The following is a 110,131-nucleotide window of genomic DNA, read 5'->3' on the forward strand; positions in this document are numbered from 1 at the left end:
ACCACGCCGGATCCGACCGGCAGGCGCTCGGCCACGGTCCACGGCTCGGGGGTTCGCTCGGGATCGGTGAAGAACAGCAGGGGCGGCATGTTCAGATGGGCGCGACCCCGCGCCCGGCTGACTTTGGCGGCGTCGCGGGCTAGACAGCCGGCGATCCGCCACAGGGTATCCGCGTCCGACCGGTTCATGACCTCCTCTTCTCCCGATACCGCCATCGCGTCCAGCTTCGAGACGGTGCGCCGCAAGATCGCCCGCGCCTGCCGCATCGCCGGGCGCGATCCGGCGAGCGTGGTGCTGACCGCCGTGACCAAGACCCAGCCTGACTCGGCGCTGGACGCCGCCCTGGCCGCCGGGCAGCGTGTGTTCGGTGAGAACCGGGTGCAGGAGGCGCAAGGCCACTGGACCGCGCGACGCGAAACGCCGGAGCTGGAGCTGCGCCTGATCGGGCCGCTGCAGACCAACAAGGCCGCGGATGCGGTCGCCCTGTTCGACGTCATCGAGACCCTGGACCGACCGAAGCTGATCGAGGTGCTGGCGACCGAGGGCGCCAAGGCCGGCCGGAGCCCGCGGGTGCTGGTCCAGGTGAACACAGGCGCCGAGCCGCAGAAGGCCGGTGTCCTGCCGGAGGAGGCCGACGCCCTGATCGCCAAGGCCCGGGCGGCGGGCCTGACGGTCGAGGGTCTGATGTGCATTCCGCCCGCGGACGAAGCGCCGGGCCTCCACTTCGCCCTGCTGCGCAAGATCGCCCGCCGGAACGGCCTGACGGTCCTGTCGATGGGGATGAGCGGCGACTATGAGGTCGCCATTCGCTTCGGCGCGACCCATGTTCGCGTGGGTTCGGCCCTGTTCGGGGAACGAAATCGCGCCGAAACGCTCTCTTCCGAGTGAAAATCACGGCCAATGGGTCCGGACGCCCTTGGCGTTTGGACCGGCTCTCTCCATTCTGGTGCCCATGCCGACGCCCAAGACGATCCTGATCATCGACGACGACGACGACCTGCGCGAGGCGCTGGCGGAGCAGTTGGCCCTGCACGAGGCCTTCCGTCCCGTTCAGGCCTCGACCGCCACGGAAGGCGTGAAGATGGGCCGCGAGGTCCGCGCCGATCTGATCCTGCTCGACGTCGATCTGCCCGACATGGACGGGCGGGAGGCCTGCCGCCTGCTGCGCAAGGACGGCGTCTCGACCCCGATCATCATGCTGACGGCCCAGTCGTCGGATTCCGACACCGTGCTGGGTCTGGAGGCGGGGGCCAATGACTATGTCACCAAGCCCTTCCGCTTCGCGGTCCTGCTGGCCCGCATCCGCGCCCACCTGCGCAGCCACGAACAGTCGGAAGACGCGGTCTTCCGCATTGGACCCTATGAGTTCCGCCCGGCCTCCAAGGTGCTGGTCGACGACAAGGGCAAGAAGGTCCGTCTGACGGAAAAAGAGACCAACATCCTCAAGTATCTCTACCGCGCCGGGGCCAAGGCCGTGTCGCGCGAGGAATTGCTGACCGAGGTCTGGGGCTACAACGCCGGCGTCACCACCCACACGCTGGAAACCCACATCTATCGGCTGCGCCAGAAGATCGAGCCCGAGCCCGGTCAGGCCCGGCTGCTGCTGACCGACGCAGGCGGATACCGGCTTCAGCCGTGAGGAACGGTCGCGGCTGAAGCGGCCTTCTTCTCCATCGACAGGCTGAGCAGGGCCAGAACCAGCGCCGCCAGCGGCACGGCGGCCGAGATCATCGGCACGGCGCTGATGCCGATGCTAGCGATGACCGCGCCGCCCAGCCAGGCGCCGAAGGCGTTGCCCAGGTTGAAGGCGGCGATGTTCAGGCTGGAGGCCAGACCCTGACCGGCGCCGCCCGCCTGTTGCAGGACACGCATCTGCAGCGGGGCGACGGTCGAGAAGGCGGCGGCGCCGAGCAGGAAGGCAGCGGCGACCGCCGCATAGCGGTCGTGGAAAGCCCAGCCGGACGCGAACATCACCACCGTCAGGGCCGCCAGCGTGCCCAGCAGGGCGGGGGCGAGGCGTTTGTCGGCCAGCTTGCCGCCCAGCAGGTTGCCGCCCACCAGACCCGCGCCGAAGACCAGCAGGATCGGCGAGACGGCGGCCTCGGACCAGCCGGACACCTCGGTCAGGATCGGCTGGATGTAGGTGAAGATGGCGAAGACCCCTCCGAAGCCGAGCACCGTCATGGCGAGGCCCAGCAGGACCTGCGGGCGTTTCAGCACGGCGAACTCGTCGCGCAGGCGGCCCAGCGGCTCGGTGCTCCGGATGGCCGGGACGAGGGCGGCCAGAACGACCAGCGCCAGGATGCCGATGCCGGTCACCGCCCAGAAGGTCGAGCGCCAGCCGAACTGCAGGCCCAGCCAGGCCCCGAACGGCACGCCCATCAGGGTGGCCAGCGTCAGGCCGGTGAACATGATGGCGATGGCCGAGGCCTTCTTTTCGGGGGCGACCAGACCGGTGGCGACCACCGCGCCGACGCCGAAGAAGGTGCCATGGGCCAGCGCCGTCAGAATCCGCGCCGCCATCAGCAGTTCGTAGGTGGGGGCCACCGCGCAGGCGAGATTGCCGAGGGTGAAGATGGCCATCAGCACCAGCAGGGTCGTCTTCTTCGGCAGGGTGCGGGTGGCGATGGTCAGCAGGGGCGCGCCAACGAAGACGCCCAGCGCATAGCCGGTCATCAGCAGGCCGGCGGCGGGAACGGAGACGCCCAGATCGCTGGAGACCTGCAGCAGCAGGCCCATGATGACGAATTCGGTGACGCCGATGCCGAAGGCGCCGACGGTCAGAGCATAGAGGGCGAGCGGGGTGCGGGAGGGTGCGCTGGTCATGGCGGGCCAGATGGCGCACCGTCGTTGTTCGCACTAGATGTCACCAAAGACCTTCATCTGTGAGATCAAGTCAACGATGGCGCGACTGGACCTGAACCGCTCGGGCGAGATGGAGGTGTTCGTGCGCGTGGTCGCCTCGGGCGGCCTGTCGGCGGCGGCGCGCTCGCTGCGCCTGACCCCCTCCGCGGTCAGCAAGCTCTTGGCCCGGCTGGAGGCGCGGCTGGGCGCTCGGCTGATCAACCGCTCGACCCGCCGGCTGACCCTGACGCCCGAGGGGCAGGTGTTCCACGACCAGGCGGTGCGGGTGCTGGCCGATATCGACGAGGCGGAGCGGGCCGTGACCGCCTCGGCCACGCCGCGCGGGCGGGTGCGGGTCAACGCCAGTGTCCCTTATGGCCTGCATCACCTGATCCCGCGCGTGCCGGCCTTCAACGCCCGCTATCCGGAGGTCATTCTGGACATCGTTCTGAACGACCGCGTGGTGGACCTGATGGACGAGCGGGCCGATGTGGCGATCCGCGTCGGCCCGATGGCGGCCTCCTCGCTGATGGCGCGCAAGCTGGTCGAGACGCGGATGGCGGTGGTCGCCAGCCCCGACTATCTCGCCCGGCGCGGCACGCCCCAGACGCTGGATCAGCTGGCGAACCACGACCTGATCGGCTTCAACTTCGGTCGCCATCTGGATGGCTGGTCCTTCGTCACGGCGGAGGGCGAGCGGGTGGCCCGGCTGGTGGAGGGACCGGCCACGGCGGGCGACGGAGAAACAGCAAGGGCGCTGGTGCTGGCGGGCGCCGGACTGGCGCGTCTGTCCCTGTTCCACATCGGCCCGGATATCGAGGCCGGGCGGATGGTGAAGGTGCTGGAGCCCTTCAACCCCGGTGATGTCGAGGAAACCCGCGCCGTCTATGTCGGCCACGGCGGACGGTTGCCCTCGCGGGTGCGGGTCTTCCTCGATTTTCTCGCCGAAGAGGCGCGGTTCTAGGACGTGGGCTTCTCTTCCGGCCCGGTGATCTCCTGAGCGGCGCTGGCGCTTGAGAGGCGGCGAAGGTGTCGTTCGATGGCGATGATGAGGAAGAAGAACATCACCAGCAGGAAGCCGCCCACAATCTGCAGGGCCAGCATGAGCCTCGGCCCGATCTGTGAGCGGGTCATCTCCCGATCCATCCGGGTCGATTGGGCTTCACTGGCGTTGGCGTCCGCCCGCGAGGCCCAAAGCGTCCGGAAGGCGTCGTCGGCCCGTCCAAAGGCGACCACCGGACTGACGATTCCGTCGGGGTAGGCGGGCACACAGCGCTCCACGGGCACGCTGCGGGTCACGTTGCACCCATACGGTTGATAGAACCAGTCCGAGCAGGCGGTGCTGTACGGGTCCCAGACCCGTCGGCGCTCGTAGACGCTGGAACAGGCACGAGCAGTCTTCTGCGCCGCCTTATACTCCCGCAGGAGGCGCACCGTGGCCGGATCGGTCATGGCTGCGCTGACAGCGGCCTGGGCTTGCTGCTGGTAGTTGGCATCCTCGATGAACAGCTTGGTCGCGAGGGTTTCGCCTGCCGCGTAGGTGTCCAGGTCGTAGCCGAGCGCATCCATCAGCTCGGTCTGGGAGAGGGTCTTGTCCTCTGTCTTGCGGTAGGCGTCCGAGGCGCGTTTGTAGACCGCGTAATAGGCGGGAAACACCTGGGTCGAGAAGGCCGCGTGGGCGGCGCGAACAGCCTCCGGAATTTGCCGCTCGCCCTGTGCCTGACGTGCCGCCGGAACCGTTCGCATTGCGGCGGTGACTTCCGCCGGGGCGACGACGGTCGCCTTCTCCTTCACCTCGGTGGGCACAAGAATTCGCCATAGACCATCGATCGCGAAGAAGGTCGCGGCCAACAGGCAGATGCTGGCGACAGCCAGCACGCCGACGCGCAGTATGGCGAGATAGATCGTCTCGATGCGGTCGAGGCGACCGCCCGATGGAAAGCGAAGCATTCGATGGTCCCCCGACCCTGATTCCGAATGCAACCTAAAATAAGAAAGCGTGACAATACAAGCGACCCGCTTTCGGGGCGGCTAGACGTCCAGATCCATCGTCACGGGAGCGTGGTCGCTGGGCTGTTCCCAGGCGCGGACGTCGTCGTGGATGCGGGCGGAGCCGGCCTTCACCGCCGGGGTGAGGCCGGGCGAGGTCCACAGGTGGTCCAGACGCAGGCCCCGGTTGGACTTGCGGAAGTCGGCGGCGCGATAGCTCCACCAGCTGGCCAGCTTGGTCGGTTCGGGGATTTGGTCGCGCAGGACGTCGGTGAAATCGCCCGCGTCCTGGAGCCGCTTTAGGGTCTCGACCTCGATCGGGGTGTGGCTGACCACCTTGGACATGTAGCGGTGGTTCCAGACGTCATTCTCGCCCGGCGCGATGTTGAAGTCGCCCGCCAGCACCAGCGGGGCCTTCCGGTCGCGGGTCGCCATGTCGGCGGTCAAGCGCTCGTAGAAGTCCAGCTTGTGATCGAATTTCGGGTTCAGGGCGCGGTCAGGCAGGTCGCCGCCTGCGGGGATGTAGAAATTCTGGATCTCGACTCCGTCGACCATCACGCCGACGCAGCGGGCGTGGCCCTCGCGGCAGACGTCCAGCTTCGGCGCTTCGGTGATCGGCTTGCGGCTGGCGATGGCGACGCCGTGCCAACCCTTCTGGCCGCCGATCTTCAGGTGCGGCAGGCCCATGGCTTCGAAGGCGGCCCGGGGGAACTGGTCCTCCAGGCATTTGATCTCCTGCAGGCACAGGACGTCGGTCCCGCTTTCGGCGATGAACCGGCTGACCTGATCGATGCGCAGGCGCACCGAGTTGATGTTCCAGGTGGCGACGCGAAGCATGGTCAGCGTAGTTCCGGCATACGGCGGGCGAAGGAGACGGACAGGCGCTGGATACGCTCGCCCAGGGACTTGGTCCGGCCCTTGACCACGACGTCGGCGGGCGCCCCCCAGCGCTGACGGACCGCGTCGGCCAGCGCCTTGTGGCGGTCGTACTGATGCACGACGGGACTGAGACTCCCGTCCGGATTGGAGATCAGGCCGTCGTCGCGCAGTGTCGGCTTGGCGCGGTCGCCGATGGTGGCGACGCGGCCGTAGTTGGCGCGCACGTCCGCCTCGACCAGCCCCAGGTGGACGGCGAGGTTACAGGCCGCCTGATCCGCGCCGAAGATGCCGCCGATCTCGGAGCGGGGAATGGCGGCCAGCAGCAGGATGGCCTTGCACAGGCGGCTGACCGCGGCGGCCGGGCCGAAGACGGTGCCGACGCACAGGCAGGGGCGCTCGTCGATGCGCGCCGCCACCTCGGGGCCGACCAGGGCCTTGAGATATTTCTGGTCGAAGCGGTGGTCCTTCAGCGTCGCGCCTTCGCTCTCGATGAAGACTTCCAGCCGCGTCGCCGGATCGGCGAAGGGATCGCTCTGGAAGATGACGTCGCGCACGTCGGTCAGCAGCACCTGCTTCACCCACGGGCGGGCGGCCAGCCAGACGTCATAGGCGGCGAAGCGCTCCATCACTGGGTGCGGCGCCCAGCCGTTCTGGGGCAGGGCCGAGGCGGCGGTGACGCCGTATTCCTCGAACAGGGCGCGGATATCGGGTCGATCATCGACCGCCAGCACGATCTCGCCGTCGAAACAGGCCCGCAACGACCGGACGAAGGGCATCAGGTCCGCCGCAACATAGCCGGTCGCATAGCCGAAGACGGCGTGGGGATGGCCGGTCCCTGTGCCGACGCCCTCACCGGGCGGGACGAGGGCGGCGCTGAGCCAGTACAGATAGCGGGACGAGGACATGCCCGTGCGTACAACGCCGCCGCTCCGGCGAACAGTCCTCGCTCCGGGCCGAAAAAAGCGCCCGGTCCAAAAGGGCCGGGCGCTGGAAGTTCGTCTCTCTCGCCGCCGGGAAGGGGATGAAATCCGTAGCGGTTCAGACCGGCTCCCGCCGATCTGTGACTAATGTGCCACTACCGACGGAAAACGTCAAACCAATTTCGGCCCAAGCGGTGATGTGGTCCCAAGGCAACGCTTCGCGCCACGCGAGAAAATCCTAGTTACGACCCGGACGGCGTGTAGGGTCGCGAAGCTGGAACAGACTGGCGGCGAGGTTGGAGGCGGGCTCCAGCGTCGTCAGTCGGGTCGTGGTGCGGCCGCCCTGGGCGTCGATGATGCTCCACTCATGCAGGCGCACCGGATTGCCGGCGAAGGACAGGATGATCTGGCCGTCGTTGGGGCGGCGGGCGTCGCGGGCGGTGATGGCGAAGGCGCCCGACTGCATGCGGGTGACGCGCTCGATACGCACGCCCTGATCCAGACGGACGTTGCGCGACAGGAAGGCCGACAGCGGGGTCTGGCCCAGCGGCACCTGCTGGAAATTATTCAGGCGCGGGTCCCAGCGCTTAACGTTATGGCCGTCCGAGACGACCAGCAGACCGGCGGGATTGGTGTACTCGAACCGCATCTTGCCGGGGCGCTGCAGATAGAAGCGGCCCGAGCGGGTCTGCGGGCCGGACACTTCGGTGAAGCTGCCCTGGGCGGAGGTCAGGCCCTGCAGATAGGCCTGGGCGCGCTGCAGGGTGGCCTGATCCTCGGCCGACAGCCCCGACTGGGCGTGGGCGGGCAGGGCCGCGATGGCGGCGACGGCGGCGGAACCCAGCGCGAATGCGCGGCGTGAAACAGTCATGGCAAGCGTCTCCCGTTCGGGATGGTTGTCGATCAGGCCGTCTTGCAGGACGTGTCTGTCAGGGGCGTGACCCAAGCCAGACCATATTCCGGCGCTCCGATGAAGGGGCGTTCATCGAAATGCTGAAGCTTGGCGCGACGGCGGCGACTGTAACGGGTCGCGTCGTCCGTCGTTCCGCGCCGGGATCAGACCATGGGCGGCGGTCCAGCCAGCACGTCGCGCTTGCCGGCATGGTTGGCGGGGCTGACGACGCCCTCCTGCTCCATCCGTTCGATCAGCGAGGCGGCGCGGTTGTAGCCGATCTGCAGGCGGCGCTGGACGTAGCTGGTCGAGGCCTTGCGGTCGCGGGTGACCACGGCCACAGCGCGATCGTAGAGGTCATCGCCCGAGGAGCCGTTGCCGCCTTCGTCGCCATAGGCGTTGTCGCCGTCCCCGTCCGGATCGTCGGTGATCAGGTCCAGATAGTCGGGCTCGGCCTGGGCCTTCAGGTGGTTGCAGACGGCCTCGACTTCCTTGTCGTCCACGAACGGGCCGTGCAGGCGGGTGATGCGGCCGCCGCCGGCCATGTAGAGCATGTCGCCCTGGCCCAGCAGCTGTTCGCCGCCCTGCTCGCCCAGGATGGTGCGGCTGTCGATCTTCGACGTGACCTGGAAGGAGATCCGGGTCGGGAAGTTGGCCTTGATGGTGCCGGTGATGACGTCCACCGACGGGCGCTGGGTGGCCATGATCAGGTGGATGCCGGCCGCGCGGGCCATCTGGGCCAGACGCTGGACGGCGCCTTCCACGTCCTTGCCCGCGACCAGCATCAGGTCGGCCATCTCGTCCATGACCACGACCAGATAGGGCATGGGCTCGGGGCGAATCTTCTCGGACTCATAGACCGGGCGGCCCTGTTCGTCGAAGCCGGTCTGGACGGTGCGTTCGAAATGCTCGCCCTTCTCGATCGCAGCGCGGGCGCGGTCGTTGTAGCTGGCGATGTTGCGCACGCCGAGCTTGGACATCCGCCGATAGCGGTCCTCCATCTCGCGCACGGTCCACTTCAGGGCGACCACGGCCTTCTTCGGATCGGTGACGACCGGGGCCAGCAGGTGCGGGATGCCGTCATAGACGCTGAGCTCCAGCATCTTGGGGTCGATCATGATGAAGCGGCACTGGGCGGGCGTCAGCTTGTACAGGATCGACAGGATCATGGCGTTGACCCCGACCGACTTGCCGGAACCGGTGGTGCCCGCGATCAGCAGGTGAGGCATGCGCGCCAGATCGGCGACATAGGGCTCGCCGCCGATGGTCTCGCCCAGCGCCAGCGGCAGCAGGTGCGCGGGCTTGTCGTATTCGGTCGAGGCCAGCAGATCGCGCAGGTAGACGGTCTCGCGCTTGGCGTTGGGCAGCTCGATGCCGATGGCGTTGCGGCCCTGGACCACGCTGATGCGGCAGGCGCGGGCCGACATGGAGCGGGCGATATCGTCGGCCAGGGCCACGACGCGCCCGTGCTTCACGCCCGGGGCGGGGACCAGTTCATACAGGGTGACGACCGGGCCGGGGCGGATCTGGTCGATCACGCCACGCACGCCGAACTCCTGCAGCACGCCTTCGAGCATCTTGGCGTTCTGCTTCAGGGCCTCCTCATCGACCGAGGCGACGCGCTTCTCCGGCTTGGACAGCATGCCCAGCGGCGGCAGGTCGAAGCCGTCCAGCGATTCCGCCTTGGCGAAGTCGAAGGCACCCTGGCTGTCGTCGATCTCGCGACGCGAGGCCTTGGGCGTCTTGGCGGCGGCGACCTTGGGCTCGGGCGCGGCGCGGGCGGGCGCGGGGGCCGGGGCGGGCTCGTCCCAGGGCGGCGTGTCATCGTCTTCGGCGCTGTCCAGCGACACCGGCGCATAGGTCGGCTCAGCGGCGGGAGGCGGGGGCGTCGGGCCGGAGCGGGGCGAGGGGGCCGGTTCGAAATCGGGCTCGGGCTCAGGGCGCGGCCGCGGGGCCGGTCGGACCTTGGCCTCATTGCGGGTCTGGACGGGACGGGGGCCGCCCCGGCCACGACCGGCCCAGGCGAAGGCCTCGCCCAGATCGGACAGGCGCAGGCCGATGGAATAGCCGATCAGCCACAGGGCCAGAGGCAGGAAGATCGCTCCTGCGATCAGCGAGGCGGCGCCGATGCGCAGGGCGTTGCAGGTCAGGGTCAGCAGGCCGACCACGGCGTCGCCCCACAGGCCGCCGAAGCCGGTCGCCAGCGGCCAGGCCGCCGGATCCGCCAGCGAGGACAGGCCCGCCGACAGGGCCAGGACGCCCCCGGTCGCGGCCAGCGCCTTCAGCGGCGTGGGCTTCAGCCGTTGCTGGATCGCGTCGCCGATCGCGCCCGCCAGACCGAAGGCGATCAGCAGCAGGGCGGTCGGCCAGGCGGCCAGGCCCAGGGACTGGATGAACAGGTCGGCGAACAGGGCGCCATTGGCGCCCAGCCAGTTGGTCGGCTCGGCGCTGGAGGCGGCGTTCAGGCTGGGATCGTCGCGGTTCCACGAGATCAGGGCGACCAGCAGCAGGGTCGCCAGCAGGGCCTGCAGCACGCCGCGGAAGCGCACCACGAAGGGCGCGTCCCACAGGATGCGGGCGCTGACCCAGGCGCGTTGACCGAGGGCGAGGGCGGCGGACATGCGAATGCGCTCTCCGGGAAGGCGGGACTCGACCACTGTTGTCGCGCGCAGAGGGTTAAGGGCCGTTTACCAGAGGGACAAAACGCCCTGCCTGGAGGCACTGGACGTGGAGCCGTCCCGGCGCGACAACCGGGGCCATGAGCACGCCGGATCGCTACGACATCATCATCGCCGGGGCCGGGATGGCCGGGGCGACCTTCGCGCTGGCCGCAGCCCAGGGCGGGCTGAAGGTGGTGATGATCGATCCGCAGCCGTTCGACGCCCAGCTGGCCCCCAGTTTCGACGGCCGTTCGACCGCCATCGCCTTCGCCACCTTCCGCATTTTCGACGCCCTGGGCGCCGGGGCGACCATGCGGCCCCACGCCTGCCGGATGGACCGCATTCTGGTGACGGATGGAAAGCGTCCCGGCGCGGCCAGCCCGCGACCCTCGTCGGCCTTCCTGCGCTTTGACGCCGATGAGATCGCTGACCGCACCGACGGCGAACCGCTGGGCTACATGGTCGAGAACCGCCGCATCCGCGTGGCCCTCGCCGAAGCGGTGACCGCCGCCGGGATCGAGGTGCGCGCGCCGGCGATGGCGAAGACCATCGAGGCCGGGCCGGGCAAGGTGACCGTCACCCTGACCGACGGATCGGTTCTGGAGGCCCCTCTGGTGGTGGGCGCCGAGGGACGGCAGTCGCCGGTGCGCAAGGCGGCGAAGATCGACACCGTCGGCTGGGGCTATGGCCAGAGCGGGGTGGTGGCGACAGTGTCCCTGGGCCGGGACCACGGCAATGTGGCCCACGAATACTTCCTGCCGGGCGGCCCCTTCGCCATCCTGCCCCTGACCGAGCAACGCGCCAGTCTGGTCTGGACCGAGACGACGCGTCGGGCGGAGGCGCTTAAGGCGGCGTCGGACGGGGCTTTCAACGCCCATCTAATGCGACGCTTCGGCGAGTTTCTGGATGACGTCACGGTGGTGGGACCGCGCTTCGTCTATCCGCTCTCCCTGCAACTGGCCGAAGAGCTGACCGCCCCGCGTATCGCCCTGATCGGCGACGCCGCCCACGGCGTCCATCCTGTCGCCGGGCAGGGGCTGAACATGGGGCTGAAGGACGCCGCCGCCCTCGCCGAGGTGCTGATCGAGGCGATGCGGACCGGTGAGGATATCGGTTCTGAGATCGTGCTGGATCGCTACGCCCGCTGGCGCCGGTTCGACAACACGGCCTTGACTGTCGGCTTCGACGCCTTCGTGCGCCTGTTCTCGAACGACATCCCGCCGGTCCGGCTGGCGCGCGATCTGGGCATGGCCGCGGTCAACCGCATCCCGCCCCTGCGCAAGGCCTTCATGCACGAAGCGGGCGGCGCGACCGGCGACCTGCCGAGGTTGCTGAAGGGCGAGCCGGTTTAGGCCCCGAAACGCCAAAACAGCGTCAGGGCGAACAGGCCGATGGCCACCACTGCCACGAGGCTCGCGCGCAGCAACCCAAGAAGGAGCCGTTCGCCGACCATTCCTGGCGATGGGCCTTGGCGGCGGCGCTCAGGACGTTCAGCCCGGCGAGGATGCAAAGCAGGGTCAGGACCGTTTGTCCCGGCAGGGTGGCCCGCCAGACGGGCGCCCATTGGGCGGCGAGGATCACCGCCCGATCAGGGCCACGACGAGCACCGGAAGCTTCCAGCCGAGCCCGCGAAAGGTTCGTCGAAAGGCGTCGAGGTCTTCGTTTGCCCCTTGAGGACCGAAGGCCCGGAGCCGGACCACGTCCCGGCGCAGTGCGAGGATGAGGGCCGTCGTTCCGAAGCAGAAAAGGGCATGCGGCAAGAGGGTGGCGGTCGCCATCCCGATCAGCCCAGCTGACGCGCCTCTTCCGGCAGCATGATCGGCACGCCGTCGCGGATGGGGAAGGCCAGCTTGGCCCCCGCCGAGACCAGCTCCTGGGCCTCACGGTCATAGGTCAGCTTGCCGCGCGTGACCGGGCAGACCAGCACCTCGAGCAGGCGCGGATCGACGGTGTTGGGGGTGTTGAAGGCGTCGCTGGTCATCGGTGGAGGTTACAGGGATTAGGGATTAGGGACCAGGGATTAGCGGAATTCGTGCTGGTCGTGCCTCGCCTAATCCTATTCCCTAATCCCTCACTGCATCGACGGCGCTTCGCCCTCGCCGTCGCTGGCGGCGCCGATCTGCATCAGGGCGGTCAGGACTTCGGTGCGGCGGTCCAGGTCGGCGGCCTCCAGAAGGGCCTGCTTCTCGGGCGGATCGAAGGGCAGGGCCATGGCCAGGCTGTTGACCAGGGCCTCGGGCGGGGCGGTCTCGGCCGTGTCCCAGTCGATGTCGAGGCCGCGCGTCTCCAGATAGGCCTTCAGCGCATCCAGCAGGCCCTCCCGGTCCAGCCCGCCTTCACCCGCGGGTGGGGCGGTCAGATCGGCCTCCCATTCGGCGAAGGTGGCCCGCACCTGTCGATAGGGGGTCTGAACCGGCAACTCCCCGGCGATGCGGAAGCGCGAGACCCCGGTCAGGGTGATCAGATAGCGCCCGTCCGAGGTCTCATTGAAGCTGGTGATCCGTCCCGCGCAGCCGACCGGCGACAGGGTCGGCAGGCGGGCCAGTCCGCCGGCAGGCTGGATCATGCCGATGATCCGGTCCCCGGCCATGGCGTCGTCCACCATGTTCAGATAGCGCGGCTCGAAGATGTTCAGCGGCAACTGGCCACGCGGCAGCAGCAGGATGCCCGAGAGGGGAAAGACGGGAATGACCTGCGGCAGGTCGGCGGCCCTGATGTAACCCTGAGCCACCGAAACCTCCCTTAGGCGAACAGCAGCGAGGACAGGCGACGGCGACCGTCGCGGGCCACGTCGGAGTTGGCGCCGGCGGCTTCGAACACTGTCAGCAGCTGCTTGCGGGCGGCCTGTTCATTCCACTCGCGGTCCGCCGAGACGATCTTCAGCAGGTGATCGACCGCGCCCCTGAGATCGCCCGCCGAGGCGAGGGCTTGGGCCAGGTCGAAGCGGGCCTGATGGTCGTTCGGATCGGCGGCGACCTTGGCTTCCAGTTCACCCGAAGCGCCGGTCGGGGCCGACGAGGCCAGCGCCAGCTGGGCGCGGACCGACTGGACCGTGGCGTCGCGTGAGTCAGCGGGGGCCATGGCGATGGTCTGGCGCGCCTGATCGACGTCGCCGTCGGCCAGATAGACCCGCGCCATCCCGGCGATGGCCTTCTCGTGGCCCGGCTCCAGCGTCAGCACCTGGGCGAAGGCCTGGGCGGCGCCGCCCAGATCGTTCAGCGACAGGGATTCCTCGCCCAGCGACAGCAGTTGCTCGATATCGGAGTTGGCGCTGGTCCCGCCGGTCAGCTTGTCGATGAAGGCCTTGAGCTGGCTCTCCGGCACCGCGCCCTGGAAGCCGTCGACCGGCTGGCCGTTGACGAAGGCGTAGACGGTCGGGATCGACTGGACCCGCAGCTGGCCCGCATAGGCCGGGTTCTTGTCGACGTCGATCTTGACCAGCTTCACCGCCCCGCCGGCGGCCCGGACGGCTTTTTCAAGCATGGGGGTCAGGGTGCGGCAGGGCCCGCACCAGGTCGCCCAGAAATCGACCAGCACCGGCTGGCTCTTCGAGGCCTCGACGACATCGGCCATGAAGCCGGCGTCGGAGCCTTCCTTGATCAGGTCGTCAGGCAGGTCGGTGAGGGTCATGTGGGTCCTGGTATCGGATCAGTCGTAACGCGGTAGCCGTCAGATGGTCGCGCCGGATGTCCCACTCAAGAGGGATCGTTGCCCGCGCCCGCCGGACTGAGCTTCCAGCGGATCTTGGTCTCGGAGTCCGTGCGGGCCGAGCCGCGCACGACGATCTGCAGCGAACGGCGTGTCAGGCCCTCGTCCACATGGACCGAGGGCTCGATGGCCACGTCCGGCCCGTCGGTGCGGAACCACCAGCCCCGGCCCGAATGGCCGCGCAGCAGGATGGAGCGGCGGTCGCGGGCCAGCGAGGCCTGAACGCCCGGCTCCAGCTGAAATCGGACGGCGTAGGGGGCGGCGATGGCGCGCACCACCTCCTTCTGGCCCGGCGCGGGATGCAGCCGCTCCTCAGCGCGCAGTTCGTCCAGACGCTGGTCCAGATAGAGGCGGCGCTGGTGCAACAGGCCGAAGTCATGGACCCAGCCGTCGTGTTCGATCTCCAGCCAGACGGCGCCTTCGCCGTCCCGCTGGTTGGCCTCGACATGCAGGGGGCGGCCGACGAGGCGCGGCCCCAGCAGATCGCCCTTCCAGCCGCTGAGCGGTTCACCGGTCGATGTTTCGCCCAGCGTCAGGGTCGAATGGCCAGGGGTCAGGCGCAGGCCCTGACGGTCGGCGGCGCGGGGCGTCCAGCCGCAGCCGGTGACCAGCCGATCCTTGCCGCAGACGATCTCCAGCGACAGGGGCTGGGCGCAGGCGGCCGAGGCCCACGGCCCGCGCGCGGGCGGGGCGGTGTCTGCGATGATGGTCAGCAGCGGGCTGCGGATGCGCGTGGCTCCCGCCACGGCGCCAGCGGCGTCCGACGGTTCGATCTCCGCGCCCCGGGCGGCGGCGACGCGGGTCGCGGTCGAGGGGCCGCCGCCCTGCAGGGTGGCCAGACGTCCGTCCGGCAGGGTCTGCAGCCGCAGGGCGGCCTGCAGGCGGCGAATGGCTTCGGCGACGGCGTCGGGCACGGTCTCGGACAGCTGGCCCAGACCGTCCTCAAGGACCAGCAGGTCCAGCAGCAGTTCCAGACCGGCTTCCGGGCTGCGGCTTGCGTGGCCTCCATCCGGACCGACGGCGCGGGGCAGGGCGCGAGACAGGCGGCCCAGCGCCTTGCGGCGGATCGAGACGCCCGGCGCGCCGGTCAGGACGCAGCCGACCACGGCGGCGGCGGTCAGGCGCTCGGCGCGGGTGGCGACGCTACCAGGCGGGCGCAGCAGCTGACGGCCCTGGCGGCCGAGCACATCAGCCAGTTTCAGGCGCTCGGCCTCGGTGGCGACCTGTCCCATGCGGCGGGCGGCGCAGGCCAGGTTGATGGCGCGACGGGCCAGAATGTCCGGGTCCCAGGCGAAGGGCGACCAGCGCACGAAGACCTCGGCCCAGATCAGGGTCAGGCGCAGGGCCTCGCGGGCGCCGCGCTCGCCCTGGGTCATCAGCGACGGCAGCCAGGCGAAGGCGTGCAGGTCGACGGCGAAGGCGCGCGTCGGGCTGGGACGGTTGAACGGATCCTCGGTCTCGGCGATTTCGAGGCTGGATCCGGCCAAGACGAAGCGGCCGCCCACAATACCCTTGCCCACGGTCGGGTCGACCGGGCGGAAGTCACGCGGGGTGGCGGCGAACCCCTGGGAGGTGCGGCCCTTCAGCGTCAGCGCATAGCCGGGCAGGCCGTAGGCCTCGATCCACAGCTGGCGGGTGAGCAGCCGCCCGGCGATGGCGGGCCAGAGGGCCGGACCGGTCGCGGCGCCGGTGGCGCGAACAGGGGTGCGGACGGGCGCGCCGCGCAGGCCTGGAATCTCGCCGGGCGCGGGCCCGTCGCCTTCCGGCTTCGAGAAGGGGCCGAATGGGCTCACGCGGACTTCAGGGCCTGAATATTGGCGGCATAGGCTTCGGGGCCGCCCTTGAAGACGAAGGAGCCGGCCACGAGGGCGTCGGCCCCGGCAGCGACACAGGCGGCGGCATTGGCGCTGGTCACCCCGCCGTCGACCTGAAGGTGCGCCTTCGAGCCGGCGGCGTCCAGCAGGGCGCGGGCTTTCTCGATCTTGCGCAGGGAGGTCGGGATGAACGACTGGCCGCCGAAGCCCGGATTCACAGACATAAGCAGCACCAGATCCACCAGCTCGACCACTTCCTCCAGAACGGTCAGCGGGGTGCCCGGGTTCAACACCACGCCCGCCTTGGCGCCCAGCTGGCGGATACGGCCCAGGGTCCGGTGCAGGTGCGGCCCGCTCTCCGGGTGCACGGTCAGGATATCGGCGCCGGCCTCCCTGTAGGCCTCCAGCCACGGGTCGACCGGGGCGACCATCAGGTGCACGTCGAAGGTCTTGGTCGTGTGCGGCCGGATGGCCTTCACGATGTCCGGGCCCAGGGTGATGTTGGGCACGAAATGGCCGTCCATCACGTCGATGTGGATCCAGTCGGCGCCGGCGGCGTCGAGGGCGCGGACTTCCTCACCCAGCTTCGAGAAGTCGCTGGCGAGGATGGAGGGGCAGATCAGGGGGGCGGCCATGCCTCCGGATAAGGCGGGTCGCCCGCGCGGGCAAGCCGGGCGCTGGGTTCCCGTTCCGAACCGGGCTACACGGTTTGGTCATCGCCGCAGGAGGGATCGCCATGAGCGAGTACGTCGCCACCGTGGAATGGACGAGGGGCGACCAGCCCTTCACCGACAACAAATACTCTCGCGCCCACGATTGGCGCTTTGACGGCGGCGCGGTGGTGTGGGGCTCCTCGGCACCCGGCAGCGTGCCGATCCCCATGTCCGACCCGACCGCCGTCGATCCGGAGGAGGCCGTGGTCGCCGCCGCGTCGAGCTGTCACATGCTGTTCTTCCTCGGCTATGCGGCCAAGGCGGGCTTCACGGTCGACCGCTATGTCGATGAGGCCGTGGCGGTCATGGGCCGGGACGAACGGGGCAAGGTGGCGATCACGGCCATCACCCTTCGCCCCGCGGTCGCCTTCTCGGGCGACCTCCTGCCCGACGACGCCGCCATCGCGGACCTGCACCATCGCTCGCACGAGCACTGCTACGTCGCCAACTCCCTGCGCGCGCCCGTGACCATCGAGCCGCGCTAGGCGCCCTCAGCTTCAGGCGGCGTCTTCCTCGATCAGGGATCGGTGCAGGCCGATCCCGGCCATCACGCCGTCAGCGGCGGCGAGGGTGACGTTCGACATCATCCGCGCCGCATCCCCGGCGGCGAAGACGCCCGGCACGGTGGTCTGTTTGAGGTCATCGGTGCGGATCATCTCGCCGAGGGGCGTCTCCTGGATCTCGCAGCCCATGGCCTGGGCCAGGTCGCCGTTCAGCCGAAGACGCGGACCGACGAAGACCGCCTTCAGCGGGATCAGCCGTCCGTCCGCCAGCCGGGCGCCGTCCAATCCGGCGCCTTCGCCCTCGAGCGTGGCGACCGGCGTGGCTTCCACGATGACGCCGCGCCGTTCCAGCATGCGGGCCTGTTCGGCGTCCGGTTCCAGCTTGTCGTTCAGGAACAGAACCACTTGGCCCCATTCGGCGACCATGACTGCCTGATGGACAGACATAGGGCTCGCGCCCAACACCCCGATAGGGCCGCCGCCGATTTCATAGCCGTGGCAATAGGGGCAGTGCAGCACGGTGCGCCCCCACCGTTCCTTCACGCCGGGAAGGTCCGGCAGGATGTCCTGGACCCCATGCGCCAGCAGGACGCGTCGGCCAGTTACCAGACCGCCGTCCGCCAGGTTGACGGAGAAGCCGCAGGCGCCGGACTGGACGCTCACCACCTCGCCGCGTCGGAAGGCGGCGGTGGGATAGGCGGCGACCTGGGCCCGGGCCTCGGCGGCGATCTCCGATCCCGGCATACCGTCCCGGCCCATCACGCCATGAGCGTGGGCGGCAAATCGATTGCGCGGCCGGTTGTCGTCGATGACCAGAACCCGCCGCCGGGCGCGGGCCAGTTGCATCGCGGCGTTCAAGCCGGCGTAGGAGCCGCCGATGATGATAGCGTCATGCGGCATGGTCGGGTCCATGTGGGGCTCCAGCTTTGAAATCGGCCATCCGGTCGGCGAAGTCCGCCGCCAGATCGGCTAGGGTGATGTGGGCCAGACGCGCCTCGATCAGGGCGCGGGCCTCGGCGTAGGCGTCCTCCAGCGACCGGTTGACCGCTGCCTCGACGAGGCAGCCGGGGCTTTCGACCGCCGGGCTCTCTGGGGTCAGGGCGGGCTCGCCCAGGGCGGTGTGGACGTCGCGCAGGGTGATGCCGGACAGGGGGCGGCCCAGCCGCCAGCCGCCGCCGTGGCCGCGTTCCGAAATGACCAGACCGGCTTCGCGCAGCCCCGCCATGGTGCGCCGGACCACGACCGGATTGGTGTGCAGGCAGACGGCCAACTGCTCCGAGGTCATCGGCGCCTCGGCCTGACTCATGTGGAGCAGGGCGTGAAGAACGCCGGACAGACGGGAGTCTCGTTTCATGTAACTTCAATTGTTACGAGTCTTGGCGACCGTCAAGGGCGCTGCGGAAAGATTCCTCGTGGGAGCTTCAGACCGCGGGCGCGGCGGCGACGTCTTCCAGCAGGGCGACGAAGCGGCGGATGGCTTCGTCGGCCAGTTCCGGGTGATAGCGCATGGGCTTGGCCGCGCCCGGCTCGTCGAAGGCGTGGGTGCCCTCGGCGATCCAGGTCTCCACCTCCGCCCCGCAGTTGCGCACCATGGCGTGGACCTGTTCGGCGTTGCGGACGGTGGTCAGGTGATCGCCGCGCGAGATGACCGCCAGCGTCTTGGGGCAATGCTTCCACGGCCGCATCCGATTCAGCGCCGCCAGACCGATGTAGGGGTAGGCCAGATAGACGGCGCGGACCCCGTTCAGACTGACTGCGCTGGGGTTGGCGAGGCCCAGCATGCGGTCTCGCCGTTCCGAGCTCATCGCCTCCATGATGCCCCAGCCGCCGTGGCTCCAGCCCGCCAGCGCAAGGCGTGACGCATCCACGTCCCGTCTGCGGGACACGCCGTCCAGCGCCGCCAGAACATCACCCGCCCGCTTGTCGCCGCGCAGGACAAGTCCCGTGCAGACCGTCATCAGCGCCCGGTCACGGCTCCAGCCCCGGGGGCCGTAGGAATCGATGATGAAGGCGCGCCAGCCCGCCGCCTTCGCCGCCTCGGCATAGCGGGGCAGGTGATCGCGCAGGCCGCCGCAGCCGTGGAACAGGATCACCGCCGGGCGCGAGCGATCATCGTCGGGCCCGACCACGGCGACGCCGGGTTCGAGCATCGTCCAGCGGGCGGCGAGCGTATCCATGGCCACAGTGAGCCCCGCTTTGTCCGTGAACGCCACCCCTTGCGAGGCGTCAGTTTCAGATATATCTAAATCGAGATGAACAGATATATCGAAAATGGACGAGAGACGATGGACCATCCTTTCTGGGGCCGGCGTGGCCACGGCATGTTCGGGCGCGGAATGCGCAATGAGTTCGGGCGCGGTTGGCCGAAAGGCGGGCCGGGCGGCGGTTTCGGCGGGCGCGGCCATCGCGGCGGCGGCAAGCGGCTGCTGGCGCGGGGTGATTTGCGCTGGCTGATCCTGTCGCTGATCGCCGAGGACGGCCCGGCGCACGGCTACGAGCTGATCAAGGCCATCGAGACGCGGATGGGCGGCGCCTACGCCCCCAGCCCCGGCGTCATCTATCCGACCCTGACTCTGCTGGAAGAGATGGGCGCGCTCGAAGGGCGCGAGGAGGGCGGCAAGAAGCGTTACGCCATCACCGAGGCGGGCCGGACGCTGCTGGAAGAGAATGCGGACGCTCTGACCGACTTGCGCGAGATGCTGGCCAAATTCGCCCACCGCGCGGCGCGCCCGGTCGCCATCGCCGAGGCCATCATGCGCCTGCGCGGCGCGGTCCACGCCAAGCTGGCCGAGGACATCCCGCTGGACGAAGCCCGGATCAAGGAAGTCGCCGACATCCTCAACCAGGCCGCCGACCGGGTGGAGAAGGCATGACGGACGCCCTGCGCATCGCCCGCCGCGTCCGCCACCCGCTGAAGTTCCGCCTGCTGGAGGTGGTCGAGGTCTCCGACCTGACGCCGTCCCTCAAGCGGGTGATCCTGACGGGGGGTCTGGAGGACTTCGTCTCCCTGGGCTTCGACGACCATGTAAAGATTTTCCCGCCTCGGGAGGGCGGGCCGCTGGTCCTGCCGACGGTGGGGCCGGACGGCCCGGTGTTCCCCGAGCCCAGGCCGACGGCGCGCGACTACACCCCGCGCCAGTGGGATACGGCGGCGCGCACCCTGACGATCGACTTCGCGGTCGGCCACGGTGGTCCGGCGACGGACTGGGTCATGACGGCGAAACCGGGCTCACAGCTGGGCGTCGGCGGGCCGCGCGGCTCCTTCATCGTCCCGACCAGCTATCCGCATCATGTGCTGATCGGCGACGAGACAGCGGTTCCGGCCATCTCGCGACGGCTCGAGGAACTGCCCGCCGGGACGAAGGCGACGGTGATCGTCGAGCTCGAGGATGAGGCTTCGGCGCCGCCGCTGGGCAGCGCGGCCGATCTGACCGTGATCCGGGTGGCCCGGAACGGCGGACCGCGTGGACAGGTCGAGCCCCTGCGCGCAGCGGCTGAAACGGCCCTCGCCGATATCCCGCGCGAGGACGCCTACGTCTGGATCGCGGGCGAAAGCCAAGTCGCGCGGACGCTGCGCGGCGTCGTGGTGGCCATGGGCTTTGACCCGAAGGCGATGAAGGCCGCCGGCTACTGGCGCGCCGGGGCCGTCGGCGCGCACGAGGTCATCGAGGACTGATCACCTTGGCCATGCAGACCGATTCCGGACGTCCGATATAGCGGCCGAAGGGGTTGGTCTCGCTCCAGCCCTGACGTCTGTAGAAGTCGACGGCCCGATGGTTCACCCGCCGGGTCGACAGCTTCAGGGTCGCATAGCCCAGCCGTTCCGCCTCGGCTTCCAGCGCCGTCAGCAGGGCCGCACCCACGCCCTTCGTGCCGGGCGCGGCGTACATCCGCTTGATCTCGCTGACACCCTCGGCCAGCGGACGCAGGGCGCCGCAGCCGACCGGCCGGTCCGCTCCATCCAGCGCCAGCAGAAAGACTGAACGGGCCTCGTCAGTCTGCGCCGGATCGAAGGACGCGCGCCCGTCATCGCCCGTGATCGCGCTCAGGGCATCTGACAGTGCGTCCAGCAGCCGGACCGCCGCCGGATCATTTGGCGAGGCCTCGATGATCCGGACAATGCTCATCCCGGTCAGGCTCCCAAGTTCACCGCGCTCAAGCAGCGAGCGACCGCGTCGCGAGCGTTAGCGCCCCTAAGATTAGTGCCGGAAGACACGCACGCCGGTGAAGGCCATGGCGATGCCCTTTTCGTCGGCGGCGGCGATGACCTCGGCGTCGCGCATAGACCCCCCCGGCTGGATCACCGCCGTGGCGCCCGCGGCCACCGCTTCCAGCAGGCCGTCGGCGAACGGGAAGAAGGCTTCCGACGCGCAGGCCGAACCCTCGGCCAGCGACTGGGCCAGCCCCTTGGCTTCACCGGCTTCCCTGGCGCGGATGGCGGCGATGCGGGCGCTGTCGCGGCGGTTCATCTGGCCGGCCCCGATGCCCGCCGTCTGGCCGTCCTTGGCGTAGACGATGGCGTTGGACTTGACGTGCTTGGCCACGGTGAAGGCGAACAGCATGTCCTGGATCTCGGTCGGCGTCGGCTGGCGGCGCGTGACGATCTTCAGGTCGGCGGGCTTGATCAGCGAGCGGTCACGCGACTGCACCAGGAAGCCGCCGGCGACCGAGCGGAACACCTCGCCCGCGCCGTGCGGGTCGGGCAGGCCGTCGGTGATCAGCAGGCGCAGGTTCTTCTTGGCGGCGAAGACTTCTTTCGCTTCCTCGTCGGCGCCCGGGGCGATGACGACCTCGGTGAAGATGTCGGTGATCGCGCGGGCGTCGGCGCCGTTCAGCGGGCGGTTGACGGCGATGACGCCGCCGAAGGCCGAGACGGCGTCGCATTCCAGCGCGCGGGCATAGGCTTCCGACAGATCCTTGCCGACGGCCACGCCGCAGGGGTTGGCGTGTTTGACGATGACGACGGCAGGCTGTTCGAACTCGGCCACCAGTTCATAGGCGGCGTCGGCGTCGGCGATGTTGTTGTAGCCCAGCTCCTTGCCCTGGATCTGGGTCGCATAGGCCACGCCCGGACGGCGCTCGCCGGTGCGGTAGAAGGCGCCCGACTGATGCGGGTTCTCGCCGTAGCGAAGGGTCTGGGCCAGCGAGCCGGCGATCGATTTGCGGGCCGGGGCCTCGTCCTCGACCTGCTGGGCGAACCAGCCCGAGACGGCGGCGTCATAAGCGGCGGTACGGGCGAAGGCGCGGGCGGCCAGACGCTTGCGCAGCTCCAGCGAGGTGGCGCCGTCGGCCTTCAGGGCCTCCAGAACCTGGTCGACCGCATCCTTGTCGACGCAGACGGCGACATAGCCATGGTTCTTCGAGGCCGAACGGATCATCGCCGGGCCGCCGATGTCGATGTTCTCGACTGCCGCCTCGAAACCGCCGCCCGAGGCCACGGTGGCCTCGAACGGATAGAGGTCGATCCAGGCAATATCGATGCCGCCTATGCCGTGCTCGGTCATGGCCTGGGCGTGGGACGGCTCGTCCCGCACGCCCAGCAGGCCGCCGTGCACCACCGGGTGCAGGGTCTTGACCCGGCCGTCCATCATTTCCGGGAAGCCGGTCAGATCGGCCACGTCCTTCACCGGCAGGCCGAAGCCGGCGATGGCGGCGCGGGTGCCGCCGGTCGAGACCAGTTCGACGCCCAGATCGTGCAGGGCGCGCGCGGCGTCTTCCAGCCCCGTCTTGTCGCTCAGCGAAATCAGGGCGCGCTTCGGCGCCACGCGGTTCGGCGCGGGGGGAAAGTCGGGAGCGGCGGGCATGGCGACGTCCGTGATCTGGAATGGGGTCGGGGAGACGCGCGGGGCTCTAGCACTGTCCGGGCAAGGATTGAACCGGGCAGGGCCGTTTGGGTGCGGAAATCGACCGAACGGACGGGGTCCTACGCCGGCGCCTTCTCGTCTGGACGCAGGGTCAGGACGCGGACACCGGTCTTGGTCACCGCCACCGTATGCTCGAACTGGGCCGACAGCTTTCCGTCGATGGTGGTGACGGTCCAGCCGTCGTCGCCGGTCTCCACGCCCGCGCGGCCCTGGTTGATCATCGGCTCGATGGTGAAGGTCATGCCCTCGCGCAGGGTCAGCCCCTTGCCGGGTCTGCCGAAATGCAGGACCTGCGGGTCTTCGTGCATCTCGCGCCCGATGCCGTGGCCGCAATAGTCGCGCACCACGGAATAGCCGGCCTTCTTGGCATGGCTCTCGATGGCGTGGCCGATGTCGCCCAGGGTCGCGCCGGGCTTCACCGCGCGAATGCCCTTCCACAGGGCCTCATAGGTGGTCCGCACCAGCCGCCGGGCCGCCGCCGGGACCTCGCCGATCATATAGGTCTTGGAGGAGTCGGCGATGAAGCCGTTCTTCTCCAGAGTGATGTCCAGATTGACGATATCGCCGTCCTTGAGGATCTCGGTCTGCGACGGGACGCCATGGCAGACGACGGCGTTGATCGAGCAGTTCAGCACGAAGCCATAGTCGTACTGTCCCTTGGACGCGGGCCGGGCCTTCAGCTCGTCGACGATATAGGTCTCGACCAGATCATTGACCTGCATCGTGCTCATGCCCGCCAGCGACAAGCTGTCCAGATGGGTGAAGACCGACGCCAGCAGGCGGCCGGACTCGGCCATCAGCTCAATCTCTTGCGGGGTCTTGATCATGCCGCGACGCCCGAGGGTTCCGGCGCCGTCACGCCCGCCGCCCGCAGCTCGCGCGCCGAGAGCTCCTGAAAGGTCAGGCCCGGGTTCAGTTCGCCCAGCATGCCGATCCTGATCCAGAAGGCGGCCTGCCCATTGATCGACCGGCACGACGCCTTGCTGGCCCGCCGCAGCTGCTCGTGCAACTCGTCCTCGATGTTGACGATGCCCATGGGGCGCTCCCGAATATACGTTTCGTACATGTTGTATATCGTTGCGAGCAGGTGGCGGGAAGACCTCAGGCCAGGTCGCTGAAATCGACCACCGTCACCGGCGCCCGGCCCATGGCCGCCAATGCCTTGCGGAACTGATCCTGCGTCATCGCCGTGGTGGCGGTGTTGGTCAGGGGGTGGAAGTTGACGATCTCGGCGTCCCACAGGGCCTTGTCGAGGATGAAGCTCACCCGCTGGTCCGGGTCGTTGATCAGCCCCAGCGCCGTCACCGAGCCGGGGCGGACGCCCAGGGTCTCGTAGAGCAGATGCTCATTGCCGAAGGACAGGCGGTCCGAACCGATGGTCTTCGGCGCCCGCTTCAGATTGACCACCGTGTCCTGCCGGGCCGAGATCAGCCACAGCTTCCCCTTCTTGTCCTTGAGGAACAGGTTCTTGGTGTGGGCGCCCGGCATGGCCGCCTTGAGCTCCAGCCCCTCCTCGACGCGGAAGACGGCGGGGTGGTCATGAGTGACCTGTTCGACGCCCTGTTCGGCCATCCACGCCAGCAGGTGGTCGCGGTCGTAGGCGGGTTCGGGGGCGGTCGTCTTGTCTTCGGTCATGGCGGTTCGGTAGGGAGGAGGACGATTTCGCTTACCTGCCGGAGGCCGCCCATGGAACTGGAATGCTATCCGATGACACCCCAGCCGCCGGATCTGGTGCCCGGCCGGGTGTCGCGCGACTGGATGGACGCCTTCGCCAGTCGTCACCCCTATCGCTGCCTGCCGCTGAACATGGCCAACACCACGGGCTGGGAAATCCTGTGCCCGCTGACCTTCACGGCGGAATGGAACGGCGGACCGTCGCAGACCGACATCGTCATCACGCCCGAGCGGCCGACGCCGCATCTGCACCACTTCGTCACCTCGCACTTCTCTCGCGGGGTGCTGACCCTGCATCCTCAGTATCTGTTCCGGACGCCGCCGGGCTGGGGGATGCTGGCGGGGGGCGCGCCCAACCACGTCAAGGACGGCATCCAGCCGCTGACCGGCCTGATCGAGACCGACTGGCTGCCCTTCCCCTTCACCATGAACTGGATTTTCACCCGTCCGGGGAAGGTGAAGTTCGAGCGGGGCGAGCCCTTCTGCTTCATCACCCCGTTCGAACACCGCAAGGTCGAGACCCTTGAGCCGGTGATCCGGACCCTGGACTCCAATCCCAATATGAAGGGCCAGTACGACGCCTGGCTGAAGGCGCGCAGCGAGTTCAACCACGCCCTCGCGGCGGGTGATCCCGAGGCCGTGAAGGAGCAGTGGCAGCGGTTCTACTTCAAGGGCGAGATCCCCCAGAACCTCGGCACGGCCCCGGCCAGTCACACCAACAAGCGGCGGCTGAAGTCGCCCCGTGTGGGGCTCTGAGGCGTGACTATCGGCTAGTGGCGAGTTCGCTGTAGCCATCATCGAGCCACCAATGAGAAGCCCCGCCCGGATCACCGAGCGGGGCTTTTTCTGTCTGGACCGCGAAAGGCTTAGCCTGATCCACTAGCCACTGATCAGCCGCGCGGAACGCGGGGACCGAGGTTGTTGATCACCTCGCGGGCGTCGAAGGCGTTCGGATCGCCGGCGGGCTTGGCGCCGCGGCCCAGGACGACTTCGGCGGTGGCTTCGAAACGATCAATCTCACGAACGTCGAAGTTCGGGCCGAACGGGTCACGATAGCCCCACGGGCTCCAGTAGCCGCGGCGGTAGTAGCGCCACGACGGACCCCAGAAGGGGCTATACCGGTCATAGTAGAAGGGATCGGGCGAGGCGCTGAGGCGGACGTCGCGATCGGTGGCGCGGTTCACGGTGGCGAACCAGTCGTGACCGCTTTCAACGGTCAGTTCGGCGGCGCGCAGCAGCAGCGACATCTCGACCTGCTCGCGCGAGGTCACCGAATTGCCGGCGAACGACACGCGGAAACGGTCGGCGTCGACACGCTGTTCGGAATAGCCGTAGCGGCTGTTGGGACCGGCCGGGCCGTAGGGAGTGGCCGTGGCGCAGGCGGACAGGGCGAGCGCCGCCGCCGTCACCAGCAGCACGGGCTTGAGGAAACGGGTGTTCATGGGATGCTCCTTGACGCTCTATAAAGCGCCCTGTCGGCTGAACGGGACATGAACAAACCGGTTCCCCGGATCAACAAGCCCTTATAAACGCGAAAGAATAAGCACGGCGGCGGCGATGAGGAGAGCGCCGGTCAGAAAGGCGAAGCCTTTACGGAACCTAGGTTCTGACATGCGTCTCGACAAGGCCGCACCGCCAAGGCCGTAGGCGGACATGCTGATCACATCCATGCCGATGGCCGCCATGGCGAACATGGCCAGCTGGGGCGCGGCGGGCCGGTTGACGTCGATGAAGGGCGGCAGGACGGCGGTGAAGAACAGAATGGCCTTGGGATTGGCGATCTGGACCATGAAGCCGTCGATCAGGGCGCTGCGGCCCATCTTCACGGTCGGGGCGTCGGGATCGGCGGCGGTGGCGAAGCCGCCGCGCAGGGCCTTCACGCCCAGCCAGCCGACATAGAGCGCCCCGGCGATCGAGATGAAGCGGAAGACGTCGGGAAAGGCCGAGACGAGGGCGCCGAGGCCCAGGGCCGCCGCGCCGAACCAGACCAGGGTGGCGGCGTTCATGCCGACCACGCCCAGCAGGGCTCCGGCCTTGCCGCGCTGGACGCCGTTGGCGACCGAGAAGACGTTGGCCGGTCCGGGCGTGACAGCCATCACGGCCATCACCCCCAGAAAGGTGACGTAGAGGGGCGGATCGACGGGCAGGCTGGTCATGGCCCGATGTCAGGCCGCGACCGCCCCCGGTCAAGTCGGCTGGATCAGTCGGCGCCGTTGCGGGCCGGGGCCGAAGCCGGAGCCTCGAGCGCCTCATCGTCGCCCATATGGACGCTGATTTCGCCCCCCGAGGCTTCGTCAATGGCGTCCAGCGCCTCCCCGACGGCGTACTGGGCCACAAGGCCGTAGGTGGCCATGTGCTCCGGATCGTTCGAAGCCCAGGCGCCGTTGGTCGCCATGCCGCCCGCCATCTGCATGACGCCGGATTCCTCAACGGCGTCCATGGCGTCCGCGACGAGGGCCTCGACGTCGATGTCCGCCAGGGCGCCGCCAAGCAGGGAGCCGACATTTTCGGACACCACGGCGGTGAAGGCGGCGACGTCGGGCTGATACTCCGCCCACACGGCGGCGATCTGGAGCTTCTTCTGCGCCTCGGTCAGGTTAGCGTCGTCCTTGATGGCCTCGGCGCGTTCGCCATAGGCTTCCATGCGGGCCTCGAACCGCTCGGCGGCGGCTTCAATGGCCGCTTCCGCCACGTCGGTGGACGACGGGGCGGCTTGCGGCGACGACTGCGGCTCGCCCGCCAGGGCGGCGGACAGCGGCAGGACGGCGAGGGCGGCGGCGAGGGAGAGGGCCTTGATCATCGAAGGGCTCCGGGAAAATCAGGCCCCGAACCTCCGCCTGTCGCGGCCCTCGCTCAAGTGAAATCGCGGTAAGGCTTACTCGCCCTCGGCTTCACCGGTCAGCAGGGCCTGGGCGATCTGGGTGTTGATCATGCCGCCGACCATGGACGCGGCCTGGGCGGCTTCCTCCGGCTCGGCGCCCTCGGCGCTGGCCTTGTAAAGCACCAAGGCCTGAACCGCGGCGGAGAATTCGTCGAGGGTCGACTGGTGCTCGGCCAGCAGGGCGCGAACCTGCGTTTCCTTGTCCGCGGCGGACAGGCTGGCGTCGGCGCGAATGGCGGCGGCGCGCGGCTTGATGGCCTCCATCATCGCTTCCAGCGGCTGGGCGGCGGCCTCGACGCGGGCGGTCAGGGCGACTTCTTCCGGGCTCGCCTGGGCCGGAGTGGCAGGCGCCGCCGGGGGCGCGGGCGGCGCGGCCGGGGCGTCCTGGGCGAAGGCGGGAGAGGCGAAGGCCAGGGTAGCGGCGGCGGCGAGGGTCAGGCGGATCGACATGCGGGAGCTCCGGCGCTCCCGGTGGAAGGAGCAGGCGGTCACCGTGGCGCCTTACAGTCGATCAGGCCAGCGCCACAATAACCTTTTGCGCTCCGTCGGGCCGAACTAGGGTTCGGGACATGCGCCAGACGGCCCTGATCCTGTTCGCCCTGCTCGCCCTCGTCGCGGCCCCGCCCACCGCCGGCCAATCCGCCGCGCGCAGCTATGCGGTCGAAGGCGAGTGCGGCGGCTGGCCGGCGACCCGGGTCGGCATGGCGCCGGGTTATTGTCTCGGCCTGATCTGGCAGCGTGGCGGCGAGGGGCCGCGTATGCCCCGCACCCTGTTCGAGCTGGATGGCGGCGACTGGCTGGTCGCGGACCTTGGAACCTGGGACGCCGGGCGGGGAGCGCTGTGGCGGCTGTCGATGGCTTCGGGTCAGGCGCGATGGACGCGGCTGCTGACGGGCCTGTCCATGCCGCATACGATCGCGCGGGGGCCGGACGGCCGCCTCTATATCGCGGAGATGAGCCGGATCTTCGCCTTCGACCCGGCCCGCCCCGACCGCACGGCTGTGGTGGTCCAGGGCCTGCCTGACAACCGGCTGCACGAGAACCGGCACCCTCTGTCCAGCTTCGTCTTCGACGCCGACGGGGCGCTTCTGGTCAATGTCGGGGCGCCGTCCGACCGGTGCCTGGACATCCGGGGCGCGCCGAACTGGAATATCGCCGGCCTGTGCGCGGAGAATGACGACCAAGCCATGGTGCGGCGCTACGCTTATCTGGGGAGCGGCCGCTGGAGCGCGGACTGGACGCCTTGGGCGACGGGGCTGAGGAATTCGGTCGCCATGGTGCGGCACGCTTCAGGGGCAATCTATCAGGCGGAGAACTCCGTCGACCTGACGACGCCAGACCGGCCGTTCGACGAGATCAACCGGTTGACGCGGGGGAGCGATCACGGCTGGCCCTATTGCACCGACATGGCGACCGCGATGCCGGGCTGGACGGCGCGTCAGGCCCGGTGCGGGTCACGGACCGCGCCGTTCTCCCTGTTGCCGCCCCACGCGGCGCCCCTGTCGATGCTCTACTACGACGGGGCGATGTTCCCTGAGCTGAGGGGCCGGATGCTGATGAGCTGGCACGGCTATCGGCGGGCCGCGGGACGGGTCGTGGCGATAGAGACCGATGCCGACGGCGCGCCGCTGACGGATGTGCGGGCGCGCTACGCCATCTATCCGCGCGGCTCCCTGCCTTATCCGGTCGCCGCGCCCGCGCCCCGGGCCCGGGTGCTGACGCCGGGCTGGAACGCACAGGCGGGCCGACATCCCATGGGGGCGCCGGTCGGTCTGGCCGTGGCGCGTGACGGTTCGATCTGGATCGCGGACGATCGCAACGCGGCCATCCTCAGGATCGCGCGCCGCCCCGCCTGATCAGCCCTTGTTGCGGACGTCCCGCTTGCCCAGCACGCGCAGGCGCAGGGCGTTCAGCTTGATGAAGCCCTCGGCGTCGTGGTGGTCGTAGGCCTGCACGCCTTCCTCGAAGGTGACCAGGTCCTGATCGTACAGGCTCTGCTCGCTCTCGCGGCCGATGATGGTGACATTGCCCTTGTAGAGCTTGACCCGGACCGTGCCCGACACCTTGGCCTGCGAGTGGTCGATGGCGGCCTGCAGCATCTCGCGCTCCGGCGAGAACCAGAAGCCGTTGTAGATCAGGTGGGCGTACTTGACCGCCAGCTCGTCCTTCAGGTGCATGGCGCCGCGGTCGAGGGTGATCGATTCGATGCCACGGTGGGCGGCCAGCAGGATGGTGCCGCCGGGGGTCTCGTAGACGCCGCGCGACTTCATGCCGACGAAGCGGTTCTCGACCAGGTCCAGACGACCCACGCCGTTGTCGTGGCCATACTGGTTCAGGGCGGTCAGGATGGTGGCCGGGCTCATCGCCTCGCCGTTGATCGAGACGGCGTCGCCCTTTTCGAAGCCGATGGTGATGACGGTCGGCGTGTCCGGCGCGTCTTCCGGCGAGATGGTGCGCTGGTGGACGAACTCGGGGGCCTCGACCGCCGGGTCTTCCAGCACCTTACCCTCGGAAGAGGAGTGCAGCAGGTTGGCGTCGACCGAGAACGGCGCTTCGCCGCGCTTGTCCTTGGCGATCGGGATCTGGTGTTTCTCGGCGAAGTCCAGCAGGGCCTCGCGGCTGCGGAACTCCCACTCGCGCCAGGGCGCGATGACGTGGATGTCCGGGTCCAGGCCATAGTAGCCCAGCTCGAAGCGGACCTGGTCGTTACCCTTGCCGGTGGCGCCGTGACAGACGGCGTCGGCGCCGACCATCTTGGCGATCTCGATCTGGCGCTTGGCGATGAGCGGCCGCGCGATCGAGGTGCCCAGCAGGTACTGGCCCTCATAGACGGTGTTGGCGCGGAACATCGGGAAGACGAAGTCGCGCACGAACTCTTCGCGCAGGTCGTCGATGAAGATGTTCTCGGGCTTGATGCCCAGCTTCAGCGCCTTCTCGCGCGCCGGCCCCAGCTCCTCGCCCTGGCCCAGATCGGCGGTGAAGGTGATGACCTCCGCGCCGTACTCGGTCTGCAGCCACTTCAGGATGATCGAGGTGTCCAGACCGCCGGAATAGGCCAGCACGACCTTCTTGACGGACTTCTTCGGAGCGGAGGACGACGACATGGGCAGGATCCTTCGGCGAACGCGGGGAGGCGCTCTTCATATTTGGCGCGCTTAAAGGGCCTGACGCCCCGCGATGCAAGGGCGGGATTGGGGCGCGGGTCCGTTTTTAGGGGGGCTGGTTCGCGGGTGGACCGGGCGTCGGCGACGGCGAACTCGCATCCGATGAATTCTTCTGTGGATTCTTGCGGCCCCGCATCTCGGACAGGCGAGGCTGTTATGGGCATAACTCAATGAAAGATCGCGGCTTTACAAACGAACCCGCGTTCGCCGGGTAAGATTCGGTCAATGTCTCGGAAGGGGGGCCTTAAGCATTCATGCGCAAGGTAGGGTCGTGATCCCCAACCGCGCCCCGTCCCCGGTCGAGAAGCTGGCTATTGCCGTCGTGCATCAGCCGGAACGCGCCATGCCCGCGCCCGCCGGCGCGCGCGAAGAGGCCCTGCGGTTCCTGCTCCAGACCGCCGCCGACGCCGGCGTCACCGTGGTGGCCAGCAAGCCGGACGGGGATGGCGAACGCTGGCTAGGCCAGGCCTGGCCCTTCCCGTCGCCGTTCAAGGTCACTGTCCGCACCGTCTCCATCGAGGAGGGCGTCGATCGGGTCGAGGCCCGCGCCCGCCGCTCGCTCGAGCGTATGGGCCTGCCGCGCGGCGACACCCTTCTGGCCTCCAGCGCCTCGGATCTGGTCGGGGCCGAGGGCCGCGCCCTGTGGGACCGGATGCAGGGGCTCAAGGCGCGGGGCCTGTTCCGCCGCATCGGTTTCTGCGCCACCGTCGATGACGGCCCGGCCCTCTTGGCCCGCCGCTTCCAGCCGGACGTGGTCCAGCTGCCGTGCAGCCTGCTGGACCAGCGCGCGCACCGCTCGGGCGCCATCGACGAGATCGCCGATCTGGGCGCCGACATCCATCTGTCGTCGGTCTTCGCCGGCGGGCTCATGTTCATGAGCGGCGACGCCCTGCCGCCCGCCATGGCTCACCATGCGCCCCAACTGTCGCGGATCCGCCGTCGTCTGGCCGAGGCTCGCGTCGATCCGATGCAGGCGACCCTGGCCTATACGCTGAACCTGCCCAACGTCGCCGCCGTGGTGGCCAGCGCCGCCTCGGCCGCCGAACTGCGCGCGGTCATCGCCGCCGCCCACGCCCCGACGCCGAACCTCGACTGGCAGACGATGCAACTGGAGCATCCGGTCGCCCCCGCCGCCGGTTCCCGCGCCCGGATCAGCAGCGCCGCCTGATCAGTCTCGCGTAAAGGCTCCTGTGAGTGTCGCCCGCATTCCGCTTGAGCGGAAACGCGGCTTCCTTCACCCTGCGGCGCTCCCATGAACGCTCCCCTCGCTCACCCGCCGCAAACCGACGCCGTCCCGTCCGTGGAGGGCGCGACGCCTTTCATGGCGCAATATCTAACGGCCAAGGCCGGGCAGCCGGACGCCATCCTTTTCTTCCGGATGGGCGACTTCTACGAGCTGTTCTTCAAGGACGCCGAGATCGCCGCCGCCGCCCTGGGCATCACTCTGACCAAGCGGGGCAAGCATCAGGGCGAGGACATCCCCATGGCGGGCGTGCCGGTGCACGCCCTGGACGGCTATCTGGCCCGTCTGATCCGGCAGGGCTTCAAGGCCGCCATCTGCGAACAGCTGGAAGATCCGGCCGAGGCCAAGAAGCGCGGCTCCAAGTCGGTGGTGCAGCGCGGCGTCGTCCGCGTCGTCACCCCCGGCACCCTGACCGAGGACAGTCTGCTGGATGCGCGCGGCGCCAACCGGCTGGCCGCCGTGGCGGTACGCAAGGGCCGGGCCGCCGTGGCCGTGGTCGAGCTGTCGGCCGGGGCGGTCGATGTGGTCGCCTGTCCGCTGGAAGACCTCGGCGCGACCCTGGCCTCCTTCCGCCCGTCCGAGGTTCTGGTCCCCGACCGTCTGTTTTCCGATGAGGACACGAAGGACGCCCTGAACGGTTCCGGCGGCGTGGTTCAGGCCCTGCCTCAGGCTCTGGCCGAGCCGGTCGGGGCCAAGGTGCGGGTCGAGCGCCTTTATGGCGTCGCTTCGCTGGACGGTTTCGGCGCATTCGAGGAAGCCGAGGTCTCGGCGCTCGGCCTGATCGCCGCCTATCTGGAGACCACCCAGGCCGGAAAGATTCCCGCCGTGACCCCGCCGCGCCGCTCGGGCGACATCGGCTTCCTGGCCATCGACCCGGCGACCCGACTGAGCCTCGAGATCGACCGCACACAGCGCGGCGAGCGGGAGGGTTCGCTGCTAGCCTGTATTGATCGTACCGTGACCTCGGGTGGCGCGCGGGCCTTGGCCGAGCGGATCGCCCGCCCCCTGCGCGACCCCATCGCCATCAACCATGGACTCGATGCGGTTGAATGGCTGCTGGAGCGCCGCGATCTGCGCCGTGACCTCCGCGACGGGCTGAAGGCGTCGTCGGATGTGGCCCGGGCCGTGTCGCGACTGGTGCTGGGCCGGGGCGGTCCGCGCGATCTGGCCGCCATCCGCAACGGCCTGTCCATCGCCGAGGGCATCGCGGGCCTGTTCCCGCCGGTTGCCGATCCCCTGACCGGGCCGCCGCCGCGCATCGCCGCCTGCGTCGACCGCCTGACCCTGACGCCCGATCTGGGTCGCCTGCTGGTCGATCTGGCCGAGGGTCTGGTCGCCGAGCCGCCGCATCTGGCGCGCGACGGCGGCTTCGTGAACCCCGACTTCCGACCCGAACTGGATGAGGCCCGCCGCCTGCGCGACGACAGCCGCCGGGTCGTGGCCGACCTGGAGGCGCGCGCCGTCGCCGAGGCCGGGGTCGCCTTCAAGATCAAGCACAACGCCGTGCTGGGCTATTTCCTCGAGACCAGCGCCAAGGCCGCCGAGCCCCTGCTGCGCCCGACCGGCGAAAGCCCCTTCATTCATCGCCAGACCTTGGCCAATCAGGTCCGCTTCACCACGGTCGAACTGTCGGAGCTGGACGCCAAGATCAGCCAGGCGGGTCACCGCGCCCTAGCCATCGAGGGCGAGACCTTCGAGATCTGGCGGCGCACCGTTCAGTCCCTGTCGCAGCCGCTTCAGGCGGTGGCCGAGGCCCTGGCCGAACTGGACGCCCACGCCGCCCTGTCGGAATGGGCCGAAGAGGTCGGGGCCGTGCGTCCTCACGTCGACGACACCCTCTGCTTCGAGATCACCGCCGGGCGTCACCCGGTGGTCGAGGCGGCGGTGAAGGCGCAGGGCGATCCCTATACGCCGAACGACTGTCGTCTCGACGGCTCCGGCGCCGGCTGCGCCCGGCTGAGCATCGTCACCGGCCCCAACATGGCCGGTAAGTCGACCTTCCTGCGCCAGAACGCCCTGCTGGTGGTGCTGGCCCAGGCCGGCGCCTTCGTGCCCGCCAAGGCCATGCGGCTGGGCGTGGTCGACCGGCTGTTCTCCCGCGTCGGGGCGGGAGACGATCTGGCCCGCGGGCGTTCCACCTTCATGATGGAGATGGTCGAGACCGCCGCCATCCTGACGCAGGCCACCGAGCGTTCGTTTGTGGTGTTGGACGAGATCGGTCGGGGCACCGCCACCTACGACGGTCTGGCCATCGCCTGGGCCACGGCGGAGGCCCTGCACGACCGCAATCGCGCGCGCACCCTCTTCGCCACCCACTATCACGAGCTGGCCAGCCTTGAGACGCGGCTGGCCCACGTCTGCAACCTGTCCATGAAGGCCAAGGAGTGGAATGGGGAGCTGATCTTCCTCCACGAGGCCGCGCCGGGTGCCGCCGACCGCTCCTACGGGGTGCAGGTGGCCAAGCTGGCGGGCGTGCCCGGCCCCGTGGTGGCCCGTGCCCGAGAGGTGCTGGATCGTCTGGAAAGCGACAAGGCCGCTGGCGCCAATCTGAACGACCTGCCGCTGTTCGCGGTGCAGGAGCCACCCGCGCCGGAGCCGGTGCGGTCTTCCGCCGTGGATGACGCCCTGATGGGGATCGAGCCCGACGAACTGACCCCGCGCGAGGCGCTGGAAGCTCTGTATCGTTTAAAGGGGCTGTCCAAGGGATCGGCGGGCCGTTGACCCAGACCCTCGACGCCCGGCTGGCCGAGGCCGTCGAGGCGTCGGATGTCCGCAAGGCGGTGGCGGCCCTGCTGCGCGAAAGCTGGGACGCCGGACGCGCCCGGGCTGCGCGACGACTGGAGGCGGGCGAGGAGGGGGTCGCGGTCGCGCGCCTCTATTCCGACGCCGCTGACGACATGCTGACGGCCCTGTGGCGGTTCACGACGGATGTGTTGTATCCGGCGCCCAACCCCACCGAGGCTGAGCGGTTGAGCCTGATCGCCGTCGGCGGTTATGGCCGGGGGGTGCTGGCGCCCTTCTCCGATCTGGACCTGCTGTTCCTGCGCCCGTGGAAGTCGATCCCGCGCTCCGAACAGGTGATCGAGTTCATGCTCTATGTCCTGTGGGATTTGGGGGTGAAAGTCGGGCAGGCGGCGCGGTCGGTGGATGAGTGCCTGGCGCTCGCGAAGACCGACATGACGGTCCGCACGGCCCTGCTGGAGGCCCGGCCTCTAGCGGGCGATCAGGCGCTGGCCGATGATTTCATCGCCCGCTTCCGCGCCTATGTGGTCAAGACCGACCCCCGGCCCTTCATCGCCGCCAAGCTGGAGGAACGGAACGTCCGCCACCAGAAGACCGGCGCCGTCCGCTACCGGGTCGAGCCCAATGTGAAGGACGGCAAGGGCGGGCTGCGCGACCTGAACACCCTGTTCTGGATCGCCCGCTCCCTGGCGCCGGACAGTCCGCTGGGCGCCCGGGTCATGGACGACCTCCTAACCCCGCGCGAGCGGCGGACGTTCGAGGAATCCTTCGACTTCCTGTGGCGGACGCGGGCGCATCTGCATCTGGTCGCGGGCCGGGCCGAGGAGAAGCTGACCTTCGATCTCCAGCCCGAGGTCGCCCGCCGCATGGGCTGGCAGGGGCGGGGCGATGAGCCGGCGGTGGAGCGGTTCATGCGCCGCTATTTCCTCGTGGCCCGCGACGTCGGCGCCCTGACCCGGGCCACCTCTGCCAAGCTGGAGGCGCGCCACCAGAAGCCGACGATGAGCCTGTCGCGCCTGATCCCGGGCCGGAAGAAGAACCTCGGGGTCGAGGGCTTTGTCGAGGTTTCGGGCCGCCTGTCGGTCACTGGGCCGGAGGTGTTCGCCGCCGATCCGACCAAGCTGCTGATCCTGTTCCGCACAGCCGATGAGCATGATCTGGACCTGCACCCGGACGCCTTCTCGGCGGTCACGCGGTCGCTGTCGCTGGTCACCCCATCCCTGCGCCGCGACGCCGAGGCGACCCGCGCCTTCCTCGACATCCTGACGGGTCAGCGGCCCTATCGCGTGCTGACCCTGATGAACGAGACGGGCCTGCTGGGCCGGTTCCTGCCCGAATGGGGGCGGATCGTCGGCCAGACCCAGTTCAATATGTATCATGCCTTCACGGTGGACGAGCACACGCTTCAGGCCATCGGCATCATCAACGACATCTGGCGCGGCAAGCTGGAAGCCGAGCATCCGACCGCGACGGAGATCGTCCACCGCATCGACGATTTCGAGGCCCTGATGCTGGCCATGCTGCTGCATGACGTCGGCAAGGGTGGCGACCGGGGGCAGCTTGAGGACGGCGCCATCGCCGCCCGTCGCGCCTGTGACCGGCTGGGCATCGATCCGCGCCGGACCGAGTTCGTGGTTTGGCTGGTCCGCAACCATCTGGCCCTCAGCGACTACGCCCAAAAGCGCGACGTGTCCGACCCGGCGACGGTGCGGGCCTTCGCCGAGTTGGTCGGCGATCCCGAGCGCCTGCGCACCCTGCTGGTCCTGACCGTGGCGGATGTCCGCGCCGTCGGGCCGGGGGTCTGGAACGGCTGGAAGGGCCAGCTGATGCGCGATCTCTACCAGCGCACCGAGGCCGTCTTCCGGGGCGAGGACGTGACCCGCGCCGATCCCCTGGCCGATTTCCCAGAACTGGTCGCCCGCGCCGGGTCTTCGGGCGCGGCGGCCAGCGTCGTCGCCGAACGCAAGGGAGACGAGGGCAGTGAGCCCCTGGCCGCCGCCCGCGTCGCCGTCGCTGCCAAGGACCGGCCCGGCCTGTTCGCCGATCTGGCCGCCGCCCTCGCGGCCGGGGGCGCGGATGTCGTCGGCGCCCGGGTCGCCACCGCCGGGGACGGCACGGCGCTGGACGTGTTCGAACTGCAGGACGGATCCGGCGCGCCCTACGGCCAGGCCGAGCCGCGTCGCCTGACCCGGCTGGTGACGGCGCTGGAGCGCGCAGCCCTGGGCGACGCCGGAGCCGCCCCGCCCGAGCCACAACCCAATCCGCGCCGCGCCGCCTTCGACGTGCGCCCCGTCGTGCTGATCGATCTGGATGAAAGCCCCGATGCGGCGGTGATCGAACTGTCCGGCGCGGACCGGCCCGGCCTGCTGGCCGAGCTTTCGCGCATGTTGACTGACCACGGCCTGTCGATCCGCTCGGCCCATATCGCCGGCTTCGGCGAGCGGGCGGTGGACAGCTTCTACGTGACCGACGCCAAGGGGAAACGCCCTAAGGCGGGACCGAAACTGGAGCGGCTGCGCGAAGCGCTCGAGGCCGTTCTGGACCGCCGCGACGCCAATGGCCGCTCGGTTTCCGCCCCGGTCCGCGCCAGCCTGCGCGACGTCTCTGAATTCGGCCGGAAACGGCCCGTATCGCCTCGGCCTGAAGCGCGCTAATCCAGCGTCTCACGCCCCCTTCGAGAACCCGATGAGCCTCGCCCGAAACACCCTGGTGCAAGCGACCCTGACCCTGGGGAGCCGCATCCTCGGTTTCGCCCGCGATCTGGTCCTGTCGGCGCGGTTCGGCCAGGGGCCGATGATGGACGCCTTCACCACGGCGTTGATGCTGCCCAACATGTTCCGCCGCCTGTTCGCTGAGGGCGCCTTCGCCCAAGCCTTCGTGCCGATCTACGGGGGGGTGCGCGAGCGCGAGGGCGAAGAAGCCGCCGCCGTCACCGCCTCCGAGGCGCTCAGCTTCATGTTCGCCGTCGTCGCCGGCTTCTGCATCCTGCTGCAGGTGTTGATGCCGTGGATCATGCCGGTGCTGCTGTCGGCCTGGAAGGACGACGCGGGCGTCATGCATGCCGCCGTCACCGCCGCCCAGCTGACCATGCCCTATCTGGCCTGCATGACCATCGCGTCGCTGCTGTCGGGCGTACTCAACACCAGCGGCAGGTTCGCCCTGTCTGCAGGGGCGCCGGTCTTCCTCAACCTGTGCACCCTCGTGCCCCTGCTGGCGCCGAGCCTCATCCCGATGAGCCAGCCCCACACCCTGATGGCGGTCAGCGCCGCGGTGACGGTCTCGGGCGTACTGCAGGCGGGCCTGCTGTGGTGGGGCGTGCGCCGTCTGGGCGTGCGGCTGAACCTGTCGTGGCCGCGCCTGACGGCGGGGGTCAAGAAGACCCTTATGCTGGCCATCCCCGGTGTCCTTGCCGGCGGCGCCCTGCAGATCAACTCCGTGGTCAGCCAGTTCCTGACCGGCTCGAACGAGGGCGCCCGCTCGGTGCTCTACAACGCCGACCGCCTGTACCAGCTGCCGCTCGGCCTGGTCGGCGTGGCCATCGGCCTGGCCCTGGTGCCGCGCCTGACCCGCGCCTTCGTCAGCGGCGACGATGAAGGCGGACGCCGGACCCTGGATGACGGCATCACCCTGTCGATGGCCTTCACCCTTCCCGCGGCGGTGGCCCTGTTCGTCATCCCCTTCTTCATCATGGACGCCACCGTGACCCGCGGCGCATTCACCAGCGCCGACGCCGCCCGCACCGCCGATGTCCTGCGCCAGTTCGCCTGGGGCGTCCCTGCCTTCGTCCTGGCCAAGGTCCTGACCCCGCCCTTCTTCGCGCGGCAGGACACGCGTCGCCCTATGATCTTCGCGGTCGCCTCGGTGGGTATCACCGTGGTGGTCGGTTCGGCCCTGTTTTTCCTGCTCCAGTCCATGGGCGCCGACGGCGTTCTCGGCCTGGCCATCGCCACCAGCCTATCGGCCTGGGTCAATGTGGCCCTGCTGGGCGGGACCCTGATCCGCGAGAACGCCTGGCGCGCCACCACGCCGTTCGTGTCCCGCCTGTCTCGCGTCCTGCTGGCCAGCGCGGTGATGGCGGGGGGGCTGCTGGCGGCGGGCATCGGCTATGAGACCCTCAGCCATGTCTTCCTCGCCAAGGAGGTCGCCGTGCTGGTCGTCTGCGGCGCCGGGGCCGCGCTCTACGGCCTCTGCCTGATCGTTTTCAGGGCGGTCAGCGTGGCCGAACTGAAGGCGGTGCTGCGTCGCGAACCCGGCGGTTCGATCTCCTCCGGTCTGGACTGACCGCCAGCGAGACGATAAGCGCGATGGAAATGACGATTTCGGGACCAACCTTCGCCGCCCGTCGATGGCGCCGCTGACCAACTCCAGCACCTTGCCGTGCGCGCTTCCGCGCGCCTGATACAGATTTCTCCCGAGTACCCGACCATGACCGATACCGTCCCGGCTCAATACACCGGCCCGCGCCGCATCCTGTCCGGCATCCAGGCCTCCGGCGCCCTGCACCTGGGCAACTATCTCGGCGCCCTGAAGCGTTTCACCCAACTGCAGGACACGGGCGCGCCCTGCTTCCTGTTCGTGGCCGACCTGCACGCCATCACCGTCTGGCAGGACCCGGCCCTGCTGACCGCCCAGACGCGTGAGATCGCCGCCGCCTATCTGGCCTCGGGGCTGGACCCGGCCAAGTCGGTGATCTTCCCGCAGTCGGCGGTGCGCGCCCACACCGAACTGGCTTGGATGTTCAACTGCGTCGCCCGCCTCGGCTGGCTGGATCGCATGACCCAGTTCAAGGAGAAGTCCGGCAAGCACAAGGAACGCTCGTCGGTCGGCCTCTACACCTATCCGGTGCTGCAGGCGGCGGACATCCTGCTCTACAAGGCCACCGAGGTGCCGACGGGCGAGGACCAGAAGCAGCACCTTGAGCTGACCCGCGACATCGCCGCCAAGTTCAACAACGACTTCAACGTCCCCGGCTTCTTCCCCCTGCCGGAACCCCTGACCCAGGGCCCTGCACCGCGCGTCATGAGCCTGCGCGACGGGGCGGCCAAGATGTCCAAGTCCGATCCGTCGGACGCCTCACGCATCAATCTGACCGACGACGCGGACACCATCGTCGCCAAGATCCGCAAGGCCAAGACGGATCCCGGCAACCTGCCGGAAGACGTCGAAGGCCTGAACGAACGGCCCGAGGCCAAGAACCTGGTCACAATCTATGCGGCGCTGGCCGACGAGACCCGGGAACAGGTCCTGCGCGAGTGGGGCGGCAAGGGCTTCGGCGCCTTCAAGCCTGCCCTGGCCGAACTGGCCGTGGCTTCCATGGCTCCGGTGACCGCCGAGATGCGCCGCCTGATGGCCGACACCGCCGAAATCGACCGCGTCCTCAAGGACGGCGCCGAACGCGCTTCGGCTATCGCCGATCCGGTGGTGGATGAGGTAAAGAGGATCATCGGTTTCTGGAGGGGATGAAACGATGATCGAACTGCTGCTGGCTTTGGCGAACAAACCGGCGGCGGTTCAGGAGGCGCAGGCTTCGCCTTTGAAGGTCGTGAACACGGCCTTCATCGTTGAACGACTGGCGCCACCCTTCGCGGCCAATATCCGGGTGGTGGTTCAGAACACGGGGACGGAGGCGGATGAACTCGTCGCCGTCTCCACGCCTCTGGGTGAACCGACGGCGTTCCGCACGGACGGGGATCTGTTCAGCCGCCAGGAGCCCGTGCCCCTGCCGATCCCGCTTCCCGCGCCGACGAACGGAGAGGCCTCCTACCTGCCGCTCATCGTCTGGGTGCCGGGTCTGGAGAACGGAAACTACCGCGAAACCGGCAGCAGCATCACCCTGCGGTTCGCGCGGGGCGGCGAGATCACCGTGCCGTTGACCCAGTCTTCGCCCGCGCCGCCTCCGGCGCGCTGAGACGCGATTTCCGGACCCGGCGTCGCTTCAAGGCTGGCGCGCCGGACGCGGTGGAGTAGGGAAGGGCCATGTCCGCTTCCCATCCCCTCGACCGCGCCGTCTGGAATGCTCTCAACAGCCGTCAGGCGCCCCTCTCGATCCGTGAGGGCGGGGTGGTTCGGTTCGATCCGGCCTATGCCACCTTCGCCGCCGCCGGTCCCGAGGCGACGCCGGAGGACTGGACGGCGTTGGCCCGCGCGACCGGCCCCCTCGCCCTGTTCGAGACCGATCCCGTCATCCCGCCCAGTCTGACGGAGACGGCCCGCATCGACTGTCTGCAGATGACGGCGACCGCGATCACCGCCAGCGGGCGCCGCCAGATCGCCTTCGAGCCCCTAGCCGACTCCGACGGGCCCGACATGCTGGCCCTGGCCACCCTGACCCAGCCGGGTCCCTTCTTCTCGAAGACCCACCGGCTCGGTCCCTTCATCGGCATCCGGCGCGAGGGGGTGCTGGTCGCCATGGCGGGCGAGCGGCTGAACCTCGACGGGTTCAGCGAGGTCAGCGGCGTTTGCACCCACCCGGACCATCGCGGCCACGGCTATGCGGGCGCCCTGATGCGCGCCGTGGGCCAGCGGATTCTGGACCGTGGCGACACGGCCTTCCTGCACGCCCGGATCGGACATGCGGCCACTATCGCCTTCTATGAGACGCTCGGCTTCCAGCCGCGCATCACGCCCAGCTACGTCGTAATGGACGTCGCCTAGGAGACGCGGTCCAGACGGGCGACGAAGAAGCCGTCGACCCCGCCCTTTTCCGCCCACATGGACGGCAGGATGCGCAGCCAGCCTTCGGGCGTCAGGGCCTCGTCCGGCGCGCCCACCTCGGCGGGAACCGAGGGCGCGGTCTTGAAGGCCGGGTTGCGGCGCAGGAAGGCGATGATCTGGGTCTCGCCCTCTTCGCGCTCCATCGAGCAGACGCAGTAGACCAGACGGCCGCCCGGCTTCACCCGCCCGGCGGCGGCGTCCAGCAGGCGGTGCTGCACATCGGCCAGCTTGGCGACGTCGGCGGGCTTGGTGGCCCGCAGGACTTCCGGATTGCGGCGGAAGGTGCCGGTGGCGGTGCAGGGCGCGTCCAGCAGGACGGCGTCGAAGGTCCGGTCGTCTTCCCAGTCCTCGGCGGGTACGGCCACGACCTCGGCGGACAGGCCGGTGCGCTCCAGATTGGCGTGCAGGCGCTTCAGCCGCGATTCCGAACGATCCAGCGCCACCACGGTCGCGCCCGAGGCGGCCAGCTGCAGCGTCTTGCCGCCTGGGGCGGCGCACAGGTCAATGATGGATTCCCCGGCCTTGGGAGCCAGCAGGCGGGCGGGCACGGCGGCGGCGGCGTCCTGCACCCACCAGTCGCCGTCCTCGAAGCCCGGCCAAGACGCCACATCGCCGCGGCGGCCGGTGCGGACCGTGCCGCCGGGCAGGACCTCGCCCTCGACAGCGGTGGCCACGGCGGCGGCGTCGACGCCCGGCTTCAGGCTCAGGTCCGTCGCCGGCTCCTCGCGCGCGACCAGCGCCAGGGCGGCCAGTCCGGCCTCGCCCCAGGTCGACTTCCAGCGGGCGGCCAGCCATTCCGGCAGGTTGCTCTCGGCGGTGGTCAGGCCGGGGCCGTCGCGACCGACGCCGCGCAGCACGGCGTTGACCAGATTCTTGTAGGGGCGGGTCTTTGGATCGCGTTCGGCCAGTTTCACGGCGGTCGAGACCGCGGCGAAGGCCGGGGTTTCCAGCACCAGCGTCTGGGCCAGGGCGACGCGCAGGATGGTCCGCACGGCCAGCGGCGGGGCCTTGTTCAGGCGACGGTCCAGGATCTGGTCGATCTCGCCCAGACGGCGCAGGGCGGCCATGGCCACGGCGCGGGCGAAGGCGCGGTCCGGACCTTCCAGCGATGAGACTTCCCGAAAGGTCAGGGCGGAATCCAGACCGCCGCGGCCTTCGAGAGCGGCGTTCAGCAGGATGCCGGCGGCCAGACGGGCCTCGACGCCGATGTCGGCGGCCTCGTCGCGCGGAGACTCCACCCGAGGGGGGCGGGGACCGCGCGCCTTGTCAGCCATGCGGCGGCCTCGGGCGGCCGAATTCCGGCCGGTGTCACGTCCGGTCATACGGAAACCTGGGTGCCAAGCTCGACCACGCGGCCGGGCGGGATGTGGAAGAAGTCGGTCGGGTTGGCGGCGTTGCGCATCAGGAAGATGAACAGCCGATCCTGCCACAGGGGCATGCCCTCGGTGGCCGAGGCGATGACCGAGCGGCGACCCAGGAAGAAGCTGGTCGACATGATGTCGAACTTCAGACCCTGTTTGCGGCACACGCCAAGCGCCTTGGGCACATTGGGCTGCTCCATGAAGCCGTAGGAGATGACCAGCTTCTTGAAGTCGTCCGAGATCGGCTCGATCGACACCCGGTTGGCCGGATCGACGCGCGGCCGGTCGGTGGTGCGGACGGTCAGGATGACGTTCTTCTCGTGCAGCACCTTGTTGTGCTTGAGGTTGTGCATCAGGGCGACCGGGGCGATGTCCGGGTCGCTGGTCAGGAAGATGGCCGTGCCCGGGGCGCGATGCGGCGGACGGGCTCGCAGCATCTCGATCAGGTCGAGCAGCGGCAGGCTGTCCTTGCGGGTCTTGGCGGTCAGGATCTGGGTGCCGCGCACCCAGGTCCACATCAGCAGCACCAGCGCCGCGCCCAGCACGAGCGGCATCCAGGCGCCGTCGGGGATCTTCAGCAGGTTCGAGGTCAGGAAGACGGTGTCGATGAAGCCGAACGGGATCAGACAGCCCAGAACCGCCCACATCGGCCAGTTCCACTTCTTGGTGATGACCGACCAGGACATCAGGGTGTTGACCAGCATGGTGCCGGTGACGGCCACGCCATAGGCGGCGGTCAGGTTATGCGAGCTCTGGAACACGACCAGCAGCACCAGCACGCCGACCATCAGCAGGGTGTTCACCGCCGGGACGTAGATCTGGCCCGCCTGGCTCTCGGAGGTGTTCAGGATCTGGATGCGCGGCAGCAGGCCCAGCTGCACCGCCTGCTGGGTGACCGAGAAGGCGCCGGTGATGACCGCCTGCGAGGCGATCACGGTCGCGGCGGTCGCCAGCGCCAGCATCGGCCAGTAGATGGCCTGCGGCACCATGCTCCAGAACGGATTCTCGGAGGCGGCGGGGTTGTCCAGGATCAGGGCGCCCTGGCCCAGATAGTTCAGCGTCAGGCAGGGCAGGACGAAGAACATCCAGCCCGCGCGGATCGGCGACTTACCGAAATGGCCCATGTCCGCGTACAGGGCCTCGGCCCCGGTCACGGCCAGGAAGACGCTGCCCAGGATGATGAAGCCCAGGAAGCCGTCCTTGACCAGCAACTCGACGCCATAGTGCGGCGACAGGGCGCGCAGGATCGAGATGTCGTCGAAGATGTGGATCAGGCCCAGCACGCCCAGGCTCAGGAACCAGACGGCGGTGATCGGGCCGAAGAATTTGGCCAGGCCCGCGGTGCCGCGCGCCTGCACCAGGAATAGGGCGATCAGGATGCCCGCCGATACGGGCACGATGAAGGGATCCAGCGATCCACCCACGCCCGGGGCTTCCTTCACGCCTTCGATGGCTGACAGGACCGAGATGGCGGGCGTGATGATGCCGTCGCCGTAGAACAGCGCCGCGCCGCAGACGCCGAGGGTGAAGATCAGGGCCGACCGACGCCCGACCGCATGCTGGGCCAGAGCCATCAGGGCCAAGGTGCCGCCTTCGCCCTTGTTGTCCGCCCGCATGAGGAAGAAGACGTATTTGAACGTCACCACCACCATCAGGGCCCAGAAGGCCAGCGAGACCACGCCGACGACGGCCAGATCACCGCCCACGCCGCTGCGGGCGTGATCGATGGCTTCGCGCAGGGCGTACAGGGGGCTGGTGCCGATGTCGCCGAACACCACGCCGATGGCGCCGATGATCAGGCCGAACTTGCCCGCCTTGCCGACGACGTTGCCGTGACCGTGCGAATCCCCGCCCGGGGCGGCGGAGGTGGAGGGAGTCTGTCCGTTGGATGGGTCGCCGGCGGCGTTCGCGCCGTCTTCAGCTTGGGGAGAGGCCCCGGCCATGAAGTTCCTCCGGGGCTCCGCTCTATGCGGCCCCATCAAAAGAGCCGCGAGCCTTTAGGCTCTTTCAACGGGGGATTCAATCGTGCTGCAGGTGCGAAGGTTGCACCCGTTTGTGAAACGCTCGTCGAACGCCTATCTTGGGAAGTGAAATGAGGTCCCATGTCGGATAGCCAACGCTTCCCCGTCGCCGCCCACTCCCTGGCCTATCTGGCCCACAAGGGCGCGTACTCCGCCGCCGACGCCGCGCCCAGCGCGGTTCTGGCCGCTTCGGTGCCGACCAATCCCGTGGTCGTGCGCCGTGTCACCGCCTTGCTCGCCAAGGCTGGTCTGATCGCAACCCGCCCGGGCGCATCCGGCGGGGCATGGCTGCTGCGCCGGCCCGAGGACATCACGCTCAGTGAGGTGCTCAAGGCTGTCAATGGTTGCGCCCACATCGGCTCGACCCCGGCGGGCGCGCGCGGCTGCCCGGTCAGCGAACATATCCCGCGTCAGGTGGCCAAGGCCCTGACCGCCGCCGACGAGGCGGCGACCGCAGCCCTGTCCAAGATCACCATCGCCGACCTGCTGGCGGAGAACCCGGACTCGCTGGCGGGCTTCGCCCTGCACAAGTCCTGCCCCGTCGCCGCCTGATCCGCGCGTGAACCCGGGAAACCGCCGCACAGCCCTGATCACCGGCGCGTCGGCGGGCATCGGCGCCGCGCTGGCGCGCGTCTACGCCGCCGAAAGCTGGGACCTGATCCTGACCGCTCGCCGCGAAGGCCCGCTGCAGGCGCTGGCCGACGAACTGCGCGGCCTCGGCTCCGCCGTCACCGTCCTGACCGCCGATCTGGCCGATCCCGCCGCGCCCCGCGCCCTCTATGAGGCGGTGCTGGAGCGCGGCCTGATGGTCGACGCCCTGATCAACAATGCGGGCTTCAGCCGCACGGCGGGCTTCCTGCACACCGATCCGGCCGACCACGCCGCCATGATCCGGGTCATGCTGACCGCGCCGGTCGAACTGGCCCGCCTGTTCGCCCCCGACATGGTCGCCCGCAGCTATGGCCGGATCATCAATGTCGCCTCCCTGGCGGGCTGGATGCCCGCGACCGGCGGTGACACCCTCTACGGTCCGATCAAGAGCTTCCTGATCAAGGCCTCGCAGGGGCTGCATCTGGAGCTGAAGGACACGGGGGTCCACGTCACCGCCCTGTGCCCGGGCTACACCCTGACCGAGTTCCACGACGTCAACGGCACCCGCGACGAGGTGTCCTCGGCCTATCCGGCGTGGATGTGGCAGACGGCCGAGCATGTCGCCCGCGTCGGCTACGCCGCCGTCGCGGCCAACCGGCCCAAGGTGACGCCGGGCGTCATGAACAATGTGCTGGCCGGTCTGGCCAAACACCTGCCCGACGCCGTGGCCCTGAACATGGTCGGCGGCCACGCGAAACGGCTCAAGCGGATCTGAGCCGGGTCAGATCTGTTTCAGCGCCTCGCGCAGGTCGGGGGTGATATCCAGCCGTTTCGCCTTGCCGAAGTCCGGCTGATAGCTGGGTTTGCGGACAGGGATGACCGAGGCCTTCCCGTCGTTCGACCAGCGCCCGTCGAAGAACAGGTCGCGCTCGGCCTGCCGCCGCTTCAGGATTTCGGGCGGCTTCTTCCACTGCATGAAGGCGGTCTTTGCCTTGGCGATGTCGCCCTGTTTGAAGGCGGTCACCCAGCTCGCCGTGCCGATCGCGCCGGTGTTGTAGTGGAAGGACAGCGCCGCCGCGAACTGGGCCTCGGTCAGGGTCTTGCCGCTGAAGGCGTTGCGGACCGCCGGAGCGTACTTCTTCTCCAACAGCCAGACATAGACCTCCAGGCATTTCGAGATCGGCTGCGGCTTGTCCTTGTAGCCCTCGACGGCGTGGCCGGAGGCGGTGGTCACGCCCACGCTCCAGGTCCAGATGCCGACGGAGTCCTTGTAGGCCTCCTGAACGATGGCCTCGTGCGAGATCAGCTCCAGCGCCACCCGCTCGGTGATCGCCGTGCCCGCGGGGTGGGCCGCCGGAGCCGCGACCGCCTTGGGCATTCCGAAGGCGTCCGCCAGACCGTCGATGGTTCTGATCTGGTCAGGGGTGAGGGTCTTGCCCGGCGCGAAGGGCCGGATGGCGTCGAACAGGGCGGTGCGGGTCATGCGGGCCTCCGGTGAGGATGACGACCGAACAGGACAGGTTGGCCTTGCAGCGACCGGCGATATTTTAGATTGCACAGCTTTCCGGGATCGCGTCCAGAGGGAAGCCCGGCGATCCGCCAAAACAAAAGGCCCGGTCCGAGGACCGAGCCTTTTGCTGTTCCAAACTGGAGCGGGCGAGGCGATTCGAACGCCCGACCCTCACCTTGGCAAGGTGATGCTCTACCCCTGAGCTACGCCCGCGCTTCAGTTGGAGGCGGGCGTATAGCGGACGCTTTCGACATCCGGCAAGCCCCTTTTTGAAAAAACTGCGCTCAAGCAGCGAGCGACCGTGTCGCGAGCGTTAGCGCGCTTAACGAGGAGCCATGCGGATCGCGCCGTCGAGGCGAATGCATTCGCCGTTGATGTAGACGTTGCGGGCCAGCTCCAGCACCAGCGAGGCGTAGTCAGCGGGGGTGCCCAGGCGACTGGGGAAGGGAATGGCGGCGGCTAGGGCATCCTGGATCTTCTGGTCCATGCCGGCCATCATCGGTGTCCACATGATGCCGGGCAGGATGGTGTTGCAGCGGACGCCTTCTTGCGCGAGGTCCCGGGCGATGGGCAGGGTCATGGCGTAGACGCCGCCCTTGGACGCCGAATAGGCCGCCTGGCCGATCTGGCCGTCCTGCGCCGCCACCGAGGCGGTGTTGACGATCAGGCCGCGTTCGCCGTCCGCCATGGGCTCCAGCGTCACCATGCCCGCCGCCGACTGCGACAAGACGCGGAAGGTGCCGAACAGGTTGACGCGGACGGTGCGCTCGAAGCCGGCCATGTCGTGGGCGCGAATCTCGCCGGTGTCTTTCTTGCGGCTGACGGTCTTCTGGCCGGTGGCGATGCCGGCGCAGTTGACAGTCAGGCGTTCTTGGCCGTGGGTGGCGCGGGCCTTGGTGAAGGCGGCGGCGACGCTCTCGTCGTCGGTCACGTCCACCTTGCAGAAGACGCCACCGATCTCTTTCGCGATTTCCTCGCCCCGCTCCTCATTGAGGTCGAACAGGGCGACCTTGGCGCCGGTGGCGGCGATGGCGCGGGCGGTGCCTTCACCGAGGCCCGAGGCCCCGCCGGTGACCACCGCGGCGATGCTGCTGTCGAGTTTCATGTGCTGAGCCCCTATCTGTTGTTCTGAACCGAGTATGTCGCGGGGGATTTAGCCGCCATGACCACCAATGCCAAACCTGTCGCCGGGGCAGCCAACCCCGAAAATGCGCTGGACCCGTCCTACGCCCTGGTTCCGGCTGTCCAGCAGATTAATGAGACCCGCGTCCGCAAGGGTTTCTGGCCCAAGATCCGGCGCACCGCGGCGCGCATTCCCTTCGCCGATCAGGTCCTGTCGGTTTGGTACGCCGCCCGCGACCCCCAGACCCCGGCGGCGGCCAAGGGGATCATGCTGGGGGCGCTGGCCTATTTCGTCCTGCCGACCGACGCCATCCCCGACATTTTCGCCGTGGTCGGCTTCACCGATGACGCCGCCGTCTTCGCCGCCCTGCTGGCCACCCTGGGAGCCAACATCAAGACCCGCCACCGCGAACTGGCCAGCGAGGCGCTGGAGCGGCTGAAGGGGCCGCAGGACTGAGCCTCAGGCTCAGTCCTCGATAGTCACCACCACCTTGCCCATGACCGAGCGGTCGCCGAGCGCCTGGATGGCCTCGTGGGCGCGTTCCAGCGGGAAGGTGCGGCTGATCCGGGGCTTGATCTTGCCCTCGGCCCAGAACTTGAAGAGATCGGCCATGTTGGCGACGTGCAGGGCCGGGTCGCGGGCGACGGCGGCGCCCCAGAACACCCCGATCACCGACACCGACTTCAGCAGGGTCAGGTTCAGCGGAAGCGACGGGATGCCCGCCGGGAAGCCGACCACCAGATAGCGGCCGTTCCAGTCCATGGCGCGCAGGGCCGGCTCGCAATAGTCGCCGCCCACGCCGTCATAGACCACGTCAGGGCCGTCGCGGCCCGAGGCCAGCTTCAGTTCGCCGGACAGCTCCTTCTGGGCCGCCTTGTCCATCTTGCCGGACGGATAGATCAGACCGTTGTCGGCCCCGGCCTCCAGGGCGAACTGGACCTTGTCGTTGGTCGAGGCGGCGGCGATGACATGCGCGCCCATGGCCTTGCCCAGTTCGACGGCGGCGACGCCGACACCGCCGGCGGCGCCCAGCACCAGCAGGCTTTCACCCGCCTTCAGCTGCGCCCGATCCTTCAGGGCGTAGTAGGAGGTGCCGTAGGTCATCACCAGCGAGGCGGCGGTCTGGAAATCCATGCCGTCCGGGATCTTGATCACCGAGGCGGCGGGGACGGCCAGTCCCTCGACCATGCCGCCCCAGCCGGGCACGGCGATGACGCGGTCGCCCTTGAAGATGCCCTTCACGCCCTCGCCGACGGCCTCGATGATCCCGGCGACCTCGCCGCCCGGCGAGAAGGGCCGCTGCGGCTTGAACTGGTATTTGTCCTCGATGATCAGGGTGTCGGGGAAGTTGACCCCGATGGCCTTCACCTCGATCACCACCTCGCCCTTCTGCGGGCGGGGGTCCAGAACCTCCTCGACGACGAGGGTTTCCGGGCCGCCGGGGGCTTTCGAGAGAACAGCGCGCATAGGGAGTCCTTTGAGGCGGAGATGCGCTCGCCCCCGTGGCGCTCGCTTGTTTCGGAGGCTAAGGACCCCCACGCCCGTTGAAAAGAGGCGATCAGGAGACACCCCATGACGGCCCTCATCCTTCACGGCGGCGCGGGCGCCCGGCGCGAGCGCAACTATGACGCCGAGGTCGTGCACATGCGCGAGGTCGTCGAGGCCATGAAGGCGCGGCTGGACGCGGGCGAAAGCGCCCTGGACGTCGCCGTCGCGGCGGTGGTGATGCTCGAGGACTCGGGCCTCTATGTCGCCGGGCGCGGGGCCTCGCCCAATCTGGCCGGGGCCTATGAGCTGGACGCCAGCATCATGGATGGATCGACCCGCCGGGCGGGCGCCGTGGCGGCCCTGCAGGGCTTCCGCAATCCGGTCGTGGCCGCGCGCGCCGTTATGGACAAGACCCCGCACGTCATGCTCGCGGGCGAGGGCGCGGCCCTGTTCGCGCTGGATCAGGGGCTGGAGCCCATCGCCGATGAAGAGGCGTGGTTCACCCGCGCCGGCAAGGGCGAGGACAACCATCCGCCCGGCACGCTGAGCCACGGCACCGTCGGCTGCTGCGTGCTGGATGCTGAGGGCCGTCTGGCCGCCGCGACCTCGACCGCCGGGGTGTTCGGCAAGATGCCGGGTCGGGTCGGCGACACCCCCATCCCCGCCGCCGGGACTTGGGCGGACGGCAATGTCGCCGCCTCGGGCACCGGGCAGGGCGAATATTTCATCCGCGTCGCCGCCACCGCCCAGACCGCCTGGCGTGTGGCTGCGGGTCAATCGTTGAGCGTTGCCGCGCAGGCGGTCATCGACGAAATCGGCGCCATGGGCGGCGACGGCGGCCTGATCGCCTTGGACCGCGACGGCAATGTCACTGCCCCCTTCAACAGTCAGGGCATGAAGCGCGCTTGGCTGACGCCCTCGGGCGAGATCGGCGTCGAGGTTTTCGATCGCTGAGCGGTCCGGGATTACTGCGAATTCACTCGTGAATGAACGCGGTTCGGCTAAGGGTCCCGGCAACGGAGACCGCCTGATGAAATCGCTTCTGACTGCTACGGCCCTGTCGGCCCTGATCGCTACCGCCGCCTGCGCGCCTGTCATTCAGGGCGGCCCGCCCGTCGCCCTGCCGCCAGGCCTGCAGGAGACGGCCCAGGTCGGGACCATCACCCTGTCCAGCGCCTGGCTGAACGCCGAGGACGACTTCGCCGAGACCTTTTCCGAAGAAGTCCACGAGGAGTTGAAGCGCTGCATGTGGGGCACGGCCCCGGTCAACGTCCGCGTCCATATCGACGAGATGCAGCGCGGGAGCCGGGCCGGGGCCGTACTGAACGGCGACGCCCGCCAGACCATGTCCGGCACGGTCGAATTCGTCGACCCCGCCCACGGCAATCGCGTGCTGGGCCGTTTCCCGGTGGCGGTGACCACCAATGTCGGGGGTCGTGTCGGCGGGGCGCTGGGCGACCGCCAGATGATGCTGTCCGAGGCCTTCGGCCGGGCCCTGTGCGAAGAGGCCTTCGGCCGCAATCCGCGCGATCCGGGTCCGCACAACGCCACGGCGGGCTGACCGTCTCAGCGGGCGTCCGACAGGGTCCGCTGGAAGAAACGTACGACTTCGGCGTTGAACCGGTCGTGGAAGGCCGCCCGGTCGAAGTCGGACGCCGAGACGCAGATCATCGGCGCGCTGGCCAGCACCTCGGGTCGGCACGGCGGCAGGAAGTCGAAATGGCCCGCGCCGGGCTCCAGATGGAACTCGGGCGACGTCGGCAGGGCGCCGCGTACCGGCTCGACATAGGCGGGTGACGGCAGGATGCGGTCATCCTCGGCCTGCCACAGCTGCACCGGCTGGGTGACGCCCTTCAGTCCGTTCGGCGTGAAGGTGAAGCCCAGCGCGGGGGCGGCGGCGACCACGGCCCTGATGCGCGGATTGTGGGTCCAGACCGGTGGTGAGGAAGCCGCAGGAAGACCCGCCGAGGCGATCAGCCGGCAGTCGTAGAAATCGGGATGGGCGTGGCAGTGATCAGCCACCCGGGTGAGGTCCGGCTCGCCGCCGGCGGCGGTCAGGACGGTGAACCCACCGGCGGAGAAGCCGAAGGCCCCGATCCGCTCCGGATCGATGCCGCCCTCCGCCACCATCGTCTCGATCAGCAGGGAGAGCTGGCGCGGACGCCGGGCCACGTCGGTGGCGCCGCTCTGGTCGCGCCAGTTGTCGCCGGTGTGGGTCAGGGCGGCGACCACGAACCCGGCGGCGGCCAACGCCCGTGCGGTGTCCTCATGTCCCCGGAAATCACCGCCGTTGCCGTGTGAGATGACCACCAGCGGACGCGGGGCGTCGGACGCCCCGGCGGACCGCCAGACGCCGATCTCCACCGGAATGTCGCCGTCCGGGATGGTGCGGCGTTCGAAGACGACCGCCCCGGTCTGTTGAACGGTCCCGCTCAACAGTGGATTCGGCGGTGACATCGGCGAGGTCAGCAGGGCGGCGGCGAAGGCGGTGGTCAGAAGCATCGGGGCGGGTTCCGGTCAGCGTGAGGCCCCGTTCTTTCCTCACCCGAGCCGGTGCGCCACGCCGTTTGCGCCAATGGGCGAACGGGCGCGTGACCGGGCGAACCGACGCCGCTAGGCAGCGCGTCGGGATGTGGCAGGATCAGCGGATGGAATCGGGGCTGTTCAGACGTGGGGGCTGGGGCCGGGCGGTCTTGGCGGGGTTCGTCTCCTCGACGGCCCTGGGCGTCCTGCTGGGCGTCATCGGCCCCTTCGGCAGCTATATGAACGGCGGGCTGCCCGAGCGGATCGCCTATTGGGTGGCGAGCCTGTGGTGCGGCTGGACCCTGTTCGGCCTGATCGTGCCGTGGGTCGCGCGGTTCGCCATGCGGCGGCGCATCCCGCTCTGGCTCTGGGCCCCGCCGGTGGTGGCCCTGCTGACGATCCCGACGACGATGAGCAGCCGCCTTCTGGCCCGTACGGTCTGGCCCGAGACGGGGCGGGTCCCGTGGCTGGAATGGTACGGCCAGTCGCTGGTGATCAGCGTGATCGCCACCGGACTGGTGCTGTGGTGGACGCTGCGGGGCCAGAAGGCCGGGGATGCTGACAGTTCCGACCCGCGCGACCGCCTGCCGCCCGGGCTGGGTCGCGACATCCTGTGTCTGCAGATGGAGGACCACTACGTCCGCATCCACACCCCGCGCGGCTCGACCCTGATCCTCATGTCCCTGTCGCAGGCCATGGCGGGGCTGAAGGGGGTGGAGGGCGAACAAACCCACCGCTCATGGTGGGTGGCCCGCGCCGCCGTCGAGGGCGTGGTCGAGGACGGCCGGAACCTGCGCCTCAAACTGACCGGCGGGCTCGAGGCCCCCGTCTCCCGCGCCAACGTCGGCCGCCTGCGAGCGCAGGGCTGGCTCAACGATTGAGCGGAGCGGGTCTCAGGCGGTCTGGCCCGTCATCGACCGCGCCACGGCCTCCGCCACCTTGATCCCGTCGACGGCGGCCGAGAGGATGCCGCCCGCATAGCCGGCGCCCTCGCCCGCCGGGAACAGGCCGCGCACGTTCAGGCTCTGGAAGTCGGCGCCACGCGTCATGCGGATCGGCGAGGAACTGCGGGTCTCGACGCCCGTCAGAACCGCTTGGGCGTCGTCGTAACGAGGAATCTTGCGACCGAAGACGGGCAGGGCCTCGCGCATGGCGGCGATCACATAGTCCGGCATCAGGGGCGCCAGATCGGTCGGGGTCACGCCCGGCTTGTAGCTGGGCACGACCTCGCCCAGCGCCGTCGAGGGTCGCCCTGCCAGAAAGTCGCCGACCAGCTGGCCCGGGGCGAAATAGTCGCCGCCCCCGGCCTGATAGGCGCGGGTCTCAAGATCGCGCTGCAGTTCGATCCCCGCCAGCGGGTGGTCGCTCGGATAATCCTCGGGGGAGATGCCGACGACGAAGCCGGAGTTGGCGTTCCGCTCGTTGCGCGAATACTGGCTCATGCCGTTGGTCACGACGCGGCCCGGCTCGCTGGTCGCCGCCACCACCGTCCCGCCCGGGCACATGCAGAAGCTGTAGACGGTCCGCCCGTTCGAACAGTGATGCGACAGGGAATAGGCCGCCGCGCCCAGATCGGGGTGGCCGGCGCAGGGGCCGAACAGCGCGCGGTCGATCCACGACTGCGGGTGCTCGATGCGGAAGCCGATGGAGAAGGGCTTGGCCTCGATATGGACGCCCCGGTCGTACAGGGTCTGGAAGGTGTCGCGCGACGAATGGCCGATGGCGAAGACGACGTGGTCGGCCTCCAGCACCTCGCCGGTGTGCAGATGCAGGCCCTTCAGGGCGCCGTCCCGCATCTCGATGTCCACGACCCGATGCTCGAACCGGTATTCGCCGCCCAGGGCCTCGATCTTCTCGCGCATGGCCTCGACCATGGTCACCAGCCGGAAGGTGCCGATGTGCGGATGGGCCTCGGTCAGGATCTCCTCGGGCGCCCCCGCCGCGACGAATTCGGTCAGCACCTTGCGGGCCAGGAAGCGCGGGTCCTTGATCTGGCTGTACAGCTTGCCGTCGGAGAAGGTGCCGGCGCCGCCCTCGCCGAACTGGACGTTGGACTCCGGATGCAGCCTGCTCTTGCGCCACAGCTCCCAGGTGTCTCTGGTGCGCTCCCGCACGACCTTGCCCCGGTCCAGGATGATCGGCCGGAAGCCCATCTCGGCCAGGATCAGCCCGGCGAACAGACCGCACGGTCCGGCCCCGATGACCACGGGCCTGAGGCGCATATCCTTCGGCGCGACGGCGACCGGGCGATAGGTCACGTCCGGCGAGGGGCGGACATGCGGGTCGTCCCTGAACCGAGCCAGCACCGCCGCCTCGTCGCGGACTTCGACGTCAAGGATGTAGACCTTCAGGATCGCTGATTTCTTGCGTGCGTCATGCGCCCGCTTCCACACCGACCAGCGGACGAGATCGTGCGCGGGCACGCCCAGACGCGCGGCGATCGCCTCGGGCAGGGCCTCGGGCGCGTGGTCGAGGGGCAGCTTGATTTCGGAAAGGCGCAGCATCGGCGCCTTGTAGCCGGTCGTCGCGCCGCGCGCATGAAAAAGGCCGGTGGATCGCTCCACCGGCCTTTTATTCTGTTTTGCCCTAACGCTCGTGACGCGGTCGCTCGCTGCTTGAGGGCGGTCTGGCCTATTCCGCCGCTTCGGCTTCCGGGCCGCGGGCCAGGTTGCGCAGGACGTACGGCATGACGCCGCCGGCGCGCAGATATTCCAGCTCGGTCTGGTTATCGATGCGGCAGCGGACCGGGAAGCGGGCCATCTTGCCGTCCGACGGGCGGAACAGCTCGACCCACAGGTCCTGACGGGGCTTCAGCTTGCCGACGTTGGCGTCGGTCAGGCCGCGGATGGTGACGATTTCCTCGCCGGTCAGGCCCAGCTTCTGCCAGCCGTCCTGCTTGAACTGCAGCGGCACGACGCCCATGCCGATCAGGTTCGAGCGGTGGATGCGCTCGAAGCTCTCGGCGATGACCGCGCGGACGCCCAGCAGGTTGGTGCCCTTGGCGGCCCAGTCACGCGACGAGCCGGTGCCGTATTCCTTGCCGGCGAAGACGACCAGCGGACGGCCTTCCGACTGGTAGCGCATGGCCGCGTCGTAGATCGACATGACGTCGCCCGACGGGAAATGCTTGGTCACGCCGCCTTCGATGTCCGGCGTGATCTTGTTGCGGATGCGGATGTTGGCGAAGGTGCCGCGCATCATGACTTCGTGGTGGCCGCGGCGGGCGCCGTAGCTGTTGAAGTCCAGGGCGTCGACGCCGTGGTTGGTCAGCCAGACACCGGCGGGCGAGGTCTTCTTGATCGAACCGGCCGGCGAGATGTGGTCGGTGGTGATCGAGTCGCCGAAGATGGCCAGCACGCGGCCTTCGACGATGTCCTGAACCGGTTTCGGCTCCATGGACAGGCCTTCGAAATAGGGCGGGTTGGCGACGTAGGTCGAGGCGCCGTCCCACTCATAGGTCTGGCCGCCGGTGACCTTGATCGCCTGCCAGTGCTTGTCGCCCTTGAAGACGTCCTTGTAGCGCTTGGCGAACATGGCCGGGGTGACCGATTTGCGCTGGATGTCGGCGACTTCCTGCGTGGTCGGCCAGATGTCGGCCAGGAAGACGTCTTTGCCCTTCTTGTCCTGACCGATCGGGTCCTTGGTGATGTCGATGCGCATCGAGCCGGCCAGGGCGTAGGCCACGACCAGCGGCGGCGAGGCCAGGTAGTTGGCCTGGACGTCCGGGTTCACGCGGCCTTCGAAGTTCCGGTTGCCCGACAGGACCGAGGTGGCGACGATGCCGTTCTCGTTGATGGCCTTGGAGATCGCCGGATCCAGCGGACCCGAGTTGCCGATGCAGGTGGTGCAGCCGTAGCCGACCAGGTTGAAGCCGATGGCGTCCAGGTCCTTCTGCAGGCCGGCGTCGGTCAGGTAGTCGGTGACGACCTGCGAACCGGGGGCCAGCGAGGTCTTGACCCAGGGCTTGGGCTTCAGGCCCAGCGCCAGAGCCTTGCGCGCCACCAGGCCGGCGGCGATGAGCACGCTAGGGTTGGAGGTGTTGGTGCACGAGGTGATGGCCGCGATCACGACGTCGCCGTCGCCGACCGAGAATTTCTCACCTTCGACGTCGGCGCGTGGGGCGTCGGCGGCGCGGGCGAAGGTGCCGGTCAGGTGTCCTTCGAACTCCGGGGCGGCGGTGGTCAGCTCGACGCGGTCCTGCGGACGCTTAGGACCGGCCAGCGACGGCACGACAGAGGCCAGGTCCAGTTCGAGGGTGTCGGTGAAGACCGGCTCTTCCGAGGTTTCGTCGATCCACAGGCCTTGCGCCTTGGCGTAGGCCTCGACCAGGGCGACGCGCGCCTTGTCACGGCCGGTGGCGGCCAGGAAGTCGATGGTGGCTTGCGAGACGGGGAAGAAGCCGCAGGTGGCGCCGTATTCCGGAGCCATGTTGGCGATGGTCGCCTGGTCTTCCAGCGTCAGGCCCGACAGGGCGTCGCCGAAGAACTCGACGAACTTGCCGACCACGCCCTTCTTGCGGAGCATCTGGGTGACGGTCAGCACCAGGTCGGTGGCGGTGGCGCCTTCCGGCAGCTTGCCGGTCAGCTTGAAGCCGATGACTTCCGGGATCAGCATCGGGATCGGCTGGCCCAGCATGGCGGCCTCAGCCTCGATGCCGCCGACGCCCCAGCCCAGAACGGCCAGGCCGTTGATCATGGTGGTGTGCGAGTCGGTGCCGACCACGGTGTCGGGATAGGCGACGGTCTTCTTGCCCTCTTCCAGGGTCCAGACGGTCTGGGCCAGGTTTTCCAGATTGACCTGGTGGCAGATGCCGGTGCCGGGAGGCACGACGCGGAAGTTGTTGAAGGCCGACGACCCCCAGCGCAGGAAGTTGTAGCGCTCGATGTTGCGCTCGTACTCGCGCTCGACGTTCTGGTTGAAGGCCTTGGCGGTGCCGAAGTGATCGACCATGACCGAGTGGTCGATGACCAGGTCGACGGGGACCAGCGGGTTGATTTTGGTGGCGTCGGCGCCCAGGGCGGCCATGGCGTCGCGCATCGCGGCCAGGTCGACGACGGCGGGCACGCCGGTGAAGTCCTGCATCAGGACGCGGGCCGGGCGGAAGGCGATCTCGTGCTCGACCGCGCCCTTGTTCTCGATCCAGGCGGCGACGGCCTTGAGGTCGGCTTCGGTGACGGAAACTCCGTCCTCGTTGCGCAGAAGGTTCTCCAGCAGCACCTTCATCGAGCGCGGCAGGCGGGAAATCCCGGTCAGACCGGCTTCCTCGGCGGCGGGAAGGCTGTAATAGGCGTATTTCTTGCGCCCGACGGAGAGGTCCTGGCGGGTCTTGAGGCTGTCGATCGACGGCATGGAGAGTCTTCCTCTGGTGTATGCCGCCCGACAATCCGGTTGCACGTTCGCGCGGTCGACGGCGGGACTCACAGGGTCCCGTCGCGCGCGGCGGACGCCTGCTGCGGCGACCGGGCATATAGCGATGGTTCCCTTGCCCGTCCATGAATCCATGACGTCTGCATGGGTATTGAGAGACGTTCGCAACTGCGTGGGTGGCCGATGCTGACCGTCTCCGGCCTGACGGTGTCGCGTGGCGAGCGCCGGCTGTTCCGCGACCTGTCGTTTTCGGTCGGGTCCGGAGAGGTTCTGGCCCTGACCGGCGCCAATGGCGCGGGCAAGACCTCACTGCTGCGCACTCTGGCCGGATTCCTGCGCCCCGACGCCGGAACGGTGGCCTTCGCTGATATCGAGATCAGCGAGGCGCGCGCCAGCCATCTGCACTGGCTGGGCCATCTCGACGGGCTGAAGGGCGCGCGCCGGGCGCGGGAGGAGCTGACCTTTCAGGCGCAGTGGTTCGGCGCCGACCCCGACGGCATCGCCGCCGCCGTTGACGTGCTGGCGCTGGAGCCCCTGCTGGACCTCGAGGTGCGCAGGCTGTCGGCGGGCCAGCGCCGCCGTCTGGCGTTAGCTCGTCTGATCGCCTCCCCGCGTCCCCTGTGGCTGCTCGACGAGCCGCTCAGCCCGCTGGACGCCCGTTGGCGCGCGGCGCTCGGCGTCCTGCTTCAGGCCCATGTGGACAAGGGCGGCGGCGTCATCGCCGCCGTCCACGACCCCCTGCCGATCCCTGCCCGGACGCTCGACATTGGAGCCGTCCGATGAAGGCGCTGATGATCCTGTGGCGGCGCGAGCTGGCGCTGGCCTGGGCAGGTGGCGGCGGGCCCCTGCTGGCCTGCGGCTTCTTCCTGTGCCTGACGGTGCTGGTCCCGCTGGCCTCGGGCAGCGATCCGGCGGCCCTGCGCCCCATCGCCGGCGGCGTCGCCTGGGTGGCGCTGGCCGTATCGTCCATCCTGTCGCTGGAACGGCTATTCGAGCGCGATTTCGAGGACGGGACGCTGGATCTGCTGGCGCTCGGCGGCCCGCCGCTGGAGCTGACGGTCATCGCCAAGGCCAAGGCCCAGTGGCTGGCGGTCGGCTGGCCGCTGGCCATCACCGCCCCGGTGGCGGCCATCACCCTGGGCCTGCCGGTTTCGCTGGCGCCGCTGGCCGCTCTGTCGGCCCTGATCGGCGGGCTCGGTTTCGCCCTGACCGGGGCGCTCGGCGCATCACTGGCGCTGGGATCCAAGCGCGGCGGCCTGCTGATCGCCGTGGTCGTCCTGCCCCTGTTCATCCCGCCGGTGGTGTTCGGCGCGGGCGCGCTGGAGCGGGCGGCGAACGGCCAGTCTCCAGGGCCGGCCCTGGCCTTCCTGACCGCCTATGTCCTGTTCGCGGCGGTGATCACCCCGCTGGCCGGCGCCGCGGCCATCCGCAACGCCCAGAGCTGACCAAAGTCAGGTCTCCGGCAGGGTCCGGATCCACGCCTGCACCGCCGCCGTATTGGTCATGTCGCCGTCGAACTCGTGCGCCGGACGCTGGGGCTCGTTGTTGCCGCGCTGGCGGCCGCGCCAGACCTTCATCGGAATGCCCACCTGCACCAGTCCGCTGGGCAGTTCGTCGCCGCGCACGTCCATGTAGACCGTGTCCGCCGAGGTCTCGCGCCCGATCTGGATCGCCCCCGCCGCCTTCCACAGATCGACCGCGTCCAGACAGGCCGAGCCGCAGCCCGCGTCGGTCAGCACATAGACCGGGCCGCGCACCAGTTGCGGCGCTTCGGGACGCACCGGCGGGGGGGCGGTTGGGTCAGCCGGAGGCGGCGCGTCGCGCCAGTAGGGTTTGCCCTCGGCCCGGGCGGTGGTCATGCCGTCCACGATCTCGCGCGCCCAGCCGATCCGCTCGGCGCTCTCCCCGGCGGCGGTCCAGCGGTCGAAATAGGACTGCACCGCGGCCAGATTGCCGTCCGAAGCCCGCCATTCGATGGCTTCGATCGACGGCAGGCTATGCGTCTCCATCCAGTCGTCGCCCCACAGCGCCTGGGCGACCAGCTGGCTCCAGTGGGACGAGCCCCCGCCGTTGCCGCGCAGGTCCAGCACCACATAGGGGGCGGCGCGCAGCTCGGCCTGACGGGTTTTCATCTCTTCCATCAGCGGCGTCAGGGCTGTGTGGGCCGCGCCGCCGGGGTTGCCGTCGAACGAGGGCGCCGAGAACCAGACCGCGCCATCGTCCAGCGTAGCCAGGCCAAACTTGTAGTCGCCGCGTCCGGTGACCGCCTGACGGCGGGTCGAAATGTCACCGGCGGCGATGGGGCGCCAGTTCAGGGTCCAGCTGCGGGTCCGGCCTGCCACCTCGAAGCGGCAGGCGCGCATCTCCGGGACCCACGGATTGGAGGCGCTCATGAATTCCCAGTCGCCGAGGCTGGCGTGCTGGGCCTCCAAGAACCAGCGACCACGGAAGGCGCCGATCCGCTCGGCGGCCAGACGGTCCGCCGGAACGCCGTCGCAGTCGATCAGCTTCGCGCCGATCGGCGGAGTGCTCGCATCGGTCTCGTCGCGGGTCAGCACGATCTGGTCAGCGCCGCGATAGGCGGTCAGGAAGCCGGGCCAGCGGGTCGGGAAGCCGCCCGACTGGTCCTTCAGATACATCTGCACATGGCCGTCGTCGAAGCTGGCCACATAGGCGCGCAGCGCCCACCACCAGCCGCCGGCGTCGGTGGTCGTCTCGGCCCGTTGCAGGGCCAGGGCCAGGCCCGCTTCGGCCTTGGTCCGGAACTCGGGGTTCAGGCTGTCGTAGGGCCCGGGGTGGCTGTCCATGATCACCGCATGCAGCGCCGTGACGTCCTCGCGCAGGGTGGCGGACCAGTCGCGCGGCTCGGTCATGAAGGACGGCGTGGTCGGCGCGTCCTGGGCCACGGCGGGCAGGGCGCTCAGCCCGCTGAACAGCGCAAGGGCCGAGGCGGCGGCGAGCAGGCGTGTGGTCATCGGTATCCCCTCCGGTGTGGCGCAAGCGCTACCGGAGGGGGTCAGCCCCCGCCACTTAAGCCTTGGTAATGCGGCTCAGGCCTTCTTGACGAACTCGGTGCGCAGGACGAGGCCGCGCACCTTCTCGACATTGGCCTCGATCTCGTCCGGATCGCCGGTCAGGCGGATGTTCTTGACCAGGGTGCCGCGCTTCAGCGTCACTCCACCCGAGCCCTTGACCTTCAGGTCCTTAATCAGCGTCACGCTGTCGCCGTCGGCCAGAATGTTGCCGTTGGAATCCTTGGTCACGTCGTCGGTCATGGTCCGTCCTCAGTCTGTGGGGCATGCTCTGGCATGCCGAACGGCCAAGCTTCAAGGCGCGGGGTGCGATTTGGCCGCGAATCCCCGAAGTAGCGCGCCGTGCGATCAGCGATTAAAGAGCGCCGATCATGTTCGGCCTCGCCAATCCAGACCGGTTCGCCCGCTTCACCCGCCCCCTCGTGCCGGTGCTGTGGGGCGCTGCCGTCCTCCTGCTGCTGGTCGGCTCCTGGTTCAGCTTCGCCGCGCCGGAAGACTATCAGCAGGCTGACGCCATGCGGATCATCTTCGTCCACGTCCCGGCGGCCTCCGTCGGGCTGGTGATCTACGGGACGCTGGGCGTCTCCAGCTTCTTCGCCCTGGTGTTCCGCCACCCCTTGGCCGACGCCGCCGCTCGCGCCGCCGCCCTGCCGGGCGCGGCCTACACCCTCCTCGCGCTGGTGACCGGCAGCATCTGGGGCAAGCCGATGTGGGGCACCTGGTGGGAATGGGGCGACGCCCGCCTGATCTCGGAGCTGGTGCTGCTCCTCTTCTACCTCGGCTACATGGCCCTGCGCGCCTCGATCGATGACGAGGCCAAGGCCGCCCGCGCCGCCGCCGTGCTGGGTCTGGTCGGCCTGATCAACCTGCCCATCGTGAAATTCTCGGTCGACTGGTGGAACACCCTGCACCAGCCGGCCTCCCTGCTGCGCGCTGATGGACCGTCCGTCGCGGGCAGCATGCTGGCCCCCCTGCTGATGATGATGGCGGGCTATCTGGTCTTCTTCCTCGCCATCTGGCTGACCGCCATCCGCACCGAGATCGTGCGTCGTCGGGTGCTGGCCATCCGCGCGCGCCGGGCTCTGGAGGCCTGATCATGCTCGACCTCGATATGGGCAAATACGCCGCCTACGTCTGGCCCGCCTGGGGGATCAGCGTCGTGGTTCTGACGGCGCTCGCCGTCCGCGCCCTGATCGCCGCCCGTCGCTGGAAGGCGGAGCTGGCCAAGCTTGAAGCCGACAAGGCGTCTCAATCGTGAGCCGGTGGTTCGCGGTCGTTCCGCTGGTGGCTCTGGTCGCCCTGGTGGTCTTCGGCGCTGTGCGTCTGGGGGACTTCACGGGTCGGTCGATAGCTGACGGTCGGGGAGCCGAATATCGGCCGGACGCATTGGTCGGCCAGCCCGTGCCGGAAACCGTCCTGCCGATGCTCAACGGGACGCAGGCCGGTCCGGGCCATGTGGATCTGAAGACCGCGGGCGTCGGTCGACCCATGCTGATCAATGTCTTCGCCAGCTGGTGCGCGCCCTGCCGGGTCGAGCATCCGAAACTGATGGCGCTGAAAGAGCGTGGCGTCGCCGTGGTCGGTGTGGCGTGGAAGGATGATCCCGTCGCCACCCGGGCCTTCCTCGATGAACTGGGCGATCCCTATTCCATAGTGCTGGTGGACCGCGACGGTCGCGCCGGACTGGATCTGGGCATCACCGGCGCGCCCGAGACCTTCGCTGTCGACGCCATGGGCAATGTGGTGGCCAAATTCTCCGGCCCGCTTCTGGAGGACGCCGAGATCGAGCGTCTGGTCGCCGCCATCCAGGCCCCGGCCCGCCCGCTTCCGACCGCGACCGCCCGCTAGAACGGCTCTCAAACGCCCGCCGTCAGCGCGTTAACCCATTTCCGACGGCTTTCATTAACCCTGTCGGCATGAGCGCGATTCGCCCCTCCGTTCCGTCGCCGCTGTTCCCGACGCAGACCCCGTCGTCGCCGGCCGGGACCTCGCGTTCGGCCTTCTTCCAGGCGGCCCTGCAGGGCGCGACCGCCTCCGTCGCCGCCTCTGCCCCGACGGCCGTCGCGCCGGTTCCGGTGCGCGACACCCCGGTGCGCTCGGTCGCCCCGCGCGCCGCCGACGGCGACCCCTCCCAGCGTCTCAGCCGCCCCGGCAGCCTGCTCGATATCCGCGTCTGACGGACGCCTCACGCGAAAATGACCGACATCACGGGCCGCCCCGTGGTTAAGGTGTCGGCATGCGCTTTTGGGGGTGGACACTTCCTGTCGCGGTCGTGACGGCCGCGCTGTTGACGGCGGCCTCTTCGGCCCAGCCGAACAATACCCGTGTGCGCCATCGCGACATGCCCGCCGAGCCGGTGGTGGTCGAGCTGTTCACCGCCCAGGGCTGCGCCGGATGCCCCGAGGCCAACGCCCGCATCGAGGCCGTGGCCGTCGAGCCGGGCGTCATCGCCCTGACCTACGCCGTCGACTACTGGGACTATCTCGGCTGGGCCGACACCTTCGCCCGGCCCGAGTTTGCCCAGCGCCAGCGCGCCTATCGCCATGCGCTGCGCATCCGCAACGTCTCGACCCCGCAGGTGGTGATCGACGGCCGCCGTCAGGCCGCCGCCAACACAGAAGCCCTGCAGGCCGCCATCGACGAGGAGGCTGCCCGCCGCGTCTTCCCGCCCGAGATCGAGTTCCGCGAGACCGGCGACCGCGTCGGCGTCGGCTCGGGCCGCGCCCCGACCGGCGGGGCCGAGGTGGTGGCCGTCTTCTACACCCCCGGTCCCCAGACCGTGGAGATCGCGTCCGGCGACAACCGGGGCCAGAAGGTCCGCCACATGAACGTCGTCCGCTCTGTGCGGGTGCTGGGGCCTTGGACCGGCCGCGCCGTCCTGTATCCGCTGCCCGAGGCCTCTTCGCCCGATCAGGCCGTGGCGGTTCTGGTTCAGGCCCGCTCGGATCGCCGCATCCTCAACGGCGCGGTTCTGGAAAGCCGCTGAGGCGGATCGTCAGCTTCAATCAGTATCCCTGTTCTCTCGCGCCCGCACAGTGCATGATCGGCCCCGAGACGTCGGGGCGAGGGCAGGGGGAACCGCGCATGATCGGCATGAAATCAGCACTCAAGGGGCTGGCGGTCGCCGCCGTCCTGACCGTCGCCGCGGGCGCGGCCGCCTTCGCGCCTGACCCGGAAGCCGCCGTCACCCCGGAAGCCCGTGGGGTGGCCCAGGCCGTCACCGCCGCCGAACTGGCCGCCTGGGGGCGCGAGCGCGGCGACGCCGGCGCCCTGATCATGGCCGCCCGCCTGCTGGCCGAGGTGCCTGTGCGTCAGGGCGAGGGTCCCGAGCCCCTCCTGACCCCGTCCCGCCTGCTGGACGAGGCCGCGGCCCTCTCGGCGGGCAACCGGCCGATCATCGACGCCATCGACCGCCTGCGCGAGCCGCTGACGCGCGGCGTCCGGTCCTCGCCCTTCGGCGCCGGGCCCGTGTTCACCGTCAAACAGCTTCAGGCCCGCGAAAGCTGGGGCTTCGAAGTTGACGCCCGTCCCGGCGAGGTGCTGCGCGTCGCCGCCATCGGCGACGGCGACACCGACATCGACCTGGCCATCCGCGACCATCGCGGCGCCACCGTCTGCCGCGACGGCTTCGGCGACCACTATCCGGTCTGCACCGTCTCCTCGCGCGCCGGGGGCAAGATGCGCGTCGCCATCTCCAACCGGGGCGACGTCTGGACCAGCATCCAGGTGCTCAGCAACTGATGCGGCGGCTGGCGGGGGCTATCGCGGCGTTCGGGCTCCTGCTGGCGGCGGGCGCGGCTCCGGCCGGGCCCGACACGCCCGACAATCTCCGCGCCGAGGCCTTCGAGGCCGCCCAGTGGGCCATCGCCTCCGACGCCGCTGACGCCCTGACCCGGGTGTCCGCCCGCTTCGCCCAGGGCGACGACGCCCTCGGTCGGCTGGCCGAGGAGCGCGAGGATCTGATCGTCCGCCGCGACCGGCTGGAGCGGGAGCTGGAGCGCTACTACGCCTCCACCGATCCCGCCGGCCTCGCCGCCCGCACCCGCGCCCAGTCCGACTGGGAGGCCGCCACCACGCGCTTGGGGGTCATCGACGCCGACATCGAGGCCCGCTTCCCGGCCTATTCCGAACTGACCAGCCCGCGCGCCCTGTCCATCGCCGAGACCCAGCAGTTGCTCCGTCCCGACGAGGGCCTGCTGCTGGTCCTGTCGAACCCCGAGGCGACCTATGTCTGGGCCGTCACCCGCGAGCGGGTCGCCTGGGCCCGTTCCGAGGCGCTGGACGAGACCCGGCTGAAGGCGGCGGTCGACCGGCTGCGCGCATCGCTCAGCGCCACGGCCGCTCCGCGCGGCGACGATGTCGATCCGACCCTCTTCGCCGGTCCCCAGCCCGCTCGCTTCGATCGCGACCAGAGTTGGCGCCTCTATTCCGAGCTGATCCTGCCGGTCGAGGAGACCTTCAAGGACAAGACGACCCTGATCACCGTCACCACCGGCGTCCTGTCGGCCCTGCCGCTGGCGGTGCTGACCACGGCCCGGCCGGAGGGGGCGGAGGCGGATCTCGACGCTCTGGCCGCCACGCCATGGCTGGCCGACCGCTACGCCTTGGCCAGCCTGCCCGCCGTGTCCAGCCTGCGCGCCCTGCGCTGCTATCTGGTGCCCGATCCGGCGGCGCGCAGCCCCGGCTGCCCGCCCTCGCCCGTGGCTATCCCGCGCCGTCCGTCCAACGCCGCGCCCCTGCGGCTGGCCGCCTTCGGCGCCCCGCTCCTGTCGGGCGCCCCCGCCGACCCGACCCGCGGCGCCCCCGCCGCCGACACCGTCATGGCGGGCCGTCTCGCCGATGTGGAGAAGCTGAAGACCCTGCCTTATCTGCGCGGTTCGCGGCTGGAGCTGGAGACGCTGAAGGCCCGCTATCCGGACTCCCTCGTCCGTATCGGATCGGAGGCCACCGAACAGGCCGTCCGCGCCACCGATCTGGACGCCCTGTCGCGCGCCCGCTTCGTGGTCTTCTCGACCCACGGCCTGATGGCCGGCTCCGCGGCCGCCGAGCCCGGCCTGGTCATGACCCCGCCGGACGAGGCGAGCGAGGCCGACGACGGCTATCTGAGCGCCTCCGAGGCCGCCCAGCTGCGGCTGAACGCCGAGTTCGTGGTCCTGTCCGCCTGCAACACCGCCGCCTCCGACGGACGTCCCGGCGGGGAGGGGCTGTCCGGCCTGGCCCGGGCCTTCTTCTACGCCGGCGCCCGCTCGGTCATGGTTTCGCACTGGGAGGTGTCGGACGCCGCCACCACCACCCTGATCACCGCCACCTTCGCCGATCTGGACCGCCACGCCATCGGCGACCCAGGCGTCCGCGCCCGCGCGCTCCAGGCTGGCCAGCGCGCCGTCCGCGCCGAACGCCGCTGGTCCCACCCGGCCTACTGGGCGGCGTTCACGCTGGTGGGGGAGCCCGGGTAGGTCGAGGGATGACTAGAAGGGAGCGAGACGTCCGCTTCCTTCAGGCCCCCGCCTTCTTCGCGAAATCCCAAGCCGCTTCAGACAGCGCCGGAACCTGCACGGCCATGCTCTTGGCCTGCGGCGAGGCGGCGGTGCCGTCTCTCACCCGACCGGCGATGCCCTGGCAGATGGCTGCCAGCCGGAACAGATTGTAGGCGAACAGCCAGTCGAGGTTCGACGGCGGCGGGGCGCCGGTCTTCTCCGCATAGCGGGCGACCACTTCCTCCACCGAGGGAATGCCCAGCGCTTCCAGATCGGCCCCGGCCAGGCCGTTGCGCATCGTCGCCGGAATGGCCCACGCGATCAGCAGATAGGAGAAGTCGGCCATCGGATCGCCCAGGGTCGACAGCTCCCAGTCCAGCACCGCGCGCACCTGCGCCCGGTCGGGCGCTAGGATCATATTGTCCAGCCGGAAGTCGCCGTGGACGATCCGCGCCGGGCTCTCCGGCGGAAGGGTGGCGGGCAGGAATTCGATCAGCCGGTCCATGGCCGGGATCGGATCGATCTCCGACGCCCGATACTGTTTGGTCCAGCGCCCGACCTGCCGCTCGAAATAGTTGCCCGGCTTGCCGTAGTCGCCCAGGCCGATGGCGGCGGGCTCGAAGCTGTGCAGGGCCGCTAGCGTATCCACCTGAGCGTCATAGATGGCGCGCCGCTCGGCGGGCTCCAGTCCCGGCAGCTTCAGGTCCCACAGGACCCGCCCCTCGACCTTGTCCATGACGTAGAACATCGAGCCGATGACCGCGTCGTCGGCGCACAGCGCATAGGGCCGCGCCGCCGGATAGCCTTGGGCGTGCAGGGCCGAGATGACGGTGAACTCGCGATCCACCGCATGGGCGCTGGGCAGCAGGGTCCCCGGCGGCTTGCGGCGCAGCACATAGGTCCGGCCCGGCGTCGACAGCTCATAGGTCGGATTGGACTGGCCACCGTTGAACTGGCGCACCGTCAGCGGCCCGGCGTAGCCCTCGACATTCGCCTCCAGCCAACGCCCAAGCGACGACTCGTCCAGGGCGTAGCGGGCGTCCACCGGGCGGGTCCCGGAGAAGGTCGACTGAGGATCTTCGGCAGGGGTCTGGGTCATTGCGCGGCGATGATGGCGGCCTTCACCGCCCCGCGCCAGCCTTTCAGCAGCCGCTCGCGCTCTTCCGCCGCCATCCGCGGGCGCCAGACGGCCGGAGCCTCGGCGGGCGCTGCGTCAAGCGTGTCGATCAGGCCGCACCCCAGCGCCGCCAGCTTGGCTGCGCCCAACGCCGTCATCTCCTGAAACGCGGGTCTCTCCACCGTGACATCGCAGATGTCGGCCACGAACTGCATTGCGAAGGCGTTGGCGGTCACCCCGCCGTCCACCTTCAGCACCGACAGGGCCGGCGCCCCGTCCTTCGCCAGGGCGTCCAGCAGGTCGCGCGTCTGATAGGCCAGCGATTCCAGCGCCGCCCGCACCATCTGGGCCGGGCCGCTGTCGCGGGTCAGGCCGATGAGGGTCCCGCGCGCCTCCGGCTCCCACCAGGGCGCGCCCAGGCCGGTGAAGCCCGGCACAAGATAGACCCCGCCATTGTCCTTCAGCCCCTGCGCCATCGCCTCCGACTGGCGCGATTCCGAGATCACCTTCAGCCCGTCGCGCAGCCATTGGATCGCCGATCCCGCCGAGAAGATGGAGCCTTCCAATGCGTATGCCGCAGTCCCCTGCGCCTCATAGCCCAACGTTCCCAGCAGGCGGCTGGACGAGGCGACCGGCTCATCGCCCACGTTGGCGACCAGAAACGCCCCGGTGCCATAGGTGATCTTGGCGTCCCCAGCGTTCAACGCGCCGTGTCCCACCAGCGCGGCCTGCTGATCCCCCGCCGCCCCGTGGATCGGCAGGGCCGCGCCGAACAGCGACGGCTCGCTCTCGCCCAACAGATCGGCGCAGCCCCGGATTTCTGGCAGGCCCGCCATCGGGACATTGAACAGCTCCGCCAGATCGGCTCGCCACTGGCGCGTCCTTAGATCCATCAAGGAGGTGCGACTGGCGTTGGTGGCATCGGTGACGTGGCTGGCCCCGCCCGTCAGCTTCCAGATCAGCCAGCTCTCGATGGTGCCCAGCTTGACCTCGCCCCTCTCCGCCCGATCGCGCGCGCCCGGAACCGCGTCCAGCAGCCAGGCGAATTTCGAGGCCGAGAAATAGGGGTCGAGGATCAGGCCGGTCGCCGCCTGAACTTCCGGTTCATGCCCGGCGGCGGCCAGCTTGCCGGTGGCGGCAGCGGTGCGCCGGTCCTGCCAGACCACGGCCCGGTGCAGGGGCTCGCCCGTGGCGACGTCCCAGATCACCGAGGTCTCGCGCTGGTTTGTGATGCCGATGGCGGCGAACCGCCCGACCCCGCCCGCCTTGCGCACCACCTCGCGACAGGTCTGCAGGGTCGCCGCCCAGATCTCGGCGGCGTCATGCTCGACCCAGCCGGGATGCGGGAAATGCTGCTCCAGCTCGATCTGGCTGACCGCCACGGGCCGCAGGCCGCCTTCGTCGGTCAGCCCGAACGCGATCGCCCGCGTCGAGGTGGTGCCCTGGTCGATAGCGAGGATAAGGCTTTTCATGGGGGGAGGTTAGACCGGGGTCGGGCGGGAATGTAAGGGAGGGAGCATGCACACAGCCTCTTTCGAAGGCGTCCGCGACGCCGCCCGCCAGCTCGCCAGCCACGCCGTCCGCACGCCGCTGATCGAAAGCCCGATGCTGAATGCGCATCTGGGCGGACGGGTGCTGCTGAAGGCCGAGAACCTGCAGCAGGCGGGGGCCTTCAAATTCCGCGGGGCCTGGAACCGGATCAGTCGCCTGACCCCCGACGAGCTGAAGCGTGGGGTCGTCGCCTATTCATCGGGCAATCACGCCCAGGCCGTGGCTTGCGCCGCGAAGATGATGGGGACCCCCGCCATCATCGTCATGCCCGCCGACAGCCCGAAGGTGAAGGTCGAGGGGGTCATCGCCTTCGGCGGAGAGGTCCGCCTCTATGACCGCTACACCGAAAGCCGTGAGGCCATCGGCGAGGATATCGCGGCCACGCGCGGCAGCGTCCTGGTCCGCCCCTTCGACGACCCCTTCGTCATCGAGGGCCAGGGCACGGTCGGGCTGGAGATCGTCGAACAGGCCGAGGCTGCTGGCGCGAAGATCGACCAGCTGCTGTGCGGCGCCTCGGGCGGCGGCCTGATCGCCGGGGTCAACCTGTCGATGGCCGCCCTCCTGCCCGACGTCCCAGTCGTCGGCATCGAGCCGCGCGACTACAACGACACCCAGCTGTCGATGGCGGCGGGCGAGCGCCTGACCCACGCCCCGGCCCACGGCACCATCTGCGACGCCCTGATGACCGACCGTCCGGGCGAGCTGACCTTCCCCATCAACCGCCGCCTGTCGCGCGTCGAGACCGTCTCGGACGCAGAGGTCGCCGAGGCCGTCCGCTACGCCTTCCGCGCCCTGAAACTGGTGGTTGAGCCCGGCGGCGCGGTCTCTCTGGCGGCGTTGCTGGCCGGCAAGGTTGAGGCCAGGGGCAAGACCACGGCGATCGTCCTCTCCGGCGGCAATATCGACCCGCTGCTGTTCGCGGAAATCATTGAGGGTCGCTTCGAAGGGAAGTCGCCGTCCGAACCCCTCTCCCCAAAGGAGAGGTGAGCAACACGCCCCGCACCTTTCCCGAAGGGGGTTTCGATAATGGACCCACGCGGTTAGCGTGGCTCCAAAATCGGAGGAAACCATGCCCAAGCCGTCAGAATTGCAGTCGCTCATCGGGACCGAGCTCGGGGTCTCGCGCTGGTTCCTGGTCGATCAGGCCCGGATCGACGCCTTCGCCGAGACCACCGAGGACTGGCAGTTCATCCATGTGAACCCCGAACTGGCCGCCCAGACCCCGTTCGGCGGGACCATCGCCCACGGCTTCCTGACCCTCAGCCTCGCCTCGGCCATGTCCTATGACTGCGTCAAGCCGCTGGACGGGGTGGCGCTGGGCGTCAACTACGGCTTCGACAAGCTGCGCTTCATCGCCCCCGTGCCCGCCGGGTCGAAGATCCGTGGACGGTTCAAGCTCCTGTCCGCCGAGGACAAAGGCGGCGGCCGCTGGCTGATCAAGCACGAACTGACCGTCGAGATCGAAGGCGGCGACAAGCCCGCCCTGATCGCCGAGTGGTTGAGCATGCAGATGCTTGCCGGTTGAGTGGGCTGGACGTCATCGCTCGGGTCAGTCGATAAGACGCGAGCGAGACGCTCTCTGTACGGAAACCGCCCTTGCATCACGACCACGGCGCCGTCTTCCTGCTCCTGTCCTACACCGTCGCCGTTCTGGCGGCCTGGACCGCGCTTGATCTGTTCCAGCGCATCCGGGGGCGTGAGGGCCGGGATCAGACGCCTTGGCTCGCGGCGGCCGCCGTGGCCATGGGCGGCGGCGTCTGGGCCATGCATTTCATCGCCATGCTGGGCTTCGATCCCGGCGCCCCGGTCCGCTACGACCCCGGCCTGACCCTGTTGTCCTTTCTGCTGGCCGTGGCCGGCACGGCGGGGGCCTTCTTCGCCGCCTCGCGCCAGCAACTGGGTGCCGTCCGCATCCCGGTCGCCGGAGCGGTCATGGGGATGGCCATCGTCCTGATGCACTATGTCGGCATGGCCGCCATGCGCACCGCCGCCACCGTCGGCTGGCGGCTGGAACTGGTCCTCGCCTCCATCGTCATCGCCATCGCGGCCTCCATCGCCGCCCTCTGGGCCAGCCGCCGCGAAACCTCGACCGTCTGGCGCGCCGCCGCCGCCGCCATCCTCGGCGTCGCCGTGGTCGGCATGCATTACACCGGCATGGCCGCCCTCGATCTGCAGCCGGTGACCATGGCCATGGACGACAGCGGCGCCCCGCCCCTTGCCATCGCGGTCAGCATCGCCGCCGTCACCGCCGTTATCCTGTTCATCGGCCTGGCCGCCTCCATGGCCGACGAGCGGGCCCGCCTGCTCTCCGTGCTGGCGGCGGCGGGCGTCGGCTACTGGGAGCTCAATCCCCGCGACCGCACCTTCGCCCTGTCGCCCCGAGCCCGCGAACTGGTGGGGCTGGAGGACGACCAGCCGACCGGCGATGTCTCTGATCCCGTCTGGCTGGGTCAGGACCACCTCACCGCCCGCAACGCCGCGCTGGAGGCCGCCCTAATGGGCGAGGCGGGCTATGACGTCGAATATCCGGTCGCCGGTTCGGGCCGCTGGGTCCATTCGCGCGGCAGTCTGATCCGTTCGCGCTCGGGCCGTCCGCTCAAGCTGGCCGGGGTGGTCAGCGACAGCACCGACCGCCGTCTGGCCTTCGAGGCGCTGGAGACCAGCGAGCGGCGCCAGAAGCTGCTGATCAATGAGCTGAATCACCGGGTGAAGAACACCTTGGCCACCATCCAGTCGATCGCCACTCTGACCGCGCGGCGGGCGACATCGGTGGCCGAGTTCTCGGCCCTGTTCGAGGCCCGGCTGATGGCCCTGTCGGCGACCCACAACCTGCTGACCGCCACCGGCTGGGAGCAGGCGACCCTGGCGGACCTGCTGGCCAAGGAACTGCGCCCCTATTCGCCCGATCAGTTCCAGCTGGAGGGGCCGGACGTCCTGTTTGAGCCGCCGCAGGCCCTGGCCATGGGCATGATCATCCACGAACTGGCCACCAACGCGGCCAAGCACGGGGCGCTCAGCGTCGCCGGCGGGGCTGTGGTCATGACCTGGACCGCGCCCGATGATGAGGGCCGGGTGGTGCTGGACTGGATCGAGCAGGGCGGCCCGGCCATCGCGGCCTCGCCCGAACGCGTAGGCTTCGGCTCGCGCCTGATCGCCACCAGCCTGAAGGGCGACCTGAACGGCTCGGCCGATCTCGACTATGCGCCCGAGGGGCTGAAGGCGCGGATGGTCTTCAGGCCGGCGCCCGGACGGCGCGACGCCCTGTTCCGGGAGTCCGCGCCGTCGGAGGCCTGATCAGCCCTCGCCGAGGCAGCGCAGGGCGACTTCCAGATTGCGCAGCCCGTCCTCGCCGGTGACCGCCGGGCTCTCGCCGGTGCGGATGGCGTGGGCGAAGGCTTCGAGCTCCTTCTTGAGCGGCTCGTTCGGCCAACTCATCACGCCGCGGGTCGAGTAGCTGCCGTCCGGCTGCTGACCGAAATATTCAGTGACCTGACGGGTCATCAGGTCGGCGACCACGAACTTGCCCTTGGTCGCGACCTGCAGGGTGCGGGTCTTGTAGGGGGTGACCCAGTTGGTGGTGATGTGGGCGATCACCCCGTTCTCCAGCCGGAACTGGAGCAGGGCGGTGTCCTCGCGCTCGGCCTTGGTCCGGGCCAGTTGCGGCTGGACCTCGGTGATCTCCGAGTCGGTCAGGTGGCGGATGATGTCGATATCGTGCACCGCCAGGTCGATGACCACGCCCACATCGCCCATGCGGGGCGGGAAGGGACCGACGCGGGTGATCTGGATCGAGATCACGTCCTCGCCTTGGATGGCCCGCTTTACGGCCTCAACGGCCGGGTTGAAGCGCTCGACCTGGCCGACCATCAGCACCCGGTCATTGGCCTTGGCGGCGTCGATCATCCGCTGGGCGTCGGCGACGGTGGCGGCGATGGGCTTTTCGACTAGGACGTGGACGCCCTTCTCGAGCAGGGCCACCGACAGGTCGGCGTGGTAGCGGTTCGGCGTGGCGACCACGGCGGCGTCCAGACCGGCGGCGACGAAGTCCTCGGCGGCGGTGAAGGCGGCGGCGTCATACAGACCGGCCACGCCCTCGGCGGTGGCGGCGTCGGGATCGAACACCGCCGACAGGTTGAAGTCGCGGATGTCCGACAGGACGCGGGCGTGGTTGCGGCCCATGACGCCGACGCCGGCGACGCCGACCTTGAGCGGAGTCTGTTGAACGGTCATGCGGATCAGTCCTTGAACGACGCGACGGCGGCGATGATGCGGTCCTGGGTCGCCTCGTCGAGGTCGGCGTGCATCGGCAGGCTCAGCACCCGGTCCTTCAGGCGCTCGGTGACCGGCAGGCCGCCTTCGCCGCGCGGGAAATGCTTGTACGCGGGCTGCAGGTGCATGGGAATCGGATAGTAGACGGCGGTCGGCACGCCCTGTTCCTTCAGGTGGGCGATCAGGCCGTCCCGGTCATCGTGCTCGATGGTGTACTGGGCCCAGTTGGAGATGTTGCCGGCGGGCACGTCCGGCACGGCGCCGACGTGGGGGCGCAGGCCTTCGTTGTAGCGGGCGGCGATGCGGTTGCGCCACTCGATCTCCTCGCCGAAGACCTTCAGCTTCTCAATCAGGACGGCGGCCTGGATGGTGTCCAGGCGGCTGTTCATGCCAATGCGCATGGCCAGGTATTTCGGATCGTGGTCGAAGGCGGCGGCCGCGCCGGCCTCGAGGTCCTTGGCCACCACCCTGCCGTGGACGCGGTAGCTGTCGATCTCCTGCGCCAGATCGTCGTCATTGGTCAGGATCGCGCCGCCGTCGCCGTAGCAGCCCAGCGGCTTGGCCGGGAAGAAGCTGGTGGTGGTCACGTCCGCCCATTTGATCGGATGGTCGCCGTTGACGGTGCAGCCGAAGCCCTGGGCCGAGTCCGAGATCAGCTTGAGACCATGTTTGTCGCAGATGGCCTTGAGGGCCGGATAGTCGGCGGGCTGGCCGAACAGGTCGACGGCGATGACCACGCGCGGGGTCAGGCGGCCCTCGGCCTTGATCCCCTCGATGGCGCGTTCCAGCGCGGCGGGGTCCATGTTGTAGGTGACCGGATCGACGTCGACGAAGATCGGCTCGGCATTGGTCCAAGGCACGATCTCGGCGGTCGCGGTGAAGGTGAAGCTGGGGCAGAAGACCGCGTCGCCCGCGCCCACGCCCCAGGCCATCAGCGGCAGGACCAGAGCGTCGGTGCCGTTGGCGCAGCCGAGCGCGTGCTTGGCCTGACCGAAGGCGGCCAGATCGGCCTCGAACTGGCGCACCTGCGGCCCCATGACCCACGCGCCGCCGATGACGGCCTCCTGAACGGCGGCCTCAATCTTGCCGGCCAGACGCAGGCGTTGGGCTTGCAGGTCGATGAAGGCAATGGACATTCGGAACTCTCCGGTCGCGGTCGCGCGGGCGGGGCGACGCGGATTCAACGCGCCGATCAGGATGGGCGCTCCTAACAAATCCGACGGACCTGCCGCAAATCCCGAGGGGTCACATCGGGTGAGGGATTGCAACGAACCGTGATGGCGCCTATCCCCATCGCCATGTCGACCGGCCATCCTGCTGTGTTTCTCGACCGCGACGGCGTTCTGATCGAGGACACGGGTTACCCCCATCTCGAATCCCAGCTGCGCATGATGCCTGGCGCGGCCGAGGCGGTGCGGCGGCTGAACCGTCTCGGCTACCTCTGCGTCATCGTCACCAACCAGTCCGGCGTGGCGCGCGGCCTGTTCACCGAACAGCAGATGCACGCCTTTAACGACTTGATCGTGCGCAGGCTGGCGGTGAGCGGCGGGCGGATCGGCGCGGTCTACGCCTGCCCCTATCATTCCGAGGGTCGGGTCGAGGCCTATATCCATCCCGACCATCCGGACCGTAAGCCCAATCCGGGCATGATCCTGCGAGCCATCGCCGAGCATCACATCGACCCGGCCAAGAGCTTCATGATCGGCGACCAGCCGTCCGACATGGAGGCGGCGAAGCGCGCGGGCATTCCCGGCTTCCGCTTCGAGGGCGGCGATCTGGACGATTTCGTGCGCGAGCTTTTGGGGCACTGATCCACCGCTGAAGACGTCGTCAGGCTTCGACCGGTGGGATTTCGCGCGCCGATGAAATACCATCAGGCCCTCACCCTCCCCGGGAGATCCGCATGAGCCAGCCCTATGTCGACCGTCGCTGGAACAGCGCCGATGACCTCAGCCTTTACGCGCGCGATTACGCCCCCTCAGGCGGTCAGGCCAAACTGCCGCTGATCGCTATCCACGGCCTGACCCGCAACTCGAAGGATTTCGAGGTCATCGCCCCCCTGATCGCCCAGAGCGGGCGTCGGGTGCTGGCCATCGACGTGCGCGGACGCGGCCTGTCGGACGAGGCCAAGGATCCGATGACCTACCAGCCCGCGACCTACGCCCAGGACGTGCTGGCCCTACTGCAGCAGACGGGCATCGAGCGCGCCGTCTTCTTGGGCACCTCCATGGGCGGGCTGATCACCATGGCCCTGGCCGCGATCCGCTCGAAAGTCATCGCCGCGGCCATCATCAATGACGTCGGCCCCGAGGTGGCGAAGGAAGGGTTGGCCCGGATCGCCGCCTATTCCGGCCAGCCGGTGGACACTCCCACCTGGGCTGACGCCGCCGCCTACGCGAAGAAGATCAATGAGGTCGCCTTCCCCCACTACACGGACGCCGACTGGGCCGCCTTCGCCCAGCGAATCTTCCGCGAGGGGACGGAGGGCACGCCGGTGCTGAACTATGATCCGGACATCGCCGTGCCGATCAAGGCCGCGGGGGCCAAGGCGCTCGTCCCGAATCTGTGGCCCATGTTCAGCCGCCTGACCAAGGGCCGTCAGGTGCTGCTGGTGCGGGGCCAGAACTCGGACCTGCTCAGCGATGCCATCGCCGCCAAGATGCAGAAACGCGCCCCCAAGATGGACTTCGTCGAGGTCCCCGGCGTCGGCCACGCGCCCATGCTGGACGAGCCGGAAGCCAAGGCGGCGATCTTCCCGTTCCTGAACGAGGTGCCGTAGGGCGAGGAATTGGAGCTTAGGGGAAGATGCGTCTCGGCTAACTCCTAAGCCCTAATTCCTTCTTCCTAGCCAGGGACGTTGGTCTCCAGTTCGTCGATCCAGACCTTGGCCGTCGCATCCGACGGCGCGCGCCAGTCGCCGCGCGGGCTGAGTGAGCCGCCGGTGACGACCTTGGGCCCGTTCGGGACGGCCGAGCGCTTGAACTGGCTGGTCTGGAAGAACCGGTGCAGGAATTTGCGCAGCCAGGCCTTGATGGTCGGCAGGTCGTATTCGACCTTCTCGTCCTCCGGCGTGCCCGCGGGCCAGTGGCCGGTCGCCGCGTCCTTCCAGGCCTGATGGGCCAGATAGGCCACCTTGGACGGCGTCAGTCCGAAGCGGGTGATGTAGAACAGGAAGAAGTCGTTCAGCGCATAGGGGCCGACGGTCGCCTCTGTCGACTGGATTTGGCCGTCTTTGGCCGGGACAAGTTCGGGCGAGATCTCGGTGTCCAGAATGGCGTGCAGGACGCGGACGGTGTCGCCGTCATGTTCCTTGGTCGCCACCCAGCGGATCAGGTGCCGGATCAGGGTCTTCGCCACGCCGCCGTTGACGTTGTAGTGGCTCATATGGTCGCCGACGCCATAGGTGGCCCAGCCCAGCGCCAGTTCCGACAGGTCGCCGGTGCCGAGCACCAGCCCGCCGTGATGGTTGGCCAGCCGGAACAGATAGTCGGTGCGCAGGCCCGCCTGCACATTCTCGAAGGTGATGTCGTGGACCGGCTCGCCCCGGGCGTAGGGGTGTTTGATGTCGGCCAGCATCCGCTCGGCGGCGGGGCGAATGTCGATCTCGTCGCCGGTGACGCCCAGCGCCTTCATCAGCGCCCAGGCGTTTGACTTGGTGCCGTCCGAGGTTGCGAAGCCGGGCATTGTGAAGGCGAGGATGCCGGTGCGCGGCAGCTCCAGCCGGTCAAAGGCGCGACAGGCGACCAGCAGGGCCTGGGTCGAATCCAGACCGCCCGACACGCCGATGACCAGCGTCTTCGATCCCGTGGCCTTCAGGCGGCGCATCAGGCCCTGGACCTGAATGTTGAAGGCTTCGTAGCAGTCCTGATCCAGCCGCGCGGCGTCGTCCGGCACGAAGGGGAAGCGGTCGAGGTGGCGCGTGAGGGCGGAGACGGGGCCGGCGGGCGCCTCGTCCTCAAGGATGACCAGACGGTGGAAGCCGCCGTCTTCGCCCCCCCGCTGGGCCTCGAGCCGGGCGCAGTCGGCGAAGGTGCCGGTGCGCAGGCGCTCCAGACCGATCCGCTCGACGTCGATGTCGGCGAAGGTCAGGTGGGACTCCGTCGAGAAGCGCGGCCCCTCGGCCAGTTTCGCGCCCAGTTCGTGGATCGTCGCCTGACCGTCCCACGCCAGATCGGTGGTGGACTCGCCCCAGCCGGAGGCGGTGAAGACATAGGCCGCCTGGGCGCGCGCCGATTGGCTGGCTGACAACAGGCCGCGCTCGTCCGCCTTGCCGATGACGATGTTGGAGGCCGACAGGTTCAGCAGGATGCGGGCCCCGGCCAGCGCGGCGCGGGTCGAGGGCGGCAGGGGCGCCCAATAGTCCTCGCAGATCTCGACGGCGAAGGTAAAGCCGGGCCGGTCCGCGACCTCGAACACCACATTCGGATTGAAGGTCGCCCAGCTGTCGCCGATCCGGACCCCGCCATGGGTTCCGGCGCCGGAGGTGAACCAACGCTTCTCGTAATATTCGCGGTAGTTGGGCAGGAAGGTCTTGGGCACGATCCCCTTCACCCGACCGCCCGCCAGCACCACGGCGCAGTTGTACAGGGCGTCACCTTTGCGGATCGGGGCGCCGACGACGGCGACCACCCCGGCCAACTGGGCCGCGGCGGCGAGAGGGGCGACACAGCTTTCAACCTGCATCAGCAAGGCGTCCTGCATCAGCAGGTCGTCGATGGCGTAGCCGGTCAGGCTGAGCTCGGGGAAGACGATCAGGTCCACGCCCTGGGCGCCCGCCTGCTGGATCAGTTCGATGTGCTCCAGCATGTTGGCGGCGGGGTCGGCGGTGTGCACGACCGGGGTCGCGGCGGCGACGCGCACGAAGCCCTGGTTGCGGGGGGCGTGGAACGGTTCGGTCCGGGTCAAGGCGCGATCCTTCAGGGGTCTTTTGCTCATATAGAGCCAAAGGTTGGCTGCGGCTACGTTAGCCCGTGACCTGAGGAACGCCGACCGCTAAACGGGGATCATGACCGACGCGCCGAAAAAAGGCTGGTTCTCCCGGCTGACGGAAGGCCTGAGCCGTTCCTCGAAGCAGATGACCGAACAGGTCGTCGCCACCTTCGTGAAGGAACCGCTCAGCGAGACCGCCCTCGAACAGCTGGAAGAGCATCTGCTGGAAAGCGATCTGGGGCCGGCGGCGACCGACCGGATCGTCGAACGCTTCCGTGACCTGCGCTTCGGCGCGGGGGCCAATGAGCGGGAGGTCAAGGAGGCGCTGGCCGAGGCCGTGGCCGCCGAACTGATCAACCACGAGGCCCGCTATGAGCCGCTGGGCGGCGACAAGCCGTTCGTGACCCTGTTCGTCGGCGTCAACGGCTCGGGCAAGACGACGACGCTCGGCAAGATCGCCTCGGACCTGACGGCGCAGGGCGCTAAGGTTATGATCGTGGCCTGCGACACCTTCCGCGCCGCCGCCCGTGAGCAGTTGAAGGTGTGGGCCGAACGCGCGGGCGCGACCTTCGAAAGCCGCCGCGACGGCGCCGACGCCGCCGGCCTGGCCTTCGACGCCTACACCCGCGCCAAGGCCGAGGGCTTCGACGTCGTCCTGATCGACACCGCCGGGCGCCTGCAGAACAAGTCCGCCCTGATGGACGAGTTGCTGAAGATCGTTCGCGTGCTGAAGAAGGTCGATCCGGAAGCCCCGCACGAGACCCTGCTGGTGCTGGACGCCACAGTCGGCCGCAATGCGCTGGAGCAGGAAAAGATCTTCGGTCGGACGGCCTATGTTTCGGGCGTGGTGATGACCAAGCTGGACGGCACGGCGCGCGGCGGGGTTCTGGTGCCCGTCGCCCAGGCCTCGGACGCCCCGATCAAGCTGATCGGCGTCGGCGAAGGCGTCGATGACCTGCAACCGTTCGACGCCCGGGCGTTTTCACGCTCTCTGGTGGGACTCGAGGACTGAAGATGACCGAAGCTGCTGAACGTCGGGGCTCCAGCATCCGTCAGGCTGTCGATTTCGGCGCGCTGGTCGCCTTCCTGGCCGCTTATGCCGTCATGCGGTTCGTGCTGAAGCAGGACAGCACCCAAGCCATGCTGCACGCCACCTGGGTCCTGGTCGGCGCCTCGGCCATTGCCCTGATTGTCGGCTATGTGGTCGAGAAGCGACTGGCGCCTCTGCCGCTGCTGACCGGCGGCTTCGCCCTGGTCTTCGGCGTGCTGACGCTGGTCTTCCACGATCCCAAGCTGCTCCAGATCAAGATCACGGTGCAGAACGCGGTGCTGGCCGTGGTGCTGCTGGGCTCGCTGCCGCTGGGCAAATACCCTTTCAAATATCTGCTCGGCGAGGCGCTGAAGATCACCGACGCGGGCTGGCGAGGCCTGACCCTCCGCTACGGCCTGTATTTCGCCGCCGTGGCGGTGGTGAATGAACTGGTGCGCAATCCGGCTGTAGTCGAGGCGGCGCTGCAGGCGCTGAACCGTCCGCCGGCGGATCCTTACGACGTCTGGATGGGCTTCCGCGGCGGGCTCTGGATGGCCTCGGCGGTGTTCGGCGTCTGGCAGGTCTTCTTCATCATGAAGCACCTGATCAAGGACGAGGAGCCGGTCGAGCCGGTGTCTCCGGACACGGGACTTTGACGCTGAACGGATCGTCCGTCGTCAAACCGTAAAATGCGCCTGCTAGCTCTACCGAAGCAGCCGAGGGGATACGGTTCATGGTCAAGTCCGGAAACAAGCCGAAGCGCGGCGGAGCCCTCGCGGGTTCGCCCAGTCATCTGATTCATCGCGCCCTGCAGCTGGCGCTCGATATCTATGCCGAAGAGACGGGTCCTGACGGTCTGACCCAGCGCCAGTTCGCGGTGCTGGAGGCGGTCAGCCACAAGGCCGGCCTGACCCAGACGGATCTGGTCCGCGCCACCGGCATCGACCGTTCGACCCTGGCCGATCTGGTCGCCCGCATGACCACCAAGGGTCTGCTGGATCGCGAGAAATCGACCATCGACGCCCGCGCCAAGGCCGTGCGCCTGTCGCCCGCTGGTGAAGCCGCCCTGGAGGCCGCCCGCCCGCGCGTCGAGGCCGCCGACAAGCGGATCATGGGCCTGCTGCCCAAGGGCAAGCGCGACGGCTTCCTGGACCTGCTGGGCGAACTGGCCGGTGAGGCGGACGCCGCCCCGGTGAAGGCCAAGGCTGAAGCCAAGGCGGCCAAGAAGGCCGCCCGCGAGCTCAAGAAGGCCGAAAAGGCCGCGCGCAAGGCGGACAAGCCGATCAAGGCCGAGAAGCCCGCCAAGGCCGAAAAGCCGGCCAAGGCGAAGAGGGACAAAGTGACCGAACCGGCCTGACGGCTGGCGCCGGCTTTTCTTGCGGTCGGATACGGGGCTGAAAGTGGCTAATAGTCGCTGGCGCTGGCCATCGGCCCTCCGTCGCTGGCCCAAGCCCTGGCCCTACGTCTCGCCACTCGCTACTAGCCACTTCCATCCCCTGTCGATGAAAACTGGCCGCTCCGCTTCCGACACGGCCAATCCTTCCGTCAGTCCATCAGCTGCTGCGCCAGATAGACGTAGTGGCGCGCCCAGCGGCGGGCGTTGGCGACCGGGTCGGCGTCGTTCGAGTGTCCGCCCGCCGTCTCCTCATAATAGAGGTGGTCGTAGCCCATATCGCCCAGACGGGCCGCGAACTTGCGGGCGTGGCCCGGGTGGACGCGGTCGTCACGGGTGTTCGTCGTGATGTAGACGCGCGGATAGTTCGCGCCCGGACGAAGCTGCTGATAGGCCGAATAGCGGGCGATCCAGGCCGCTTCCTCGGGGATGCGCGGATCGCCGTACTCGCCGATCCACGAGGCCCCGGCGGGCAGCTCATGATAGCGCAGCATGTCGATCAGCGGGCTCTCGATCACCGCCGCGTTGAACAGTTCCGGATGCTGGGTGATCGAGACCGAGGTCAGGACGCCGCCGTTCGAGCGCCCGTAGATGCCCAGACGACGTGGGGTGGTGATGCCCCGCTGCTCCAGATCGCGGGCGACGGCGGCGAAGTCGTCGAAGGCCAGCTGGCGGTTCTCGTTCAGCACCGACTGGTGCCATTGCGGGCCGAACTCGCCGCCGCCCCGGATGTTGGCCTGGACGAAGACGCCACCGTTCTCGAGCCACAGCTTGCCCATCTCCGGCTTGTAGGCGGGCGGGAAGCTGACCTGGAAACCGCCGTAGCCGAACAGGATGGTCGGCGCCGGGCCGCTCTGGTTGCGCGGGCGGGTGACGAAATAGGGGATCTTGGTCCCGTCCGAGGACGTGGCCTCGAACTGTTCGGTGACGTGGGTAGAGGCGTCGAACTTGGCCGGGGCCGAGCGAATTTCGACGATGGCGTTCGGCGACTGGTTCGACTCGTTCGCGCGGCGCGAGACCGGGAAGTCGATGTCCAGCAGGCCCAGCGAGGGCGGGGTCAGGAAATTCTGCGACGAGACGAAGATCTCGCCCCTGCCCTTGGAGCGGTCGCCCAGGCCGATGGCGCTGTTGTCCGGCACGGCGACCTGACGCTCGGCCCAGCCCCATTCGCCGTGGTTGGCGAAGATCGACAGGCGGCCCCTGACGTTGTCATTGTAGGACACCACGACCCGGTCCGAGAACAGGGCCACGCTGTCGATCGACTGGCGGGCGTTGGGAGCGAAGATCAGCTGGGCCTGATTGCTGATGATGACGTCCGTGCCCTGACGCAGGGTCGCGGGCGTGAAGGACAGCAATGATCCGGCGGCGTATTCGACGCCGAACGGCTTCCAGGTCTCTTCCGGCGAGAGGATCAGCAGGCCGCCCGAGGTTCCGTAGATCGAAACCTGGCTGGGCACATTCAGGCGGACGGGACGGCCATCGACCAGCTCCCAGGTCTCCGAGCGATAGGTGTCCAGCGGGCGGCTGATGATCACCGCCTCCACCGCGCCGTCCTTGTTGCGATAGACGCTCGGGCTGACGCCATAGCCGCCGTCGGAGGCCTCGCCGCGATAGAGCTCGGTCGCCTGCGCCAGGGTCTGGCCGCGCTTCAGCGTCTTGACGATGAAGGGATAGCCCGACTCCGTCAGTGTGCCGTCGCCGAAATCGGTGGCGACCAGCAGGGTGTCGCGGTCCAGCCATTCGAGGCGGTGCTTGCCCTCGGGCAGGACGAAGCCGCCAGCCACGAAGGATTTGGTGGTCAGGTCGAACTCGCGCACGACCACGGCGTCCTTGCCGCCGTCAGACAGGCTGATCAGGCAGCGGGTTTCATCCGGCGCCAGGCAGTCGGCGCCCTTCCAGACCCAGTCCTTGCCCTCGGCGCGCGACAGGGCGTCGATGTCCAGCAGGGTCTCCCACTGGGTGTTCGCCGAGCGGTAGCTGTCCAGCGAGGTCCGGCGCCAGACGCCCTTGGGATTGGTCGCGTCCTGCCAGAAGTTCCCGATGCCCTCGCCGAGGAAGCTGGGCGAGGGGATGCGATCCGTGGCCGTCAGGATGGCCTCGGCCTCGGCCCGGAAGGTCTCGTAGCGACGGTCGCCGGTCAGGGCGGCCAGCGACCGCTCGTTCTCGGAACGGACGAACGCCATGGCCTCGGTCCCGTTGACCTCCTCCAGCGCCAGATGATCGTCGGCGGCGCGCACGCCCGCCGGGGTCAGGTCCGCCGGGAAATGCGGCGGGGTCTGGCTCTGGGCGTAGGCCGGGGCGGCGAGTGCGACCACGGCCACACCCATCATCAGGGACTTCATCATCGAGCGGCTCCGCGCAACAGGTCCTCCCCTTCAGGGAGGGAGACCATCCGAAGGATGGTGAGGGGGTTAGAACCGTCGGCGGTGGAGGCGAGCCTCCACCGCTTCAGGGTCGTTCAGTCTGCCTATTCCTGCGCCGGAGAGTCCATCAGGCGGCGGGTCAGATAGGTGTATTCCAGCGCCAGACGGCGGGCCGTCTCCTGCAGGTTGGCCGCCGCGCCGTGGCCGCCGTCGACGTTCTCATAGAACAGGACCGGATAGCCCAGCTCTTCCAGACGCGCCGCCGCCTTGCGGGCGTGGCCCGGGTGGACGCGGTCGTCCTTGGTCGAGGTGTGGATGAAGACCTCCGGATAGGGCTGACCGGCGGCGAGGCGCTGGTAGGGCGAATACTGCTCGATCCAGGCGCGTTGCTCCGGGATGTCCGGGTTACCGTATTCGGCGATCCACGAGGCGCCGGCCAGCAGCTTGTGGAAGCGCAGCATGTCGAACAGCGGCACCTGGATGACGGCGCCGTTGATCAGGTCCGGGCGCTGGGTCAGCATGGCGCCCATGAAAAGGCCGCCCTGCGAGCCGCCCATGATGCCCAGGTGCGGCTGGCTGGTGATGTTGCGGGCTTGAAGGTCCAGGGCCACGGCCTGGAAGTCCTCGTGGGCGCGCTGGCGGTTCTGCTGCAGGGCCGCCTGGTGCCAGCGCGGTCCGAACTCGCCGCCGCCGCGGGTGTTGGCGACCACATAGACGCCGCCACGCTCCAGCCACAGCTTGCCGACCGTGGCCGAATAGCCGGGCAGCAGCGAGTTCTGGTAGCCGCCGTAGCCGTACAGCAGGGTCGGGTTCGATCCATCCATCGGCATGTCGCCCTTACGGACGACGAAGTAGGGGATCATGGTGCCGTCGGCGCTGCGGGCCTCGAACTGCTCGACCACCATGCCGGTGGCGTCGAACTTGGCGGGCAGGGACTTCACCACCTCGGCCTGGTTGGTCGAAGCGTCGGCCAGATAGAGGCTGGACGGGTTCAGATAGCCGGCGACGCTGACAAAGACCTGATCGTCGCGGTCCGAGGCGGAGCCGACGCCTACGGTCACGTTCTGCGGCAGGTTCAGGCGGGTGCGGGCCCATTCGCCGGACGGGTTGGGCTCATAGACATAGACCGAGCCGCGCACGTTTTCGTACAGGGCGACGACCAGCTTGTTGCGGGTGTTGGTGATGCCCTCGATGGCTTCGCGATCGGTCGGGCGGATGACCAGCTGGGCGCGGGTCGCCGGATTGGCTAGCCACTGCTCCAGGTTCCAGGCGATGACGTCGCCTGTCTTGAACTCCTGACCGGAGGGGGCGGTCCAGTCCTGATCGGTGGTGACGACCAACTGGCCGGCGACCAGGGCGTTGATGTTCGACTTGGCCGGCAGTTGCAGCTGGGTGGTCGTGCCGTCGGCGTTCAGGCGCCAGGTCTCGCCTTCGTAGAAGTTGATCCCCCGGTTGATCAGGGTCGCCTTCACCACACCGTCCACATCTCGCAGGGTGTAGGCGCTGACCGAGACGTCGGTCTGCTGGCCTTCGAAGATGACCGGGGCCTGGTCGAGCGCCTGGCCGCGACGCAGAAGGCGAACGGTGCGCGGATAGCCCGAGTCCGTCAGGGTGCCTTCACCGAAGTCGCGCGAGACCAGCAGGGTGTTCTCGTCGATCCAAGTGGCGCCGCCCTTGGACTCCGGCAGAACGAAGCCGCCGTCCACGAAGGTGCGGGTGGCGCGGTTGAATTCACGGACGGTCACCGCGTCCTTGCCACCATCCGACAGGCTGACCAGGCAGCGGGTCTCTTCCGGCGGCAGGCAGGTCACGCCTTTGTAGACCCAGTTCTTGCCCTCAGCGGCCGACAGGGCGTCGATGTCGAGGATGGTTTCCCACACCGGCTCGGCCGAGCGGTAGCTGTCCATCGTGGTGGTGCGCCAAATGCCGCGCACGTGGGTCGCGTCCTGCCAGAAATTGTCCAGCGTGCCGTCGTGGTTGAAGCCGACGCCCGGGATGCGGTCGCGCGATTGGACGATCTCCAGCGCCTGGGCGTGCAGTTGGGCGTAGCGGGGGTCGCCCTGCAGGACGCCCAGCGAATGCTCATTGTGGGCGCGGACCCATTCCATCGCCCGCTCGCCCTCGACCTCTTCCAGCCACAGATAGGGGTCGGTGGCGTCCGAGGTGGCGAAGCCCCCCGAGGTGTTGGCGGCGGCGGGTGCGGCGGTCTGGGCCATGGCGGCGCTCGAAAGGGCGGTGGAAGCGAGAAGCGCGGCGAGCGCGACGGAGCGGATCATATGGGAAGTCCCCCGTTACAAATTGCGCGGCACCTTATCCGGGGGCGGAAGGTCGGCAAGGCGTTGGGGGCAAAGGTTACGGCTTTGTCATGCGGCGCGGTGTCACGCGCCCTCGTCCGGAATGCACAGCACCTTGCCGCAGGCCTTGCAGTGGACGGCGTCCGGATCGTGCTTGCTGAGGCCGCAGGTCGGGCAGTCATGGCTGACCTTGTGCGGGCGGAAGATGGTCTGGGCCAGCCGCAGGAACAGGGTGATCCCCGTCAGCATGACGAAGATCGACAGCACCCGCCCCCAGTTTCCCGGCAGGGTGATGTCGCCGAAGCCGGTCGTCGTCAGGGTGGCGATGGTGAAATACAGGGCGTCCAGATAGCCGGTGATGCCCGGATGCTCGCCCCGGAAGCTGGTGTAGACGAAGCCGGTGACCACGAAGATGAAGGTCGTCAGCGAGGCGACGGCCTTGGTCACCTCCTCGACCCGGGTGTCGTCGTACTTGTGCCCGATGGTCCGCCAGAAAAAGTCGGAGTGCAGCAGGGTCCAGAGGCGCAGGAGGCGCAGGAAGCCCAGGTTGAACAGCCATTGGGGGAACAGAAGGGTCGCCAGCACGAACAGATCGACCCAGGTCGCGGGCTTCTTCAGCCAGTCCTTGATGTCGGTGTGGGCCAGCGCCCGCCCGGTCAGGTCCGCGATCAGGATCAGGGCGATGACGTAGTCGATCACATAGAAGACGATCCCGGCCTCGTGCAGGATCGGCGCGGCGAGGAAGAAGGCGATGATCGCGAAGTCGATGACGATGACCGCCAGCCGGAACTTCACCGCCAGCGGCGACGTGCCGTGATAGAGGTAGCGCAGCCGGACCCGCAGCCGCAGACCTTCGGCCCGCGCCGGCGGTTCGGGGAATTTCGGAGCCCTGTCCGCCTTGCGGGCGGCTTTTCCGACGGTCTTGCGAACAGGTGCGGCGCGAGTCATGGCCCAGCTTAACGCGGTTCTCTCGCGTGAGGTCCAGTGGCTCGCTATATGAGACAGGAAATGACCCGTACCTTCCTCAAGATGAACGGCGCCGGAAACGACTTCGTGGTCGTCAATGCGCTGGAGACGCCCTTCTCACCGACGGTCGAACAGGTGCGGGCCATCGCCGACCGTGAGACGGGCGAGGGCTGCGACCAGCTGATCGCCATCGAACCGAGCGAGAGCGCCGACGCCTTCATGCGCGTCTGGAACAATGATGGGACGATGGTCGAGACCTGCGGCAACGCCCTTCGCTGCGTCGGTTGGGTGCTGATGGAATCGTCCGGCAAGGACCGGGTGGTGATCGACACCGCCAGCGGTCCCACGGTGGCGACCCGCGCGGCGGGCGGTCAGGTGACGGTCGACATGGGCGCGCCCCGTCTGGTCTGGGATCAGGTGCCGCTGGCCGAGGAGATGGACACCCGCGGGATCGAATTGCAGGTCGGCCCCATCGACGCGCCCCTGCTGCACACGCCCGGCGCGGTCTCGATGGGCAATCCGCACGTGGTCTTCTTCGTCGGCGAGACGCCGGACGACGGCTTCGTGCGCGGCTCGGGCTCGCTGGTCGAGCATCACCCGCTGTTCCCCGAAGGGGTCAATGTCGGCTTCGTCCACGCCCTGTCGCCGGATCACATCCGGCTGCGGGTCTGGGAGCGCGGCGCGGGCCTGACCAAGGCCTGCGGAACCGGCGCCTGCGCGGCCCTGGTGGCTTCGGCCCGGCGCGGGGTCACCGGTCGTCACGCGACGGTGGATGTCGATGGCGGTCGCCTGCTGATCGACTGGGACGAGGCCTCGGACCACGTCCTGATGACCGGCCCGGTTGAGGTGGAACGGACGGGGCTGCTGTCGCTCTAGCGATGCCGCCGGGCGATTAGCGCCCAGACCGTCACCGCGATACAGGCTCCAAGGCCCAGCCAGCCGATCCAGTCCCAGATCCCGTCGCCCAGCAGGGCTCCGACCAGACCGATCAGCGACAGGATCGCGACCACGGCGGGCACGGCGAAGATGACCTTCAGGCCGTAGGGGCTGGTCTTCATTTGGCGCCCCGCTTCGCGGACCGATGCTTGACCCACCAGAGGTAAAGCCCGCTGCCCAGGACGATGACAGTGATCAGGTCCAGCAGCGCCCAGAGGATCTTCAGCGGTAGGCCGCCGTAGTCGCCGAAATGCAGCGGCTGGGACAGGGACAGGGTCTTCACATACCAAGGCGCGGGGGCCACCGCCGCCAGTTCGCCGGTGCGGGCGTCGATCAGGGCGGGCGTGGTCAAATGCTCGGTCAGCGGCGTGTCGCCGTGGAAGAAGACCGCATAGTGGTTGTCGGTCGAATAGGTCGAGCCGGGGAAGGCGACGAACTGCAGCGTCATCCCCGGCTGCGCCTGTTTCGCCCGCTCGACGGCGGCGTTGAGCGAGCTGCGCTCAGTCAGGCTGACCGGCGCGTCATAGGCCTGGGTCAGCTCCTTGAGGGCGTCGTCCTTCCAGTAGGCGATGATCGGCACGGCCAGGGTGTTGACCACCCCGGTCACGCCGACGACCAGCACCCAGGCCACGGTCACCACGCCCAGCAGGTTGTGATAGTCCAGCCAGCGGGTCCGCGCCGCCTTGCCCGCCCGCACCGTCCCGAACGGCAGACGGCGCATGAAGGGGGCGTAGAGCACGACACCCGACACCAGCGCCGCCACCAGCAGCAGCCCCATCGCGCCGAGGAACAGCATCCCCGCCAGCCCCAGGAACATGTCGGTGTGCAGCTGGAGAATGAACTCCATCACCGGGTGACCGGCGACCAGCGGCGCGGCTTCACCGGTGTACTGGTCGATGGGCTGGAAGCTGTATTTCCCGTCCGGGCCGGTCGGGTCGATGCTGGTGACGTTCACCACCGGCCGTTCCACGTCGAAGCTCATGAAGGCCGGAACCTCGCCTGGCTTGCGGGCGAGGGCCGTGTCCAGAACCTGGTCGAGGTTCAGCTTTTCCGCATCCGGAGCGACGGACGCGGTCTCCTCATGGCCGAGCAGGACGTGGTCCAGCTCATGCGTGAAGATGAGCGGAAGCCCCGTGATGCAGAGCATCAGCAGGAAAATGGTCGAGACGAGGCTCGACCATTTATGCACCCCGCTCCAGGCCCGGATCGTGCCCGGCTTCATCCGAACTAGAAGTCCGTCGAGATCGCGACGCGGAAGGTGCGCGGGGCGCCCAGCGTCAGATAGTTCGAGCCCGGATAGCCGCCGACGGCCACCCACTGGTCTTCATCGGCGATGTTTTCGACCCGTGCGCGAATCGTCAGCGGGCGCTCGCCCGCATCGAAATCATAGCGCACGCCCGCATCGAAGCGGGTCCAGCTGTCCAGTTCGACGGTGTTCAGGGCGTTGACCTGCTGCGAGCCGGTGTGGATCGCGCGGCCTTCCAGCGTCAGGCCGGCCACGGCGGGGACGTCCCATTCGACGTTGGCGTTGAGCTGGAATTCCGGCACGCCGATGGGGGTCTTGCCGGCCTCCGCGGCGGTCTGGGTGCGGGTGACCTCGGCGTCCAGCCAGGTCGCGCCGCCGATCAGGCGCAGGCCGTCGACCGGCTCGCCGTAGACGGTCAGTTCGACGCCCCGGTTCTCCTGCTCCGACCCGGCCGAATAGACGCGCGAGGCCGTGTCGAAATACTCGCTCGGGCGCGTCGTGCGGAAGACGCTCAGCGTGCCACCGAACGAGCCGGCGTCATACTTCACCCCGGCTTCGATCTGCTCGGAGGTGAAGGGCTCCAGCACTTCGCCGCGGTTCTCGACGACAGCGCCGTTGACGGTCTGCGGGGCGATCTTCCCGGGCTGCAGGGCCTCGGCGTAGTTGGCGTACAGCGAGATCTGGTCGGTCGGCTTGTATACCAGGGCGAAGACCGGCGTGACGGCGTCGCTGGCGTAGCCCGAGCCGTAGGAGCCGTCGATGTAGCTGTAGGAGCCGGTGGTGATCTCCTGATAGCGGGCTCCGACCGTGATCAGCAGACGGTCGTCGAGGAAGGACATCATGTCGGCCAGTGCGACGCTGGAGGTGCGCGAGCGCTCGGTGATCTGCGGATCGTTGAAGTCGCCCGAGGTGCTGACGTTCGCGGGAGGCGCGATCACGACGGGGTTGTCCAGCGTGCCGACGGCGAAGCCGCCGAAATTGCCGGCCCAGGCATTCCGCGACTTCAGCTGGACGTGCGAGGCCGAGGCGACCAGCCGGTGCCGGACCGGGCCGGTGTTCAGGTCGGCGCGCACGCCGATATCGCCCGACCAGACGGTGTCTTCACGGACGTTATCGAACCGGTTGGCGCTGAGCACGCCCGAGGCGGTCACGCCGGGGTTGGCCAGAACGTTCTCTTCCTTGCCGCTGCGACCGCCGAAGGCCGCCCAGACGGTGACCTCATCCGTCAGGTCGAACTCGCCGCGCACGGCGCCGAAGAGCTGCTCTTCGTCAGTGTAGGTCCAGGGCTGGCCGAAATTGCTGTCCGCCGAGGGGGCGGCGGGCACGGCGCCGGACGGTGTCACCTGCGGACGCGGCGCGTTCAGACGGTGGTTCTGCCAACCGAAATCAGCCGAGAAGCGGGCGCGGTCGCCACGGTGGTCGAGACCCAGGCCGACGACCTGCAACTCGCTGTTCTGGGCGTCGATCTCGCCCTCGCCGTCGCGGGCGACGACGTTCAGGCGGCCGCCCCACTCGTTGTTCGCACCGAAGCGGCGCGAGAAGTCGCCGGCGGCGTACAGGGCCTCGCCGCCGTCCCAGCCGAGGGTCAGGCGGTTCAGATCGATGTCGCTCGCGCGCTTGGGCGTCAAGTTGAAGGCGCCGCCGACGCCCGAGCCGCCGGGCGCGGCGCCGTTCAGGAAGGCCGATGCGCCGCGGAAGACCTCAACCCGCTCAACCAGCTCCGCCGCAACGAACTGGCGCGGCAGGACCCCGTACAGGCCGTTCCAGGTCATGTCGTCCGAGTACACCGGGAAGCCGCGGATGATGTACAGCTCCTGGAAATTGCCGAAGCCCTTGGAGACGCGGACGGTCGGGTCGTTCTGCAGCACGTCGCCGACGCTGACAGCCTGCTGGTTGCGAACCAGGGCCTCGGTGAAGGCGGTGCTGGAGAAGGGGGTGTCCATCACGTCCATCGAACCGAACAGGCCGACGCGGCCGCCGGTGGCGACTTGGCCGCCAGCATAGGCCGGGGCCTGACGAACCTGCGAACCGGTGACCACCACCTCGCCGAGGTCGGTGGTCTGGGCGTCCTGCGCGAAGGCGGGCGCGGCCGTCAGGGCGGCGGCGGTGGAGAGCATGAGGAGGGAGCGGAGGGTCACGGTATCGCCTTGGGGGAGGGCTGTATTGAGAACGGGTCGCACTATCAGCGAGGCTGGGCGGTTACAACCTTGGCCGTGGGCGTTTGACGGCTGTCCTGACGCCGCAGGGCGGGAAACCGCGCAAACCGGCGGGGTGCTGTCACATTTTCCGGACACCCTGGCGCGACAGGCCGAGGCAAAGCCCGTTCTGGCGGGGCTGGGCCTTCCCTCGCGTCAGCGGTTGTCCCGCCCGGCCCCGCGCACTAGGAAAAGGATCAACTGAAGACGCGCGAACGCGCGACCGGAAACGCCGAGAGCCATGCCCGACCTGACAGACAAACAGACCTTCTCCGATCAGGACGCGCTGGACTTTCACCGCTATCCCGCTCCGGGCAAGATCTCGATGGCCCCGATCAAGCCGATGGCGACCCAGCGCGACCTGTCGCTGGCCTATTCGCCGGGCGTGGCCGTGCCGGTGCTGGCGATCGCGCAGGACGCCGACAAGGCCTACGATTACACCTCCAAGGGCAATATGGTCGCTGTCATCTCGAACGGCACCGCGATCCTGGGCCTCGGCAACCTCGGTCACATGGCGTCCAAGCCGGTGATGGAGGGCAAGTCAGTACTGTTCAAACGCTTCGCCGATGTCGACAGCTTCGACGTCGAGGTGAAGACCACCGATCCGGACGAGTTCGTCACCGTGGTGAAGAACATCGGCGACACCTGGGGCGGCATCAATCTGGAGGACATCAAGTCCCCGGAATGCTTCGAGATCGAAAGCCAGCTGCAGGACCTGCTGGATATCCCGGTCTTCCATGACGACCAGCACGGCACGGCCATCATCTCGACCGCCGGCCTGATCAACGCCGCCCACGTCGCGGGCAAGAAGCTGGAAGACCTGAAGGTCGTTCTGGCGGGCGCCGGCGCGGCCGGTCTGTCATCCATCGGCCTGATGAAGGCGGCGGGCGTCCGGCACGAGAACACCGTCATCGTCGACCGTGACGGCGTCGTCTATCGCGGTCGCGGCGACGTGGACCAGTGGAAAGCGGCTCACGCCACCGACACACCCCTGCGGACACTGGAAGAGGCCATGGTCGGCGCCGACGTGGTCATCGGCCTGTCGGCCAAGGGCGCGATCACCAAGCAAATGGTGGCCACCATGGCCCCCAATCCGATCATCTTCGCCATGGCCAATCCGGACCCGGAGATCACGCCGGAAGACGTGCAGTCGGTGCGCTCGGACGCGATCATCGCCACGGGCCGGTCGGACTATCCGAACCAGGTCAACAATGTGCTGGCCTTCCCCTATCTGTTCCGCGGCGCCCTGGACGTGCGCGCCCGCCGGGTGAACCACGAGATGAAGGTCGCCTGCGCCGAGGCGCTGGCCGCCCTGGCCCGTGAGGACGTGCCGGACGAGGTCGCCGCCGCCTATCGCGGCCGCAAGCTGAAGTTCGGGCCGGACTACATCATTCCGTCGCCGTTCGATCCGCGCCTGATCTGGTTCATCCCGCCCTTCGTCGCCAAGGCCGCCATGGACAGCGGCGTGGCCCGCACGCCGATCGAGGACATGGACGCCTACCGCATCTCGCTGCGCCAGCGTCTCGATCCGTCCGCCGCCCTGATGCAGAACATCTCGGGCGCCGTCCGTTCGGCCCCGAACAAGCGCATCGTCTTCGCCGAGGGCGAGGAGACCGCCGTCATCCGCGCCGCCTGGGGCTTCAAACAGGCCGAACTGGGCACGCCGATCCTGATCGGCCGCGAGGACCTGATCCGCAAGAACGCCGCCGAGGCCGGTCTGAATTTCGATGAAATGGACATCGAGATCGTCAACGCCCGGGTGTCGGAGCGGAACGTCGAATACACCGACTGGCTCTATGACAAGCTGCAGCGCCGGGGCTATCTGCGCCGCGACGTCCAGCGGATGATCAACCAGGACCGCAACTACTTCGCCGCCACCATGTGCGCGCGCGGTCAGGCGGACGCCATGGTCACCGGCGTGACCCGCAACTTCAACATGGTGCTGAAGGAAGTCCGTCGCGTCCTGGATGTGAAGGAGCGGATGATCGGCCTGTCGATCCTGTTGGCGCGGGGCCGGACCCTGTTCGTCGCCGACACCTCGATCCACGAACTGCCTAACGCCGAGGAACTGGCCGAGATCGCCATCCAGGCGGCGGCGACGGTGCGCAAGCTGGGCAAGACCCCGCGGGTGGCCTTCCTGTCCTACTCGACCTTCGGCAACCCGCCGGGCGAGCGTGGCGAGAAGGTGCGCGAGGCGATCCGCATCCTCGACGCCAAGGGCGTGGACTTCGAGTACGAGGGCGAGATGCCGCCGGAGCTGGCGCTGGAGCCGGACCTGCGCGGCGCCTATCCGTTCATGCGCCTGACCGGCCACGCCAATGTGCTGGTCATGCCGGCCATTCATTCAGCGGCCATCTCGACCCGTCTGGTCCAGTCGCTGGGCGGCGCGACCGTGATCGGCCCGCTGCTGGTGGGTCTGGAGAAGTCGGTTCAGATCGTTTCGCTGGGCGCCTCGGTCAGTGAGATCATCACCGCCGCCACCTTCGCCGCCTACGAAGACGGCGCGGCGGACGAGGGCTGAGGCTGAAGGCGGCTGGGGCTCAAGCCCCGGCCTCCGCGGCCAGCTTGCGGCGTTCGAACGCGCCGCGCACCCATTCCGCGATGCAGAAGATGACCGCCAGCAGGCCCAGCCAGGCGGCAATGGCGAACATCGGCGCGTAGCCCTGAGCGTCGATCAGTTCGCCCAGCGCCCCCCGGCCCAGTGTGCCGATCAGCAGGGCCAGCGAGATGAAGACGGCGAATTGCACCGCGCCGAAGGTCCGGTTCGACAGCGCCGACAGATAGGCGACGAAGGCCGCGCCCGCGAAGCCGCCGGCGACGTTCTCGCCCGCGATGGCCAGCATCAGCCGAGCCAGCGGCTCGCCGATGTGGAAGGCGCCGAACAGGTCATACAGGTGCGTCGCCCGCATGAAACCGCCGATGACCGGGGCGCCCAGCGCCAGATCCATCATCAGCAGGTTGGTGGCGGCGGACAGGATGGCGCCGATCAGCAGGCTCCACATCCGGCCAATGATCAGCAGGGCCCAGCCGCCCAGCGCGATGCCGACGATGGTCATGACCACGCCGAAGGTCTTGGACGCCAAAGCCACCTCTGCCTTGGTGTGCCCCAGCGCCCCGCCGGTGTCGCCCATGTAGAAGGGGAAGGCGAAGGGGCCCCAGACGCCGTCGGTGATACGGTAGGTCAGGATCAGGCCCAGCACGATCAGCGCGCCCCAGCCCAGACGGCCCATCAGCTCGACCAGCGGGGCCAGGATGGCGTCGTACAGGGTGTCGGCGAAGCGGGTCGGGGCGGCGACCTCGGCGGCGTTGGGCGCGCGGCCCTTCCAGACGATCAGACCCGCCAGCGCGGCGGGCAGGATGACGGTCGCGCCGACGATCCAGGGACCCCAGTTGGCGGTGAACTCGCCCGCGCTGGGCGCCGGAGAGGTGGTCAGGGCGGTGACCATGAAGTTGACCAGCATGTAGGCGGCCCAGCCCCAGGCCAGCAGGGTGGCGGTCAGGATCGCCAGCCGCATCCGGGGCGAACCCTTCCGCTCACGGGCGACCGCGGCTTGCGATGAGGGCTCGGGTTCCGGCGCGATCAGGGTGCCGATGACGCCCACGCCCATCAGCAGGGCGCCGACCACGAAGACGCCGGACCAGCCGATGGCCGTCGCCAGCAGCAGGGCGCCCGCGCCCCCGGTCAGGGCGGCGGTGCGATAGCCGAGCTGGTAGATGGTCGACAGCAGGTCGATGGGGGTCTTCTCGTCGGCCACCTCGATCCGCCAGGCGTCGATGACGATGTCCTGCGTCGCGAAGGCGAAGGCGCCCAGCGCCGCCCCCATGGCCAGCGGTCCCAGCACGCCCGTTCCCGGGTGCGACAGGGCCACCAGCGCCAGGGCGACGGCGATGATGATCTGCAGGATCAGCAGCCAGCTGCGCCGCCGTCCGAACCGCTGGCCGATCACCGGCGGGGTCCAACTGACCGCCGGCGACCACAGGAAGCGGAAGGCGCCGAACAGGCCGATCCAGCTCAGGATGCCGATGGTGGCGACCGGAATGTCCTCCTCCGTCAGCCAGGCGTTGAGGGTGCCGATCAGCATGGCGAAGGGCAAGCCTGCCGAGAAACCCAACAGCAGCATGGCCAGGGTCCGACGCTCGCGGAAGGCAGCCTTCAGGACGCCCAGGCCCTTGGGGGCGGGGCGAAGGTCGGCGACCTCGCTGGCGGGCGTCTGGCTGTCGGTCATGGGCGCGTCTCCGGACGCCACCCGGCGCCTCTCAAATCAGACGGCGACCTTGGCGCGGACTTCGCGGTTCGTCCAGCGGGAGAGGGCGGCGCGCATCGCCTCCAGCTCCAGCGGTTTGACCAGATGGTCGTCCATGCCCGCTTCCAGACAGGCCTTGCGGTCCTCGGCGAAGGCGTTGGCGGTCAAGGCCACGATTGGGGTGCGGTCGCCGCGCGCACGCAACTCGCGCGACGCCGTCGGGCCGTCCATGCCGGGCATCCGCATGTCCATGAAGACCAGGTCGTATCGGGCGCGCTTCATGGCGTCGAGCGCCTCGTCGCCGCTGGCGGCGGTCTCGACGGCGCAGCCCTCGCGCTTCAGCAGGGTGGAGGCCAGCAGGGCGCCGACAGGGTTGTCCTCGACCAGCAGGACGCGGGTGCCCGAGAAGCGGCCCGGCAGGACGCGATCATCGTCGGCGGGAAGGACGGCGGGACCGCCGGGGCGTTCCGATGGGGCGCCGACAGCGGCCAGCACCCGCTCCGCGAGGGAGGCGCGGCGCAGGGGCTTGATCAGATAGCCGTGGAAGCCGGCGCTGCGATAGCGGGCGATCAGGTCGCGTTCGGACGGCTTCAGCAGCACGATGGCGCGGCTGTCTTCGGGGCGCGCGGCCAGTCCGACCGGATTCAGACGCGCGGCATGGTCGATCAGGACCACCGGGGCGCCGTCCACCACGGTCCCGCCCGAGGCGTCGATCTGGGCGGCGGCGGTGTCCCGCACGAAGGGATCAAGGCTGATGATGGTGACGGCCTGTCCGGCCAGGGGGCGACCGCGCTCGGGGTTCGGGGCGGCGGTGAAGGCGGCCTCGAAGCGGAAACGGGCCCCGCGGCCGCCTGGGCGGTCGGCGACCGAGACAACGCCGTCCATGGCGGCGGCCAGCTTGCGCACCACGGCGAGGCCCAGACCGGCGCCGCCGAAGCGGCTGGCGTCGCTGGCGTCGACGTGGCCGAACTCCTCGAAGATGCGCGCTCGCGCCTCGACCGGGACACCGGGGCCGGTGTCGTCGATGATGAAGGCCAGACGCGGCGCGTCATCGGTCCCGCCCGCGCGCTCAACCGCGATGCGGACCCCGCCCTCGGCGGTGAATTTCACGGCGTTGCCCGCGAGGTTGAACAGCACCTGACGCAGGCGGCCTTCATCGGCCAGCACGTCCGGGGCGTCGGCGGCGACCGACCAGGCGATCTCAAGGCCGCGCTCATGGGCGCGAGGGCTGAGCAGTTCGGCCACGCCGCGCACCAGCGCTTCCAGATCGACGGGGGCGGAATCGAACTCCAGCTTGCCCGCTTCCAGCCGGGCGTAGTCCAGCAGGTCGTTGACCAGACCCAGCAGATGCTCGGCGGACGACCGCGCGGCCTCGGCGTAGGCGCGCTGGGCGCCGTCCAGCCTGGTCCGGGACAGCAGGCCCAGCATGCCGATCACCCCGTTCAGGGGCGTTCGCATCTCGTGGCTCATCAGGCGAAGGAACTGCTGCTCGGCGGACCCGGTCGGGGCCATGTCAGGGGCTGGCTGTTCGGTCCGTCGCCGGGGCATGTCGGGGTCTCCTCGAAGACACCGTGAACTCAAGACGTTAAGAGATCACCACGCGGGCGTGACGGTCTCGTGAGGAGCGGGGGAGCCGGCGCGGCGGGCCTCGAAGGCGTCATTGGCCTCGGCGGTCGAGCGCCGATAGATCAGGGCCTCGGCGATGTGGCGGCGCAGGACGCCGTCGCAGCCGTCCAGATCGGCGATGGTGCGGGCCAGCCGGAGGGTGCGGGTCCAGCCGCGCGCGGTCAGGCCGCCCATCTGACCCGCCTTCATCAGCAGCGCCTTGCCGGGCTCGTCCGGGGTGGCGAAGCGATCCAGCAGTTCGCCGGAGACGCGGGCGTTGACCGCCTGATCCTGCGCCGTCTCCGGGTCGATCCCGGCGGCGTGCAGGCGCGCGTTCTGCATCTGGCGGGCGGTCAGGACGCGGGCGGCGGCCTCCGCCGTGCCTTCAGCGGGCGGCGGCAGGGCCATGTCGGCGGCGGTGACTGGCGGCGTCTCCACCGTCAGGTCGATGCGGTCGAACATCGGGCCGGAGATGCGGTTGCGGTAGTCGCGCTGGCATCTCGGGGCCTTGCCGCAAGCGCCCTTGCCGCCGCCGCCGAGCCCGCAACGGCAGGGGTTCATCGCCGCGACCAGCTGGAACCGGGCCGGATAGCGGACGTGGGCATTGGCGCGGGCGACGATGATCTCGCCCGTCTCCAGCGGCTGACGGAGGGAATCGAGGGCCTGGGCGCTGTATTCCGGGAGTTCATCCAGGAAGAGCACGCCGTTGTGCGCGAGTGAGGCCTCGCCCGGCTTGGCGCGCAGGCCGCCGCCGGTCAGGGCCGCCATGGAGGCGGAGTGGTGCGGGGCGCGGAAGGGGCGGTCGCGGGTCAGGGCGCCGCGCTCGATCAGCCCGGCCACCGACCAGACCATGGAGGTCTCCAGCAGCTCCTTGGGCGTCAGGGGCGGGAGCAGGCCGGGCAGGCGCGCCGCCATCATCGACTTGCCCGAGCCCGGCGGGCCGACGAAGAGCAGGTTGTGACCGCCCGCGGCGGCGATCTCCAGCGCCCGCTTGGCGCTTTCCTGTCCCTTGACCTCGCGCAGGTCTGGGACGCGGTCCCCGGCTCGCATGGCGCCGGGTTCGGGACGGCGGAGGACCTGCGACCCCTTGAAGTGGTTGACCAGGGCGATCAGGGAGCGGGGCGCCAGAACGGCAACGTCGCCGGCCCAGGCCGCCTCTGGCCCATTGGCCTCCGGGCAGATCAGGCCGAGGCCCATGGCGTCGGCGGCGACCGCGGCGGGCAGGGTTCCGCCCACCGGCGCGATCCGCCCATCCAGCCCCAGCTCGCCCACGGCGGCCCAGCCGTTCAGGGCGTCGGGCGGGACGACCCCCATTGAGGCCAGCAGGGCCAGGGCGATGGGCAGGTCGAAATGGTTGCCCTCCTTGCGCAGGTCCGCCGGGGCGAGGTTGGCTATGATCCGCATCGACGGCAGGGCTAGGCCGATGCCGGCGAAGGCGCCGCGCACCCGCTCCCGGCTCTCGGCCACCGCCTTGTCGGCGAGGCCGACGATGGTGAAGCTGCCCTCGGTGGAGTGCAGCTGGGACACCTGCACGTCCACCCGCCGGGCGTCGACGCCTTCAAACGCGACCGTGACGACACTGGCGTGCATCCCGCCCTCCCGCTATCCGGGAGAGAACGAAACACGAACTTGCAACCATTGCAAGAGCGACGTTATCCGCCGCGCCTGGCCTCGATGGCGTCCCACATCAGGGCGGCGGCGTTGACACCTGTGAAGCGGAGCAGCTGCTGGGCGCCGGTGGGGGAGGTGACGTTGATCTCGGTCAGATAATCGCCGATCACATCGATGCCGACGAAGATCAGGCCGCGTTCCTTGAGCGTCGGGCCGATGGCCTTGCAGATCTCGAGGTCGCGCGCGGTCAGCTCGACCGGCTGGGCCGTGCCGCCGACGCGCAGGTTGGAGCGGACCTGATCCTTGGCCGGGACGCGGTTGATGGCGCCGACCGGCTCGCCGTCGATCAGGATGATGCGCTTGTCGCCCTTGGACACCGCCGGAATGAACTTCTGGATCACGAGCGGGTCGCGCGAGCCCATGGCGTGGATCTCGACCAAGGCGTCGAGGTTGGGGTCGTCGGCCTTGAGCCGGACCACGCCGGAGCCGGCGGCGCCGTGCAGGGGCTTGAGCACGACCTCGCCATGGCGGCGGTGGAAGTCGCCCAGGGCAATCGGGTCGGAGCTGATCAGGGTCGGCGGGGTCAGGCCGGGGAATTTCGTGACCAGCAGCTTCTCGGGCGCCGAGCGGACCTCGGCCGGATCGTTGACCACCAGCGTCTTCGGATGGACCGTCTCGAGCAGATAGGTGGCGGTGACATAGGCCATGTCGAAGGGCGGGTCCTGACGCATCAGGATGACGTCGACATCCCTCGACAGGTCCAGTTTGACCTCTTCGCCGAAGGCCACGTGGTCGCCGACCACCTGCTTCAGGGTCACCGGGCGGGCGCGGCAGTAGAGGACGCCGTCCTCCAGCGCCAGGGTGCGGAAGTCATAGACCCAGATCGGATAGCCCCGGTTCTGGGCCTCCACGGCTTGCAGCCAGGTGGTGTCGGACTCGATATTGACCCCTTCGATAGGGTCCATCTGGATGGCTACGCGCATGGGGATCCGGGGCTTTCGGCTTGGGTCGTCGGGCTTAGGTAAGGTCGGGGAGGCGGAAAGCCTAGCCGCAACGGCGATCTTCTTCCCGGGCCCTATGCCTTGGGCCCTAAGCCCTTTTCAGTTCAGCTGCAGGCGGACCCGATCCACCGACAGCCGGCGGCGGACCTCGCCCGGATCGTCCAGCGTGCGGGCGCGGGAGAGGGCCTCCAGCGCCCCGGCCAGGACGCCCTGTTTCTCGCGGGCGGCGGCGACGTCCAGCCAGGGGCGGTGGTCCTCGGGGTCGAGCAGGGCGCGGCGCAGGGCCGAGCGTTCGGCGCTCTCGAAGTCCTGGGCCTTGATGGCGCGGATGAAGAGCAGGTTCTGCAGCCGGATCAGGGCCTGCCGGTCGCTGACCGGGGCCATCAGCACGTCGAGGCGGTCGGCGACGTGGGGCGTCAGCCCGGCCCGCAGCGCTCGCCGGGTCAGCTCCGACGGCATGACCAGACGGCCCTGGCTGAAGGGGTCCAGCGCCACCGGCCCCTCGGGCGTCTCGACCCGCAACAGGAAGTGGCCGGGAAAGTCAACGCCTTGCGCCTTCACCCCGCCACGCCGGGCGGCGTCGAGGTAGAAGACCGCCAGCGCCGCCGACAGGCCCCGGCGGCGCTCGGCCACGTCGATGACGTCGGTGTTGCCGACGTGGTCGTAGTGGATCAGGTCCCCGTTCAGCCGCAGATCACCGGCCATGGTCTCGGCCAGGGCGTCGTCAGGGCCCTCGCCCGCGATCCGCTCGGCGATGCGCTCGCCGGCGGCGGCCGCCAGCACCCGGACCGGCTCGGCGTCACGGAAGGGGTAGTCATGAATAGCGCAGGCGATGGCGGCCTCGAGCAGCGGGAAGCCGTCATCCTCGGCCAGTCCGGCCTCTGTCAGACAGGTTTCCGCCTCTTCGCGCGTCACGACCGCCCCCGGTTCATGCCGGGACGATGGCGCGGAAACCGGCCGGGAGCCAGCGCCACAATATCGATCCGCAACAGATGTCCGGCCAAGCTGGGTCTTTGGCGCAACACCGCCTGACCGGCCGAGAGGAGCCGTTCATACTGGTCTGAACGGAGAGCCTGGAGCGCCTGTTCCATCGTGGTGCGGCGCTTGACCTCGATGACGGCGAGGGTGCGGCCCCGGCGGGCAAGGATGTCGATCTCCCCGGCCCGGGTCTTCAGGCGGAAGCCGAGGATCTGATAGCCCTTGAGCATCAGCAGGGCGGCGGCCAGCCATTCGGAGCGGTGACCAGCCCTGTGAGAGGACTTGCCGAGACTGACGCGCCAGCCGCGCGGCGTCTTCACGACCTTCGGCGCCCTGAGGCGGTCCGAGGGTCGCTTCCGGGTCACCGGCCCTGCAACTCCAGGGCCCTCTTGTAGAGCGGCTTGCGGGGCATGTTCAGCGCCTTTGACACCTCCGCCGCCGCCTCGCCGGGCGGGAGGCGGGTCAGGGCCTCGGTCAGGGCGGCGTCGGCGTCGGCCTCGGAGGCGACCTCGACCTCGCCGGGTCCGACGACGATGACGATCTCGCCCTTGGGCGACTGGCAGCGGGGATCGACGGCCAGTTCGGCCAGCGAGCCGCGCACGCACTCTTCATAGAGCTTGGTCAGTTCGCGGGCGACGGCGGCCGGGCGGGGGCCGAGGACGGCGGCCATGTCGGCCAGACTGTCGGCGAGACGCGGGCCGCTTTCGAAGAAGACGAGCGTCTGGCGGGCGGTGCGCAGTTCCTCCAGCGCGGTGCGGCGGGCGCCCGATTTGGGCGGCAGGAAGCCGGCGAAGGTAACCCGGTCGGCGGGCAGGCCGGCGATGCACAGGGCGGCCAGCAGGCTGGAGGCGCCGGGGATCGGATGGACCGGCAGGCCTTCGGCGAGGACGGCGCGGGCGACGACGAAGCCGGGATCCGAGATCATCGGGGTGCCGGCGTCGGAGACCAGGGCGACGACGGCGCCGTCGCGCAGGCGTTCGAGGGCCAGTTCGGCGGCGCGTTCGGACGCGTGGTCGTCGCAGCGCTCCAGCCTCGCCTTGAGGCCATAGGCCGACAGCAGCTTGGCGGTGACGCGAGTGTCCTCGGCCAGGACGAGGTCGGCGGCGGCCAGCACGTCGAGCGCGCGCAGCGTCATGTCGCGCAGGTTCCCGATGGGCGTGGCCACCAGATAAAGGCCGGGCGCGACGGTGCGCGCGGGTGGGGCAGTCGGCGGGAAGACGGACGGATCAGGCATCGGCTGGACCGTGCCTGACAGGCTTGGCCCTGTCAGGGGAAAAATGCCGGAAAGCCGTTTGCGCGAGGCATTCGGTGCGGGCGGTGAAATGTGCACTCGAAAAAATGGAGTGCACAAAGTGCACATTTTCGCCTGAGGCGGGGTGTGCGGGCGGCGACTCAACCGGTGGGGCGACGATGTCAAAGACCGGAGCACAGTCTGGCATGCCGATGCGTCAAATTTGGACGTAGGAGCCTAAGTCCCTCTCCCGATGAGAGAGGGGAAACTGTTCAGGTCAGCAACGCCTTCAGCACCGCGTCCAGCAAGGGGCGACCGGTGGCGGTGGCGGCGATGCGGTTGTCGTTCAGCCTGAGGAAGCCGTCGGACAGGAGGTCGGCGAGGCGGCCTTGGTCCGGCGTCAGGTCTAGGGCGGCGAGGTCGGAGAGGCTGACGCCTTCGACGGTGCGCAGGCCGAGCAGGAGGCGTTCCTCGGCGGCGTCGAGCGGGGATTGGCCGTCGCGCTCGCTCCACGGGGCGCCGGTGGCGACGCCGGAGATGTAGTCAACGATGGAGCGGTGGGCGACGGTGGCGGTGCGGACGCCGTCGAGGGTCAGGCGGCCGTGGGAGCCGGGGCCGACGCCGAGATAGTCGCCGCCACGCCAGACATGCAGGTTGTGGCTGGAGCGGGCGGCCTCGCCCCGGGCGTGGTTGGAGACCTCATAGGCGTCGAAGCCGGCGGCCTGGAGCACGGCCTGCGTCGTTTCATAGAGTTCGGCGGCGAGGTCCTCGTCGGGCGGGATCAGGGTCCCGCGCGCGAAGGCGCGGCCGAAGGCGGTGGTGGGCTCGATGGTCAGTTGATAGGGCGAGACGTGCTCGAAGCCGAGGTCGAGCGCCTCGGACAGTTCGGCGCGCCAGTCGGCGAGGGTCTGGCCGGGGCGGGCGTAGATCAGGTCGATGGACAGGCGGGGGAAGGCGCGGGCGGCGACGGCCACGGCGCGGCGGGCCTCGTCGGCGGAATGGTTGCGGCCCAGCGCCTTCAGCGAGGCGTCATCCAGCGCCTGTACCCCCATGGACAGGCGGTTGATGCCGGCGTCGGCGAGGGCGGCGAAGCGGTTGGCCTCGGCGTCCGTCGGGTTGGCCTCCAGCGTGATCTCGATGGGGCCGTGCGGGCTGTAGAGGGTGCGGGCACGGTCGATGATGCGGGCGACGGCGGCGGGGTCCATCAGCGAGGGGGTGCCGCCGCCGAAGAAGATGGAGGCCAGACGGCGCGGGCCGGTCAGGGCCGCCTGCGCCTCCATGTCGGTGAGGATGGCCTCGACGAGTGACGCCTGTTCCTCGGTCCGGCCCCGATCACGCACGACGTTGAAGTCGCAATAGGGGCAGATCTGGGCGCAGTAGGGCCAGTGGACGTAGAGGGCGACGTCGCTGCCGGGGTCACGGACTGGCGAGTGGCGAGTGGCGAGTGGCGAGGGGGGCGGTGTCGAAGTTTTCATTCCGCCTCAGAAGGCGACCTAGAGACGAGCAGCGATGCCGGGTCCTTTACACGGTTTGGCGCATCAACACTCGCCACTCGCCACTCGCCACTCGCCACTCGCCACTCGTCACTCAAGCCTCACTCCATCAACGCCGCCCGCAGCTTCTCGAACGCCCGCGCGCGGTGGCTGAGGGCGTCCTTCACGGCGGGGTCGAGCTCGCCGAAGGTCTGGGTCTGGCCTTCGGGGATGAAGATGGGGTCGTAGCCGAAGCCCTTGTCGCCGCGCGGGGGGAAGGTGAGCAGGCCGTGGACCTGACCCTCGACCACCACGGCGGGACCGTTGGGCCAAGCGACGGCGAGGGCTGAGGTGAACCAGGCGCGGCGATCATCAGAGCCGATTTCCTCGAGACGTTCTTCCACCTTGCGCATGGCGAAGGCGAAATCCTTGTCCGGACCGGCCCAGCGGGCGGAGAAAATGCCCGGCGCGCCGTCGAGGGCCGCGACCGACAGGCCGGAGTCGTCGGCGATGGCCACCTCGCCCGACAGATCCGCCGCGTGGCGGGCCTTGAGCAGGGCGTTGCCGACGAACGTGGTCTCGGTCTCGTCGGGTTCGGGGAGATTCAGGCTGCCCGCTGTGACGACCTCGTAATGTCCGCGGAGAAGGGCGGTGATCTCCGGAACCTTGCCGGGATTGTGGGTGGCCGCGACGATGCGCATCCCTTTGACAAGCTTCAACATTTTCACCTCAGCCAACGTTGTAATGATTCATTGCACAAGTTTAATATCGTTAAACGATATGTAACATGACTTCCACCGGTGCACGTCCTATCTATTATCTCAAGAACGGACGCCGCGACGTTCTCCGATCCAAGCCAAACCGGCAAGATCGATGCAGCGGGACAACGAACGAGGGGTGAAAACATCCCCTCACTCAGGACTGACGGAGAACGACAATGAACACCATGAGCGCTTCCTACTTCATCGAAAAGGTCGGCCACGGCGTGCTGAACACCTTCCTGCTCGCGGCCATGCCGACCGCCTTCATCGCGACCCTGGTCCAGTTCTTCTGATCCCTGATCAGGGAGCTTTGACGATCGGTATGACAAACGCGATTAATAAGACCGCGCGTGGGTTCGCCGGACCCCGCGCGGCGATCGCGCCCCGAGTTCCGGCCTGAGACAAGGCCGTCCCATGCGAGTCCCGAAGACGCCAGCCCTCGGGTTCCGCCTGCCGACCCTGCGGACGCCGCCCCTGCCGGGGCTGGGCGCCGGGTCGATGACCAGACTTCTCGGCGTTGCGCTGCGCGTCGCCTTCTGGGTTCTGGCCCTGGCCACCCTGGCCGCCATTCTCGCCTTCATCTTTCTGGCCTTTGTGCCGCTCGGGTCGATGGACCTGACCGTGACCGCCGGCGACGGCGGCACCCGCGTGCCCGTGCCGCGCGCCTATCTGCTGTTCGGCTTGGGCGCCTTCGTCGCCTATCTGGGCGGCTTCGCCCTGATCCTGCTGCATCTGCGCGCCATCGTTTACAGCCTGCGCATCGGCGACCCCTTCCAGCCCGCCAACGTCAGCCGTCTGAAGCAGATCGGCCTGACCCTGGCCACGGTGACCGGGGGCGCCTGGGTGGGTCAGACCCTGGTCTCGCGTCTGGTGCGCGGCGCGCTGGAGCCGCCCGGCCTGTTCGATCTGGCGACCCCGGCCTTCTCGGTGCTGGTCGTGTTCGTGCTGGCCGAGGTTTTCCGCGAAGGCGCCCGCCTGCGCCGTGAATCCGAATTGACCATTTAATGTTGGCGCGCGTCCAAAAGGCTCCGCCTTTTCGACCCGGCGCGCGCCGGGTAGAGAGTTTCCATGGCCATCCGCGTCCAGCTTGACCGCATCCTCGTCGAACGGCGCATGTCGCTGACCGAGCTCGCCGACCGTGTCGGCGTGACCCTGGCCAATCTGTCGATCCTGAAGACCGGCAAGGCGCGGGCGATCCGCTTCACGACGCTGGACGCCCTGTGCCGCGAGCTGAACTGCCAGCCGGGCGACCTGCTGGTCTGGACGCCGGGGCCGCAGGAGACCGGGTCCGACGAGGACCTGGACGGGACCGCGCCCGGATCCGCATGAGCCGCCGGTCGGACCTGACGCCGGAAGACCGTCGCATCTGGGCCCGCGTCACGGGCTCGGTGAAGGAGAAGGTCGTCAGGAAGGCGCTGCGGGTCACGCCCGGCGCGGCCGAGGTCGATCCGGCCGCCGTTCCAGCCGCCAAACCCTCGGGCAAGGCGCCGCCGAAATTCATCAGGCCGCCGAAGCCCACGCCGATGGTCGTTGCCCCGCCCGCGCCGACGCCCGCGCGCAGTCGGGGGACGCCGGAGGAGCTGGAGCCGCGCCGCAAGCGCCGGCTGTCGCGCGAGCGCGATCCGATCGAGGCGAAGATCGACCTGCACGGCTATGGCCGCTTCCAGGCCCAGGACGCCCTGACCGCCTTCCTGATGGGAGCGCAGGCGCGCGGCTATCGCTCGGTGCTGGTGGTGACGGGACAGGGCCGTCGCGGCGGCACCGGCATCATCCGCGCCTCGGTGCACGAATGGCTGCAGGCGCCGGGACTACGCACCGTGGTCTCAGGCTTCGCCCCCGCCGCCCGCCATCACGGCGGCGACGGGGCGCTGTATGTGACGATCCGGCGGAGTTAGACCAGCGTCAGCCCGGCCTGTTCCGCCAGGGTCTCCAGCTTGACCATGGGACGGGGGCCCCAGTGGGCGATGACTTCGGAGGCGGCGAGGGAGCCGAGCTTGCCGGCCTCTTCCAGCGACAGGCCGCGGGCGAGGCCCAGCAGCAGGCCGGCGGCGTACTGGTCGCCGGCGCCGGTGGTGTCGATGACCTTGTCGACCGGGAAGGCCGCGACGGCGACGCGCTGGTCGCCCGAGAGGATGACCGAGCCCTCGGCGCCGCGCGTGACAGCGGCGATCTCAACAATTGACGCCAGACGGGCGGCGGCGGCGTCGAAGTCCTCGGTCTCGAACAGGGCGGTCAGTTCGGCTTCGTTGGCGAGCACGATGTCGGCCGAGGCCTCGATGAAGGCCAGGAGTTCGGCGCGCCAGCGGTGGACGACGAAGCTGTCGGACAGGGTGATGGCGACCTTGCGACCGGCGGCGTGGGCGGCGGCGGCGGCGGCCTCGAAAGCGGCGCGGGCCGGGGCCGGGTCGAACAGATAGCCTTCCAGATAGACGATGGCCGAGGCGCCGATCAGGTCGGCGTCGATATCTTCGAGGGTCAGCTGGTTGGCGGCGCCCAGGAAGGTGCACATGGTGCGCTGGCCGTCCGGGGTGACGTTGATCATACAGACGCCGGTGGCCAGGCCCTGCGCGGCGCCGTCCTTGAGCGGGGCGGTGTCGAAGTGGACGCCGACCGCCTGGATGTCGTGGGTGAAGACTCCGCCCAGCTGATCGTCGGCGACCTTGCCGATATAGGCCGCGCGACCGCCGAAGCTGCCGACGCCCGCCACGGTGTTGCCCGCCGACCCGCCCGAGGCCTCGACGCCCGGCGCCATGGCGGCATAGAGGGTGCCGCTCTGGTGGGCGTCGACCAGCTGCATCGAGCCGGCGACAAGACCCTGCGTCTCAAGGAAGGCTGGCTCGCAGGGGGCCAGGACGTCGACGATGGCGTTGCCGACGGCGATGACGTCGTAGGTGGGGGCGTTCTGGGTCATGGGCGCCCTGTAGCGACATCGCGGCCCGCGCGGAAGCATGGATGTTTGTTCACTTGCCGGACGGGCGGTCCGGGTGTGACCTCCGCCGATCAGGGAGGGCGTGATGATCGCACTGTTTGGACTGCTGGCCGGGCTCGCGCAGGGACCGTCTCTGGACGGGACGCGGGTCCATGAGGACCGGGCCTGCTACACCATCAGCATGAACCGGGGCGGGGTCGAGACGCCGATGGGCGTGACCTGGCAGACCATCGAGCGGACTGTCGTCGATGGGCGGCCGGTGCTGCGGGTGGTGGTGCATCAGAGGGTCGGGGGCGGGGCCTTCGACATGCGAGACACGTTCCTGCTGGACGCCGGAACCCTGAGGCCGATCCAGCTGGAGAACGACCGCAAGGGCGAGCGGCATGTGACGCTGACATATGGTGCGGATGCGGTGACCGGCGAGCGCGTCGAGGACGGCGCCGTGCATGAGGTGGACGTCGCCCTGCCCGGACCGGTGTGGGAGGGCAATCTGTTCGGCGTGACCTTCGCCGCCCTGCCGCTGCGCGCGGGCGCAACGTTCGAGGTGCCCTTCTATCAGTACGACAAGGGGCTGGGCGCCTTCAACGTGCGGGTCACGGGCGAGGAGGCGGTGACGACGCCGGAGGGGCCGGTGGACGCCTGGGTGCTGGACGTCACCGCGGGCGGGGAGGGGCCGCCGCTGACCTATCTGATCGCCAAGACGGGCGGGCGTGAGCTGGGCTATCGCTCGGCGCGGGGCGGGCAGACCCTCGGCGGCGACTGTTCGCCGCTGATGACGGCTTCCAACGGCTGACAATTTCGGCTTTTGAGGCGGGCATGACCCGTATCGCCGTCCTGACCCCCGATCCCGCCGATCCCTCCTACGCCGGTCAGTGGCCGGGCGTGCTGGAGCGACTGTCTAGGGCGCTGGCGGCGGCGGACGTCACCGTCGAACCGACGCCGTGGACCGACCATATCGAGGACGCCTCGGGCCTGACCGGCTATCCGCTGGTCCTGCCGGTGATCGTCTGGGGCTATCACCGCGATCATCAACGATGGATGCAGGCCTGCCGGACTTGGGAGGCGGCCGGGGTGAGGATGCGCAATCCGGCGGCGGTGATCGGCTGGAATTCGGACAAGAGCTATCTGGGCCGTCTGGCCGACAAGGGCGTGGCCGTGCCGGACACGATCTGGGTCGACGGGGTGACGCAGGCCGATGTGCATGCCGCCTTCGACCGGTTCGGGACGGATGTGGTGGTGGTCAAGCCGCGCGTCTCGGGCGGGGCATGGAAGACGCTGAGGCTGGCGCGGGGCGAAGTCATGGAGGGCGCGCCGGAGGGACCGGCGATGATCCAGCCCTATCTGCCGTCCATCGAGACCGAGGGGGAGACCAGCCTGCTGTTCTTCGGCGGCAAGCTGAGCCACGTCGTGAACAAGCGGCCGGTGAACGGCGACTTCCGCATCCAGATGCAGTTCGGCGGACAGTACGTCGCCCTGCCGCAGCCGCCGGAGGGGGCGCTGGCGCTGGCCGAGGCGACGCTGGAGGTGATCGGGGAAGAGCTGCTCTATGCCCGCATCGACATGGCGACGGCGCCGGATGGGACGTGGCGGCTGATGGAGGCCGAGCTGATTGAGCCGGACTTCTATCTGGGCTCGGCGCCGGACGGCGGGCGAAACTTCGCCGTGGCCGTCCGGGCCGTACTCAATACCTGATCAGGCGGCGTCGACCAGCGGCGGGAGCAGATGGTCCAGCTCCAGCAGGCTGATCATGCCGCCATCGACAGCGAAGATGCCGGCGATCAGTCCGGCGCCATCGCCCTGACCCATCTCAGGCGTCTGCTGCAGGGCGGCGTCGTTCATCTGAACGATCTCCGACACCGCCTCGACCAGCAGGCCCACGGTGCGTCCGCCGCAGCGGGCGACCATGATGGCGTGACGGGCCGAGGGCTCGGTGGTCGGCAGGCCCAGACGCTCGGCCAGATCGATGATCGGCAGGACGGCGCCGCGCAGATTGACCACCCCCGTCATATACGGCGGCGCCTCCGGCAGGGGCGTGACGGGGGTCCAGCCGCGGATCTCCAGCACCGAGGTGATGTCGATGCAGAAGGCTTGATCGCCGACGCGGAAGCCGACCAGCTCCCGCAGCGTCGAGGCGCCGAAGTCGGCCATCAGAACTCCTCCCAGCCGCCCGCGGCGCGACCGCCCGCGGCGGCCAGACGCGGACGGGGCGGAGCGGCTTCCGAGGCGAAGGCCTCAATCCGCGCCTGGGCGGTGCGGACCGGAGCCGGACGGCGGTCCCCCTGGGTGACCTGGAAGCGGCCGACCAGCTCGGCCAGGGTCCTCGCCTCATGGCTGAGATTCAGGCTGGCGGCGGTCGATTCCTCGACCATGGCGGCGTTCTGCTGGGTGACCTGGTCCATGTCGTTGACCGCGGTGTTGACCTGGGCGAGGCCCGAGGCCTGTTCCTGGGTCGAGGCGCGGATCTCGCCCATAAGGTCGGTGATCTCGCTGATGCGGCTGACGATCCCGGTCAGGGCCTCGCCGGACTGACGAACCAGGACCACGCCGTCCTTCACCTGGGCGCCGGAGGCCGAGATCAGGGTCTTGATCTCCTTGGCCGAGTCCGCCGAGCGCTGGGCCAGGGCCCGGACTTCGGAGGCGACGACGGCGAAGCCGCGACCGGCCTCGCCCGCCCGGGCGGCCTCGACCCCGGCGTTCAGGGCCAGCAGGTTGGTCTGGAAGGCGATCTCGTCGATCACGCCTATGATCTGGCCGATCTGGTCGGACGAGCGTTCGATCTCGCTCATGGCGGTGACGGCGCGCTGGACAACGTCTCCACCGGTTTCGGCCTGGCTGCGGGCCCGTCCGACGACGGTCTCGGCGGACTGGGCGTTCTCGGCGGTCTTTTTCACCGTTGCGGTGATCTCGTCGAGCGCGGCGGCGGTCTCTTCCAGGGAGGCGGCCTGACGCTCGGTGCGGCGCGACAGTTCCTCGGCGGCGTTACTGATTTCTCCGGCGCCCGATTGCATCGTCCCGGCGTTGACGCGGATCACGTCCATCGCTTCGTCCATGGCCCCCATGGCGCGGTTGAAGTTCTCGCGCAGCGGACCGTAGCGGCCGGGGAAGTCGCTGGTGATGCGGTAGGACAGGTCGCCCGCGGCCATGGCGGCCAGACCGCGACCGGTGTCATCGACCACCTGGGTCTGGATCTCGGCTTCCTTTCGATCGCTCGCCGCGCGGCGTTCGCGCTCGACCTCGGCGGCGGTGACGTCGGTGGCGAACTTGACCACCTTGTACGGCTTGCCTGCGGCGTCGAGGATCGGGTTGTAGGACGCCTCGATCACAGCGCGGGCCCCGCCCTTGCCGTAGCGCACGAACTTGTCGGCGATGAACTCGCCGGCGTTCAGACGACGCCAGAAGGCCTTGTACTCACCCGACTGGGCCTCGGTCGGGTCCATGAACAGACTGTGGTGTTTGCCCCGGATTTCGTCGAGGTCGTAGCCGATCACAGCCAGGAAGTTGCTGTTGGCGGTACGGACCGTGCCGTCCAGCTCGAACTCGATGACGGCTTGGGATCGCTGGACGGCGGCAAGCATGCTGCGCAGCTCGGCGAGTTCGCTCGTATCAGCCGCGGGGCGAGCACGTAGGAAGGATTTCATGACGGTTCCCAACGGAGATTTGAGAGGATCGGGTTAACCGTGACGCTAAATCATTTATGCGCGGCGCCCGTTTGCTTAGCGTCCTATCAATCGTGGCGAAACACTGGTTTTCAGCCCAGTAAGTGTCAGTGGTGACGTCGAAAACCGGGAGAGGGTCGGCGACGTATACCTAGACCGCCTCAACGCTTTCTCCCCTGGAACCTCGTGCCCGCTAGCCGATACTCGTTACAGCTGAAATTGGCTGAAAGAATCTCGCAAACCGCGAGGCGCTGGCAGCAAAGGTCTGCAGAAGCCTATCGGGGTTCGGGGCATGCCGGCGCTCCCATGGCTCTTCTCTACGTGCTCTCTGACGCCCGGCGGGGACTGACGTTGTCCGAGATCGCGGATCGGTTGAAGATCACCGGGGCGAGTGTGACCCGTCTGGTGGATTGGCTGGAAGATGCCGGTCTGGTGTCGCGACGGCGGCTGATCGGAGATGGCAGATCCCGCCTTGTCATCATGGAAGACAAGGGCGCGGCGGCGCTCGCGGCTTTCGATTCCTGGGCCGGCGCGATGAGAAACCGGATCTTCGACGATCTGCCGGACGACGAACTGCGCATCACCCTGAAAGTGCTGGATATGGTCGCGGCCCGGCTTCTGAAGGACGCCACGCCTCCGGACATTGAGAACGAGCCG

At 69.0% G+C, this 110,131-nt stretch carries 107 protein-coding genes and 1 tRNA gene (2 of these 108 cut by a window edge); 47 read left to right on the forward strand and 61 right to left on the reverse strand.

All coding sequences use genetic code 11. The features are described 5' to 3' along the window. Positions 1 to 188, reverse strand: partial view of a thiamine phosphate synthase gene (locus tag ACTIEF_RS01715; protein WP_439470456.1) — the 5' end (the start) only. The gene continues 463 nt to the left of window position 1, outside the view; the window shows 188 of its 651 coding nt (coding positions 1-188); its start codon is at positions 186 to 188; its stop codon lies off the left edge, out of view. Between ACTIEF_RS01715 and ACTIEF_RS01720 the strand changes: the two genes are divergently transcribed. Both ACTIEF_RS01720 and ACTIEF_RS01725 read left to right on the forward strand, forming a co-directional pair. Beyond that, positions 187 to 888, forward strand: coding sequence for a YggS family pyridoxal phosphate-dependent enzyme (locus ACTIEF_RS01720; RefSeq protein ID WP_439470457.1), 702 nt, complete (start codon positions 187 to 189; stop codon positions 886 to 888). The genes ACTIEF_RS01715 and ACTIEF_RS01720 overlap by 2 nt on opposite strands. A 64-nt stretch (positions 889 to 952) precedes the next feature. Then, the gene (locus ACTIEF_RS01725) at positions 953 to 1,639 is read left to right on the forward strand and encodes a response regulator transcription factor (RefSeq protein WP_141625292.1); all 687 of its coding nucleotides are present in this window, start codon (positions 953 to 955) and stop codon (positions 1,637 to 1,639) included. Here ACTIEF_RS01725 and ACTIEF_RS01730 read toward each other — a convergent pair. Next, the gene (locus ACTIEF_RS01730; RefSeq protein WP_439470458.1) at positions 1,630 to 2,826 is read right to left on the reverse strand and encodes an MFS transporter; all 1,197 of its coding nucleotides are present in this window, start codon (positions 2,824 to 2,826) and stop codon (positions 1,630 to 1,632) included. The genes ACTIEF_RS01725 and ACTIEF_RS01730 overlap by 10 nt on opposite strands. Before the next feature lie 76 nt (positions 2,827 to 2,902). Here ACTIEF_RS01730 and ACTIEF_RS01735 point away from each other — a divergent pair, with 76 nt between their 5' ends. After that, complete coding sequence (locus ACTIEF_RS01735; protein WP_439470459.1) at positions 2,903 to 3,808, forward strand: LysR family transcriptional regulator; 906 nt, start codon at positions 2,903 to 2,905, stop codon at positions 3,806 to 3,808. Here the strand turns inward: ACTIEF_RS01735 and ACTIEF_RS01740 are convergent. The 5 genes from ACTIEF_RS01740 to ACTIEF_RS01760 all read right to left on the reverse strand — a co-directional run bounded on the left by ACTIEF_RS01740 (position 3,805) and on the right by ACTIEF_RS01760 (position 10,145). After that, positions 3,805 to 4,794, reverse strand: a complete 990-nt coding sequence (locus ACTIEF_RS01740) for a hypothetical protein (protein ID WP_439470460.1) — start codon at positions 4,792 to 4,794, stop codon at positions 3,805 to 3,807. The genes ACTIEF_RS01735 and ACTIEF_RS01740 overlap by 4 nt on opposite strands. 81 nt (positions 4,795 to 4,875) lie before the next feature. After that, positions 4,876 to 5,670: an exodeoxyribonuclease III gene (locus tag ACTIEF_RS01745; protein WP_439470461.1), complete on the reverse strand. Its 795-nt coding sequence runs from the start codon at positions 5,668 to 5,670 to the stop codon at positions 4,876 to 4,878. Positions 5,671 to 5,672: 2 nt separating this feature from the next. Then, a complete protein-coding gene (locus ACTIEF_RS01750) occupies positions 5,673 to 6,617 on the reverse strand; it encodes a hypothetical protein (RefSeq protein ID WP_439470462.1) in 945 nt (314 codons plus the stop codon). A gap of 253 nt (positions 6,618 to 6,870) precedes the next feature. Continuing rightward, positions 6,871 to 7,503, reverse strand: coding sequence for a LolA family protein (locus ACTIEF_RS01755; protein WP_439470463.1), 633 nt, complete (start codon positions 7,501 to 7,503; stop codon positions 6,871 to 6,873). A gap of 185 nt (positions 7,504 to 7,688) precedes the next feature. Then, entirely contained in the window at positions 7,689 to 10,145 is a 2,457-nt protein-coding gene (locus ACTIEF_RS01760) for a DNA translocase FtsK 4TM domain-containing protein (RefSeq protein WP_439470464.1), read from the reverse strand. A gap of 137 nt (positions 10,146 to 10,282) precedes the next feature. Between ACTIEF_RS01760 and ACTIEF_RS01765 the strand changes: the two genes are divergently transcribed. Beyond that, positions 10,283 to 11,536, forward strand: coding sequence for a UbiH/UbiF/VisC/COQ6 family ubiquinone biosynthesis hydroxylase (locus ACTIEF_RS01765; RefSeq protein WP_439470465.1), 1,254 nt, complete (start codon positions 10,283 to 10,285; stop codon positions 11,534 to 11,536). Between the two features lie 22 nt (positions 11,537 to 11,558). Here the strand turns inward: ACTIEF_RS01765 and ACTIEF_RS01770 are convergent, their stop codons facing one another. The 7 genes from ACTIEF_RS01770 to rpe all read right to left on the reverse strand — a co-directional run bounded on the left by ACTIEF_RS01770 (position 11,559) and on the right by rpe (position 16,341). After that, entirely contained in the window at positions 11,559 to 11,765 is a 207-nt protein-coding gene (locus ACTIEF_RS01770; protein ID WP_439470466.1) for a hypothetical protein, read from the reverse strand. Continuing rightward, a complete protein-coding gene (locus tag ACTIEF_RS01775; protein WP_439470467.1) occupies positions 11,762 to 11,962 on the reverse strand; it encodes a hypothetical protein in 201 nt (66 codons plus the stop codon). Before ACTIEF_RS01775 ends, ACTIEF_RS01770 begins: the two co-directional genes overlap by 4 nt. A gap of 5 nt (positions 11,963 to 11,967) precedes the next feature. Beyond that, a complete protein-coding gene (locus ACTIEF_RS01780; RefSeq protein ID WP_439470468.1) occupies positions 11,968 to 12,165 on the reverse strand; it encodes a Trm112 family protein in 198 nt (65 codons plus the stop codon). 90 nt (positions 12,166 to 12,255) lie between these two features. Beyond that, positions 12,256 to 12,915, reverse strand: a complete 660-nt coding sequence (locus ACTIEF_RS01785) for an LON peptidase substrate-binding domain-containing protein (protein ID WP_439470469.1) — start codon at positions 12,913 to 12,915, stop codon at positions 12,256 to 12,258. An 11-nt stretch (positions 12,916 to 12,926) separates the two neighbouring features. Further along, positions 12,927 to 13,814, reverse strand: coding sequence for a thioredoxin (gene trxA / locus ACTIEF_RS01790; protein ID WP_439470470.1), 888 nt, complete (start codon positions 13,812 to 13,814; stop codon positions 12,927 to 12,929). Between the two features lie 65 nt (positions 13,815 to 13,879). After that, the gene (locus ACTIEF_RS01795; RefSeq protein WP_439470471.1) at positions 13,880 to 15,685 is read right to left on the reverse strand and encodes a heparinase II/III family protein; all 1,806 of its coding nucleotides are present in this window, start codon (positions 15,683 to 15,685) and stop codon (positions 13,880 to 13,882) included. Beyond that, positions 15,682 to 16,341, reverse strand: coding sequence for a ribulose-phosphate 3-epimerase (rpe, locus tag ACTIEF_RS01800; RefSeq protein WP_439470472.1), 660 nt, complete (start codon positions 16,339 to 16,341; stop codon positions 15,682 to 15,684). The genes ACTIEF_RS01795 and rpe overlap by 4 nt, the downstream gene beginning before the upstream one ends. 101 nt (positions 16,342 to 16,442) lie before the next feature. On the opposite strand from rpe, the gene ACTIEF_RS01805 reads away from it, so the two are divergent. Beyond that, positions 16,443 to 16,904: an OsmC family protein gene (locus ACTIEF_RS01805; protein ID WP_439470473.1), complete on the forward strand. Its 462-nt coding sequence runs from the start codon at positions 16,443 to 16,445 to the stop codon at positions 16,902 to 16,904. A 12-nt stretch (positions 16,905 to 16,916) separates the two neighbouring features. On the opposite strand, the gene ACTIEF_RS01810 is transcribed toward ACTIEF_RS01805, so the two are convergent. The 3 genes from ACTIEF_RS01810 to ACTIEF_RS01820 form a co-directional block, all read right to left on the reverse strand. Beyond that, positions 16,917 to 17,834, reverse strand: coding sequence for an NAD(P)/FAD-dependent oxidoreductase (locus ACTIEF_RS01810; RefSeq protein ID WP_439470474.1), 918 nt, complete (start codon positions 17,832 to 17,834; stop codon positions 16,917 to 16,919). Continuing rightward, positions 17,812 to 18,276, reverse strand: coding sequence for an Rrf2 family transcriptional regulator (locus ACTIEF_RS01815; RefSeq protein WP_439470475.1), 465 nt, complete (start codon positions 18,274 to 18,276; stop codon positions 17,812 to 17,814). Before ACTIEF_RS01815 ends, ACTIEF_RS01810 begins: the two co-directional genes overlap by 23 nt. A gap of 67 nt (positions 18,277 to 18,343) precedes the next feature. Beyond that, complete coding sequence (locus tag ACTIEF_RS01820; protein WP_439470476.1) at positions 18,344 to 19,099, reverse strand: dienelactone hydrolase family protein; 756 nt, start codon at positions 19,097 to 19,099, stop codon at positions 18,344 to 18,346. Between the two features lie 108 nt (positions 19,100 to 19,207). On the opposite strand from ACTIEF_RS01820, the gene ACTIEF_RS01825 reads away from it, so the two are divergent. Further along, the gene (locus ACTIEF_RS01825; protein WP_439470477.1) at positions 19,208 to 19,795 is read left to right on the forward strand and encodes a PadR family transcriptional regulator; all 588 of its coding nucleotides are present in this window, start codon (positions 19,208 to 19,210) and stop codon (positions 19,793 to 19,795) included. Beyond that, positions 19,792 to 20,598 (forward strand): siderophore-interacting protein, encoded by an 807-nt coding sequence (locus tag ACTIEF_RS01830; protein WP_439470478.1) that lies wholly within the window; start codon positions 19,792 to 19,794, stop codon positions 20,596 to 20,598. Before ACTIEF_RS01825 ends, ACTIEF_RS01830 begins: the two co-directional genes overlap by 4 nt. On the opposite strand, the gene ACTIEF_RS01835 is transcribed toward ACTIEF_RS01830, so the two are convergent. The 5 genes from ACTIEF_RS01835 to ACTIEF_RS01855 all read right to left on the reverse strand — a co-directional run bounded on the left by ACTIEF_RS01835 (position 20,585) and on the right by ACTIEF_RS01855 (position 24,421). Next, positions 20,585 to 21,049: a GNAT family N-acetyltransferase gene (locus ACTIEF_RS01835; protein WP_439470479.1), complete on the reverse strand. Its 465-nt coding sequence runs from the start codon at positions 21,047 to 21,049 to the stop codon at positions 20,585 to 20,587. The genes ACTIEF_RS01830 and ACTIEF_RS01835 overlap by 14 nt on opposite strands. Before the next feature lie 72 nt (positions 21,050 to 21,121). After that, positions 21,122 to 22,726: a bifunctional phosphoribosylaminoimidazolecarboxamide formyltransferase/IMP cyclohydrolase gene (purH, locus tag ACTIEF_RS01840; protein WP_439470480.1), complete on the reverse strand. Its 1,605-nt coding sequence runs from the start codon at positions 22,724 to 22,726 to the stop codon at positions 21,122 to 21,124. A 119-nt stretch (positions 22,727 to 22,845) separates the two neighbouring features. After that, positions 22,846 to 23,613: a type I methionyl aminopeptidase gene (gene map / locus ACTIEF_RS01845; RefSeq protein WP_439470481.1), complete on the reverse strand. Its 768-nt coding sequence runs from the start codon at positions 23,611 to 23,613 to the stop codon at positions 22,846 to 22,848. Beyond that, the gene (locus tag ACTIEF_RS01850) at positions 23,610 to 23,822 is read right to left on the reverse strand and encodes a ParD-like family protein (protein WP_439470482.1); all 213 of its coding nucleotides are present in this window, start codon (positions 23,820 to 23,822) and stop codon (positions 23,610 to 23,612) included. The genes map and ACTIEF_RS01850 overlap by 4 nt, the downstream gene beginning before the upstream one ends. Positions 23,823 to 23,887: 65 nt before the next feature. Next, positions 23,888 to 24,421 (reverse strand): prolyl-tRNA synthetase associated domain-containing protein, encoded by a 534-nt coding sequence (locus ACTIEF_RS01855; protein ID WP_439470483.1) that lies wholly within the window; start codon positions 24,419 to 24,421, stop codon positions 23,888 to 23,890. A 51-nt stretch (positions 24,422 to 24,472) separates the two neighbouring features. Between ACTIEF_RS01855 and ACTIEF_RS01860 the strand changes: the two genes are divergently transcribed. Further along, positions 24,473 to 25,216 (forward strand): DUF6065 family protein, encoded by a 744-nt coding sequence (locus tag ACTIEF_RS01860; protein ID WP_439470484.1) that lies wholly within the window; start codon positions 24,473 to 24,475, stop codon positions 25,214 to 25,216. A gap of 134 nt (positions 25,217 to 25,350) precedes the next feature. On the opposite strand, the gene ACTIEF_RS01865 is transcribed toward ACTIEF_RS01860, so the two are convergent. From ACTIEF_RS01865 to ACTIEF_RS01880, 4 genes are all read right to left on the reverse strand, one after another. Beyond that, on the reverse strand, positions 25,351 to 25,902 hold the full coding sequence (locus ACTIEF_RS01865; RefSeq protein WP_439470485.1) for a CC0125/CC1285 family lipoprotein: 552 nt from the start codon (positions 25,900 to 25,902) through the stop codon (positions 25,351 to 25,353). Positions 25,903 to 25,983: 81 nt separating this feature from the next. After that, a complete protein-coding gene (locus tag ACTIEF_RS01870) occupies positions 25,984 to 26,616 on the reverse strand; it encodes a LysE family translocator (protein ID WP_439470486.1) in 633 nt (210 codons plus the stop codon). A gap of 44 nt (positions 26,617 to 26,660) precedes the next feature. After that, entirely contained in the window at positions 26,661 to 27,260 is a 600-nt protein-coding gene (locus ACTIEF_RS01875) for a hypothetical protein (RefSeq protein WP_439470487.1), read from the reverse strand. 75 nt (positions 27,261 to 27,335) lie between these two features. Then, positions 27,336 to 27,791 (reverse strand): hypothetical protein, encoded by a 456-nt coding sequence (locus ACTIEF_RS01880; RefSeq protein WP_439470488.1) that lies wholly within the window; start codon positions 27,789 to 27,791, stop codon positions 27,336 to 27,338. A gap of 119 nt (positions 27,792 to 27,910) precedes the next feature. Here ACTIEF_RS01880 and ACTIEF_RS01885 point away from each other — a divergent pair, with 119 nt between their 5' ends. Next, positions 27,911 to 29,197, forward strand: a complete 1,287-nt coding sequence (locus tag ACTIEF_RS01885; protein WP_439470489.1) for a PQQ-dependent sugar dehydrogenase — start codon at positions 27,911 to 27,913, stop codon at positions 29,195 to 29,197. On the opposite strand, the gene ACTIEF_RS01890 is transcribed toward ACTIEF_RS01885, so the two are convergent. Beyond that, positions 29,198 to 30,445, reverse strand: coding sequence for an argininosuccinate synthase (locus ACTIEF_RS01890; protein ID WP_439470490.1), 1,248 nt, complete (start codon positions 30,443 to 30,445; stop codon positions 29,198 to 29,200). 331 nt (positions 30,446 to 30,776) lie between these two features. Between ACTIEF_RS01890 and ACTIEF_RS01895 the strand changes: the two genes are divergently transcribed. The 7 genes from ACTIEF_RS01895 to ACTIEF_RS01925 all read left to right on the forward strand — a co-directional run bounded on the left by ACTIEF_RS01895 (position 30,777) and on the right by ACTIEF_RS01925 (position 41,144). After that, positions 30,777 to 31,673 carry an aldo/keto reductase gene (locus ACTIEF_RS01895; RefSeq protein ID WP_439470491.1) on the forward strand — a complete coding sequence of 299 codons (897 nt, stop codon included), beginning with the start codon at positions 30,777 to 30,779 and terminating at the stop codon, positions 31,671 to 31,673. Between the two features lie 84 nt (positions 31,674 to 31,757). Further along, positions 31,758 to 34,469, forward strand: a complete 2,712-nt coding sequence (mutS, locus tag ACTIEF_RS01900) for a DNA mismatch repair protein MutS (RefSeq protein WP_439470492.1) — start codon at positions 31,758 to 31,760, stop codon at positions 34,467 to 34,469. Next, positions 34,466 to 37,144 carry a [protein-PII] uridylyltransferase gene (gene glnD, locus ACTIEF_RS01905; RefSeq protein ID WP_439470493.1) on the forward strand — a complete coding sequence of 893 codons (2,679 nt, stop codon included), beginning with the start codon at positions 34,466 to 34,468 and terminating at the stop codon, positions 37,142 to 37,144. Before mutS ends, glnD begins: the two co-directional genes overlap by 4 nt. A gap of 31 nt (positions 37,145 to 37,175) precedes the next feature. Further along, positions 37,176 to 38,771, forward strand: a complete 1,596-nt coding sequence (gene murJ, locus ACTIEF_RS01910; RefSeq protein WP_439470494.1) for a murein biosynthesis integral membrane protein MurJ — start codon at positions 37,176 to 37,178, stop codon at positions 38,769 to 38,771. A 144-nt stretch (positions 38,772 to 38,915) separates the two neighbouring features. Then, entirely contained in the window at positions 38,916 to 39,953 is a 1,038-nt protein-coding gene (gene trpS, locus ACTIEF_RS01915; protein ID WP_439470495.1) for a tryptophan--tRNA ligase, read from the forward strand. A 4-nt stretch (positions 39,954 to 39,957) separates the two neighbouring features. Further along, positions 39,958 to 40,398 carry a hypothetical protein gene (locus ACTIEF_RS01920; protein WP_439470496.1) on the forward strand — a complete coding sequence of 147 codons (441 nt, stop codon included), beginning with the start codon at positions 39,958 to 39,960 and terminating at the stop codon, positions 40,396 to 40,398. 68 nt (positions 40,399 to 40,466) lie between these two features. Next, a complete protein-coding gene (locus ACTIEF_RS01925; protein WP_439470497.1) occupies positions 40,467 to 41,144 on the forward strand; it encodes a GNAT family N-acetyltransferase in 678 nt (225 codons plus the stop codon). Here ACTIEF_RS01925 and ACTIEF_RS01930 read toward each other — a convergent pair. Together ACTIEF_RS01930 and ACTIEF_RS01935 are read right to left on the reverse strand one after the other, a co-directional pair. Continuing rightward, a complete protein-coding gene (locus ACTIEF_RS01930) occupies positions 41,141 to 42,478 on the reverse strand; it encodes an RsmB/NOP family class I SAM-dependent RNA methyltransferase (protein ID WP_439470498.1) in 1,338 nt (445 codons plus the stop codon). The genes ACTIEF_RS01925 and ACTIEF_RS01930 overlap by 4 nt on opposite strands. Positions 42,479 to 42,522: 44 nt before the next feature. After that, positions 42,523 to 44,508 carry a potassium transporter Kup gene (locus tag ACTIEF_RS01935; RefSeq protein ID WP_439470499.1) on the reverse strand — a complete coding sequence of 662 codons (1,986 nt, stop codon included), beginning with the start codon at positions 44,506 to 44,508 and terminating at the stop codon, positions 42,523 to 42,525. A 159-nt stretch (positions 44,509 to 44,667) separates the two neighbouring features. Here ACTIEF_RS01935 and ACTIEF_RS01940 point away from each other — a divergent pair, with 159 nt between their 5' ends. Together ACTIEF_RS01940 and ACTIEF_RS01945 are read left to right on the forward strand one after the other, a co-directional pair. Further along, complete coding sequence (locus ACTIEF_RS01940) at positions 44,668 to 45,138, forward strand: Rrf2 family transcriptional regulator (RefSeq protein WP_439470500.1); 471 nt, start codon at positions 44,668 to 44,670, stop codon at positions 45,136 to 45,138. A 7-nt stretch (positions 45,139 to 45,145) separates the two neighbouring features. Next, positions 45,146 to 45,952, forward strand: a complete 807-nt coding sequence (locus tag ACTIEF_RS01945) for an SDR family NAD(P)-dependent oxidoreductase (RefSeq protein WP_439470501.1) — start codon at positions 45,146 to 45,148, stop codon at positions 45,950 to 45,952. A 6-nt stretch (positions 45,953 to 45,958) separates the two neighbouring features. Here ACTIEF_RS01945 and ACTIEF_RS01950 read toward each other — a convergent pair whose 3' ends face one another. From ACTIEF_RS01950 to ACTIEF_RS01960, 3 genes are all read right to left on the reverse strand, one after another. Next, positions 45,959 to 46,660, reverse strand: coding sequence for a lysozyme (locus tag ACTIEF_RS01950; RefSeq protein WP_439470502.1), 702 nt, complete (start codon positions 46,658 to 46,660; stop codon positions 45,959 to 45,961). A gap of 165 nt (positions 46,661 to 46,825) precedes the next feature. After that, positions 46,826 to 46,900: transfer RNA gene (locus ACTIEF_RS01955), tRNA-Gly, on the reverse strand. 109 nt (positions 46,901 to 47,009) lie between these two features. Then, positions 47,010 to 47,792, reverse strand: coding sequence for an SDR family oxidoreductase (locus ACTIEF_RS01960; RefSeq protein ID WP_439470503.1), 783 nt, complete (start codon positions 47,790 to 47,792; stop codon positions 47,010 to 47,012). 57 nt (positions 47,793 to 47,849) lie between these two features. Between ACTIEF_RS01960 and ACTIEF_RS01965 the strand changes: the two genes are divergently transcribed. Next, entirely contained in the window at positions 47,850 to 48,266 is a 417-nt protein-coding gene (locus ACTIEF_RS01965; RefSeq protein WP_439470504.1) for a YkvA family protein, read from the forward strand. Positions 48,267 to 48,275: 9 nt separating this feature from the next. On the opposite strand, the gene ACTIEF_RS01970 is transcribed toward ACTIEF_RS01965, so the two are convergent. Then, positions 48,276 to 49,277 (reverse strand): NADPH:quinone oxidoreductase family protein, encoded by a 1,002-nt coding sequence (locus ACTIEF_RS01970; RefSeq protein WP_439470505.1) that lies wholly within the window; start codon positions 49,275 to 49,277, stop codon positions 48,276 to 48,278. Positions 49,278 to 49,382: 105 nt separating this feature from the next. Between ACTIEF_RS01970 and ACTIEF_RS01975 the strand changes: the two genes are divergently transcribed. Both ACTIEF_RS01975 and ACTIEF_RS01980 read left to right on the forward strand, forming a co-directional pair. After that, on the forward strand, positions 49,383 to 50,252 hold the full coding sequence (locus ACTIEF_RS01975) for an isoaspartyl peptidase/L-asparaginase family protein (protein ID WP_439470506.1): 870 nt from the start codon (positions 49,383 to 49,385) through the stop codon (positions 50,250 to 50,252). A gap of 76 nt (positions 50,253 to 50,328) precedes the next feature. Further along, complete coding sequence (locus ACTIEF_RS01980) at positions 50,329 to 50,859, forward strand: hypothetical protein (protein WP_439470507.1); 531 nt, start codon at positions 50,329 to 50,331, stop codon at positions 50,857 to 50,859. A 5-nt stretch (positions 50,860 to 50,864) separates the two neighbouring features. Here the strand turns inward: ACTIEF_RS01980 and ACTIEF_RS01985 are convergent, their stop codons facing one another. Next, positions 50,865 to 51,800 (reverse strand): alpha/beta hydrolase family protein, encoded by a 936-nt coding sequence (locus ACTIEF_RS01985; RefSeq protein WP_439470508.1) that lies wholly within the window; start codon positions 51,798 to 51,800, stop codon positions 50,865 to 50,867. 146 nt (positions 51,801 to 51,946) lie between these two features. On the opposite strand from ACTIEF_RS01985, the gene ACTIEF_RS01990 reads away from it, so the two are divergent. Further along, positions 51,947 to 52,702 carry a LytTR family DNA-binding domain-containing protein gene (locus ACTIEF_RS01990; RefSeq protein ID WP_439470509.1) on the forward strand — a complete coding sequence of 252 codons (756 nt, stop codon included), beginning with the start codon at positions 51,947 to 51,949 and terminating at the stop codon, positions 52,700 to 52,702. Positions 52,703 to 52,714: 12 nt separating this feature from the next. Here ACTIEF_RS01990 and ACTIEF_RS01995 read toward each other — a convergent pair whose 3' ends face one another. Beyond that, the gene (locus ACTIEF_RS01995; protein ID WP_439470659.1) at positions 52,715 to 54,325 is read right to left on the reverse strand and encodes an NAD(P)/FAD-dependent oxidoreductase; all 1,611 of its coding nucleotides are present in this window, start codon (positions 54,323 to 54,325) and stop codon (positions 52,715 to 52,717) included. Positions 54,326 to 54,452: 127 nt separating this feature from the next. Next, positions 54,453 to 57,170: an aconitate hydratase AcnA gene (gene acnA / locus ACTIEF_RS02000; RefSeq protein ID WP_439470510.1), complete on the reverse strand. Its 2,718-nt coding sequence runs from the start codon at positions 57,168 to 57,170 to the stop codon at positions 54,453 to 54,455. A gap of 201 nt (positions 57,171 to 57,371) precedes the next feature. Here acnA and ccmA point away from each other — a divergent pair, with 201 nt between their 5' ends. After that, positions 57,372 to 57,971: a heme ABC exporter ATP-binding protein CcmA gene (gene ccmA / locus ACTIEF_RS02005; protein ID WP_439470511.1), complete on the forward strand. Its 600-nt coding sequence runs from the start codon at positions 57,372 to 57,374 to the stop codon at positions 57,969 to 57,971. After that, positions 57,968 to 58,633, forward strand: coding sequence for a heme exporter protein CcmB (gene ccmB, locus ACTIEF_RS02010; protein ID WP_439470512.1), 666 nt, complete (start codon positions 57,968 to 57,970; stop codon positions 58,631 to 58,633). Before ccmA ends, ccmB begins: the two co-directional genes overlap by 4 nt. Positions 58,634 to 58,639: 6 nt before the next feature. Here the strand turns inward: ccmB and ACTIEF_RS02015 are convergent, their stop codons facing one another. Then, the gene (locus ACTIEF_RS02015) at positions 58,640 to 60,163 is read right to left on the reverse strand and encodes a S41 family peptidase (protein ID WP_439470513.1); all 1,524 of its coding nucleotides are present in this window, start codon (positions 60,161 to 60,163) and stop codon (positions 58,640 to 58,642) included. Positions 60,164 to 60,238: 75 nt separating this feature from the next. Beyond that, positions 60,239 to 60,463: an alkylphosphonate utilization protein gene (locus ACTIEF_RS02020; RefSeq protein WP_017506643.1), complete on the reverse strand. Its 225-nt coding sequence runs from the start codon at positions 60,461 to 60,463 to the stop codon at positions 60,239 to 60,241. A gap of 128 nt (positions 60,464 to 60,591) precedes the next feature. Between ACTIEF_RS02020 and ccmC the strand changes: the two genes are divergently transcribed. The 7 genes from ccmC (at position 60,592) to ACTIEF_RS02055 (ending at position 65,676) form a co-directional block, all read left to right on the forward strand. Beyond that, positions 60,592 to 61,314 carry a heme ABC transporter permease CcmC gene (ccmC, locus tag ACTIEF_RS02025; protein ID WP_439470514.1) on the forward strand — a complete coding sequence of 241 codons (723 nt, stop codon included), beginning with the start codon at positions 60,592 to 60,594 and terminating at the stop codon, positions 61,312 to 61,314. 2 nt (positions 61,315 to 61,316) lie between these two features. Next, positions 61,317 to 61,478: a heme exporter protein CcmD gene (gene ccmD, locus ACTIEF_RS02030; RefSeq protein ID WP_439470515.1), complete on the forward strand. Its 162-nt coding sequence runs from the start codon at positions 61,317 to 61,319 to the stop codon at positions 61,476 to 61,478. Beyond that, positions 61,475 to 62,068: a DsbE family thiol:disulfide interchange protein gene (locus tag ACTIEF_RS02035; RefSeq protein WP_439470516.1), complete on the forward strand. Its 594-nt coding sequence runs from the start codon at positions 61,475 to 61,477 to the stop codon at positions 62,066 to 62,068. Before ccmD ends, ACTIEF_RS02035 begins: the two co-directional genes overlap by 4 nt. Before the next feature lie 68 nt (positions 62,069 to 62,136). Further along, positions 62,137 to 62,397 (forward strand): hypothetical protein, encoded by a 261-nt coding sequence (locus tag ACTIEF_RS02040; protein ID WP_439470517.1) that lies wholly within the window; start codon positions 62,137 to 62,139, stop codon positions 62,395 to 62,397. A gap of 110 nt (positions 62,398 to 62,507) precedes the next feature. After that, positions 62,508 to 63,206: a DUF1223 domain-containing protein gene (locus tag ACTIEF_RS02045; protein ID WP_439470518.1), complete on the forward strand. Its 699-nt coding sequence runs from the start codon at positions 62,508 to 62,510 to the stop codon at positions 63,204 to 63,206. A gap of 98 nt (positions 63,207 to 63,304) precedes the next feature. Continuing rightward, positions 63,305 to 63,961: a hypothetical protein gene (locus ACTIEF_RS02050; RefSeq protein ID WP_439470519.1), complete on the forward strand. Its 657-nt coding sequence runs from the start codon at positions 63,305 to 63,307 to the stop codon at positions 63,959 to 63,961. Further along, on the forward strand, positions 63,961 to 65,676 hold the full coding sequence (locus ACTIEF_RS02055) for a CHAT domain-containing protein (protein ID WP_439470520.1): 1,716 nt from the start codon (positions 63,961 to 63,963) through the stop codon (positions 65,674 to 65,676). The genes ACTIEF_RS02050 and ACTIEF_RS02055 overlap by 1 nt, the downstream gene beginning before the upstream one ends. A 40-nt stretch (positions 65,677 to 65,716) precedes the next feature. On the opposite strand, the gene ACTIEF_RS02060 is transcribed toward ACTIEF_RS02055, so the two are convergent. Both ACTIEF_RS02060 and glpK read right to left on the reverse strand, forming a co-directional pair. Next, a complete protein-coding gene (locus tag ACTIEF_RS02060) occupies positions 65,717 to 66,796 on the reverse strand; it encodes a phosphotransferase family protein (protein ID WP_439470521.1) in 1,080 nt (359 codons plus the stop codon). Beyond that, a complete protein-coding gene (gene glpK, locus ACTIEF_RS02065) occupies positions 66,793 to 68,286 on the reverse strand; it encodes a glycerol kinase GlpK (RefSeq protein WP_439470522.1) in 1,494 nt (497 codons plus the stop codon). The genes ACTIEF_RS02060 and glpK overlap by 4 nt, the downstream gene beginning before the upstream one ends. 46 nt (positions 68,287 to 68,332) lie before the next feature. Here glpK and ACTIEF_RS02070 point away from each other — a divergent pair, with 46 nt between their 5' ends. The 3 genes from ACTIEF_RS02070 (at position 68,333) to ACTIEF_RS02080 (ending at position 71,659) form a co-directional block, all read left to right on the forward strand. Then, positions 68,333 to 69,352, forward strand: a complete 1,020-nt coding sequence (locus ACTIEF_RS02070; protein ID WP_439470523.1) for a threonine ammonia-lyase — start codon at positions 68,333 to 68,335, stop codon at positions 69,350 to 69,352. An 82-nt stretch (positions 69,353 to 69,434) separates the two neighbouring features. After that, a complete protein-coding gene (locus ACTIEF_RS02075) occupies positions 69,435 to 69,890 on the forward strand; it encodes a MaoC family dehydratase (RefSeq protein ID WP_439470524.1) in 456 nt (151 codons plus the stop codon). A 71-nt stretch (positions 69,891 to 69,961) separates the two neighbouring features. Continuing rightward, positions 69,962 to 71,659 carry an MHYT domain-containing protein gene (locus ACTIEF_RS02080; RefSeq protein WP_439470525.1) on the forward strand — a complete coding sequence of 566 codons (1,698 nt, stop codon included), beginning with the start codon at positions 69,962 to 69,964 and terminating at the stop codon, positions 71,657 to 71,659. Here the strand turns inward: ACTIEF_RS02080 and ACTIEF_RS02085 are convergent, their stop codons facing one another. Both ACTIEF_RS02085 and ACTIEF_RS02090 read right to left on the reverse strand, forming a co-directional pair. Continuing rightward, on the reverse strand, positions 71,660 to 72,595 hold the full coding sequence (locus ACTIEF_RS02085; RefSeq protein ID WP_439470526.1) for a Gfo/Idh/MocA family protein: 936 nt from the start codon (positions 72,593 to 72,595) through the stop codon (positions 71,660 to 71,662). A 5-nt stretch (positions 72,596 to 72,600) separates the two neighbouring features. After that, positions 72,601 to 73,770, reverse strand: coding sequence for a DegT/DnrJ/EryC1/StrS family aminotransferase (locus ACTIEF_RS02090; RefSeq protein ID WP_439470527.1), 1,170 nt, complete (start codon positions 73,768 to 73,770; stop codon positions 72,601 to 72,603). A 141-nt stretch (positions 73,771 to 73,911) separates the two neighbouring features. Between ACTIEF_RS02090 and ACTIEF_RS02095 the strand changes: the two genes are divergently transcribed. Next, positions 73,912 to 74,445: a D-glycero-alpha-D-manno-heptose-1,7-bisphosphate 7-phosphatase gene (locus ACTIEF_RS02095; protein ID WP_439470528.1), complete on the forward strand. Its 534-nt coding sequence runs from the start codon at positions 73,912 to 73,914 to the stop codon at positions 74,443 to 74,445. A 92-nt stretch (positions 74,446 to 74,537) separates the two neighbouring features. Further along, entirely contained in the window at positions 74,538 to 75,413 is an 876-nt protein-coding gene (locus ACTIEF_RS02100; RefSeq protein WP_439470529.1) for an alpha/beta fold hydrolase, read from the forward strand. A 65-nt stretch (positions 75,414 to 75,478) separates the two neighbouring features. On the opposite strand, the gene ACTIEF_RS02105 is transcribed toward ACTIEF_RS02100, so the two are convergent. Further along, positions 75,479 to 77,569, reverse strand: coding sequence for an NAD(+) synthase (locus tag ACTIEF_RS02105; RefSeq protein WP_439470530.1), 2,091 nt, complete (start codon positions 77,567 to 77,569; stop codon positions 75,479 to 75,481). A gap of 70 nt (positions 77,570 to 77,639) precedes the next feature. Between ACTIEF_RS02105 and ftsY the strand changes: the two genes are divergently transcribed. From ftsY to ACTIEF_RS02120, 3 genes are all read left to right on the forward strand, one after another. Continuing rightward, a complete protein-coding gene (gene ftsY, locus ACTIEF_RS02110) occupies positions 77,640 to 78,575 on the forward strand; it encodes a signal recognition particle-docking protein FtsY (protein WP_439470531.1) in 936 nt (311 codons plus the stop codon). Between the two features lie 2 nt (positions 78,576 to 78,577). Next, the gene (locus ACTIEF_RS02115; RefSeq protein ID WP_439470532.1) at positions 78,578 to 79,249 is read left to right on the forward strand and encodes an inner membrane-spanning protein YciB; all 672 of its coding nucleotides are present in this window, start codon (positions 78,578 to 78,580) and stop codon (positions 79,247 to 79,249) included. 77 nt (positions 79,250 to 79,326) lie between these two features. Next, a complete protein-coding gene (locus ACTIEF_RS02120) occupies positions 79,327 to 79,950 on the forward strand; it encodes a MarR family winged helix-turn-helix transcriptional regulator (protein WP_439470533.1) in 624 nt (207 codons plus the stop codon). Between the two features lie 188 nt (positions 79,951 to 80,138). Here the strand turns inward: ACTIEF_RS02120 and ACTIEF_RS02125 are convergent, their stop codons facing one another. The 3 genes from ACTIEF_RS02125 to ACTIEF_RS02135 all read right to left on the reverse strand — a co-directional run bounded on the left by ACTIEF_RS02125 (position 80,139) and on the right by ACTIEF_RS02135 (position 85,591). Next, complete coding sequence (locus tag ACTIEF_RS02125; protein WP_439470534.1) at positions 80,139 to 82,331, reverse strand: prolyl oligopeptidase family serine peptidase; 2,193 nt, start codon at positions 82,329 to 82,331, stop codon at positions 80,139 to 80,141. Positions 82,332 to 82,453: 122 nt separating this feature from the next. Continuing rightward, entirely contained in the window at positions 82,454 to 84,625 is a 2,172-nt protein-coding gene (locus tag ACTIEF_RS02130; protein ID WP_439470535.1) for a prolyl oligopeptidase family serine peptidase, read from the reverse strand. 102 nt (positions 84,626 to 84,727) lie between these two features. Next, entirely contained in the window at positions 84,728 to 85,591 is an 864-nt protein-coding gene (locus ACTIEF_RS02135; protein ID WP_439470536.1) for a potassium channel family protein, read from the reverse strand. A gap of 60 nt (positions 85,592 to 85,651) precedes the next feature. Between ACTIEF_RS02135 and dapF the strand changes: the two genes are divergently transcribed. Beyond that, positions 85,652 to 86,485, forward strand: a complete 834-nt coding sequence (gene dapF / locus ACTIEF_RS02140; protein WP_439470537.1) for a diaminopimelate epimerase — start codon at positions 85,652 to 85,654, stop codon at positions 86,483 to 86,485. On the opposite strand, the gene ACTIEF_RS02145 is transcribed toward dapF, so the two are convergent. From ACTIEF_RS02145 to ACTIEF_RS02155, 3 genes are read right to left on the reverse strand one after another with little or no spacing between them, the layout of a single operon-like run. Next, on the reverse strand, positions 86,482 to 86,667 hold the full coding sequence (locus tag ACTIEF_RS02145) for a hypothetical protein (RefSeq protein WP_439470538.1): 186 nt from the start codon (positions 86,665 to 86,667) through the stop codon (positions 86,482 to 86,484). The genes dapF and ACTIEF_RS02145 overlap by 4 nt on opposite strands. Further along, complete coding sequence (locus ACTIEF_RS02150) at positions 86,664 to 87,863, reverse strand: PepSY-associated TM helix domain-containing protein (RefSeq protein WP_439470539.1); 1,200 nt, start codon at positions 87,861 to 87,863, stop codon at positions 86,664 to 86,666. The genes ACTIEF_RS02145 and ACTIEF_RS02150 overlap by 4 nt, the downstream gene beginning before the upstream one ends. Beyond that, entirely contained in the window at positions 87,773 to 89,929 is a 2,157-nt protein-coding gene (locus tag ACTIEF_RS02155; RefSeq protein ID WP_439470540.1) for a TonB-dependent receptor, read from the reverse strand. The genes ACTIEF_RS02150 and ACTIEF_RS02155 overlap by 91 nt, the downstream gene beginning before the upstream one ends. A 298-nt stretch (positions 89,930 to 90,227) precedes the next feature. On the opposite strand from ACTIEF_RS02155, the gene ACTIEF_RS02160 reads away from it, so the two are divergent. Continuing rightward, positions 90,228 to 92,507 carry an NADP-dependent malic enzyme gene (locus ACTIEF_RS02160; RefSeq protein WP_439470541.1) on the forward strand — a complete coding sequence of 760 codons (2,280 nt, stop codon included), beginning with the start codon at positions 90,228 to 90,230 and terminating at the stop codon, positions 92,505 to 92,507. A 19-nt stretch (positions 92,508 to 92,526) separates the two neighbouring features. On the opposite strand, the gene ACTIEF_RS02165 is transcribed toward ACTIEF_RS02160, so the two are convergent. The 9 genes from ACTIEF_RS02165 to rdgB all read right to left on the reverse strand — a co-directional run bounded on the left by ACTIEF_RS02165 (position 92,527) and on the right by rdgB (position 102,850). Beyond that, positions 92,527 to 94,212 (reverse strand): AmpG family muropeptide MFS transporter, encoded by a 1,686-nt coding sequence (locus tag ACTIEF_RS02165; RefSeq protein WP_439470542.1) that lies wholly within the window; start codon positions 94,210 to 94,212, stop codon positions 92,527 to 92,529. 36 nt (positions 94,213 to 94,248) lie between these two features. After that, positions 94,249 to 95,778: a response regulator gene (locus tag ACTIEF_RS02170; protein WP_439470543.1), complete on the reverse strand. Its 1,530-nt coding sequence runs from the start codon at positions 95,776 to 95,778 to the stop codon at positions 94,249 to 94,251. 45 nt (positions 95,779 to 95,823) lie between these two features. Beyond that, the gene (locus ACTIEF_RS02175) at positions 95,824 to 97,425 is read right to left on the reverse strand and encodes a YifB family Mg chelatase-like AAA ATPase (protein ID WP_439470544.1); all 1,602 of its coding nucleotides are present in this window, start codon (positions 97,423 to 97,425) and stop codon (positions 95,824 to 95,826) included. 62 nt (positions 97,426 to 97,487) lie between these two features. Then, a complete protein-coding gene (gene gshB / locus ACTIEF_RS02180; protein WP_439470545.1) occupies positions 97,488 to 98,429 on the reverse strand; it encodes a glutathione synthase in 942 nt (313 codons plus the stop codon). Positions 98,430 to 98,546: 117 nt separating this feature from the next. After that, positions 98,547 to 99,362 carry a SirB1 family protein gene (locus ACTIEF_RS02185; protein WP_439470546.1) on the reverse strand — a complete coding sequence of 272 codons (816 nt, stop codon included), beginning with the start codon at positions 99,360 to 99,362 and terminating at the stop codon, positions 98,547 to 98,549. Beyond that, the gene (locus tag ACTIEF_RS02190; protein WP_439470547.1) at positions 99,359 to 99,745 is read right to left on the reverse strand and encodes a YraN family protein; all 387 of its coding nucleotides are present in this window, start codon (positions 99,743 to 99,745) and stop codon (positions 99,359 to 99,361) included. The genes ACTIEF_RS02185 and ACTIEF_RS02190 overlap by 4 nt, the downstream gene beginning before the upstream one ends. Before the next feature lie 41 nt (positions 99,746 to 99,786). Further along, entirely contained in the window at positions 99,787 to 100,659 is an 873-nt protein-coding gene (rsmI, locus tag ACTIEF_RS02195) for a 16S rRNA (cytidine(1402)-2'-O)-methyltransferase (protein ID WP_439470548.1), read from the reverse strand. 269 nt (positions 100,660 to 100,928) lie between these two features. Continuing rightward, positions 100,929 to 102,131 (reverse strand): radical SAM family heme chaperone HemW, encoded by a 1,203-nt coding sequence (gene hemW, locus ACTIEF_RS02200; RefSeq protein ID WP_439470549.1) that lies wholly within the window; start codon positions 102,129 to 102,131, stop codon positions 100,929 to 100,931. Between the two features lie 119 nt (positions 102,132 to 102,250). Beyond that, a complete protein-coding gene (gene rdgB, locus ACTIEF_RS02205; RefSeq protein ID WP_439470550.1) occupies positions 102,251 to 102,850 on the reverse strand; it encodes an RdgB/HAM1 family non-canonical purine NTP pyrophosphatase in 600 nt (199 codons plus the stop codon). 453 nt (positions 102,851 to 103,303) lie between these two features. Here rdgB and ACTIEF_RS02210 point away from each other — a divergent pair, with 453 nt between their 5' ends. The 3 genes from ACTIEF_RS02210 (at position 103,304) to ACTIEF_RS02220 (ending at position 104,784) form a co-directional block, all read left to right on the forward strand. After that, positions 103,304 to 103,894, forward strand: a complete 591-nt coding sequence (locus ACTIEF_RS02210; protein ID WP_439470551.1) for a DUF2975 domain-containing protein — start codon at positions 103,304 to 103,306, stop codon at positions 103,892 to 103,894. Positions 103,895 to 103,957: 63 nt separating this feature from the next. Beyond that, positions 103,958 to 104,218: a helix-turn-helix domain-containing protein gene (locus tag ACTIEF_RS02215; RefSeq protein WP_439470552.1), complete on the forward strand. Its 261-nt coding sequence runs from the start codon at positions 103,958 to 103,960 to the stop codon at positions 104,216 to 104,218. Continuing rightward, positions 104,215 to 104,784, forward strand: a complete 570-nt coding sequence (locus ACTIEF_RS02220; protein WP_439470553.1) for a Smr/MutS family protein — start codon at positions 104,215 to 104,217, stop codon at positions 104,782 to 104,784. Before ACTIEF_RS02215 ends, ACTIEF_RS02220 begins: the two co-directional genes overlap by 4 nt. On the opposite strand, the gene ACTIEF_RS02225 is transcribed toward ACTIEF_RS02220, so the two are convergent. Continuing rightward, the gene (locus tag ACTIEF_RS02225) at positions 104,781 to 105,800 is read right to left on the reverse strand and encodes an adenosine kinase (protein WP_439470554.1); all 1,020 of its coding nucleotides are present in this window, start codon (positions 105,798 to 105,800) and stop codon (positions 104,781 to 104,783) included. The genes ACTIEF_RS02220 and ACTIEF_RS02225 overlap by 4 nt on opposite strands. Before the next feature lie 103 nt (positions 105,801 to 105,903). On the opposite strand from ACTIEF_RS02225, the gene ACTIEF_RS02230 reads away from it, so the two are divergent. Then, a complete protein-coding gene (locus tag ACTIEF_RS02230; protein WP_439470555.1) occupies positions 105,904 to 106,611 on the forward strand; it encodes a DUF3108 domain-containing protein in 708 nt (235 codons plus the stop codon). 23 nt (positions 106,612 to 106,634) lie between these two features. Next, positions 106,635 to 107,510: an ATP-grasp domain-containing protein gene (locus ACTIEF_RS02235; protein ID WP_439470556.1), complete on the forward strand. Its 876-nt coding sequence runs from the start codon at positions 106,635 to 106,637 to the stop codon at positions 107,508 to 107,510. Here the strand turns inward: ACTIEF_RS02235 and ACTIEF_RS02240 are convergent, their stop codons facing one another. Together ACTIEF_RS02240 and ACTIEF_RS02245 are read right to left on the reverse strand one after the other, a co-directional pair. Continuing rightward, positions 107,511 to 107,966 carry a chemotaxis protein CheW gene (locus ACTIEF_RS02240; protein WP_439470557.1) on the reverse strand — a complete coding sequence of 152 codons (456 nt, stop codon included), beginning with the start codon at positions 107,964 to 107,966 and terminating at the stop codon, positions 107,511 to 107,513. After that, positions 107,966 to 109,456 (reverse strand): methyl-accepting chemotaxis protein, encoded by a 1,491-nt coding sequence (locus ACTIEF_RS02245; protein ID WP_439470558.1) that lies wholly within the window; start codon positions 109,454 to 109,456, stop codon positions 107,966 to 107,968. The genes ACTIEF_RS02240 and ACTIEF_RS02245 overlap by 1 nt, the downstream gene beginning before the upstream one ends. A 324-nt stretch (positions 109,457 to 109,780) precedes the next feature. Here ACTIEF_RS02245 and ACTIEF_RS02250 point away from each other — a divergent pair, with 324 nt between their 5' ends. Then, positions 109,781 to 110,131 carry the 5' portion of a MarR family winged helix-turn-helix transcriptional regulator gene (locus ACTIEF_RS02250; RefSeq protein ID WP_439470559.1) on the forward strand. 33 nt of this gene lie beyond the right edge of the window, so the window shows 351 of its 384 coding nt (coding positions 1-351); the start codon lies at positions 109,781 to 109,783; its stop codon lies off the right edge, out of view.

The organism is Brevundimonas sp., from assembly GCF_051858995.1.
Lineage (GTDB): Bacteria > Pseudomonadota > Alphaproteobacteria > Caulobacterales > Caulobacteraceae > Brevundimonas.

Coding starts and splice junctions, on each gene's coding strand:
- ACTIEF_RS01720 (WP_439470457.1), top strand. CDS start 187: ATGACCTCCTCTTCTCCCGATACCGCCATCGCGTCCAGCTTCGAGACG.
- ACTIEF_RS01725 (WP_141625292.1), top strand. CDS start 953: ATGCCGACGCCCAAGACGATCCTGATCATCGACGACGACGACGACCTG.
- ACTIEF_RS01730 (WP_439470458.1), bottom strand. CDS start 2,826: ATGACCAGCGCACCCTCCCGCACCCCGCTCGCCCTCTATGCTCTGACC.
- ACTIEF_RS01735 (WP_439470459.1), top strand. CDS start 2,903: ATGGCGCGACTGGACCTGAACCGCTCGGGCGAGATGGAGGTGTTCGTG.
- ACTIEF_RS01740 (WP_439470460.1), bottom strand. CDS start 4,794: ATGCTTCGCTTTCCATCGGGCGGTCGCCTCGACCGCATCGAGACGATC.
- ACTIEF_RS01745 (WP_439470461.1), bottom strand. CDS start 5,670: ATGCTTCGCGTCGCCACCTGGAACATCAACTCGGTGCGCCTGCGCATC.
- ACTIEF_RS01750 (WP_439470462.1), bottom strand. CDS start 6,617: ATGTCCTCGTCCCGCTATCTGTACTGGCTCAGCGCCGCCCTCGTCCCG.
- ACTIEF_RS01755 (WP_439470463.1), bottom strand. CDS start 7,503: ATGACTGTTTCACGCCGCGCATTCGCGCTGGGTTCCGCCGCCGTCGCC.
- ACTIEF_RS01760 (WP_439470464.1), bottom strand. CDS start 10,145: ATGTCCGCCGCCCTCGCCCTCGGTCAACGCGCCTGGGTCAGCGCCCGC.
- ACTIEF_RS01765 (WP_439470465.1), top strand. CDS start 10,283: ATGAGCACGCCGGATCGCTACGACATCATCATCGCCGGGGCCGGGATG.
- ACTIEF_RS01775 (WP_439470467.1), bottom strand. CDS start 11,962: ATGGCGACCGCCACCCTCTTGCCGCATGCCCTTTTCTGCTTCGGAACG.
- ACTIEF_RS01780 (WP_439470468.1), bottom strand. CDS start 12,165: ATGACCAGCGACGCCTTCAACACCCCCAACACCGTCGATCCGCGCCTG.
- trxA (WP_439470470.1), bottom strand. CDS start 13,814: ATGACCCTCACCGACCTGCCTGACGACCTGATCAAGGAAGGCTCCGAC.
- rpe (WP_439470472.1), bottom strand. CDS start 16,341: ATGGCCGCCCCCCTGATCTGCCCCTCCATCCTCGCCAGCGACTTCTCG.
- ACTIEF_RS01805 (WP_439470473.1), top strand. CDS start 16,443: ATGAGCGAGTACGTCGCCACCGTGGAATGGACGAGGGGCGACCAGCCC.
- ACTIEF_RS01810 (WP_439470474.1), bottom strand. CDS start 17,834: ATGGACCCGACCATGCCGCATGACGCTATCATCATCGGCGGCTCCTAC.
- ACTIEF_RS01815 (WP_439470475.1), bottom strand. CDS start 18,276: ATGAAACGAGACTCCCGTCTGTCCGGCGTTCTTCACGCCCTGCTCCAC.
- ACTIEF_RS01820 (WP_439470476.1), bottom strand. CDS start 19,099: ATGGATACGCTCGCCGCCCGCTGGACGATGCTCGAACCCGGCGTCGCC.
- ACTIEF_RS01825 (WP_439470477.1), top strand. CDS start 19,208: ATGGACCATCCTTTCTGGGGCCGGCGTGGCCACGGCATGTTCGGGCGC.
- ACTIEF_RS01830 (WP_439470478.1), top strand. CDS start 19,792: ATGACGGACGCCCTGCGCATCGCCCGCCGCGTCCGCCACCCGCTGAAG.
- ACTIEF_RS01835 (WP_439470479.1), bottom strand. CDS start 21,049: ATGAGCATTGTCCGGATCATCGAGGCCTCGCCAAATGATCCGGCGGCG.
- purH (WP_439470480.1), bottom strand. CDS start 22,726: ATGCCCGCCGCTCCCGACTTTCCCCCCGCGCCGAACCGCGTGGCGCCG.
- map (WP_439470481.1), bottom strand. CDS start 23,613: ATGATCAAGACCCCGCAAGAGATTGAGCTGATGGCCGAGTCCGGCCGC.
- ACTIEF_RS01850 (WP_439470482.1), bottom strand. CDS start 23,822: ATGGGCATCGTCAACATCGAGGACGAGTTGCACGAGCAGCTGCGGCGG.
- ACTIEF_RS01855 (WP_439470483.1), bottom strand. CDS start 24,421: ATGACCGAAGACAAGACGACCGCCCCCGAACCCGCCTACGACCGCGAC.
- ACTIEF_RS01860 (WP_439470484.1), top strand. CDS start 24,473: ATGGAACTGGAATGCTATCCGATGACACCCCAGCCGCCGGATCTGGTG.
- ACTIEF_RS01865 (WP_439470485.1), bottom strand. CDS start 25,902: ATGAACACCCGTTTCCTCAAGCCCGTGCTGCTGGTGACGGCGGCGGCG.
- ACTIEF_RS01870 (WP_439470486.1), bottom strand. CDS start 26,616: ATGACCAGCCTGCCCGTCGATCCGCCCCTCTACGTCACCTTTCTGGGG.
- ACTIEF_RS01875 (WP_439470487.1), bottom strand. CDS start 27,260: ATGATCAAGGCCCTCTCCCTCGCCGCCGCCCTCGCCGTCCTGCCGCTG.
- ACTIEF_RS01880 (WP_439470488.1), bottom strand. CDS start 27,791: ATGTCGATCCGCCTGACCCTCGCCGCCGCCGCTACCCTGGCCTTCGCC.
- ACTIEF_RS01885 (WP_439470489.1), top strand. CDS start 27,911: ATGCGCCAGACGGCCCTGATCCTGTTCGCCCTGCTCGCCCTCGTCGCG.
- ACTIEF_RS01890 (WP_439470490.1), bottom strand. CDS start 30,445: ATGTCGTCGTCCTCCGCTCCGAAGAAGTCCGTCAAGAAGGTCGTGCTG.
- mutS (WP_439470492.1), top strand. CDS start 31,758: ATGAACGCTCCCCTCGCTCACCCGCCGCAAACCGACGCCGTCCCGTCC.
- murJ (WP_439470494.1), top strand. CDS start 37,176: ATGAGCCTCGCCCGAAACACCCTGGTGCAAGCGACCCTGACCCTGGGG.
- trpS (WP_439470495.1), top strand. CDS start 38,916: ATGACCGATACCGTCCCGGCTCAATACACCGGCCCGCGCCGCATCCTG.
- ACTIEF_RS01920 (WP_439470496.1), top strand. CDS start 39,958: ATGATCGAACTGCTGCTGGCTTTGGCGAACAAACCGGCGGCGGTTCAG.
- ACTIEF_RS01925 (WP_439470497.1), top strand. CDS start 40,467: ATGTCCGCTTCCCATCCCCTCGACCGCGCCGTCTGGAATGCTCTCAAC.
- ACTIEF_RS01930 (WP_439470498.1), bottom strand. CDS start 42,478: ATGGCTGACAAGGCGCGCGGTCCCCGCCCCCCTCGGGTGGAGTCTCCG.
- ACTIEF_RS01935 (WP_439470499.1), bottom strand. CDS start 44,508: ATGGCCGGGGCCTCTCCCCAAGCTGAAGACGGCGCGAACGCCGCCGGC.
- ACTIEF_RS01940 (WP_439470500.1), top strand. CDS start 44,668: ATGTCGGATAGCCAACGCTTCCCCGTCGCCGCCCACTCCCTGGCCTAT.
- ACTIEF_RS01950 (WP_439470502.1), bottom strand. CDS start 46,660: ATGACCCGCACCGCCCTGTTCGACGCCATCCGGCCCTTCGCGCCGGGC.
- ACTIEF_RS01960 (WP_439470503.1), bottom strand. CDS start 47,792: ATGAAACTCGACAGCAGCATCGCCGCGGTGGTCACCGGCGGGGCCTCG.
- ACTIEF_RS01965 (WP_439470504.1), top strand. CDS start 47,850: ATGACCACCAATGCCAAACCTGTCGCCGGGGCAGCCAACCCCGAAAAT.
- ACTIEF_RS01970 (WP_439470505.1), bottom strand. CDS start 49,277: ATGCGCGCTGTTCTCTCGAAAGCCCCCGGCGGCCCGGAAACCCTCGTC.
- ACTIEF_RS01975 (WP_439470506.1), top strand. CDS start 49,383: ATGACGGCCCTCATCCTTCACGGCGGCGCGGGCGCCCGGCGCGAGCGC.
- ACTIEF_RS01980 (WP_439470507.1), top strand. CDS start 50,329: ATGAAATCGCTTCTGACTGCTACGGCCCTGTCGGCCCTGATCGCTACC.
- ACTIEF_RS01985 (WP_439470508.1), bottom strand. CDS start 51,800: ATGCTTCTGACCACCGCCTTCGCCGCCGCCCTGCTGACCTCGCCGATG.
- ACTIEF_RS01990 (WP_439470509.1), top strand. CDS start 51,947: ATGGAATCGGGGCTGTTCAGACGTGGGGGCTGGGGCCGGGCGGTCTTG.
- ACTIEF_RS01995 (WP_439470659.1), bottom strand. CDS start 54,325: ATGCTGCGCCTTTCCGAAATCAAGCTGCCCCTCGACCACGCGCCCGAG.
- acnA (WP_439470510.1), bottom strand. CDS start 57,170: ATGCCGTCGATCGACAGCCTCAAGACCCGCCAGGACCTCTCCGTCGGG.
- ccmA (WP_439470511.1), top strand. CDS start 57,372: ATGCTGACCGTCTCCGGCCTGACGGTGTCGCGTGGCGAGCGCCGGCTG.
- ccmB (WP_439470512.1), top strand. CDS start 57,968: ATGAAGGCGCTGATGATCCTGTGGCGGCGCGAGCTGGCGCTGGCCTGG.
- ACTIEF_RS02015 (WP_439470513.1), bottom strand. CDS start 60,163: ATGACCACACGCCTGCTCGCCGCCGCCTCGGCCCTTGCGCTGTTCAGC.
- ACTIEF_RS02020 (WP_017506643.1), bottom strand. CDS start 60,463: ATGACCGACGACGTGACCAAGGATTCCAACGGCAACATTCTGGCCGAC.
- ccmC (WP_439470514.1), top strand. CDS start 60,592: ATGTTCGGCCTCGCCAATCCAGACCGGTTCGCCCGCTTCACCCGCCCC.
- ccmD (WP_439470515.1), top strand. CDS start 61,317: ATGCTCGACCTCGATATGGGCAAATACGCCGCCTACGTCTGGCCCGCC.
- ACTIEF_RS02040 (WP_439470517.1), top strand. CDS start 62,137: ATGAGCGCGATTCGCCCCTCCGTTCCGTCGCCGCTGTTCCCGACGCAG.
- ACTIEF_RS02050 (WP_439470519.1), top strand. CDS start 63,305: ATGATCGGCATGAAATCAGCACTCAAGGGGCTGGCGGTCGCCGCCGTC.
- ACTIEF_RS02055 (WP_439470520.1), top strand. CDS start 63,961: ATGCGGCGGCTGGCGGGGGCTATCGCGGCGTTCGGGCTCCTGCTGGCG.
- ACTIEF_RS02060 (WP_439470521.1), bottom strand. CDS start 66,796: ATGACCCAGACCCCTGCCGAAGATCCTCAGTCGACCTTCTCCGGGACC.
- glpK (WP_439470522.1), bottom strand. CDS start 68,286: ATGAAAAGCCTTATCCTCGCTATCGACCAGGGCACCACCTCGACGCGG.
- ACTIEF_RS02070 (WP_439470523.1), top strand. CDS start 68,333: ATGCACACAGCCTCTTTCGAAGGCGTCCGCGACGCCGCCCGCCAGCTC.
- ACTIEF_RS02075 (WP_439470524.1), top strand. CDS start 69,435: ATGCCCAAGCCGTCAGAATTGCAGTCGCTCATCGGGACCGAGCTCGGG.
- ACTIEF_RS02085 (WP_439470526.1), bottom strand. CDS start 72,595: ATGACCGTTCAACAGACTCCGCTCAAGGTCGGCGTCGCCGGCGTCGGC.
- ACTIEF_RS02090 (WP_439470527.1), bottom strand. CDS start 73,770: ATGTCCATTGCCTTCATCGACCTGCAAGCCCAACGCCTGCGTCTGGCC.
- ACTIEF_RS02095 (WP_439470528.1), top strand. CDS start 73,912: ATGGCGCCTATCCCCATCGCCATGTCGACCGGCCATCCTGCTGTGTTT.
- ACTIEF_RS02100 (WP_439470529.1), top strand. CDS start 74,538: ATGAGCCAGCCCTATGTCGACCGTCGCTGGAACAGCGCCGATGACCTC.
- ACTIEF_RS02105 (WP_439470530.1), bottom strand. CDS start 77,569: ATGAGCAAAAGACCCCTGAAGGATCGCGCCTTGACCCGGACCGAACCG.
- ftsY (WP_439470531.1), top strand. CDS start 77,640: ATGACCGACGCGCCGAAAAAAGGCTGGTTCTCCCGGCTGACGGAAGGC.
- ACTIEF_RS02115 (WP_439470532.1), top strand. CDS start 78,578: ATGACCGAAGCTGCTGAACGTCGGGGCTCCAGCATCCGTCAGGCTGTC.
- ACTIEF_RS02120 (WP_439470533.1), top strand. CDS start 79,327: ATGGTCAAGTCCGGAAACAAGCCGAAGCGCGGCGGAGCCCTCGCGGGT.
- ACTIEF_RS02125 (WP_439470534.1), bottom strand. CDS start 82,331: ATGATGAAGTCCCTGATGATGGGTGTGGCCGTGGTCGCACTCGCCGCC.
- ACTIEF_RS02130 (WP_439470535.1), bottom strand. CDS start 84,625: ATGATCCGCTCCGTCGCGCTCGCCGCGCTTCTCGCTTCCACCGCCCTT.
- ACTIEF_RS02135 (WP_439470536.1), bottom strand. CDS start 85,591: ATGACTCGCGCCGCACCTGTTCGCAAGACCGTCGGAAAAGCCGCCCGC.
- dapF (WP_439470537.1), top strand. CDS start 85,652: ATGACCCGTACCTTCCTCAAGATGAACGGCGCCGGAAACGACTTCGTG.
- ACTIEF_RS02145 (WP_439470538.1), bottom strand. CDS start 86,667: ATGAAGACCAGCCCCTACGGCCTGAAGGTCATCTTCGCCGTGCCCGCC.
- ACTIEF_RS02160 (WP_439470541.1), top strand. CDS start 90,228: ATGCCCGACCTGACAGACAAACAGACCTTCTCCGATCAGGACGCGCTG.
- ACTIEF_RS02165 (WP_439470542.1), bottom strand. CDS start 94,212: ATGACCGACAGCCAGACGCCCGCCAGCGAGGTCGCCGACCTTCGCCCC.
- ACTIEF_RS02170 (WP_439470543.1), bottom strand. CDS start 95,778: ATGCCCCGGCGACGGACCGAACAGCCAGCCCCTGACATGGCCCCGACC.
- ACTIEF_RS02175 (WP_439470544.1), bottom strand. CDS start 97,425: ATGCACGCCAGTGTCGTCACGGTCGCGTTTGAAGGCGTCGACGCCCGG.
- gshB (WP_439470545.1), bottom strand. CDS start 98,429: ATGCGCGTAGCCATCCAGATGGACCCTATCGAAGGGGTCAATATCGAG.
- rsmI (WP_439470548.1), bottom strand. CDS start 100,659: ATGCCTGATCCGTCCGTCTTCCCGCCGACTGCCCCACCCGCGCGCACC.
- hemW (WP_439470549.1), bottom strand. CDS start 102,131: ATGAAAACTTCGACACCGCCCCCCTCGCCACTCGCCACTCGCCACTCG.
- rdgB (WP_439470550.1), bottom strand. CDS start 102,850: ATGTTGAAGCTTGTCAAAGGGATGCGCATCGTCGCGGCCACCCACAAT.
- ACTIEF_RS02210 (WP_439470551.1), top strand. CDS start 103,304: ATGCGAGTCCCGAAGACGCCAGCCCTCGGGTTCCGCCTGCCGACCCTG.
- ACTIEF_RS02215 (WP_439470552.1), top strand. CDS start 103,958: ATGGCCATCCGCGTCCAGCTTGACCGCATCCTCGTCGAACGGCGCATG.
- ACTIEF_RS02220 (WP_439470553.1), top strand. CDS start 104,215: ATGAGCCGCCGGTCGGACCTGACGCCGGAAGACCGTCGCATCTGGGCC.
- ACTIEF_RS02225 (WP_439470554.1), bottom strand. CDS start 105,800: ATGACCCAGAACGCCCCCACCTACGACGTCATCGCCGTCGGCAACGCC.
- ACTIEF_RS02230 (WP_439470555.1), top strand. CDS start 105,904: ATGATCGCACTGTTTGGACTGCTGGCCGGGCTCGCGCAGGGACCGTCT.
- ACTIEF_RS02235 (WP_439470556.1), top strand. CDS start 106,635: ATGACCCGTATCGCCGTCCTGACCCCCGATCCCGCCGATCCCTCCTAC.
- ACTIEF_RS02240 (WP_439470557.1), bottom strand. CDS start 107,966: ATGGCCGACTTCGGCGCCTCGACGCTGCGGGAGCTGGTCGGCTTCCGC.
- ACTIEF_RS02245 (WP_439470558.1), bottom strand. CDS start 109,456: ATGAAATCCTTCCTACGTGCTCGCCCCGCGGCTGATACGAGCGAACTC.